The sequence below is a fragment of the Rivularia sp. UHCC 0363 genome (genome assembly GCF_034931125.1).
Taxonomy (GTDB): domain Bacteria; phylum Cyanobacteriota; class Cyanobacteriia; order Cyanobacteriales; family Nostocaceae; genus Rivularia.
This window is the reverse complement of sequence record NZ_JAYGHM010000009.1, coordinates 53721-136631: the sequence shown is the minus strand read 5'-3', so window position 1 is coordinate 136631 and position 82911 is coordinate 53721. Positions and strand designations below refer to the sequence as shown.

General features: G+C 37.5%; 75 protein-coding genes and 3 pseudogenes. 33 read left to right on the top strand and 45 right to left on the bottom strand.

From position 1 onward, the window contains the following. Positions 1-80: 80 nt before the first annotated feature. Entirely contained in the window at positions 81-1121 is a 1041-nt protein-coding gene (locus VB797_RS07845; RefSeq protein WP_323237114.1) for a DUF1611 domain-containing protein, read from the bottom strand. Then, positions 1078-2157, bottom strand: a complete 1080-nt coding sequence (locus tag VB797_RS07840) for a dipeptide epimerase (protein WP_323237113.1) — start codon at positions 2155-2157, stop codon at positions 1078-1080. The genes VB797_RS07845 and VB797_RS07840 overlap by 44 nt, the downstream gene beginning before the upstream one ends. Positions 2158-2388: 231 nt before the next feature. Between VB797_RS07840 and VB797_RS07835 the strand changes: the two genes are divergently transcribed. Further along, positions 2389-2937 (top strand): NUDIX hydrolase, encoded by a 549-nt coding sequence (locus tag VB797_RS07835; protein WP_323237112.1) that lies wholly within the window; start codon positions 2389-2391, stop codon positions 2935-2937. A 30-nt stretch (positions 2938-2967) separates the two neighbouring features. Here VB797_RS07835 and VB797_RS07830 read toward each other — a convergent pair whose 3' ends face one another. The 4 genes and pseudogenes from VB797_RS07830 to VB797_RS07815 form a co-directional block, all read right to left on the bottom strand. Next, positions 2968-3594 carry a hypothetical protein gene (locus VB797_RS07830; protein ID WP_323237111.1) on the bottom strand — a complete coding sequence of 209 codons (627 nt, stop codon included), beginning with the start codon at positions 3592-3594 and terminating at the stop codon, positions 2968-2970. Positions 3595-3883: 289 nt separating this feature from the next. Next, a complete protein-coding gene (locus VB797_RS07825) occupies positions 3884-4171 on the bottom strand; it encodes a DUF5615 family PIN-like protein (RefSeq protein ID WP_323237110.1) in 288 nt (95 codons plus the stop codon). Continuing rightward, positions 4161-4481 (bottom strand): DUF433 domain-containing protein, encoded by a 321-nt coding sequence (locus tag VB797_RS07820; RefSeq protein WP_323237109.1) that lies wholly within the window; start codon positions 4479-4481, stop codon positions 4161-4163. Before VB797_RS07820 ends, VB797_RS07825 begins: the two co-directional genes overlap by 11 nt. Before the next feature lie 183 nt (positions 4482-4664). Beyond that, positions 4665-5121: pseudogene (locus VB797_RS07815) on the bottom strand (nucleoside hydrolase); the annotation flags it as partial. A 140-nt stretch (positions 5122-5261) separates the two neighbouring features. Here VB797_RS07815 and hpxZ point away from each other — a divergent pair. After that, positions 5262-5660 (top strand): oxalurate catabolism protein HpxZ, encoded by a 399-nt coding sequence (gene hpxZ / locus VB797_RS07810; protein WP_323237108.1) that lies wholly within the window; start codon positions 5262-5264, stop codon positions 5658-5660. Between the two features lie 334 nt (positions 5661-5994). Here the strand turns inward: hpxZ and VB797_RS07805 are convergent, their stop codons facing one another. The 3 genes from VB797_RS07805 to rbsK all read right to left on the bottom strand — a co-directional run bounded on the left by VB797_RS07805 (position 5995) and on the right by rbsK (position 9172). After that, positions 5995-6582, bottom strand: a complete 588-nt coding sequence (locus VB797_RS07805) for a hypothetical protein (protein ID WP_323237107.1) — start codon at positions 6580-6582, stop codon at positions 5995-5997. Between the two features lie 217 nt (positions 6583-6799). Beyond that, on the bottom strand, positions 6800-8068 hold the full coding sequence (gene codA / locus VB797_RS07800) for a cytosine deaminase (RefSeq protein ID WP_323237106.1): 1269 nt from the start codon (positions 8066-8068) through the stop codon (positions 6800-6802). Between the two features lie 183 nt (positions 8069-8251). Further along, positions 8252-9172, bottom strand: a complete 921-nt coding sequence (gene rbsK, locus VB797_RS07795) for a ribokinase (protein ID WP_323237104.1) — start codon at positions 9170-9172, stop codon at positions 8252-8254. 399 nt (positions 9173-9571) lie between these two features. Here rbsK and VB797_RS07790 point away from each other — a divergent pair, with 399 nt between their 5' ends. Beyond that, on the top strand, positions 9572-10552 hold the full coding sequence (locus tag VB797_RS07790) for a DUF6263 family protein (RefSeq protein ID WP_323237102.1): 981 nt from the start codon (positions 9572-9574) through the stop codon (positions 10550-10552). Positions 10553-10625: 73 nt separating this feature from the next. On the opposite strand, the gene VB797_RS07785 is transcribed toward VB797_RS07790, so the two are convergent. Then, positions 10626-11702 (bottom strand): alpha/beta hydrolase family protein, encoded by a 1077-nt coding sequence (locus tag VB797_RS07785; RefSeq protein ID WP_323237100.1) that lies wholly within the window; start codon positions 11700-11702, stop codon positions 10626-10628. 539 nt (positions 11703-12241) lie between these two features. Between VB797_RS07785 and VB797_RS07780 the strand changes: the two genes are divergently transcribed. Further along, positions 12242-13420, top strand: coding sequence for a patatin-like phospholipase family protein (locus tag VB797_RS07780; RefSeq protein WP_323237099.1), 1179 nt, complete (start codon positions 12242-12244; stop codon positions 13418-13420). Positions 13421-13737: 317 nt separating this feature from the next. Here the strand turns inward: VB797_RS07780 and VB797_RS07775 are convergent, their stop codons facing one another. The 6 genes from VB797_RS07775 to folB form a co-directional block, all read right to left on the bottom strand. Beyond that, positions 13738-14811 (bottom strand): ABC transporter ATP-binding protein, encoded by a 1074-nt coding sequence (locus VB797_RS07775; RefSeq protein WP_323237098.1) that lies wholly within the window; start codon positions 14809-14811, stop codon positions 13738-13740. Positions 14812-14814: 3 nt separating this feature from the next. Beyond that, positions 14815-15651 carry a carbohydrate ABC transporter permease gene (locus VB797_RS07770; RefSeq protein WP_323237097.1) on the bottom strand — a complete coding sequence of 279 codons (837 nt, stop codon included), beginning with the start codon at positions 15649-15651 and terminating at the stop codon, positions 14815-14817. A 131-nt stretch (positions 15652-15782) separates the two neighbouring features. Beyond that, positions 15783-16676 carry a carbohydrate ABC transporter permease gene (locus tag VB797_RS07765; protein WP_416350848.1) on the bottom strand — a complete coding sequence of 298 codons (894 nt, stop codon included), beginning with the start codon at positions 16674-16676 and terminating at the stop codon, positions 15783-15785. Between the two features lie 107 nt (positions 16677-16783). Further along, the gene (locus tag VB797_RS07760; protein WP_323237096.1) at positions 16784-18094 is read right to left on the bottom strand and encodes an ABC transporter substrate-binding protein; all 1311 of its coding nucleotides are present in this window, start codon (positions 18092-18094) and stop codon (positions 16784-16786) included. Positions 18095-18539: 445 nt separating this feature from the next. Then, positions 18540-19787 carry a diguanylate cyclase domain-containing protein gene (locus VB797_RS07755; protein WP_323237095.1) on the bottom strand — a complete coding sequence of 416 codons (1248 nt, stop codon included), beginning with the start codon at positions 19785-19787 and terminating at the stop codon, positions 18540-18542. Between the two features lie 892 nt (positions 19788-20679). After that, a complete protein-coding gene (folB, locus tag VB797_RS07750; protein WP_323237094.1) occupies positions 20680-21039 on the bottom strand; it encodes a dihydroneopterin aldolase in 360 nt (119 codons plus the stop codon). A gap of 181 nt (positions 21040-21220) precedes the next feature. On the opposite strand from folB, the gene menD reads away from it, so the two are divergent. Both menD and VB797_RS07740 read left to right on the top strand, forming a co-directional pair. Then, entirely contained in the window at positions 21221-22957 is a 1737-nt protein-coding gene (gene menD / locus VB797_RS07745) for a 2-succinyl-5-enolpyruvyl-6-hydroxy-3-cyclohexene-1-carboxylic-acid synthase (protein WP_323237093.1), read from the top strand. A gap of 290 nt (positions 22958-23247) precedes the next feature. Then, the gene (locus VB797_RS07740) at positions 23248-23709 is read left to right on the top strand and encodes an SET domain-containing protein-lysine N-methyltransferase (protein ID WP_323237092.1); all 462 of its coding nucleotides are present in this window, start codon (positions 23248-23250) and stop codon (positions 23707-23709) included. A 314-nt stretch (positions 23710-24023) separates the two neighbouring features. Here the strand turns inward: VB797_RS07740 and VB797_RS07735 are convergent, their stop codons facing one another. Beyond that, positions 24024-24698, bottom strand: coding sequence for a Uma2 family endonuclease (locus tag VB797_RS07735; protein ID WP_323237091.1), 675 nt, complete (start codon positions 24696-24698; stop codon positions 24024-24026). Between the two features lie 80 nt (positions 24699-24778). Next, on the bottom strand, positions 24779-28234 hold the full coding sequence (locus VB797_RS07730; RefSeq protein ID WP_323237090.1) for an SMEK domain-containing protein: 3456 nt from the start codon (positions 28232-28234) through the stop codon (positions 24779-24781). A 248-nt stretch (positions 28235-28482) separates the two neighbouring features. On the opposite strand from VB797_RS07730, the gene menB reads away from it, so the two are divergent. Continuing rightward, entirely contained in the window at positions 28483-29316 is an 834-nt protein-coding gene (menB, locus tag VB797_RS07725) for a 1,4-dihydroxy-2-naphthoyl-CoA synthase (protein ID WP_323237089.1), read from the top strand. 345 nt (positions 29317-29661) lie between these two features. Here the strand turns inward: menB and VB797_RS07720 are convergent, their stop codons facing one another. Together VB797_RS07720 and VB797_RS07715 are read right to left on the bottom strand one after the other, a co-directional pair. Continuing rightward, the gene (locus tag VB797_RS07720; protein WP_323237088.1) at positions 29662-29949 is read right to left on the bottom strand and encodes a hypothetical protein; all 288 of its coding nucleotides are present in this window, start codon (positions 29947-29949) and stop codon (positions 29662-29664) included. A 536-nt stretch (positions 29950-30485) separates the two neighbouring features. Then, entirely contained in the window at positions 30486-31031 is a 546-nt protein-coding gene (locus VB797_RS07715) for a DUF721 domain-containing protein (protein WP_323237087.1), read from the bottom strand. Positions 31032-31170: 139 nt separating this feature from the next. Between VB797_RS07715 and VB797_RS07710 the strand changes: the two genes are divergently transcribed. The 7 genes from VB797_RS07710 to VB797_RS07680 all read left to right on the top strand — a co-directional run bounded on the left by VB797_RS07710 (position 31171) and on the right by VB797_RS07680 (position 38059). After that, positions 31171-32487 carry a hypothetical protein gene (locus VB797_RS07710; RefSeq protein WP_323237086.1) on the top strand — a complete coding sequence of 439 codons (1317 nt, stop codon included), beginning with the start codon at positions 31171-31173 and terminating at the stop codon, positions 32485-32487. A gap of 171 nt (positions 32488-32658) precedes the next feature. Then, positions 32659-33345 (top strand): PspA/IM30 family protein, encoded by a 687-nt coding sequence (locus tag VB797_RS07705; protein WP_323237085.1) that lies wholly within the window; start codon positions 32659-32661, stop codon positions 33343-33345. A 167-nt stretch (positions 33346-33512) separates the two neighbouring features. Continuing rightward, positions 33513-34295: a PspA/IM30 family protein gene (locus tag VB797_RS07700; RefSeq protein ID WP_323237084.1), complete on the top strand. Its 783-nt coding sequence runs from the start codon at positions 33513-33515 to the stop codon at positions 34293-34295. A 255-nt stretch (positions 34296-34550) separates the two neighbouring features. Then, on the top strand, positions 34551-34883 hold the full coding sequence (locus tag VB797_RS07695; protein ID WP_323237083.1) for a thioredoxin family protein: 333 nt from the start codon (positions 34551-34553) through the stop codon (positions 34881-34883). 106 nt (positions 34884-34989) lie between these two features. Then, positions 34990-36192 carry an LL-diaminopimelate aminotransferase gene (locus tag VB797_RS07690; protein ID WP_323237082.1) on the top strand — a complete coding sequence of 401 codons (1203 nt, stop codon included), beginning with the start codon at positions 34990-34992 and terminating at the stop codon, positions 36190-36192. A 231-nt stretch (positions 36193-36423) separates the two neighbouring features. Further along, complete coding sequence (locus VB797_RS07685) at positions 36424-36960, top strand: hypothetical protein (RefSeq protein ID WP_323237081.1); 537 nt, start codon at positions 36424-36426, stop codon at positions 36958-36960. 679 nt (positions 36961-37639) lie between these two features. Beyond that, positions 37640-38059, top strand: a complete 420-nt coding sequence (locus VB797_RS07680) for a response regulator (protein WP_323237080.1) — start codon at positions 37640-37642, stop codon at positions 38057-38059. A gap of 3 nt (positions 38060-38062) precedes the next feature. Here the strand turns inward: VB797_RS07680 and VB797_RS07675 are convergent, their stop codons facing one another. Next, the gene (locus tag VB797_RS07675) at positions 38063-38242 is read right to left on the bottom strand and encodes a hypothetical protein (protein WP_323237079.1); all 180 of its coding nucleotides are present in this window, start codon (positions 38240-38242) and stop codon (positions 38063-38065) included. 482 nt (positions 38243-38724) lie between these two features. Here VB797_RS07675 and uvrC point away from each other — a divergent pair, with 482 nt between their 5' ends. The 5 genes from uvrC to VB797_RS07650 all read left to right on the top strand — a co-directional run bounded on the left by uvrC (position 38725) and on the right by VB797_RS07650 (position 47325). Next, positions 38725-40629, top strand: coding sequence for an excinuclease ABC subunit UvrC (gene uvrC, locus VB797_RS07670; protein WP_323237078.1), 1905 nt, complete (start codon positions 38725-38727; stop codon positions 40627-40629). A gap of 930 nt (positions 40630-41559) precedes the next feature. After that, the gene (locus tag VB797_RS07665) at positions 41560-43113 is read left to right on the top strand and encodes an NAD(P)H-quinone oxidoreductase subunit N (protein ID WP_323237077.1); all 1554 of its coding nucleotides are present in this window, start codon (positions 41560-41562) and stop codon (positions 43111-43113) included. 962 nt (positions 43114-44075) lie between these two features. Beyond that, the gene (locus tag VB797_RS07660) at positions 44076-44789 is read left to right on the top strand and encodes a hypothetical protein (protein WP_323237076.1); all 714 of its coding nucleotides are present in this window, start codon (positions 44076-44078) and stop codon (positions 44787-44789) included. A gap of 112 nt (positions 44790-44901) precedes the next feature. After that, the gene (locus tag VB797_RS07655; protein WP_323237075.1) at positions 44902-46482 is read left to right on the top strand and encodes an NAD(P)-binding domain-containing protein; all 1581 of its coding nucleotides are present in this window, start codon (positions 44902-44904) and stop codon (positions 46480-46482) included. 108 nt (positions 46483-46590) lie between these two features. Beyond that, positions 46591-47325: a class I SAM-dependent methyltransferase gene (locus tag VB797_RS07650; protein ID WP_323237074.1), complete on the top strand. Its 735-nt coding sequence runs from the start codon at positions 46591-46593 to the stop codon at positions 47323-47325. Positions 47326-47384: 59 nt separating this feature from the next. Here the strand turns inward: VB797_RS07650 and VB797_RS07645 are convergent, their stop codons facing one another. Next, positions 47385-53048, bottom strand: a complete 5664-nt coding sequence (locus tag VB797_RS07645) for a protein kinase domain-containing protein (RefSeq protein ID WP_323237073.1) — start codon at positions 53046-53048, stop codon at positions 47385-47387. Between the two features lie 295 nt (positions 53049-53343). Further along, the gene (locus VB797_RS07640) at positions 53344-53934 is read right to left on the bottom strand and encodes a response regulator (protein WP_323237072.1); all 591 of its coding nucleotides are present in this window, start codon (positions 53932-53934) and stop codon (positions 53344-53346) included. Positions 53935-54452: 518 nt separating this feature from the next. Here VB797_RS07640 and lipA point away from each other — a divergent pair. Beyond that, positions 54453-55325 (top strand): lipoyl synthase, encoded by an 873-nt coding sequence (gene lipA, locus VB797_RS07635; protein WP_323237071.1) that lies wholly within the window; start codon positions 54453-54455, stop codon positions 55323-55325. A 149-nt stretch (positions 55326-55474) separates the two neighbouring features. After that, positions 55475-55609 (top strand): photosystem I protein PsaX, encoded by a 135-nt coding sequence (locus VB797_RS07630; protein ID WP_323237070.1) that lies wholly within the window; start codon positions 55475-55477, stop codon positions 55607-55609. Positions 55610-56010: 401 nt separating this feature from the next. On the opposite strand, the gene VB797_RS07625 is transcribed toward VB797_RS07630, so the two are convergent. The 3 genes from VB797_RS07625 to VB797_RS07615 form a co-directional block, all read right to left on the bottom strand. Next, the gene (locus VB797_RS07625) at positions 56011-56517 is read right to left on the bottom strand and encodes a sterol desaturase family protein (RefSeq protein WP_323237069.1); all 507 of its coding nucleotides are present in this window, start codon (positions 56515-56517) and stop codon (positions 56011-56013) included. Between the two features lie 150 nt (positions 56518-56667). Further along, positions 56668-57639 carry an NAD-dependent epimerase/dehydratase family protein gene (locus tag VB797_RS07620; protein ID WP_323237068.1) on the bottom strand — a complete coding sequence of 324 codons (972 nt, stop codon included), beginning with the start codon at positions 57637-57639 and terminating at the stop codon, positions 56668-56670. After that, complete coding sequence (locus tag VB797_RS07615) at positions 57636-58778, bottom strand: hypothetical protein (protein WP_323237067.1); 1143 nt, start codon at positions 58776-58778, stop codon at positions 57636-57638. Before VB797_RS07615 ends, VB797_RS07620 begins: the two co-directional genes overlap by 4 nt. Before the next feature lie 271 nt (positions 58779-59049). Here VB797_RS07615 and VB797_RS07610 point away from each other — a divergent pair, with 271 nt between their 5' ends. The 3 genes from VB797_RS07610 (at position 59050) to VB797_RS07600 (ending at position 62890) form a co-directional block, all read left to right on the top strand. Further along, the gene (locus VB797_RS07610; protein WP_323237066.1) at positions 59050-60375 is read left to right on the top strand and encodes an S-layer homology domain-containing protein; all 1326 of its coding nucleotides are present in this window, start codon (positions 59050-59052) and stop codon (positions 60373-60375) included. Between the two features lie 344 nt (positions 60376-60719). Then, positions 60720-61889, top strand: a complete 1170-nt coding sequence (locus tag VB797_RS07605; RefSeq protein ID WP_323237065.1) for a CapA family protein — start codon at positions 60720-60722, stop codon at positions 61887-61889. Between the two features lie 332 nt (positions 61890-62221). Beyond that, entirely contained in the window at positions 62222-62890 is a 669-nt protein-coding gene (locus tag VB797_RS07600; protein ID WP_323237064.1) for a serine/threonine protein kinase, read from the top strand. A gap of 72 nt (positions 62891-62962) precedes the next feature. On the opposite strand, the gene VB797_RS07595 is transcribed toward VB797_RS07600, so the two are convergent. Then, positions 62963-64027, bottom strand: coding sequence for a serine hydrolase (locus VB797_RS07595; RefSeq protein ID WP_323237063.1), 1065 nt, complete (start codon positions 64025-64027; stop codon positions 62963-62965). Between the two features lie 475 nt (positions 64028-64502). Here VB797_RS07595 and VB797_RS07590 point away from each other — a divergent pair, with 475 nt between their 5' ends. The 3 genes and pseudogenes from VB797_RS07590 to VB797_RS07580 all read left to right on the top strand — a co-directional run bounded on the left by VB797_RS07590 (position 64503) and on the right by VB797_RS07580 (position 68136). Further along, the gene (locus tag VB797_RS07590; RefSeq protein ID WP_323237062.1) at positions 64503-65522 is read left to right on the top strand and encodes a hypothetical protein; all 1020 of its coding nucleotides are present in this window, start codon (positions 64503-64505) and stop codon (positions 65520-65522) included. 51 nt (positions 65523-65573) lie between these two features. Continuing rightward, on the top strand, positions 65574-67532 hold the full coding sequence (locus VB797_RS07585) for a hypothetical protein (protein WP_323237061.1): 1959 nt from the start codon (positions 65574-65576) through the stop codon (positions 67530-67532). A 37-nt stretch (positions 67533-67569) separates the two neighbouring features. Beyond that, positions 67570-68136: pseudogene (locus VB797_RS07580) on the top strand (Uma2 family endonuclease). Positions 68137-68435: 299 nt separating this feature from the next. On the opposite strand, the gene msrB reads toward VB797_RS07580, so the two are convergent. The 7 genes from msrB to VB797_RS07545 form a co-directional block, all read right to left on the bottom strand. Then, the gene (gene msrB / locus VB797_RS07575) at positions 68436-68852 is read right to left on the bottom strand and encodes a peptide-methionine (R)-S-oxide reductase MsrB (protein ID WP_323237060.1); all 417 of its coding nucleotides are present in this window, start codon (positions 68850-68852) and stop codon (positions 68436-68438) included. Between the two features lie 198 nt (positions 68853-69050). Further along, positions 69051-69335, bottom strand: a complete 285-nt coding sequence (gene gatC, locus VB797_RS07570; protein WP_323237059.1) for an Asp-tRNA(Asn)/Glu-tRNA(Gln) amidotransferase subunit GatC — start codon at positions 69333-69335, stop codon at positions 69051-69053. Between the two features lie 154 nt (positions 69336-69489). Next, positions 69490-70011, bottom strand: coding sequence for a photosystem I assembly protein Ycf3 (locus tag VB797_RS07565; RefSeq protein WP_323237058.1), 522 nt, complete (start codon positions 70009-70011; stop codon positions 69490-69492). A 101-nt stretch (positions 70012-70112) separates the two neighbouring features. Continuing rightward, entirely contained in the window at positions 70113-70790 is a 678-nt protein-coding gene (locus tag VB797_RS07560) for an SOS response-associated peptidase (protein WP_323237057.1), read from the bottom strand. An 18-nt stretch (positions 70791-70808) separates the two neighbouring features. Then, positions 70809-71672, bottom strand: coding sequence for an SMP-30/gluconolactonase/LRE family protein (locus tag VB797_RS07555; protein ID WP_323237056.1), 864 nt, complete (start codon positions 71670-71672; stop codon positions 70809-70811). A gap of 61 nt (positions 71673-71733) precedes the next feature. Then, a complete protein-coding gene (locus VB797_RS07550; protein ID WP_323237055.1) occupies positions 71734-71859 on the bottom strand; it encodes a hypothetical protein in 126 nt (41 codons plus the stop codon). 24 nt (positions 71860-71883) lie between these two features. Then, positions 71884-72348, bottom strand: a complete 465-nt coding sequence (locus tag VB797_RS07545; protein WP_323237054.1) for a nuclear transport factor 2 family protein — start codon at positions 72346-72348, stop codon at positions 71884-71886. A gap of 106 nt (positions 72349-72454) precedes the next feature. Between VB797_RS07545 and VB797_RS07540 the strand changes: the two genes are divergently transcribed. After that, positions 72455-72667, top strand: a complete 213-nt coding sequence (locus tag VB797_RS07540) for a hypothetical protein (RefSeq protein ID WP_323237053.1) — start codon at positions 72455-72457, stop codon at positions 72665-72667. Continuing rightward, positions 72648-72929: a type II toxin-antitoxin system RelE/ParE family toxin gene (locus tag VB797_RS07535; protein ID WP_323237052.1), complete on the top strand. Its 282-nt coding sequence runs from the start codon at positions 72648-72650 to the stop codon at positions 72927-72929. The genes VB797_RS07540 and VB797_RS07535 overlap by 20 nt, the downstream gene beginning before the upstream one ends. Before the next feature lie 68 nt (positions 72930-72997). On the opposite strand, the gene VB797_RS07530 is transcribed toward VB797_RS07535, so the two are convergent. Together VB797_RS07530 and VB797_RS07525 are read right to left on the bottom strand one after the other, a co-directional pair. Further along, complete coding sequence (locus VB797_RS07530) at positions 72998-73375, bottom strand: nuclear transport factor 2 family protein (protein ID WP_323237051.1); 378 nt, start codon at positions 73373-73375, stop codon at positions 72998-73000. Between the two features lie 23 nt (positions 73376-73398). Next, entirely contained in the window at positions 73399-74304 is a 906-nt protein-coding gene (locus VB797_RS07525; RefSeq protein ID WP_323237050.1) for an NAD-dependent epimerase/dehydratase family protein, read from the bottom strand. Positions 74305-74609: 305 nt separating this feature from the next. On the opposite strand from VB797_RS07525, the gene VB797_RS07520 reads away from it, so the two are divergent. Next, a complete protein-coding gene (locus VB797_RS07520) occupies positions 74610-75188 on the top strand; it encodes a GNAT family N-acetyltransferase (RefSeq protein WP_323237049.1) in 579 nt (192 codons plus the stop codon). An 18-nt stretch (positions 75189-75206) separates the two neighbouring features. Then, entirely contained in the window at positions 75207-75488 is a 282-nt protein-coding gene (locus tag VB797_RS07515; protein WP_323237048.1) for a hypothetical protein, read from the top strand. Between the two features lie 89 nt (positions 75489-75577). Here VB797_RS07515 and VB797_RS07510 read toward each other — a convergent pair whose 3' ends face one another. From VB797_RS07510 to VB797_RS07470, 9 genes and pseudogenes are all read right to left on the bottom strand, one after another. Next, a complete protein-coding gene (locus VB797_RS07510) occupies positions 75578-75862 on the bottom strand; it encodes an AraC family transcriptional regulator (RefSeq protein WP_323237124.1) in 285 nt (94 codons plus the stop codon). A gap of 68 nt (positions 75863-75930) precedes the next feature. Further along, positions 75931-76476, bottom strand: coding sequence for a hypothetical protein (locus tag VB797_RS07505; protein ID WP_323237047.1), 546 nt, complete (start codon positions 76474-76476; stop codon positions 75931-75933). A gap of 36 nt (positions 76477-76512) precedes the next feature. After that, positions 76513-77103 carry a cupin domain-containing protein gene (locus VB797_RS07500; protein ID WP_323237046.1) on the bottom strand — a complete coding sequence of 197 codons (591 nt, stop codon included), beginning with the start codon at positions 77101-77103 and terminating at the stop codon, positions 76513-76515. A gap of 69 nt (positions 77104-77172) precedes the next feature. Continuing rightward, a pseudogene (locus VB797_RS07495) lies at positions 77173-78039 on the bottom strand (SDR family oxidoreductase). A 43-nt stretch (positions 78040-78082) separates the two neighbouring features. Beyond that, positions 78083-78712, bottom strand: a complete 630-nt coding sequence (locus VB797_RS07490) for an NADPH-dependent F420 reductase (protein ID WP_323237045.1) — start codon at positions 78710-78712, stop codon at positions 78083-78085. 48 nt (positions 78713-78760) lie between these two features. After that, complete coding sequence (locus VB797_RS07485; RefSeq protein ID WP_323237044.1) at positions 78761-79408, bottom strand: cysteine hydrolase; 648 nt, start codon at positions 79406-79408, stop codon at positions 78761-78763. A 39-nt stretch (positions 79409-79447) separates the two neighbouring features. Beyond that, positions 79448-80215, bottom strand: coding sequence for a glucose 1-dehydrogenase (locus VB797_RS07480; protein ID WP_323237043.1), 768 nt, complete (start codon positions 80213-80215; stop codon positions 79448-79450). A 174-nt stretch (positions 80216-80389) separates the two neighbouring features. Continuing rightward, entirely contained in the window at positions 80390-81049 is a 660-nt protein-coding gene (locus VB797_RS07475) for an SDR family oxidoreductase (RefSeq protein ID WP_323237042.1), read from the bottom strand. A gap of 14 nt (positions 81050-81063) precedes the next feature. Further along, complete coding sequence (locus tag VB797_RS07470) at positions 81064-81693, bottom strand: antibiotic biosynthesis monooxygenase (protein WP_323237041.1); 630 nt, start codon at positions 81691-81693, stop codon at positions 81064-81066. Between the two features lie 246 nt (positions 81694-81939). Between VB797_RS07470 and VB797_RS07465 the strand changes: the two genes are divergently transcribed. Beyond that, the gene (locus VB797_RS07465) at positions 81940-82260 is read left to right on the top strand and encodes a threonine dehydratase (protein ID WP_323237040.1); all 321 of its coding nucleotides are present in this window, start codon (positions 81940-81942) and stop codon (positions 82258-82260) included. Positions 82261-82340: 80 nt separating this feature from the next. After that, positions 82341-82911, top strand: a 571-nt coding sequence (locus VB797_RS07460; protein ID WP_323237039.1) for a hypothetical protein, incomplete at its 3' end; no start/stop codon positions are given.

Here is an 82911-nt window from a genome sequence, read left to right as displayed (position 1 = left end):
GGGAGTTGGGAGTTAAGAATTTAACTATATTACCTTTGACCTTTGACCTTTAACCTTTAACCTGTTCCCATGTCCAATGCTTAATTTCTCATCACCGCATCTAATAATTTGTCCCCACCAAACCGAATTACGTCGGTACAGGGTAATCCGGTTTCTGTTTCGACTTGCGCGATCGCACTTTTTGCAGTAGCTTCATCAAAGTTATTGGTATTCAGGGAAATACCAACTACGGGTACTGCGGCAAAAGCTCCCGCACCGCTGGCAACGATTTCGTATAATTTAACTACTTCAGCTAAGGGGGGAATTCTCACTCCTTCTATGACCTCATTCTGTCCAAGACGATGGACTAAAATCATCTGAGTCGGTTGGGAACCGCGTATTAAAGGCAATGTGGCTGTAGAATTAGGATGCAGTAAGGAACCTTGTCCTTCAACGTGTAAAATATCGTAGTTTTTGCCGTAACGCATCACCACTTGCTCCACTGCACCCGCAGCAAAATCTACACGTACCGCATCCAAAGGTACACCATCACCTTCCAACATTAAACCCGTTTGTCCGGTAGCGAGGAACTTGGTACGCATACCCCGTAACCGCGACGAACGATGTAATTCTAAACTTGTAGACATTTTTCCAACGGCCATATCGGTTCCGACTGTCAATACTCGTCTACAGGGAAGGTTTCTTGCCGCAAGAGTACAAACACTGATGTTAGATGGCTCTTTGCGAACATCCCAAATTGATTGTCCGGGTTTGAGTAAAGTCCTTAATTCCGGACTGGTAGCTAAAGGAGTATGCAAACCGTTGACAATTGACATTCCCCCTACTAATGCATCTTTAATTTCACGCCAATAATCGTCTGGTAAACTACCACCTTTGGGAGCAATACCGATTACCAAGACCTGCGGCTGAAACTGAAGCGAGTCTTTAACGGAGGCAACAATCGGTACGTCACGTTTGATCCCTGTTAACTCAGGTATTGACTGTCCGGGACAATCACGATCGATCGCGACAACAATCGGCGCATCGCTGTAGCGTAGTAAAGATAACCCTGTTTTTCCATGAGTTCCGCGAATTCCCTCATGTATTAGAACGGCAATTTTCTGATCGAGCGGCAGACGCACTTAGTTGTACTCCCAATCCTGGTAAGTTATTTGGTAAAATTTTACCCTCTTCAATCAATGCACCCGTAAAAGGGTCATCAATTAAATTCAGGTGACTATCCAAGTCTAAATAATCGGCTAATGGAGCAAGCTGTGCAAGGGCAGTATTTGCGATCGCGCTATCGGAATAACAGCCGAACATTACCTGTAGATTGCAGGCTCTAGCTGTATGTATCATCCGCATTGCTTCGGTTAAACCCCCGGATTTCATCAACTTGATATTAACACCATCAGCGCATTCAATTAAATAAGGAATATCGATACTAGTAAAGCAGCTTTCATCAACAAAAATGGGCAAAGGAGACGACTTTTTTAATTTCACCAAAGTTTGTTCTTGTCCCCGTGGTAAAGGCTGTTCTACATACTTTACACCCATATCGGCAAGTATAAAACACATATTGCGGGCATCCTCCAAGCTCCAACCGCCATTTGCATCTACATATAAATCGGGTGTTGGTGCTTCCTCCCGTACAGCGGACAGCATTTTGCGATCGGCATCAATACCATCGGGGTTGCCTAATTTAACTTTGAGCATTTTGACATCCATAAATTGCAGCCAATCTTTGACCCTAGCTTTAGCACCTGCGGGTGAATTAATGCCGATAGTCACAGAAACCGGCGCGATCGCACTTGGATCGAGTCCCCACATTTGCCACAGGGGAAGCCCCGCACGTTTCCCCATCCAGTCATGCAGAGCGGTGTCCAGAGCCGCCTTGGCAGCAGAAGGAATCTGTGCTTTATTTAACATGAGTTCAATCTGCTGACGTTGCGACGGATGCAGAGCTTGTAAATTGGGGGCAATTTGCAATATAGATTGATAAATAATATCGGTAGATTGCGGATAGTTACCGACGTTAAAAGGTGATGCTTCTCCCCAACCTTCGATATCATCTTCGGATATTTTTACCCAGACGTTGGTTGTTTTTGCTGTAGTACCGCGACTAATTGTTAAAGGGAAGCGTTTGTTTACAGTAAATGTTTCTATATGGATTTGCATAATTGGGAATTGGGAATTGCGGATTGAGCATGGGACATGGAGAATTGGATAAAATACCTAATTCCCATAGTTTATGATGAATGCAGTTTGGATAATAAATAATATTTTTAAACGCAAAGGTACGCGGAGGTTTAGCGCAAAGTTTCGCAGAGGAAAAGATATTGTGCTGGTGTTTATTTTTGATTATGTTTGTCAAACAATTAGTTGTTCGATTATACCTTTAACTTGTAAATGACTAACTTAAATAAATGGAAGATTTTACAATCGCAAATGGCGTTAAACCATCCTTGGTGTAAAGTCAGGCAAGATGAAATAGAGTTACCTAACGGACAGGTAGTTGATGATTACTTTGTTTATCTGAAACCGGATGTCGCGATAATTTTACCAATTACTAGCGATAGAGAAGTTGTTTTTGTCAAGCAATATAGACACGCAATCGGCGATTTTTTTATTGAACTTCCCGCAGGTGGTTTTAACCCGGAAATAGAAAGCGGTGAAGTTGCAGCAGTAAGGGAGCTTGAAGAAGAAACTGGTTATATTGCATCACAAATAAAGAAGATAGCAACGCTCTACGATAAACCAAGTAAAGATACAAATCAATTACATTTATATCTAGCTGAAAATGTAGTTAAAACGGGAAGAATCAAGTTAGATATTACAGAAGAGATCGAAGTTATATTGATTCCTATTGATGCGATTTTGGATAAAATAATTAAAGGTGAAATTTCTGTTGCTGGAACTGTTGCGGCTTTGTTTTTGGGTTTGAATTTGGTTAAATAGGGAATATGAGTTAGGAGTTAGGAGTTTTATTTAATTTCCCTTGATTGGTGTAATTAGAATACCGATTAACACCCGTAATAAAGATTCTAATTCCTCTGGAACCCGATACAGTTTGATATCTTGCACTACTTTCTTTTCTTGTCGATAGAACATTCCAAATCGCCAATCTTCCCCAGTGGTAACAGCACCATATAATATTGTAACTGGAGAATCGATCCATTGGTCTAAAGCAATTAACTCTAGAGCTAATTGGGTAAATTCTCTACTTAAATCTGATTTTGCTTCTATTACTATTAAAGCATTAGGTGAAGCAATAAAATAATCGAAGCTACCTTTCAAAAAGTTATTAATATTAACTGGATACTCAATATTTAATTCAGATTTGGTTTCAGCACAAATTTCTAAAAGCGTAGGTGCAATCAATACTTCCCGACGTGCTGCTTCGCTAGTTGGGTTAACGTAATTGAGATTGCGGGGTAAATAACGGCTTAAAAAATCAATATAGTCAAGTTTTCCTTGATACTCAGGTAATTTTAATTGAGAATGTACATAAGTACATCCTAATTCCAATAAAATATCTGCTGGTGCATAAGGTAACTCGAAATACTGACTAAATGTATAAGTAGGTGGGCGGGGAAATTTACAACTATATAACAAAATGTAAATAATCCGAAACCCTTGCGATTGCTTCGTCGTGCCTCCTTCCCTAAGAGGGAACACTTTGTGAATCTGCGCTTACGCACACGCAATGACAAAGTATAGTTATGTTTATCTGCACCAACCTACTTAGCTTAGCTCTGGCTGTAGGATGCGTCGACGACTCATGAATTATACATAATGAAGGATGACAAAAATAAGAGCGTTGATTTTTGAAGATTTTTTATTTGCTTTTAATTTTTCATACAAACTCAATTTTGTTTTTCATTTCTTCAGAATCAAGCACTTCTCAAATCAAGAGGAGATAGCTAATAATTTCACCAATTGAACGTTGATTTTGATGACAGTAGACAATTCCGGCATGAGGAATTCCCTTACTATGTAACTTAATAAAATCATCGTCATGAGTTACAATTACTCTATTTTCGGTTAAAGCAAAATTTAACTGTGCTTGATCTGGGGCAGACATTAATCCCTTTTCTAATGTAGTAGTAACCTCGATTCCACGGCGACGCAAGCCTTCGGCAACTGCATTACTTACACTTTCATCAATATGAAAGCGAATTTTAACTTTCATTTGTAGCGTTTAATTTTGCTTGTAAAACAGAGGAAGTTTGCGATTTCACTTCACGAACATAAGCTTCTTCTTCTTCAATATGCTGTCTGATTTCATCTAAATTATCGTGATAATATGCAAGCGCCGCATAAACATCTGATAATGTAATGTTTGGATAATGATAAATAATTTCATCAGGAGACATTCTCTTGCGATCGTGACAAATTACAATATCTTGCACCCGAATTCTATGACCTGCTATACGAGGTTTTCCACCACATACGTCTGGTGTTATTTCAATATGCTCGGTAATTAGAGGCGTTTTAACCATAGTAGTATTTCAAAAACTTGTAAATTGAAATCTTCTTTGACATTCCATTTATTATACATAAATAGGAGATAGATAGGGAGCGAGACGCTCTCACTACTTATGAGAGCCAAACTATTAATTTAGTTGTATAACTCTTTGACAATCCAAAATCCCAAATCCAAAATTATATAATTCCTAACTTATCTACCTCTTCCACTGTTGCAAAATATAGTGATAAAAAGCTTCTTTATCTACTGTATCCATTACAGAAACTTTTCGTCCTGCCGATACAATTTTTGTTGAACCTTGACTTTTACCATTAGTAATAACTTCTGTTTCTATTTCTTTGATTTGAAAAAATTCTGGACGTGCTAAATAAGCTGTTGCTAATACATCCCAAAAATAATAATCTTGGGGAATTACTAAGGCATAACATTCTTCTGCTAAATCGGATATGGGATAGTTTCTTTGTTTACCCATTTTTTGGAAAATTTCTGATATCACAGGGACGTTATTAGTAATATCCATCCAAAGGACACATAATTATTTCAATTTGAGTATCCCACGCTCGCGCTACCGAAATTGGGTCTCAATAAGCGTTCCATTCTGCGGAACCATCTTGTCCAGGTTCCCAGTTTTTCTCGACGTTTCCCGGTACCGATCCATTAATACGAGTCGGTTAGACATTTAGATCCGCTAACCCCCGATACATTGGGGGCTATGTATAAGTTAAGTCTTTGAGGATGTTTTGAGTTGTATCATATTTAGAGTAAATTTGAACTATAAATTATTAAGAAAAATATGAATAATGTAATTAATGAACCAGCTTTAGTTGCTGAGTTAACGGAATTATATATGAAGTATGAAACCGCTTTATGTAGTAATGATACTGCGGTGTTGGATAATTTTTTCTGGGATTCAGCAGATGTTGTGCGGTTTGGATTAAATGAAAATCTGTATGGTGCGGAAGATATTCGGGCTTTTCGCAATTCTCGTCCAGCTTTTAAATTAGAACGGGAAATACTTAATCTGAAAGTGGTTACTTTTGGTGAAGATAGTGCAGCAGTCACCCTTGAATTTCGCCGATTAATAAATAATGTAGAACGTCGAGGTAGACAAAGCCAAATGTGGTATCGTTTTCCACAAGGTTGGAAAGTTGTTTCTGCTCATGTTTCTTTTTTAAAAGAAAGTAGGGAGTAAGTGGGTCAAATTAAATATAAAACCTCATCCTTAGTCCGGCTTCCTTCTCCTTAATAAGGTGAGGTCTTATCTTATATTTAATTACGTCTATCTACTTAGGTTGTGTTGCTCTAATTAATTAATATCGATTTCTTGTTACCTTTTTCAAATTGCAAGTCGTGTCTAACTCAACCTATTAACTAATCCTTAGTTCCTATTAGGAATGGCCGCAACTGGCATATTTTGGTCGTAGGGTGCTGTGACACTTCGCTTGATTTCTAACGCAATAATAAGGTTTATGTGTCACGCACCGTTCCCTCAGTCTTGTGACAATTGCGTAAGTCCTGCCTATAAATTATTGTTCAGTGGGATTGTACGGCACAGAAGAGTGGTGCAAATCGATAAGTAACTTTCCATCCATGTTTTTGCGATAACCAAAAGTATATTCTACTTTCGTTTCTTTGCCAGTTTTCGCATCGGTGAAATAGTAGTTTCCCATAGTTACGGCATCAGTACAATCAAGGCTGATTCCTGCATTTTCAAATCTGACTTTACTCCAAGGTTGAAGGGCAAATCCTTTATCTTCGGAAACAACACCTTTGACAAAGTAAGATATGGCATCTTTTTCTGTTAAACGAAACTGTCCTTCTGAAGCTTTTGTCGGTTTAAATAAAACCTTGCCTTCATCATAACCGTATAGTTGATCAACAGTATCTGCTGCTAAAGCTTTATAGTCCTCTCCATTTTTGTATGCTTTGCCAATAGCAACGATCGCATTAGCCCACGTTTCTTGAGCATTGGTAACATCTTTTTGGGTAATACAGTTATTTGCAGCCTTTAAATCGATGTTATTAGCTGGAGGTGTGTTCTCAAGGCAGGATGCAGCTAAGATACTTCCTGGAATCAATACTAAGACTAATACTACCAATTTTGATAATTTCATTTTCTTTTTCTATTTATATTTTGAGAAAAAGCGGGTTAAAGTCGTTCAAACATTACGAAATTACCAAGTTTAAAAATTTAAAGTAGTATTCATTATTTCATTAAAATAATGCCAATTGCGCTGCAAAAATCTATATAAACCATAGATGAAAGTAAATGTTACAACGTAATATCTCTATATTTTCTAAACTTTTAGATTTTTATGACGTGCAAAATTATTAAATACAATTCCCAGTTGATGAAAAACTGGTCGTTGCTGGTATTGTAGAAGCGACAATTTTTCCTTGGGATACAACGTAGCGGGGTTGATTACGAATACGAATAGCGTCGTAAGCATCGCGTTCATTTAACACAATTAAAGATGCAGGTTTACCGATCGCAATACCGTATTTATCTTCTATATGTAATGTTTTAGCTGCATTTTGCGTCACCATTTGATAACAAGCGTTAACTTCTTCACGTCCGGTCATATGACAAATATGTACTCCCATATGAGCCACATCTAACATACTTCCGGTACCCAAACTATACCAGGGGTCTTGGACGCAATCGTGACCGAAACTGACGTTTAAACCATGTTGCCATAGTTCTTTAACGCGGGTAACTCCTCGGCGTTTCGGGTAAGAATCAGCACGTCCTTGTAAGGTAATATTAATCAAAGGATTGGCAATAAAATTAATTTGAGCGCGTTGCAGAAAACCCATTAGTTTATAGGCATAAGCATTATTATAAGAACCAAAAGCCGTGGTATGACTGGCTGTAACTCGATTACCAATCTGTGTATGAATAGCCTCAGCAGCAACAACTTCTAAAAACCGCGATTGTTCATCATCTATTTCGTCACAATGAATATCAATTAAACGATTATATTTTGCGGCTAATTCAAATACTCGCTTTACCGATCGCACTCCATCTTCTCGTGTCAATTCATAATGGGGAATCCCTCCCACCGCATCCGCACCCATTTCTAAAGCTTTTTCCAGCAAAATCTCGTTTTGTGAGTCCGAGTAAATCCCATCCTGGGGAAATGCAACTACCTGCACCGTCATCCAGTGTTTCACTTCATCCCGCAATTCTAATAAAGCCTGTAGCGCAATTAACTGCGGTTCGCTCACATCTGCGTGGGTTCTGACAAATAATATACCTTGAGCCGCTTGTTGCTTCAACATTGTCAAAGCGCGATTTTTTACATCTTCGAGGGAAATTTCACGTTTGCGATCGCCCCAAATTTTAATTCCTTCAAATAGCGTACCACTCTCATTCCAACGGGGTTGTCCTGCGGTTAACACCGAATCTAAATGAATGTGCGATTCAACAAACGGGGGTGAAACTAATTTTTCGTTTAAATCGAGTTCTTGATCGGCAGATTCTTTTAAATCGGCAGAAATAGCAGTAATTAAACCATCTTTAAAGCCAATATCTACAGATTCGCTTTCCGTATCAAATGTAATTAATCTTCCCCGACGTAGAACTAAATCGTAAGTCATTTAATTTTGGATTTTAGATTTTAGATTTTAGATTTTAACAACAGATTCTTGTTCCCAGGCTCTGCCTGGGAATACATTTCAAGAGGCTCTGCCTCTTAATATACTTGAGGCAGAGCCTCATTTACAGGGGTTCCCAGCCAGAGGCTAGGAACCAGTTAATTCTAAACTCCTCACTCCTAACTCCTAACTTTCTCCCACTCTCTCTTGCAAGAATTTATCAAAGGTATCCCGATCCGGTAACGAAGGTTGCGCTCCAGATTTAGTTGCTGCTAAAGCACCCGCAGCTGCACCCCAGGTTACAGCTTGACGCAAGGAAAGTCCCTCGGTAAGGGCTGCTGCTAAACCGCCGTTGAAAGCGTCTCCTGCGGCTGTGGTATCAACGGTTTTTACTGAAAATGCCGGTGTAAAAAAGCTTTCTGTGGGGGTTGCACAATAAACGCCTTTTGCGCCGAGTTTAACGATCGCGCATTTCACCCCTTTGTGTAATAAAACTTCGGCTGCTTTCTTGGCGGAATCTTCGCTATTTACTGCAAATCCTACTAGTTGCGCTGCTTCTACTTCATTGGGTGTCAGAATATCTACTAATGGATAAAGTTCTTCTGGTAATGCTTGTGCTGGTGCGGGGTCGAGAATTACTTTTACTCCGGCTTTTTGTGCTGCTAAAGCTGCTGCAACTACCGCAGGAATGGGAATTTCTAATTGTAATAAAAGTGCTTGTTTTCTCGGTAATAACTGCGACAGCCTTTCGACATCTTCTTGACCGACGCGCCCATTTGCGCCGGGGATGACAACAATTTGGTTTTCCCCCGCATCATCTACAGTAATAATTGCCACACCGGAACTGACTGTCTCATCAAGAAATACGTTATTTTTGACACCAGCGGTTTGCAAGTAGTCGATAAGTTCCTTCCTAAAGTGGGTCCCAACACGCCCGACAATTTCCGTAGAAATGCCTAATTTGGTCAGTGCAACGGCTTGATTAGCACCTTTACCACCGGGTGCTTGAAAAAAATCGTGTCCTAATAATGTTTCACCTGCGATCGGTAAACGATGTGCTGTTGCGACCAAATCTATATTGATGCTACCGAAGACGATAATACTCATAGGGATTTTGGATTTTAGATTTTAGATTTTAGATTAAAATTAAAATTTGAAAAACTCAGTATACCGCTAAATGCTTTTTTCTGTTCCCTAAGATAAGTGGATTATTCGGCTTCCCTCTCCTTACCAAGGATTGAGGGTGAGGTTTTATCTTATATCTAATTATGTTTACCTATTTATTTCCTGTTCCCTTAACTTACGAATAGTTATAGGAATTAAACCGGATTCCTATAATTGGGAACTTTTAAATACTGCTTATTGTCAATTAAACGAGATTTAGCTGCTGGGATTTTTTCGGTTTATCAATCTCATTTTTATGATTATTTTGCCGTAAATCAAGCTAAAATTGTTAATTCTGATCTGTATACTTAATATTTTGAGTTGTCACTATCTATTATGCTCATGAAAAGATTATTTTTAGCTAGTTCAATTTTCCTTGTAGTTTCAGGATGGGGATTGGAGCAAATAAATAGTGTAAATGCTCAAACGTCTTCTATAGTTATTTCAACCCAAAAGCAAGCTACTAAACCCACTACTAACAAACTACCTCAATTAAAAGTTATTAGTACGGGAACTGGTAACAAAGAAAAATTACGCTTTACATCAAAAGTTGGTGCCAAACAAACAGTAAATGTGACCTTAAACAAAGAAACTTTAATGTCCATCGGTGAACATAATATGCCTAGGGCAAAGTTACCAGCTTATATTGTTAGGTTAGATTCAACAGTTACTAAAGTAGAACCAAGTGGAGATATTCACTATGATATTGCTTATAGTGATGTCAAAATTCAAGGTGATGCTCAAACCCGTCCGGAATTAATTGAAGTTATTAGTAAGCAGATAGAACAGTTGGAAAACTTTAAAGGTTCTGTGGTAATTGATAATCAAGGAATAGCTAAAAGCGTTAAGTACGCAATTCCACAAAAAGTAGATGTAAACATGAAGTTTCTTGTCGAACAATTATCTAATTCGTTACAACAATTATCTTCACCAGTCCCAGAAGCTGCTGTAGGAATCGGTGCTAAATGGCAAGTTAATTCTGAAACAGATATTAACGGCATTAGTCTCAAACAAACTACTACTTATGAGTTGGTCAATCTCAAGGGTAATGTTGCTACTTTGAATGTTAATTTACAGCAGCAAGAAAAATCAATTCAAGAAATTGACTATCCTGGATTGCCTTTAGACGGTATTTTAACTCTACAATCATTTAAAGGTAATGCAAAAGGAAAAGCGACGATACAGCTTGATAAAGTTATGCCGGTAAGTTCTCAACTTTCCTTACTTGCTGACAGTCAATATATTGGTAAAAACGTCAATACTTTGCAAGAAACTCCCCTGATATCTAAGTTAATCATGGATATGAATGTTCAGGGTCAATAAATTATTGTAAAAACGAATCAATAATGTAGAGACGTAGCAATGCTACGTCTTCTTTAATTTTTTTTGCTAAATTTTAGATCAATTTATCGTGATTTTTCATTTCATATTTTTTATTGCTTTTCTTCCATACAACAAACCCAATCCCAAACACTGCTAAACCCCATATAGAAGATGCTTCGGGAACTGATTTTACTTGGCTGGTAACTGTTACATTTTTATCTAGCGCATCACCAGTAAAATATACATAATTAAAAGCTTCTTTATCATCAAGTACGCTAGCGCGTAAAAATAATCCGCTCCAACGCGCAACTGTTTCTACAGCCACATCTTGAGCGATAGTCGGAACATTAGGATCTGGAAATGGACCGTCGGGGTTATTAGTATTAGTAATACCGTAGTGATTTGCACCAGAAATGCTAATTAAAGCTTTGGGTGGATTTTGAATATTATCGTAGGTTCTTTCGGCTCGGAAAGGAAGTGCTATACCTTCACGGGTTCCTTGTAATAGTGCGGTAGGAATTCCAGAATTATTGATGGGGATAAATTCGTCTGTGGCTTGATTGCGGAGGTTTGCACCAAAAAAGATTCCTGCAACTAATTCGTCTGGTTGCTCAAAGGAACCTTCACATATAAGTGGGATACAAGTGTTCGCAATTGCAGATAGTCCAACAGCACCCCCGAAGGAATGACCTAACAATGCTAATTTATCTGTATTAACAATACCTTTTACAGGTGAATTCTGATTGGAATTTTCCGTTTTTATCTGCGCTAAAACATCATTTATTTGAGAAGTTTCAGCAAAAAGTCCAGTTCCACCAATTTGTGGAATTGCTCGCTCTCTATTAGGTACTACTACTACAAAACCATAACGAGCCACAATACTGGCATATTCTGAATAACTTGATTTATCTACATTGGCACCTTGCAATAACAAAGCAATGGGAAAGGAATAGTCACCAGTGTTTAAATCTCTTGGTTTGGGAAAATAAATATCAGCTAAGTCATTATTTCCAGAGATAGTTATGCTGTACCTTCCAACATCTTGATAAATAGGTGCAGGATTGAAGTTTGCAGCTTTAGCTGTTTGTAGCGTACCTGAAAAAATCAATGCTGCACTCGCAGATGCTATTGATAACGTAAGCTTAGTCACTACAAATTAGTCCTTCTGTAAGTATTTATATCGGGCATTATAGCCGATCGCGCTCCATTAATCTTTGAGTCTATGTAAGTCTTTTTTATGCAAATTAGTTGTAAAATTTATTTTCTAAATAGTTTTATGTAGTCTTTAACTGTTTTATTTAAGTTTATAATACCGGATAAAAAAAATCTAATTTCATTAGTTAAAATTAAATTATTTTTATCTAATTATTTAAAACTTATATATCACTTAAAAATCTCTTTTTAATGAGAAAAACTCTTAATTATTAAATGTTTTTATTTAGTTTAGATACCTGTAATACAAATTCATAAAAATTAAACATTTTATATTTAATCAAAGTAAATTATCAAATTATCGCTCAAAAAATTTATAAAATAAAACCGTGACTCAATATTTACTATTATTCCTGACACATTTTGTATATTCTATAATTGCAATAAATGGCAATATTGTTAATAATATCTGATAGCAAATGTCTATATATCAGTTGATTGATAAATCATAATCATCATACAGGGAGCATTTTTATTGTGCCTTTTCGGATATTAAGTCTAGATGGTGGAGGAATTCGGGGAATCGTTGCGGCTAAAATGCTCGCGAAAATTGAAAAACAAATCGATCAACCGTTAAATAAGTACTTTGACTTAATTGTTGGAACTTCCACAGGCTCTATTTTAGCAGCCGCGATCGCAACGGGACGCAGCAGTGAAGAAATTGTCGATTTTTTCCAAAATAAAAGCTCAGTTATTTTTCCTTATCAAAGTCTTTTTTCTTTACAGCGAATTCCTTTATTATTCAGGTACGGTATACCCGCTCCTAAGTATTCCGATCAAGGTTTAACTAAAGTTTTACAAGGTGTTTTCGGAGAAACAAGATTATTCGATCTTGGTAGTTCACCAAGGTTATTAATCGTATCTTATGACACTATTGAACGCAATCCAATTATTTTTAAAAGTTGGAGACCAGATAAAGCTTATGGAAACGTTCCTTTGTGGGAAGTATGTGTTGCTTCCGCATCCGCTCCTACATATTTCCCAGCACATAAATTAGAGAAAAGAGTCAACGGAAATGTTAAAGATGCAAGTATAAATACGATTATATTAAGTGAGAATGAATCGACAGTTGATGATGTATATCTAAATGCCGAAATTAGAATTACTGATGGTAAAGGTAGCGGACAAACTCGGATTATTAAAAATTATATTGGTTCTGTTAGAAAAGCTACAGTAAATCCTGCTTGGGATCGAATTCCCGATAAAACATCTGCTTATTCAATCAAAACTATCTACTCGGCAATTGATGGTGGAGTAGCAGCAAATAACCCTTCTAGTTGTGGTATTGCAGAAGCATTACGCTTTGGTTTTTCCAGTGAAGAAATCGCAGTACTTTCCATCGGAACTGGAGATAGAACCCGAATCATTCCTTTTGAAAAAGCACAAAGTTGGGGTTTAATCCAATGGGCCCAACCAATTGTTGGTGTATTATTTGATGCTTCATCCGATATTTACGAATACATCAGCAAGCACATAGTTCACGAGCGGCTTTTACGTTTGCAATTCAATCTTGATAAGTCTTTAACAGGTAAACGTTTAAGCGATGATTTAGATGACGCTAGCGAAGAAAATATTAGTAATTTACTGGAAGCAGCAGACGCTTATATGAATTTACCAGAAGTTAAAGCTGGAGTGGAAAGGTTTTTACGATTTTAGATTTTGACAACGGATGATTTTATTTTGGATTTGTCCTGCAGATACGCTACACGAATGGATTAAAAGAGTTAGGATTTAAAGAATTTTGGATTGTAAAATAGGGATTAGAAAAATTTCTAAAAGTTATATGATTACAATCATTTTTGAGTTTATAATCGCTTTTAATTCATATATGTAGTGCGAGCATCTTGCTCGCTCGATTCTAGCGAGCAAGATGCTCGCACTACTAATTGTCTGTTTACTATTTAAAATCACTATAATTTTTCAAATATTATTTAATTAATTAATCATATTCTAAGAGTGAAATTGATAATTGTTCACTGTAAAGTATCTCCCGATTCAACATCAAACCAGTGGATATTCTGTGAAGGTAGAGCCAGAGTAATTTCTTCGTCATGCCAATTTTGGTCGGGAGGTAGTAAAGCGCGGATAACTGGCGATTCTGTCTGAGAACTGGGTATACGCACGCTGACTAATTTGTACATCCCTAAATTCTCGACTAAATATACTCTTCCTTTGACGATTTGCGTATCTTCTGGTAATGCGACACGAACGTGTTCCGGACGAATACCTAGAACAATTTGCGGTGTTAAGGTGGGAAGCTGCGGTAAGGTTACGGAAAAATTACCGAGTATGGCATTATTTCCTTGACAAGGTAGGGTAAGTAAATTCATCTGGGGACTACCTACAAAACCAGCCACAAATAAATTAGCGGGACGATTGTAAATGTCTGCGGGTGCTGCAAGTTGCTGGATGTAGCCGTTATTTAGAACTGCGACTTGAGAAGAAAGTGTCATCGCTTCGGTTTGGTCGTGGGTAACATAAACTACCGGCGCTTTTTGGGCTGCAAATATCTGCTTGATATCGGCTCGAACTCTTTCGCGTAACAATGCATCAAGATTACTTAAAGGCTCGTCTAATAAATAGGCTTGGGCTTTACGTACCAAAGCTCTACCTACAGCAACCCGCTGTCTTTGTCCTCCAGAAAGCTGTCCGGGTTTACGTTGAAACAACTCTTCTAAACCCAAAAGTCCCGCAACTTCTGCAACTCGTGTTTGAATTTCCGCACGGGGTACTTTTTTCAACTTTAATCCCGAAGCGAGGTTTTCCTGTACCGTCATATGGGGGTATAGCGCATAGCTTTGGAATACCATAGCCATATTGCGATCGCCAGCACGTTTGTAGGTAATATCCTCAGTTCCCAAGAATACTTTTCCTCTCGTCACCTCTTCCAAACCTGCAATCATTCGTAAAGTTGTAGACTTACCACAGCCGCTAGGACCGAGTAAGGTAAGAAATTCGCTATCCTCCACAGATAAACTAATGTCCTTAACCGGAACAACTTTGGGAGAAAAGGTTTTATTTAAGTTTCTTAGTTCAAGTTTAGCCATCTTTTATCCTTTAACCGCTCCTGCGGTAAGTCCTTGGACAATTTTGCGTTGGAAAAACAATACTAGTAAAACTAAAGGTAGCGTTCCTAAAACTGTAGCCGCAGCAATCGGTCCGTAGGGAATCTCGAAAGTTGATGCACCGCTTAATTGGGCTGCTGCAACGGGAATTGTTTTCATATCTTCACGGGTAATAAATGTTAAGGCGAAGATAAATTCATTCCAAGCAAAAATAAAGGTAAGAATTCCCGTTGTAACTAAAGCGGGGAGAGTCATCGGTAAAATAATCTGAGTTAACATTTGCCAAGTATTATAACCGTCAACTCTAGCAGAATCTTCTAAATCTTTAGGCAATTGCTCAAAAAAGCTGCGTAAAACTAAAATAGTCAGTGGTAGATTTATTGCGGTATAAGGAATTATCAAAGCTAGATAATTATTACCTAAATGCAGCATTTGCACAATTTCTAGCAATCCTAAAAACAGCAATATTCCAGGGAATAAAGTAACAATCAAAATACTTCCAAGAATAATATTTTGACCCTTGGGACGTAAACGCGCTAAAGCATAAGCAGCAGGCGCACCTATACCCAAAGAAAAAGCTGTAGAAAGAATTGAAACAAAAGCACTGTTTAATATATAACGCCAAAATGGGCGACGAGTAAATAATTCAGTGTAATGACTCAAAGTAATCCGAGTCGGAAAATAAATTGTAGGTAGTTTGGAAATATCTTCGTTAACTTTAAATGAGGTCAGCAACTGCCATAAAGCCGGTGCCAAACTGAATAAAACTACAAAAATTATTGCCATCCATAATAATATTGTTTTTAAAAGATTTTTTTTCATATCAATATTTTAAGGTCAAAGGTTAAAGGTCAAAGGTCAAAGGTTAGGATTACCCTAGCAAGCAAGATACTCGTACTAACTCCTAACTCATAACTCCTAACTCATAACTCCTAACTCCTAACTCCTAACTTCTAAGTAGTACTCGTGCGGGCTAAACGAAGCAATAAACTTGCAATCACCACTGCGAAAACTAATAACATAAAAGTTACTACAACCAGTGCGGCACCGTAACCAAAATCTAAATAGCGCATGATGGTAGAGTAAATATAAAGCGATACAACTTCCGTCGCACCTCCGGGACCACCACCCGTCATTACTGCAATTAAATCGAAGATTCCGAATGCTTGGGCAAACCGAAATAATACGGCTATCAAGATTTGAGGTATCAAAAGTGGCAAGGTTATTTGCCGGAAACTTTGCCAAGGTGTTGCTCCATCAATGGAATGTGCTTCATATAGATCGGCGGATATTGACTGCAAACCAGCTAATAGCAAGATACTGATAAAAGGCGTAGTTTTCCACACATCAGCCGTAATAACTGCGACCATTGCTAAAGTTGGTTCTCCCAACCAGTTAATTCCAGCTTGAATTAAACCTAATCGCTGCAAAATATCGTTTGCTACCCCGTATTGGTCGTTAAAAATCCAAGCCCAAGCTAAACCGATTAAAGCAGTAGGTAAAGCCCAAGGTAATATTGCTGTAGTCCGTACCACACCACGTCCAAAGAACTGTTGATTTAAAACTAAAGCTACGATCAATCCAAACAGCAATTCCAATATTACCGAAGCGCTAGTAAATATAGTTGTGACTAAAAAACTTTGCCAAAAACGACCATCTCCCACCATTCTTCCGTAATTATCAAAACCCGAAAAAACAGGCTGTAATTGCGTTCCCAAATTTTCCGTAAATAAACTTAACCAAAAAGCACGAGCGATCGGATAGCCAAAAACCAATAACAGCAATAGCATCGCTGGTATTAATAAAATCCACGCCGTTTTTTGTTCTCTACTCCGAATAGTTTCCATACTTAGCAGTTAACAGTGAACAGTTATAAATTGGTAATTGGTAATAGGTAATAGGTAATTGGTAATAGCGAGTAGAAATTACTTAATCTCCCCATCCCCCCATCCCCCTATCTCCCTAACAATTGACGAGTTTCAGAGGCTGCATTTTTCATTGCGGCTTCGGGGGTCATTCTCGAAGTTAATGCAGCAGAAAGATAGCGTTGTAAAATATCGGATGTTTGGGCATATTGAGCAATGGGGGGACGCAATACGGCTTGATCTACAACTTTTAATAACTGGGGATAATGGGGATATTTAGCCACAATTTGCGGGTCGAGAAATAATGAACGACGACTGGGTACGAAACCAGCTTCTAAGACAAATTTTCGCTGTGCTTCTTCTGATGTAAAATACTGAATTGCTTTCCAAGCTGCTTCGGGATGTTTGCTAGATTGAGATATTCCTAAAGCCCAACCTCCTAAACAAGCACCGCTACTACCATTTTTGGTATGCACCATCGGTTTGATTGCAATTTTACCGTTAATAACGGAAGATTCTGTATTTGCTAAAGGCCAAACATAAGGCCAATTTCTTAAGAAAACTGAATTTCCATTTTGAAAAATCCTTCTAGTTTCTTCTTCTTGATATGTAGTTACTCCAGGAGGAGAAATTTTGGTTGGTTGAATAGTAGTTTTCAAAAATTCTATTGCTGCTACTGTTTCTGGTTTATCTAAACCTACTTCTAAAGTTTCAGGATTTACCCAATAACCTCCGAAACCTTCGAGAATTTCGACAAACATTGCTGCTAAACCTTCGTATTGCTTACCTTGCCAAACATAACCCCAATCAACCTTACCTTTCTGTTGTAAAGATTGGGATATTTTGACTAAATCTTCAAAGCTTTCTGGAGGATTAAATCCTGCTTCTTTGAGTAAATCTTTCCGGTAATAAAGCATTCCCACATCACTCCGCATGGGAATAGCATATAGTTTATCTTTGTAACGTCGCCCTTCTACATCTTTTGGCGAAAATGCTGCTAATTCTTCTTTAGTAATTTTATCTGTCAAATCCAACAGCCAACCAGCAGCAGCAAATTTTGGTGTCCAAATGACATCCATATTAATTAAGTCATAGGGAGAATCACCCAAAATAAAGGCAGAAGTATATAAATCTTCTAGCAAATTTGTAGCATTAGGACCTTCAACAATATTAATCCGAATACCGGGGTTTTTCGCTTCAAAATCCTTGATTATTCCCTGTTTCCAAGGTTCAGCATCGGGGGCTGTCATCAGCAAGTTTAACGTTACCGGCTGCTGCGTTTGGGCTGGCTTTGTTGAAAAAAACACCATACCAAATACAACAGCAAGAAATATTGCGATCGCTCTAAATTTGAGTTTCTGCAATATTTTTTTGAGTTTTATCACTTGTAATTTCAACATTAATTATTGGTCAAACAACAGTACGATAGACACCACATTTCGTCTTATCAATAATTTTTGTGATGCCTACACGGCTTAGCTTAATATTTATTTGTATTTCTTAAGTTATTTAAACTTTATCGGTAATTTTGAGTATGGACATTATAACTCTTTTAAGTAAAACGGCTAGAGCGCGATCGCAAACAGCATTGTTAAATTCGATATCATCTATATATTAAGTGGGTGCATCCAATTTCTATTTATGCACTGTGGTTAATTTTTTTGACGATTGGTTTGGTTACGGCTGTTTTCTGATTAAGTGCGATCGCGAAAAAATTTATTAAAAATTATTCTAAAAACAAAAGGTTAAAAGTATCTTCACCTTTAACCTTCGACCTTTAACCTTTGACCTCTAACCTTTAACCTTTAACCTTCGACCTTTAACCTTTAACCTTTAACCTGATGACTACTCCCTCTCAAACAGCACATACTGAGCTTTTCCGCGCTCTTTCGCTTGGTACATTGCACTGTCTGCTTCATCTAATAAATTTGCTGGTTCTTCATGGCTAATGCTACTTAAAGCAATGCCAATACTAGCCGTAATTAATATTTTACGCTCGTTAATATCAAATGGCGTTTCTAGATTTTCTTGAATACGTAGGGCAACGTTAGTAGCATCCTTTACATCCTTGATATCCTCTAAAAGAATAGCAAATTCATCACCCCCAAATCTAGCTACAGTATCACCACCTCGCAGGCTAGACTTCACTAGTTGACTTATATCTACCAATAATTTATCACCCATCCCATGCCCAAATTTATCGTTAATTCCCTTGAAGCCATCCAAATCTAGGAATAAAACGCTAAATCGATAATTTTTTCTTCGTTTACTATGTTCAAAAGCCTGTGTAAGTCTGTCTCTAAACAATACTCGATTTGGTAATCCCGTAATCGAATCATAAAAAGCATTCTGTATCAGTTCCGCTTCTGTCTTTTTTCGTTGACTAATATCCTGAAATACCAATACCGCACCCAATATTTTTCCATCTTCATCGCGCATTGGTGCTACGTTATCTCCAATTGATGTTTCACTTCCGTCTTTTGCAATTAGTTTACAATTCTCCGGTAGACTCAAAACCTCACCCGTTTCGATGACTCGTGCGGCTAAATTATCAATTTCTTCTTCTGTCTCTGCATCTTTTAGCTGGAAAACTTCTAATAAGTTTTTACCAATCGCTTCTTTTCTTTGCCATCCAGTTAATGCTTCTGCAACCGGATTAATAATTTCAATACAAGAATTGATATCCGTGACAATTACTCCACAACCCATACTGTTAATTATTACACTTAACTGCTGCTTTTCTTGTCGCAATCCTTTGCATATTTGCTGTTTGTAAATAGCCATTTCGATAGCCATGTGTAAGTCTCTTTTAATAAATAGTTTGAATAGGTAAGCAAACGGCTTGTCAGTTGTTTTTAGGCTTTCATAAATATCTGTCAAATAGAATACCGAATCTGCATAATAATTTTGAATAATATTTGCTATTCGCTCACTATATGCTTTTACTATCAAGCAAATATCAATCAGTAATAAGCTTGAAAAACTTTTTACAACCCTTAATATCACCTCTTCAATTGAACTAACGATTCCTAGAACGGCATACCACAAATCAAAGTAAACTCTTTCTAATATGAAAAGTCTGATTTTCTTCATTCTCGTCAACTAGGACTTCTGAGATGTTCATATTATCGCTTCACCTAACAATTTTATATTTAGTTGCAATGTTTCGTATAAACCCGATTCAAATGCCAATAGCTCTATAATAATGAATACCGCAACTTACACTGTTCCTGCCTTACAATTTTGTCCATCAAAATTATGCTCAGCCCGTTACTGCCGTTATCATTATGTTTTACATCTATTTGATTGTTTTACAGGTTTAATATTGAGTCATTATAGCGAAATATTAATTTAATCGGAAACACTTAGTATAAAAATTATCTCTAAATAGCTAGTATTGTTTTTATTGAAAATGCTAATAATTAAGATTATTACTTAAAAAAAGCAAAATGTATTATTAATGAGATGGTCATCCATAATTACGAACCAATCCTAGATTAAAAACGTCTAATATCTGGTTTTTTTCATATCGCTAACCGTAAAAGATGGTTTGTGACTTAATCATCTGTAAAATAATCACACTTCCTACTGATATCAAGCACGCCAGCATCATACATTCGAGTTACAATAGGTAATATAAAGTGATACTTATTATCAAGAAATAAGAATTGCATATTGGTCTTGGATAAACATGACAATACCCCAAACTACCAAAAGCAAGAACCTGTTTAAATAAATTTTTCCCCTTGTATTTTGACAAATCAAGTCCATAGGAATATTCAAACTATAAATATAAATAGTTTTAAATATTGTTAACTTCCAACAGAGGGAATTTTCTTTCTTTTTTAAGAATAGGCAATGTTAGCCCCATTTGGAAATACGCTATTAGGCATATATTGAAGAATATCTAATTTAACCGTAAACTTTTGTGTTTAATTATACTTAGGAAGCGAAAAGCAAGTATATCGATAATTAGTCTACGTACCTATTTACTTCTAATTAATTCAATGGTAATCTTGCCACCAAAATCTGGAATTGGTGCAGCAGGTTTACTTAAACTTACTTGGACTTGCTTGACTAAATCGTCACAATGCAAAATAGAATCAGCAACAGCACTAGCAAGACGTTCAACTAAAGCAAACTTCGACGTTTTAACCAAATCTTGCACCAAACTAATAACGCTGCGGTAATCGATAGTATCTTCAATCGCATCACTTTGAGCAGATAGACTTAAATCCAACCACAGCTTCACATCCACCTCAAACCATTGTCCTAAGACTTGTTCTTCCGGTAGATAGCCAGTGTAACCGTAAGCGCGAATTCCCGTTAAGTAGATGCAGTCCATAATTGAGTTAGGAGTTATGAGTTAGAAGTTAGGAGTTATGAGTTAGGAGTTAGGAGTTATGAGTTAGGAGTTATGAGTTATGAGTTAGGAGTTATGAGTTATGAGTTATGAGTTAGGAGTCTAAAATTATTTGACCTTTAACCTTTGACCTTTGACCTTTAACCTTTAATCTTACTTTCTCATGCCGATTGGATTTAGAAATATTAACGAACTTTGGGCTTCTATATTTACCGAAACGCTTCAACGACTGGGTTTAAATTGTGCGGTGATTTGTCCGGGTTCTCGTTCGACTCCTCTTACAGTTGCTTTTGCTCAATCGAACGCTATAGAAGTGATTCCGATTCTCGATGAACGTTCTGCTGCTTTCTTTGCTTTGGGTAGAGCCAAAGTTACTGGATTACCTGTTGCTGTAGTTTGCACTTCTGGAACCGCAGGAGCAAATTTTTATTCCGCAGTTGTGGAAGCTAATCTTAGTCGCGTACCTTTATTGCTGTTAACTGCTGATAGACCGCAGGAATTGCGTAATTGTCATTCTGGACAAACCATAGACCAATTGAGACTATTTGGCAGTTATCCTAACTGGCAAACGGAATTAGCTATACCGAGAGCAACGATGGAAATGTTAGCTTATTTACGCCAAACGACGATATACGCATTTGAACAAACACTTTATCCAGTTTCTGGAGCAGTACATTTAAATATACCGTTTCGTGACCCTCTTCCACCAATTAGAAATGATTCCGATGTAAATTTAGGATTTTTAGAATCATTAAAATCAAGCTTTAACTCAGAAGAATTTTTTGCAGCAGTTGCGGATAAGTATCAACGAACGATTAATCATTCCCAAATACCTATTCCCCAAAAATGGTTAGAAACGAAAAGAGGAATTATCATTGCTGGAGTTGCTCAGCCACAACGATCGCAAAAATATTGTACTGCGATCGCGCAACTTGCCCAAAAGTTAAGATTTCCAGTTTTAGCGGAGGGACTATCACCAGTTAGAAATTATGCTTCACTCAACAAGAACATTATTTCTACCTACGATTCAATTTTGAGAAATTCACATCTAGCAACGCAGTTAATTCCAGAAGTAGTAATTCAAATCGGCGAAATGCCTACTAGCAAAGTATTACGTAAATGGTTGATCGAGAATAATTCTTTACGCTGGATAATTGAACCCTCGAATCAAAATATTGATGCTTTGCACGGAAGGGTAGTTCATTTACGAGTGAATGTTGAGGAGATGAGATGGGGGGATGGGGAGATAGGGAGATGGGGAGATACTTATCTCGATTTATGGCTAAGTGCGGAAACCCAGGTAAGAGAAAAAATGGATCAAACTTTGGCGGAAAAGACAGATTTATTTGAAGGTAAAGCTGCTTGGTTGCTTTCTCAAGTTTTACCACCGCAAACGCCTTTATTTATCGCCAATAGTATGGCGGTGCGGGATGTAGAATTTTTCTGGAAACCGAATAATTTAAGGATTCAACCATTTTTTAATCGGGGTGCAAACGGTATTGATGGAACCTTATCAACAGCTTTAGGTATAGCCCATCGTCAACAAAGCAGCGTCATATTAACGGGTGACTTAGCGTTACTGCACGATACCAACGGCTTTTTAATTAGAAACAAGTTTATCGGACATTTAACAATAGTATTAATTAATAATAACGGCGGCGGAATCTTTGAAATGCTGCCCATCTCGGACTTTGAACCGCCTTTTGAAGAGTTATTTGCAACCCCACAAAATATAGATTTTGCTCAACTTTGTCAAACTTACGGTGTGAAACACGAATTAATTACTTCTTGGAAAGAGTTGCATACTAAATTGAATCCATTACCAAATAAAGGAATTCGGGTTTTAGAAATACGCACCAATCGTAAAGAGTCAGCAAAATGGCGAAAAGAGAATTTGTAGGGTGTATTACGGCTAAAATCCTTTGAAATGGAGGTTATAAGATTGATAATGCCGTAACGCACCATTTTGATTTAATTGCTTTTTGAAAAATAGTTAATGAAAAAGTGCTAAAGCTCAACTACCAACCAATAAAATTTTCAGGGGAAGATAGCAAATTAAGTTGTAATACAAATAACCAAGAATTAACAACTAATAATGAACTTTGCCATCAATAGTCTTAATATAGCCTTGTGACGGTCTAATTAGATATTAATAAAAACTCAATCCTTAAAAAAGTAAGGTAGAACAAAATGAAAGATGGTTTTGAATTAAGATATGTCGATGGGAAAGGAGAAGGAATGTTTGCCACCCAAGCATTTAAGCCTGGTCAGACAGTAATGGTTGGAAGAATTGAAAAGAACTTGGATGAAAATAATTCTCACGCTTCACAAATAGCCCAAAATAAATTTGTTCTTCATGCTGGGTTTATATCCAAAGTGAACCACTCTTGCGATCCTAATTGTGGCATCAGAGTCAATCAAACAGGCGCTCATGATTTTGTTGCAATGAAAAACATCGGTGTGGGAGAAGAATTCAGTTTTGATTATGCGATGAGAAATTATTCTGTTAATTATTTTCCACCCTTGTGTATGTGTGGCACGAAAAAGTGTCGGGGAAGAATTACTGGTTGGAAAGATTTACCAGAGAGTAGGAGGAAAGATTACGAGGGCTTTGTCGCTCCTTACCTTCTTGAGCTTGAAGTGAAGAGCTAATCAAATTTCGTTAATAGCAAAGTGACCTTGTAATACCAATTCTGTATGAGGCTGCGCTAAATCACCCTCACTCTGGAAGAGTGGGGCTACTCCAACAAAGCCCACCTGCGTGGGCTGAATTAAGCGCAACTTTATAAAGAAATGGTATAAGTAGCTAAACGGTAAAAATCAAAATTTTAGGACTGACTTCTGTTGTAACCTAAAAAATTTATGGAAGCTTGTAGGGTGCGTTAGGCATTAAAATTCGTCGAGATGGAGGTTATAAGATTGATAATGCCGTAACGCACCATCTTTATTTAATTGATTTTTTAATTCTACGAACCAATAAAATTTTGATGTTCTACCGTACTTAATCCCTGCTGCAACACTTCCAAAACTTGAGCTAAATTACCTGACAACAAAGCCGATTTATCCAACCACAACCCTGGAAAAACTTGAGAATGAATTACGCCCTCAGCATCACCTTCTAATTGAATATATTCTCCCTCTTCAAGCTTAAACCAATCAAAAGCATTGTCGTATACTCGCCATACTAAATATTCTTGTACCTGATTGCGTCGGTAAACTTTGAGTTTTTCATGTAAATCGTAAGAAGCGGTACTAGCAGCAATTTCTACAATTAATTCTGGCGCACCTTCAACATAATCATCTTTACTAATACGCGACTGCCCACTATTTTCAATTCTTAACAAAGCATCTGGTTGGGGTTCATTGTCAGCATCAAGACGTACTGTAGAATTATCTGCGAATCCAACACCTGATGTTGCAGCCGTGTAAACTCCTAACCAAGTCATAATCAAAGCATGGGGTTCTCCATGACTTTTAATTCTCAGGGGGGATGCCAAGTAAACAACTCCTTCAATTAATTCAGCTTTTTTTAAATTAGGCATAGCATCATAACGATGCTCAAATTCAACACGGGTAAGCTTATCACCGCTTTCAAGAGGAGGAATAGTTAAAGGTGGTTTGGTAGTAGTTTTGGGTATCATGATTTTCTCCAGCTATATGAGAATTTTAGCAACTAGGCAGTTCTACAAAAACAGTGTTTTTTGAGGTATCAAATATGACTTTACTCAAATTTTCTCAAACATAATCGTAGGAAATGTAAACGTCCCGATGCTTCCCCTACAGCTAATGTTTGTCCATCTGGCGCGATCGCGCAACATCTGATTTCACTTTCTCCTGTAAAAGTGGCAATATCCTTTCCAAGCGAAGCATCCCACACTTTAATCTTTTCGTCACCTGAAGATAAAATTTGAAGATTATTATCAGAAGTGGTGGCAAGAATAAAAGGTAAAGTGCTACGAATACTGTGAAAAGTTTCTTCAATATCGCCAAATTTAAGTTTAATAATCTTTTGATTTTGTTTATCTCCAAAAGTAAATGCTAAATTTACATTTCCAGTTAAGGTTTTTTCATTTTCCCAAGTTTCGACTTTCCAGAATTTAAGAGTTCCATCTTTTGAAGCAGACCTTACCTGTTTCCCATCAGGTGTAAAATAAATTACTTCTACGGAATCACTATGAGGTGTTTTTGAGTTTTCAGTATCAAAGAATTTATGTTGTACGCACCTTTCTAGATTCCAAATTTTGATAGTATAATCATTTGAAAGTAAATTATAAATAGTACTTCCTGAAGCAGAAATTATCTTTGTTCCGTCAGAAGTAACTGCGACTGCAAGAACAGAACCAGTGTGAGCATTAATAGTGGCTTCATTCTCCCAAGTTCCCACCTTCCAAATTTTGAGAGTTTTATCTTCTGAAACAGAAATTATTCGTTCACCATCAGAAGTCACAGATATGGCACGTACTGAATTACTGTGACCTTTGAAGCTATATTCTTTCTCCCTAGTTTTGAGATTCCAAATAGTAAATGTTCCATCCTGTGATCCAAAAATTACTAATTCTTTATTAGGAATAGCTGTAGTAGACCACACCATATCACTCTCACCGAGACTAAATTCCTCTTTTCCAGTTTCCAAGTTCCAAACTCTGGGAGTGTCATTATATGAACCAGAAATTACTAGATTTTTATTGTCGGTATTAATTATTGCGAGTGCTTGTACTGAAGCTTTATGACCAATAAATTTATGAAGCACTTCTCCATTTTTTAAATTCCAAACTTTAAGAGAACAGTCAGAGGAAGCAGATATAATTTTTGAACCATCAGGAGTTAGTACAACTGCGTTAATAGAACCATGATGACCAGTAAGTGTGCGTATTAAATCTCCTGTATTTAAGTCCCATATCTTAATAGATTTATCATGGGAACCAGAAAATATGTATAAACCATCATGGCTAGTTATAACCGTATTCACTGAGTCATTATGAGCAGTGATAGTGCGTATTAAATTTCCCGATTTCAAATTCCAAATTTTGACAGCACCATCCTGCGAACCAGAAATCAGCTTCTGTCCATCAGAGGTAACAGCAACAGACCACACAGAACTACTATGACCACTTAAAGTACGTATTGAAGGTTCGCTAGGAGAAATTAAACTAGCTGTCAAAGGACGCAACCAAGCAATTTTAGTTTGCAATATTTGTTCTAGTAATACTTGAACTTCGGGCATATTAAAGTTCAGCAACCGCCCTAATAATTGTGTTGCGAGTTGCTTTGTATCTTTAATTGAAACATGGGCAGATAGCCGTAATGCTCCTTGAATCAATTGAAGCGTTTTTATAGTTTGTTTTTTCTCGTCTGAGAAGTTTGATAATTCCCCAGTTTCAATCAAAACATAATCTTTAATCAATGCCTCTACGCCTATTTCAATATGATTAACTTTCGCTTCTATAAATTCAAAATTATGCAGCAACCCATACAAATTATCCCACTGCTCCCCATCTCGTAAGTGTTCTGGATAATGTCTCAAAGCATAACAACTTTGGTGTTTCTGCCATTGACTACAGAAATCAATTAACTTTTGCAAAGGCTCCTCAGCATCGTCACCCAATTCTTTAGCAAACATAGTTCCCAGTAGAGGATGAGCAAAAGCGTAGTCTTTACCCCCGCTAATCTTCATCCAGCGCGTCACTTGCCAACATTGATGTAATTGGCGTAATTGGCGATCGCGCATTTGGGTAATAACTTTAATATCATCTTTTTCAAGCACACCTTTTGCTACCGCCAGCAATGCAAAAAACTGCCATCTTTCATCTGGTAATTCAAGTTCATCTAAACGCTTAAGTTGCTGCTTTACATACTTCTCAAAGCCTTGGGGCGTTTCTGCCAAGACAGAATGCACATCCTGCTGTTGCTTTGCAGCATGATTCAATTCATCAGTTAAGTAACTTAGGTAAAGCGGAAAGCCCTGAGTCATTTCATCAAGTTGATCCACAAAATTAGTATCATCCGCAAATAATGCCAACTCACCTTCACCTGTTCTTTTCAACCAGTCAGTAAGTGCAAATTTAGGTAAGCGCTTAAGGTGTAACTTTTGCGATTGTTCTATCCAATTTTCTAAATATTTTGGTTCTTCTGCTTCTGAAGCTCTCGCTGAAGCGATAACAAACACATTATCGGGTAGAGGAGTAGGAAAAGGTAATGAAAAAGGAATTTCAACTTCGTTTAATTCACCTAAAGCATCTACAACAATAATTAAGAGCTTATCTTCCCTTGCACCGCGTTCTCTTAATATGTTGTATATTGCTGCTCTCAACTCATCTAGTTCGTTGGGCTGTGGTTCGTTGTAAAGTTCGTAATAAATATGTAGTTGTCTTAGTAAATTTTTATAAGCGCTTTTAGCAGAGCGAGTTTTTTCCTCACGTTCAGAGAAGAAATGGTAAGCAATAAAACAGTTATTGTTCTGTCGTGATTGTAACCAATTAGCCAAGAGTGCTGTCTTCCCAAAACCAGCCTCAGCCGTTACGAGCATTGCACCACTTGAATTTTCGTACAAAAAATTGTCTAATTCTTGAGTTTCTTTAGAACGCCCTACAAATAACTGCGTGTATTCATTAATAATTTGTTCAACCTTATCAATTACTTCCCACTCAGGCTGTCTTCTTATTTCACCAAAATTTGCTTCTAAAATCTTTTCTACTTCACGTGCTTGCTCGATTTCAAATCCACTGACTTTTTCAAGAATATTTCGAGAATCCCAAATATCTTTTTTCGTATCAAACTTAAATTTACCTTGAATTATTTTATTAATTTCTTTATCGGAATAAGTTTTTTGCTTTTCTGTCAAAATATAAATAATCAGCCTGTCATACTTCTCGTATAACTTGTATTCAATAAACTTTTTCAATGTTTCTTGAACTTTTTTAATAATCGGCGTAGATGTAATTTGAAAAGCAACTCTGGCTGTTTCGTCTCCTAAATCAATACTGGGAAAATTACTACCTTCACTAAAGTTTAAATTTTTAAGATTTTTATAGCCGTAAATCTGAGCAAACAGAGGTATGACGACATTTTCAGATACCTTATTAATATCTGTTTGCTGCATAGCTGTAGCAGCCTTAATCTCAGTCACAAAAAGTGACATCAAATATCTTATTCTCTGTAGAGTTTTTTCAAGATTCATGCTTTACTGCAACTGAAGCTCTCGTTAAATCTAATCGTAACGTAGATGTAAGTGCTAATTATACAAGAAGATACTCAAAGCACTTAGAAGAAACTTTTGAAAAGTTCTATTAAATGCTTAAACAAAATAACCATTTTTGCATCGCAGCAATGAAAAAATTAGTCTTAAGTCCCCACACTACGATAAAATTCTCAAGCTAGGGTCAATGAATTACCCGTTACCAATTACCCATTAGCTATTAGCAGAGAATGCAAATCAACTGGCAAACCGCCAAAACCTACGAAGATATTTTTTACGATAAAGCCGATGGCATTGCGAAAATAACCATCAACCGTCCCCACAAACGCAATGCTTTCCGTCCTAAAACTGTTTTTGAACTTTATCAAGCCTTCTGCGATGCCCGCGAAGATTCTAGTATTGGCGTAGTTTTATTTACTGGTGCTGGTCCCCATACTGATGGAAAATATGCGTTCTGTTCGGGTGGCGACCAGAGCGTGCGCGGAAAAGCTGGCTATATCGATGATGATGGTACTCCCCGTTTAAATGTATTAGATTTACAGCGCTTGATTCGTTCGATGCCCAAAGTTGTAATTGCCTTAGTTGCAGGTTATGCGATCGGTGGCGGACACGTTTTACATTTAATTTGTGACTTGACAATTGCTGCCGACAATGCTGTGTTTGGACAAACTGGACCAAAAGTTGGTAGTTTTGACGGTGGATTTGGTGCAAGTTATTTAGCACGCATCGTCGGACAAAAAAAAGCTCGCGAAATCTGGTTTTTGTGTCGTCAATACAGCGCTCAACAAGCCTTAGAAATGGGGTTAGTAAATACGGTTGTACCTATAGAACAATTAGAAGCTGAAGGTATTGAATGGGCCCAAGAAATATTAGAAAAAAGCCCGATCGCAATTCGTTGTTTAAAAGCTGCTTTCAATGCTGACTGTGACGGACAAGCTGGTTTACAAGAACTTGCCGGAAATGCCACATTGCTTTACTACATGACAGAAGAAGGAGCAGAAGGGAAACAGGCATTTTTAGAAAAGCGCAAGCCAGATTTCCGTCAATATCCTTGGCTACCTTAGAGGATTTTGGATACTTCGGCAAGCTCAGCACAAGTTTTGGATTACCCTGCGGGAAGACGCTTCCGCGTCAATGGATTTTGGATTTCAACAACGGATACGTTGGTTTGGGATTTGGGATTTGGGATTTAGAGGATGCTGGGATGGGCTAATTTCCATATTCCCTACTCCCTACTCCCTACTTCCTACTCCCTAAAAAACTGCACCTCGATCAAGAAAGTGCAGTTCTTTTAAGGTGCAAGAGCGATTGAAACACTCACAATGCAAATTTTAAAATAAATTTTATTAGATTTGAAGTTTACTTGATTTAGAACGGTTATATTTTCTCTACATTGAAAACGTTAAAAGTTAGCTTAATAAAGCTTCTACCTTTACTGGAGTAGATATCCGTTCAACACGATCTACCTTCACTGCGAAGTTGTCAGAATTGGCTAATACAGGAGTAGCATATGGCAAACTCAAAGCATCTTCTAGGCTTTCCCATGAGGGAGCAAAGGGAGAGACCGCTAAAGAACAAGCTTTCCAACTGCCACGTACTGGCGCTCCTAGTTTCTGACAAACTCCTCCACGCCGACCTTCTGGTGAGAAGTGACGACAATTTCTGCAAGCTGAAGTGAAGTTTTGAATGCTTTTCATTTTTAATGCCGCCAGATGGCTAATTTACATCTTCTATTGTGCTTCTAGACATAAATACTGACTAATCCACCAACCCATTATAGTGTCTAGCTTTTCACGATCCCAACCCAAAAGATAACTTTATAATCTCTTTATGTTTGTGTGATATTTTTAAATTTTTATGTAACGAAAAAGAAACAAGTTATTGAAATCTATCCTAATTTTTATGCTTAAACCAATTAGGGATCGCGATTAATCGGCTTGTTTTAGATATAGGAGCATAGATACACTCAGCTTTAAGGAATACTTCTCTAGATTCATTAATTGATTATTTTTTGATAATTATCAATGGAAAATCATCAATAAACAATGAACAATTCTCAATACCCAATGCCCAATGCCCAATGCCCCATTTACCATGCTTAATTTAAACAGGACTTACGCGATTGTCACAAGACTCAGATGGTGCGTGACACTAAAACCTGATTATTGCGTTAAAAATCAATCAAAGTGTCACAGCACCCTACAAAAAAAATATGCCTTTTTGCTAAGTCCTATTAAAAAGACCTAGCAGCACAAATAGAACAAACTCCCCAACGTTCTAATTCTCCTCCTGGAGTAGGAGATTCGCAGTTAGGACAAAGAGGTAAAGATTGCGATCGCCTTTTTATGGTTTGAGACCAATCAGCGAAAGCAGTATGAGGATTTTTTGGCAAGGAGTGAATATTCTGGTTTCGGTCAACGATGTTCCCCAGGTAGCTGGGATGCTCGGCAGACGAAATATTTTGTTGCCGTAACGGTTTTTTTTTGGTACGCTGCCAACGAGCGGTAGAAAAGCGTATATCTACTAAAGGGGTTGGTAATATTTGATTTAACTTTTTTAGCAACTTTTGTCGTTCAAAGGTCAAGTTTTGCGCCCAAGCAGCGCCTGATGTTGCTACCCATAGAACTTCCCGTTCAATTGATATGGGCTGTGTATGAGTGGCAATGACTTTTCCCACAACTTCTTCCCAACAATCGAGCAAGCGTTGTAAGGGCTGTTGCTGGTATAAAGTTTCAATTTGCAATTGTTCTAAAATCTTGGGAATTGATTCAAAGGACATCTTGAATAAAGGTGAATCAAGGAATTACACCTTGGTAAAATCATATATCCATGATAATTTTCGCTAGGATTAGCACAAGGGTATCTATTTTTTACGGTAGATAATCTTGGCAGGCAGTCGGCACGGAGGCACGCGGGCAATGAGTGAAAACCCACTATCTTATTCTGGTAGTCAAACATCAAAACCATCTAACCTAAAACCCGTAATCAGCGCGGCTTTAGCAAGTTTAGAAGTCCAGCTTGATGAAGAATTGGCGCGGTATCGTCGAACGCGAATTTCACATAGAACGCCAATTCAAAAAGATTTTGGTAGCTTGATTGCTGCTAAACCGCAAGTTCAAAATACTATAAGTTTGGCAAATACTCAATTACAGCAGAATTTAACGGGTGAACAAGCTGCGGCTTATATAAGACAACAGCAAGCTTCCCCAAGTAACTCCCAAAGCAAAACCAAAACCCCTCCTCCTCCTCCCTTACCTGACTTTCCAGGAGTGGCTGCCGAAAAGGAGACGAGTGTCCATCATCAGCAGATTTCTTCTTCTGGTGAGGAGCATACAATACCATTTCCTGAAGCGACGACGAAGGTTCAAAGTCAAGCGACCCCGCCGTTAAATCAAAGCAGCATTGTTAAAGCGAACATTAATCATCAAAATACGCAAAACGAAAATTTAAACGAAGATTTATCACCACCCAACAATGTAACCACAAAGCAGCCAGATGACTATTTAGAATCATCTGAAGCTTTATTACGAAGCTTAGCGGAAGAACAACCCCAACCTAAACAGAAAGCTCGTCATGACAGTCTGCTGTCACCTTTGAGTATTGGCTCAATGCTGTTGCTTTTAGTCTCAAGTATTACTTTTGGCTATATAATATTTAACTTTGATAATTTTCCTTCTCTAAGCATCGGAAGCTTATTTAAGCGCAATCCCGAAATTCAGACTAGTAAAAATACTGAAAATGTTAGTAGCGTACAGCCAGATGAAACGCAATTAACGCCGATAACCAAAAATCCTAATTTGGCAAACGATGCACTCCCAGACATAAATAGTATTGATGATGTCGCCGGAGCAACACCCATAGCTAAACCGACCCCAGTAGCAACACCTCTTCAGGTAACAAGTCCAGCCCCAGCAGCACCTGCAACTACAGTCGGAGTGGCACCAACAATTGCACCAAGTACTGCAAGCACACCCGTCCCTGAACCTGAAGCAACGCCAACACCCCAAAACCTTGATGAAATAAAACCATCGAATGGTGCATTTTATAATGTCATCGTAGATAATACAGGTGACACTTTGGCCAAGGTTAAAAAAGTAATTCCAGATGCATATGTGTCTCCAGAAGGCAAATATGTTTATTTGGGTGCCTTTAAATCCAAAGAGAGATTAAAAAAACATTTAGAACTTCTCAAAGAAAATGGAATTACGGCGAGGGTAGAAGAACCTAGACAGTGAGCAGTGAACAGTGAGCAGTGAATCGGGACTAAAACAAAAATATGGGAAATAGATAATCGGTTGGGGCTTTTAAACTGTATGTCTTTCCTTTTATTCTAATGTTTAGCTGATAACTGATAGCTGATAACTGCTCACTGAGAACTGATAACTGAAAAAATGGAGATTTAACTTATGGGGCTGATTGAGCGTATCGGGCGCTTATTTCGTTCAAATGTGAATAGTTGGACGGCTGCACGGGAAGATCCAGAGAAAATTTTGGAACAAACCGTTTATGAGATGCAGGAAAATTTGGTGCAGATGCGACAAGGAGTAGCGCAGGCGATCGCCACTCAAAAACGCACCGAACGACAAGCGGCTCAGGTTCAATCTACAGCAGAGGAATGGTATCGTCGCGCTCAAATGGCTTTGCAGCAGGGTAATGAGGTTTTAGCGCGAGAAGCCCTTACCAAACGCAAAGCTTACCAAGAAACTGCAACAGGTTTTACCGAACAAATTGGGCAACAAAAAACTTTAGTAGCTAAACTTAAAAAAGATATGCAGTCTTTAGAGTTAAAAATCTCTGAGGCTAAAACCAAAAAAGATATGTATATTGCTCGCGTTCGTTCTGCTGAAGCTTCTTTGCGACTTCAAGAAATGCTTGGTGATGTTGGTAATACCAGTTCGCTTAAAGCGTTTGAAAAGATGGAAGACAAACTTTTAGAACTCGAAGCCAAACAAGACGCGATCGCCATATCTGGTACAGATGAATTAGAAGATAAATTTGTTAGCTTGGCAGACAGTGATGATGTAGATGCCGAACTTTCGGCAATGAAAGCACAACTACCAAGTAGTAAGCCAGAACAACAACCTCCCCAGTAGTTACATGAAATTTTATTACAAAGCCTGTAACATTTATTTTGAAAATTGAGGCTTACAACAGGGACTATTAGAGAAGAGTAAGATTACATTTGAAATAGGTAACTATATAAGTAGTAAAAAACCTAACTTTTTATTGCTAGAGCGTAAATCTCAAGAGGAAAAAAATTATGGGATTGTTTGACCGCGTAAAACGAGTAGTCAGTGCTAACCTCAACGACTTAGTGAGCAAAGCCGAAGACCCGGAAAAAATACTCGACCAAGCCATCATCGAGATGCAAGAAGACCTGGTGCGCTTGCGTCAAGGGGTGGCTCAAGCGATCGCTGCTCAAAAACGGACTGAGAAGCAGTACAACGACGCTAACAATGAACTTAACAAGTGGCAGCGTAATGCGATGCTAGCGTTGCAAAAAGGCGACGAAAACCTAGCTCGTCAAGCCTTGGAGCGCAAGAAATCTTTTACTGATACTGGAAATAGTCTTAAAACAAGTTTAGACCAGCAAACCGCTCAAGTTGATACTCTCAAGCGCAGCTTAATGCAGCTGGAGAGCAAAATTTCTGAAGCGAAAACCAAGAAAGATATGCTCAAAGCGCGAGTCAGAGCAGCCAAAGCGCAAGAGCAACTCGAAGGAATGGTCAACGGGATGAATACCAGCGGTGCAACGGCTGCATTCGAGCGCATGGAAGAAAAAGTTTTGATGCAAGAAGCACGCGCTCAATCAGCAGCAGAAATAACTGGAGCCGACTTAGAAAGTCAATTTGCACAGTTAGAAGCAGGTAGCGGTGTCGATGATGAATTAGCTGCTTTAAAAGCGCAAATGAGTCTACCTGGAAGCGGAACAGCAAGCCAACCCCAACTACCAGAACAAACTGACACTAAGCAAAACCAGAATAAAAGCGAACCAGTAGATGCGGAATTAGATTCATTACGCAAAGAATTAGACCAGATGTAATTGTTTATACTTTTCGCTAATTATTTAAAATTGTCCCACAGCCGTATTGGTTGTGGGATTTTTGCAATTAATTGCGAGTTGGTAATTGCGAATTGCGAATTGCGAATTGGTAATTGGATTTCTCCCCATCTCCCAATCTCCCCATCTCTCCGTCCCCTTGTCCCTCCTCTTCCCACAGTCAGTAGTTACAGAAGGGCATATTGGGATACATTTGATTTATGCGATCTTCAAAGATGCTATTAAATGGAGACCAAAATGAGCGCAGGTGTAATCAATATTAATGATGCAGATTTTGATCAAGAAGTACTGCAAGCCGAGCAACCAGTATTAGTTTACTTTTGGGCTTCTTGGTGCGGTCCTTGTCAGCTAATGTCCCCAGCGGTTAGTGCTGCTGCTGCAAAATATAGCGACAAGCTCAAGGTTGTCAAAATGGAAGTTGACCCTAATCCACTTTCAGTTAAGCAATATCAGGTGGAAGGTGTACCTGCTTTGCGACTCATTCAAGGAGATAAAATATTAGCCTCTAGCGAGGGGGTTGTTAATAAAGAAAAATTGATGAGCTTATTAGATAACCATTTAAGTAGCTAATGGATAGTTGTTATAAGTTAGTAGATAGTGGTTGGTGAATGATAATTTAGAAGATCAACAAGCGAAAAACTAGCAACTAATAACTAACAAACAGCTAAGATTAAAAATGCAATTTGCGAAGCGTTTAGAACCACTGCAATCCAATGTTTTTGCAGATATGGATGTAGCCAAGGCTAAAGCTTTGGCTAATGGTCGTCAGTTAATTGACTTGTCTTTAGGGTCTTCCGATTTACCAGCATCGAGTCATGTCATCGAAGCGATCGCCAAGTCTTTGGATGACAAAAGCACTCACGGTTACTTGTTGTTTCATGGAACCCAAGGGTTTAGGAGAGCAGCCGCAGAGTGGTATGAGCAGCGATTTGAAATTTCGGTAGACCCTGAAACTGAAGTGCTACCCCTAATTGGTTCTCAAGAAGGGACAGCACATTTACCTTTAGCTGTTTTAAATCCTGGGGATTTTGCTTTATTACTTGACCCAGGCTATCCTTCCCACGCTGGGGGAGTTTACTTAGCCTCTGGTCAAATTTATGCTATGCCTTTAAGGGAAGAAAACAATTTTTTGCCTGTATTTGAGGAAATTCCTGCACCAGTATTAGCGCAGTCGCGGATGATGGTATTAAGTTATCCTCACAATCCTACTGCTGCTACTGCACCGCTATCTTTTTTTGAACAAGCTGTATCTTTTTGTCAGCAGCACGATATTGTTCTGGTTCATGATTTCCCCTATGTAGATTTAGTTTTTACACGAGAAGCACAAGCAAGCACTAATCTCAAGTCAGTTGTTCCTTCAATTTTGCAGGCTGACTTAGAAAAAAGCGTATCAATTGAGTTTTTTACTTTGTCTAAGTCCTATAACATGGGCGGTTTTCGCATCGGTTTTGCCATTGGGAACCGCCATTTGATTGGGGCTTTACGTCGGGTGAAAGCAGTAGTTGACTTTAATCAGTACCGGGGAATTTTAAATGGTGCGATCGCCGCTTTAAATGGCCCGCAATCAGGAGTTCAATCGGCTGTAGATAGTTTCCGAAAACGCCGCGATGTTTTTGTTGACGGTCTGCACCGCATCGGATGGCAGGTACCTGTGCCAAAAGCAACAATGTATGTTTGGGCAAAGTTACCAGAACCTTGGAATAAAGATTCTATACAGTTTTGCCGTTCTTTAGTTGAAAATACGGGCGTTGCAGCTTCCCCTGGAGCCGGTTTTGGTAAGTCTGGGGAAGGTTATGTGCGCTTTGCGTTGGTGCATGAAACACCTGTATTAGAGACCGCTGTGGATCGGATATCCCAATTCTTGCAGTCGGTTTATTAAATCTTTATTTAAGATTGAGACAAAATTAATTAACTTGTATCGGCAATTACAGTAGTACCGCGTTAAACTGAGCGTGGTATTACTCGGAACTGTGCATCATTTATTTGAATATTTTGAGGTAATATACTTATTTTTATCGGATTAAATATCCTTCAAAAGTAATGTAATTGCTCTCAAGATTAAGGGGGTATCAATTACTTGTTTTTTAGTTTTTAAGGAACGATTGTATCCATGACAACAACTATAAAAAAAGTTCGTAATTACGCATTACTTGGTACGATAATTAGCGTCAGCGCTACAGCCCCAGCACAAGCAAGTTCACTTGAAAAAGATTTAATAAGAACTCTATATAACCAAGCGTTAGCAGATAGTAAAGATACTTTCTCTCAGATACAGGTGGAGAACAATCTGGAAAATTGTATATCTTCTCCCGAATTAGATTTATGCAATCAATTTAAAAGCGATGATCGTAAAAATACCTTAAATAATCTATTGTTTCAAAAAGCCCAAAACAGCATAAAATTAATTCATGCTGCTGAAAGTGTGAAAGTGAAAACTCCGGCAAACGGAATTAAGCACATAATATATCAAACTGAATTTACTCCATCGGAGAACGAACAGCAATCAAATTTAAATCCTTATACTACTGTTTGGCAATCTGGTATTTCTCAAAGAAAGAAAGTCCCCGAACCTTCTGCAATGTTGGGATTGATCGCATTCTGTGTATTTGCTGCAAAGCACCGCTCGGCAAAAAACAGCTATAAATAATAAGTAGCGTATTTTCGACTTTATTACTCGAATTATGATTAACAATTTGACTAACTTTTAATCATAATTCATACTCCTGTTATCTGCTCAAGACATTAATTAAGTATTGACTATAAAGTTTTGATCGCAATTTTATATTTCTAAAGCTATGTACCAATTTTGATTTACTAGTCTATTTCAGTAAAGCAAAGGTAAGCTTTGATACAGGTTTTCGCAAATACTATCAATTAAATTTGTAACTATCTAAAAATGCTTAAATATTGTTAACTAAACCGTAATAGGGAATAGGGAAGAGTAATAAAAAGCAATATCTATCAGTAATATCGAGTTAAAAATCCAATTGCCTTTATATGGTAAGCATGGAAAGCTTTTGGTCACATATTTAGCATACTGTGTACTGAAGAACCATGTTAACTCACGTATTCTTAAAAAAATATTAATTAATATCATAAAAATTTCGCTTAAAGTTAAAGATTAGTTTAACTTTGTCTTAAGTTTGTGTTTTAAGCTATTATGGATAAGTATAAATGATAATGAGGCTAAAGAAAGCTGATAGATAATTCTTGACTAATTCAATTTTTCATGAGTCTATATCTTTATTTTTAAAAAGTCCGATTAGAAATGATATATTTTATTCTTTTACGAATCATTGACTTGTAACCTAAGTTCATAGGTGAAAATGGCAGTGCAGCTAATCAGAGTAGAGCAGCAATTAAAGTTACATCCAATAAAAAGAGTTTTGTTAGTTGAAGATAATGATGCTAATCGGATGTTACTGAGGGATTGTTTAAATTTTTGTGGATACGAAGTTAAAAGCTTAACTAATGGCTCAAATTTTTTCTCTACAGTAGATACTTTTCAACCGGATTTGATTTTATTAGATTTGAAATTGCCAGATATTGACGGTTACTTGCTGCTAGAAAAAATGCAGCAAACACAAGCTGCTAAAATTCCTGTAATTGTAGTTTCAGGTTTAGCTTTTAAATCGGATTATAAACGAGCGATAGATTTAGGTGTTCGTCACTATTTTGTTAAACCTGTAATTCTCACCGAACTTACCCAAGCTATTAAAAAAGAATTATTCTGTCATCAAACATAATCCTTATTCAGACTTTTGATTAATTAGATATTCTTCTACACTTTGGCTCAAATTTTGTACAGACGAACCAATTATAGAAATTTTACGTTGAGCTTGTGCTAAAAGTAAAATGGCAGATTGGAGTTCATTGAGTGTTTCATTCATAGCTTCACGATACTGAGATTCAAAGTCTTGCGAATTCATGTCTTTCTCCTAAAATATTTCTTTGAACGAATTGTAACTAACACGCAAACAAGCCCAAGCAATCTCAAACTATACATGAGTTGGTCGTAAATGCGTAAGCTCTATTTATACCAATGATAATCATTGAGCAAAGTCAATAAATCCGTTAATTTCCTTAATATTGAGGGATTTTGATCAGATCGGGAATTTTGCTTATCTAACTTGAGCGAGTATAACGAATTGATTACGATCGCTCGCTCGAATATTGAGATTTGACGAAGAGAAGGGGTAAGTTGAGCTATTTTGACTAAAAATAAAATCTACTAAAATCTACATCTCCTACTTAATCGTAAGTTTAAAAGAATCTCATCCGGTACTTAAAGACTTTATAGTTAATTGAGAAGAAATCGAACAACAAGAAAAAACCAAATCCGCGTCAAACGACCAGCGATTTTATCTAAAATAGTAGAGAGTCGGTTAGTAAAATTTTATTTGCTTGATTTGTGACAAAATCTACTCAAATACCGCTGCTTAAGAATCCAGAACTTCTGGAAAATCGTTTGAAGGAGATTCCCCCAGAACCGGGGGTTTATTTGATGCGGGATGGAACCGACCGGATCGTATATATCGGGAAATCGCTAAAATTGCGATCGCGAGTTCGTTCTTATTTCCGGGAGTCGCAAAAACTAAGCGATCGCATTGCGATGATGGTGAGATTGGTGACGGATATTGAGTTTATTGTCACCGATACTGAAACAGAAGCGTTAGCCTTAGAAGCAAACTTGATTAAGCAGCATCAGCCATATTTCAACGTGCTGCTCAAGGATGATAAAAAGTATCCCTACGTTTGTATCACTTGGTCTGAGGAATATCCACGGATTTTTATTACTCGTAAACGCAGACTCGGTAAGGAAAAGGATAAGTATTACGGTCCTTATACCGATTCTCGCTTGTTGCGGGGAATATTGCATTTGTGTAAACGAATATTTCCTTTACGACAGCGACCGCAACCGCTATTTAAGGACAGACCTTGTTTAAATTACGATTTGGGAAGGTGTCCTGGTGTCTGTCAACAATTGGTTACACCTGTTGAATATAGCAAAATCGTCCAAAAAGTAGCGATGGTTTTTCAAGGTCGGACTTCTGAATTAATTGATACTCTTACCCAACAGATGCATCAAGCGTCTGAAGATTTAAACTTTGAAACAGCGGCGCGGATGCGCGACCAAATCGCCGGGTTGAAGTCCTTGAATGCCGATCAAAAAGTATCCTTACCAGATGATACTGTTTCTCGCGATGCCATAGCTTTAGCCGCAGACGAAAAACACGCTTGTATTCAATTATTTCAGATTCGCGCCGGACAATTAGTCGGAAGATTAGCATTTATCGCTGACGCACAAGCAGAAGCTGGAGCTATTTTACAGCGAGTATTAGAAGAACACTATCAAACTGCCGACTCAGTAGAAATACCAACAGAAATTATAGTCCAGCACGATTTACCCGATGCGGAAATTTTGGCGGAAGTGTTGACGCAGCGTAAAGGGAAAAAGGTATCTATAATAACTCCCCAGCGTCAAATTAAGGCAGAACTAATTGAAATGGTAGAGCGAAACGCCAACTATGAATTGCAAAGAGTGCAAAAACTAGGCGATCGCGATCGAGCAGCGCTGCAAGATTTAGCAGCCATCATCGATTTACCGGATTTACCACACCGCATCGAAGGTTACGATATTTCTCATATTCAAGGTTCCAATGCGGTAGCTTCCCAGGTAGTATTTATCGATGGTTTACCAGCAAAACAGCACTATCGCCGTTATAAAATTAGAAATCCCGACATTACAATCGGTCATTCTGATGACTTTGCTTCCTTGGCTGAAGTTATCGGACGACGCTTTCGTAAATACATCGAAGACCCAAAATTGCAGCGAGTCGGTAATCCAGATTTTCCCGATTTAGTCATGATAGACGGTGGAAAAGGACAACTATCTGCCGTCGTAGCAGTTTTACAAGAAATGAACTTATTAGAAGACCTGCGAGTTGTCAGTCTTGCGAAACGACGAGAAGAAATATTCCTACCCGGAGAATCCATACCTTTAGAAACAGAAGCCGAACAGCCCGGAGTCCAGTTACTGCGACGTTTACGCGACGAAGCACACCGTTTTGCCGTCAGCTTCCACCGTCAACAGCGAACTGCAAAACTACGGCGATCGCGCTTAGATGAAATTCCCGGTTTGGGACACAATCGGCAACAGCAGCTACTAGCTCATTTTCGTTCCATCGATTACATCCGCTTAGCAACACCCGCTCAAATCGCGGAAGTTTCCGGAATTGGGCCACGTTTAGCACAAGAAATTTACGATTATTTTCACCCTAATAGTGAAATGCATTCTAATACTTCACCAATTTGACATATTTGATGGGTGAGTGCAGGCAGGGGGAGAAGAGAATTTTAATAGTTCTGATGCGTTTTTATCCCAGTCCGTCCGGGAATGCAATTCCCGGACTAATAGCATAAGTCCTCTTCAGAGGACTAAAATTTTACCCTTCATAACTAATGCAATAGACCACTACTACTCCGCCACATTAATTTTGAGGGGTAAGAAATTCGTAGTGGGAGCATCTTGCTCCCTGATGGTAACGAGCGAGCTAAAAGCAACCAGCGAGCGGGACGCTTGCGCTTCGCGCACACTTCGTGAACGCACTACCATAACTTCTCAAAACTTATGTGGTCGGGTACTACTACTCCGCCACATTAATTTTGAGGGGTAAGAAATTCGTAGTGGGAGCGTCTTGGTCGCTCGTTACAATTAGCTAGCGAGCTAAAAGCAACCAGCGAGCGGGACGCTTGCGCTTCGCGCACACTTCGTGAACGCACTACCATAACTCCTCATAACTTATGTGGTCGGGTACTACTACTCCGCCACATTAATTTTGATGGATAAAATTTTCGTAGTGGGAGCGTCTTGGTCGCTCGTTACAATTAGCTAGCGAGTAAAAGCAACCAGCGAGCGGGACGCTCGCACTACCATGACCCCTCATAACTAATGTGGTGGAGTACTACTTAATTTTGACGGTTTGTATTTCAGTCCTATTTATAGGACTTTCGCTATTAGACGGGGTTTTCAACCACCGACGGGTTGTGATGAAAACCAGTCAGATTTAATGCAATAGACCACTAGTACTTCCCAATTAGCTCAAAGTAGTACTAAAGTTTCACTATAGTTAATTAAATAAAAAATTTCCCTCGATCGCTATAGGTAAGTGATGAATATTTGGGAAAAAACAATAGAATTAACAGAGTTAGTCTTCCCGTCTAATAGTCGAAACCTATATATCTCATGGATTTTGTTAATCTCGCATCCCAGTTAAATGCTGGAACGATAGCACCGGAGGGGATTGTAATCGTCACCTTCTTAGGGGTTTTGATAGTAGATTTGATTTTGGGACGTTCTTCCGCGCGCTGGATTGGATATCTAGCGGTAGCAGGTTTACTTGCTTCAGTGGTGGCTTTGTATTTTCAATGGGACAATACTAATCCCATCTCATTCCTTGGTGCCTTTAACGGCGATGACCTTAGTATTGTATTTCGCGGTATTATTGCTCTGTCTGCCGTCGTTACTATTTTGATGTCAATTCGCTACGTCGAACAAAGTGGTACGGCATTAGCAGAGTTTATCGCTATTTTGCTTACAGCTACTTTGGGAGCGATGTTTCTATCAGGAGCTAACGAGTTGGTGATGATTTTCATCTCCTTGGAAACCCTGAGTATCTCCTCATATTTATTGACAGGTTATACTAAGCGCGACCCACGCTCTAATGAAGCATCACTAAAATATTTATTGATTGGTGCTTCGAGTACGGCTGTATTTTTGTATGGTGTTTCTTTACTATACGGTTTATCCGGGGGACAAACTGAGCTAAGTGCGATCGCCAATGGTATTGCAGCGGCAAACCTGGGTCAGTCCTTGGGTATAGTAATTGCCTTAGTATTTGTAATTGCTGGTATCGGCTTTAAAATTTCTGCGGCTCCTTTTCACCAGTGGACACCGGATGTATATGAAGGCGCACCGACTCCGGTTATTGCTTTTTTATCTGTAGGTTCCAAAGCTGCGGGTTTTGCTTTAGCTATCCGCTTGTTAACAACAGTTTTCCCCCTCGTCGCTGATGAGTGGAGATTTGTGTTTACTGCTTTAGCGGTATTGAGCCTGATATTGGGTAATGTGGTCGCTCTTGCTCAAACCAGCATGAAGCGGATGCTAGCTTATTCATCGATTGCTCAAGCTGGCTTTGTGATGATTGGCTTGATTGCCGGTACAGAAGCAGGATACTCCAGCATGATATTTTACTTGCTAGTTTACCTGTTTATGAACCTCTGTGGTTTTAGCTGCGTGATTTTGTTCTCCCTGCGGACCGGAACCGATCAAATTACCGAGTACTCCGGTTTATATCAGAAAGACCCGCTGTTGACTTTAGGATTAAGTCTTTCTTTGCTTTCCTTGGGGGGTATTCCTCCTTTGGCTGGGTTCTTTGGTAAAATTTACTTGTTCTGGGCTGGTTGGCAAGCAGGACTTTATGGATTAGTTTTGCTGGGGTTAGTTACCAGTGTGGTTTCTATCTACTATTACATTCGCGTCGTCAAGATGATGGTAGTAAAAGAACCTCAAGAAATGTCCGATGCAGTCAAGAATTATCCCCCAATCAATTGGCATTTACCTGGGTTAAGACCTTTGCAAATCGGTTTGATAGCAACTTTAATTGCCACTTCCATAGCTGGAATTTTATCAAATCCTTTGTTTACCTTGGCGAATAATTCTGTAGCTAACACTCCTATGTTGCAGCGATCGATGCAAGAAAACGCTCAAGTCAGTGTAGTTCCAAGTCAGCAACCTTAATCGGTATTTACGAGAAGGAGTTTGAAAATGATTTTTCGTAAATGATGGCTGAGTGTGGCGATCGGATTTATTTCTCGTTCATATTAAATGGCTGTTCCACTCGCGGACAGCCTTTTTTTTTGCCGTGAGTTGAATAATAGATTAAGCATATCAATTTTATTTTATATGAATCTTAACTCACTGAAATCGGATTTCTGCCAACAGTATTCGTAAACATTTTTACATATCATAATCCGTCAATAATAATGCATCTATTAAAAGATATATATCAATCAAAATATTTTCTATCTCAAGGCTGATATTATATTTTGGTAAAAATGTCATCCATCAACTGGGCTATTATTAACAGCATATTATTAGCTTAATAACTTGACGTAAAAAAATGATACACAAATATTTAAGGTGTTATTTTAGCTTGATTTCATAAGCATTAAAGATGTTTGACAGCCTTTTAAGCCTTTAAAATTAGAATTCAAGCAAAACTTCAGTTAAAAAATAAGTCATGTTTTGTTGACTTAACAGTAATAATATTTAGTGTGTATGTAGTAAATAGTCTGAATTGTTTTTACTGTAATTAGCTATTCTTATTGATTAATTTATACAAGTAACTTTTATGGATTAGGTAAGTTAACGATTTTATAGTATTTTGCAAAATCTTTTGATTCTCTAGTTAGTAGCAAAGCATACAGTATTAGGTGTAAATCTAGTTAGATAATTTACTAATTAGTAAGTGTAATTTATTGATTAAAAATTAATTAATACTTTGTAAACTTGAAAATTAAATGTGACTGATAATTAAATATATTTACGGTTTTGAATACCCAGAAAATATTTAAAGATACTTAAGAAGGTTAATTTACTAAGAGCTAATCCAACAGTAAAACAGTAGTTAAAACTGTAAAACGTTGCTGCGTTGTTTTAGTTTTTGGTAATTAAATAGTTCAAATTAAGGAGTATTAGAAATGAAAGAAATTCTTGCACATATTGAGATGAAGAAGCAGGAGTTTGCGAAGTTGCCATTATTTGAGTATATGCGAGATACAAGTATAGATCCTCGGCAACGTTTGGCTTGGACACCTTGTGCAGCTCCTTTTGCAATGGGATTTGCAGAATTGAATAAAAATGTATTTCGAGATAATAAAACGAACGATCCAGTACAGAAAATTATAAATCAGCATACTCGTGAAGATGACCATCATTGGTTATGGTTCTTAGAAGATATTAAGAAATTAGAAATGAATAGATCTTTAGAGTTTAACGATGCTTTAAGATTCTTATGGAGTGAAGAAACAAGAATTCCACGTTGGGTTATATATGAACTTTACAGATATACTTTTGAAGCTTCTACTATCCAAAAGCTAGTAGTGATTGAAGTTATAGAAGCAACAGGTCATGTTTTAAGTTCAATAGCAGTATCAGTAAGTCAAGAATTAAAAAAAACAAACAACAAAAATCTATTATATTTTGGAGACGTTCACTTATCTGTAGAAAATGGTCACGTTATCGGTTTATCCGAGATAAATCAATTTATGGAAGAAATTGAATTTACACAAGAAAATATCAACTACTATTTGGGATTAGCAGAAAATATATTTGATCTGTTTACTGAATTAACTAATTCACTTCTTTTATATGCACAAACACATAAAATAGATAAATTTGCTAAATCTGCTTAGAAAGTTTTAGTAGGGTCACTAAAATGTTCTTAATACGGTGTTGTGAGATTAAGTACAAAGTTCTCTTTGGCTTGCTGGTTAGGTGTAATCAAAAAATTAGGAAACAAAATTCATGAAAGTAATTGCTGAATTAGAATACTTAATTATTGGTGCAGGACCGGCTGGATTACAGCTTGGTTATTATCTGGGAAAAGCTAATCGCAATTATCTTATTCTTGAAGCTGGTAGTCAAGCAGGAAATTATTTCAACAAATTTCCCAGACATAAGAAATTAATTTCAATTAACAAAGTGTATACGGGGTATGAAGACTCTGAAATAAACCTTCGTTGGGATTGGAATTCTCTATTAAGTGATAGTGAAGAAATGCTGTTTAAGAATTACAGCAGAGATTATTTTCCGCATACCGATGATTTGATTAGATATCTAAATGACTTTGCTAGTCACTTTAACCTCAATATTAAATATAATTGCCAAGTTGTTAAAGTCGCCAAAAATGATAAATTTATGGTGATAGACAGTAACGGTAATGTTTATCTAGCTAATAGTTTAATTATAGCTACTGGTTCTAGTAAACCATATGTTCCAGACATTCCTGGAATAGAGTTAGCTGAAAACTATACAGATGTATCTGTCAATCCAGAAGACTTTGCCAATCAACGGGTATTAATTATTGGTAAAGGAAACTCAGGTTTTGAAACTGCCGATAATTTAGTTGCAACAGCTTCACTTATCCATATAGCTAGTCCTACCCCAGTGACAATGGCATGGAAGACTAAATATGTTGGACATTTACGAGCGGTTAATAATAATTTTCTTGATACTTATCAACTGAAATCACAGAATGTAATTATAAATGCAAATGTAGAAAGAATTAAGTCAATTGATGGTAAATATATTGTAAATTTTTCCTACAGATATGCAAATGAAGAGGTAGAAGATTTAGTTTATGACCGTGTAATCGTATGTACTGGATTCCGCTTTGATGATTCTATTTTTGACGAATCATGTAAACCTAATTTGGTTATTAATGACCGCTTCCCTCAGCAAACGAGTGAATGGGAATCAGCCAATATCAAAGACTTATATTTTGTTGGAATATTGACTCATATGCGGGATTATAAGAAAAAACAGTCTGGGTTTATTCATGGATTCCGTTACAATATTCGAGCGCTGCATCATATATTAGAACGTAAATACCATAATCAACAATTGCCCTGCCAAATCATTGACTTGATCCCTGAAAAATTAGTTCAGACTATTATTCAAAGAGTAAATCAAAGCTCAGCTTTATGGCAGCAAACAGGCTATTTATGCGACCTTATTGTGATTTCTCAAAATGATAAAAAGGCACAATATTACAAAGATATCCCTACTGACTATGTACATAACAGTGATTTAGGTCTACAAGAAAATTATTATACTATAACGTTAGAATTTGGACTTGATGTCATATTTGCCAGTCCAGATCCATTTGCTGTTGAGCGGATTCACAAAGATGATGTAGAAAGAGCCAGTTTAAGTCCTAATTTACATCCCATAATTCGTTGTTTCCGTAGTAACAAATTGGTAGCAGAACATCATGTTATTGAAGATATAAACAGTGAATGGTTAGAAGATGTACATACTAAACCATTGCTAAAATTCTTGTCCCATCAGCTATCAGCGCAAACTATTCGATTGCAAGTAGCATAATAAAGTACTAAAGGAAATTAGAAGTTAGTTTACAAGAGCTTTGGAGAATAATTTTTCTCTTAGTTAAATATCTAGTTCAACTATCCATCTTTGAGGTCTAATTAAGTCATGGACAAAGTAATTTTGGAAGAGAAGTTAAACATAGATACTTCTTCTGCTTGGGAATCCTATTGGAATAGAACTTCTGAGTTATCTAATCCTATTTTTTGGGATTGCAAACCTGAATTAGCAGCAGATCGGGATTTACCTCGTTTCAAAAATAAGATGGATTCTCAATTCCCTTTAATTGACTTTGCTTGTGGAAACGGTACGCAAACTCGTTTTCTTGCAAATTATTTTACAAAAGTAATTGGAATCGATGTTTCTGAAAGTGCTGTGAAAATGGCTAAAGCAAAGCATAATGCCCCAAATATAGAATACCGCGTACTCGATGCTTTGAAACCCGAACAAGCAGAAGCACTTCATTCTGAAATTGGTGATGTCAATATTTATATGAGAACAGGTTTTCATCATATCCCGGTAGATAAGCGTTCTGAATTTGCTAAATCTCTGCAAATACTATTAGGCAATAAGGGTATTATTTATCTCATCGAGTTGGGTGCGAATGCAATAAATTACTGGAATTCTGTAAGAGAAAAGTATGGAAAGCTCCCTGAAGAAATGAACATTGTACTTGAACATGGGATAAGACCCGGAACTGTTGCACTAGAAGACATAGTAAATTTATTTCGCGACTTTGAAGTATTAGAATCTGGAGAAGATTATCTTCATATTGCTTTTCCACTTCCAGATGGAAATTATCCCAAGGTTCCAACATTTTACGCTGCGATGAAACATAAATAAATTTGTTGTTGAATCAATTTATCAATATAAAGACGCAGTATTCCTGCGTCTTTTTTATCTTATTTCATCGGTATATCAATCAAAAATTCAGTTCCCTCTCCCACTGTAGAATTACAAATCAATTGACCCTTGTGTTTATCTACAATAATTTGATAGCTAATTGATAAACCTAATCCGGTACCACTTCCTACAGGCTTAGTAGTAAAAAACGGGTCAAATATTTTCTGCTGAACTTTTTGTTCAATTCCAGAACCGTTATCTGAAATTTTAATTCTTGCCGTATTTGAGTTTACTATTTCTGTAACAATACGAATTGCCAAATTTTCATTTGTTTTACGCTTTGTTTGTGAATCTTCCAGTGCATCGATTGCATTACTGAGGATATTCATAAACACCTGATTGAGTTGACTTGCATAACAATTAATTTGAGGTAGTTGTCCATATTCTTTAATGACTTGAATTTCAGGACGATTATCTTTTGCTTTAAATCGGTGTTGTAAAATCATTAAAGTGTTTTCTATTCCTTCATGAATATCTACACATTTCATTTCTGCTTCATCTAAGCGAGAGAAGTTACGTAAGCCTAAAATAATTTGACGAATACGTGAAGTTCCTATTTCTACTGATTTTAGGAGTTTGGGTAAGTCTTCGAGGATAAAATCCAAATCAATTTCTGAAGCTTTTTTGGCAACAATAGAGTCAGAACTAGTATTTTCTTGCTGATAAATAGTAATCAAATCCAGCAAGTCTTGAACGTACTGACTAGCATGATTAATATTGCCATGAATAAAATTCACTGGATTATTAATTTCATGGGCAATTCCTGCTACCATTTGTCCTAAACTAGACATTTTCTCAGTTTGAATTAATTGAGATTGCGTACTTTGTAAGTCTTGTAAAGCTTTTTTTAACCTTTGACTTTTATCATCAATTTCTTGAATTCTCTCGGCAACTTTTTCTTCTAAGGTTTGATTGTAATTCTCTAATTCTTCTTTAGCTTCAGTCAAGTTATTGTAAAGAATCGCATTTTTAAGTGAAATTGCAGCTTGATTCGCAATTAAATTTAGAAGCTTGATGCGATTTTTAGTAAAGACTCCTGCCGTTAACTTATTTTCAAGGTAAAGAATTCCGAACAATTTGGATTGATTAATAATCGGAATACACAATATACTTTTAGGTTTTTCACGAATAATATAGCTGTCAGTAAGTAAAAAGTTTTGAGTATTAGCATCATCTACTAATATGCTTTCCTTAGTACGTTTGATGTAATTTATTAAACGTACTGGAACATTGTTACTGGATTCTAAGGGTATAGATGGTAATTCCGTGGAAATAGAAGAGGTGTTAGAATTGCAGCTAATTGCAGTTAGTTCTAAATTTGTGTTTTTACTTAAAATCAAGGCACATTTAGAAGCTCCTGCATTCTCCATGATTACTTCCATTAATGTAGAAAGTAACTCATCTAGTTTTATTTGTTCGGAAAGTGCTTGAGAAGCTTTAATCACTGATTCAAAATCTAAATATGCTGAAATAGTCGTATTAGAGCAAGAGATGCTTTTGTTATGACTAATTTCAGGTAGAGGTGCAGCTTCGCTGAGGGGATTGTGCTTCTCGGAACGAGAATCGGTTTTGTCGTTTAAAGGAATATGAGTAAGTAATTGAGGATAGCGTTGTTGTAAATCCTTTACTTTAGCTTTTGCACCCCAGCGAATGTAACCATAGTAAGCGTCATCAAGATAAGCTTTGGCTATTTTTTGCTTACCCCATTTTAGATAGAATTTAGCAGCAAGTTCGTTAGCTAATGCTTCTTCATGGATATATTCGTTTTCTTTAGCTCCAGAAATAGCTAAATCAAATAATTCCATTGCTTCTATTTTTTTATCTAAAACACTATTTTTTTCTGCTTCTACTAAATGAAATTTATGTAGAAAATTCATGGGAGCATGATTTGCCCAGTGTTGCATTTTTTCTTGGTTAGCTGTTACTTGTTTCAGAAATTCTTGTTGTTCTGATTCGGTAATTTCAGGGTATAATGCTAGGCGCGTCAAGGAATCGTATAAGTAGAATTGAGGAGTTACTTGCATTCCTACTCCTGCATATAAATATTTTTTTGCTTCAGCAGAATTTTCTAGTGCTTTCGTATAAGCACCCGTCAAATAGCACAAATGAAATTTACATAAATACAGGTGTATAAGTGCTATTCCATCATTTGCTTTAAGATGTATTGGCAGCATTTCTTTTTCATTATATGCTTCGCCAACTAAATCGCATATGTTATTAGTATAACCCTGTAGATTTAAAATATTTTGTCTGTAAATTTCATTCCAGTTGAAGATTCTATTTTGTTTTATTTTATAGATAGCATTACTAAAATCATTTGTTTTTTCCGTAAGAGAGTTTAATTCTGTCCCCGTAAAATATGCATGGTAGCAATAAGCATTCAAAGCATAAGCCGCGAATTCTAAAGCTCCTACCTCTATTCCATTAAAGTAAATTTCTTGCAGAGGTTGAAATGTATTTCTAATATGGAACTTCCAAGGTTTTATATGTTGAGATAATGTTCCCAAAACCTTAACAGATACTTCTTTTCCCTGAAACTTATTTACTAAGCTTTCAGCTAGATTCCCAAATTTATAGCCAGCTTCAATATCTCCTACTATTCCACATAAAATTAATCCGTAGATAATGTATGCTAAAGCTGAAAGGGGAGCATTTCCATACTTAAGCGATAAGTTTATTTGTTTAATACAAAATAATGGCATAAGTTTAGGAGCAACCTGATAAGCAAGCGTAATCGCACTCGAAAGAATACGCATCGCTGCTAGCGGTTCGGCTTCTGTCATTTCTGGTAAATCGGCTAATTCTTCTATCTCCCTTCCTGCAAAATTTGATGCCATTTGTCCCATAGTTTGCTCAACATCAGATTGATTGGGATTTTCGGGAAATTCGATTCCTAACTGTTTAAGTACTTTTAACGCTGTATTAACTGCTTCTATTGCTTTACCTTGCGCTCCATAAGCTTGAATTCTAATTTCATAAACTTTGACTTTTTCTAATAGTGTTTTAGCTTGTGTCAGCACTACTTCTACAAACTCTTCCGAAGCCTGAAAATCACCCGTTAGATATGTAATTTCTGCTAATGCTTCATGTAAACCCAAACTTAACTCGTATTCTGTCTCCCAACAGTCTGAAATTAGTAGTTCTCTTCCAGTAGTTAAATACTTTAATGCTTGTTGATAAGCTGTTGCTGATATAGCACTTCGTCCAGCTATCAAGTTCATTTTTGCTAACTCGTTGCGCTCTTGCTGAGCGTCGATTAATTCCAATGCTTTATTGAACTGATTGACAATTCCAAAAATATCTTTTTCCCATAATTCAGCAGAAGTTTTATCTAACAGCAGTTTTCCTAGATCCAAATGAATTTGTTGTTTTTCTGATTCGGGAATCAAAGAATAAGCGGCTTGCTGAACCCGGTCATGGATAAATTTGAAGTGACTTGCTTGACAATGACCTAACGATATTTGGTTATCGCGATCGCTATCTATAATCAATGCTGTTGTTGCGTCATCTTGATTTGATAAATCAATTTCATCAATCGGTAAAACTAATCCTTCTAGTACAGAATCCCACAACTCTGTTATCGTATCGTTAGGATGGGTTTCATTCATTGTAGAAAGAGTTTTTAGGTCAAATTTATTGCCAATGCAGGCAGCAAATTTCAATAATTTCTGATTGTATGTTGGTAGTCTTTTGATCTGAAGTGCTAGAAATTCAACAACATCATCTGTAAGAGCTAATTTTCTGACATCGGCAACATCACATTCCCAAACACCAATTTTATGGTTGAATTTAATTGCTCGATTTTTATATAAGGTCTTGAGGAATTGGTGAATAAAAAACGGATTTCCTTTGGTTTTAGCAAATACTGCTTGAGTTAATGAAATAACACTATCTATTTCACATTTAAGAGTTTCTGCAAGTAAAATACCCAACTCGTTTTGATTTAATGGTTCTAGATTTATAGAACTAACTCTTACTTTATTTTTCTTTATTTCTCCGATTGTAAAATAAAGTGGATGCGTCATCGAAACTTCGTTGTCTCTATAAGACCCAATCAATAGCAGAGCATCATCATTTTCATTTATATTAGCGGGTTTAAAATTAGGTATTTGAATACCCAATTTATTCTGCTTAATTGGTAAATTTTTGATCGTACTGTTACCGCTCATTAATAGCTGGATCAAACTTAAAGAAGCCGCATCAGCCCATTGCAAATCATCTAAAAATATCACTAAAGGATGTTTTCTAATTGCAAAAATATTTATGAATTTCTGAAATAAGAAATTTAACCTATTTTGAGCCGCAACTCCAGATAATTCTGCTGGTTTTGGCTGCTGTCCAATTATCACTTCTAATGCGGGAATTAAATTAACTATTACTTGGGCTTGGTCGCCTAAATTAGAGATAATATTAGTTTTCCATTGTTCAATTTGAGTATCATTTTCACTGAGTAAATGCTGAATTAAACTACTTAAAGCTTCTACCCATCCTGAAAAGGGAATATCTCGCTGTAATTGGTTAAATTTTCCTTGAATAAAGTAACCTTTTTCTCTAAGAACAGGTATGTAGATTTCATTTACCACAGCGGTTTTACCCATTCCGGAATAACCTTTAACCAAAAATAACTCTACACCTTTAGTTACTTCTGATTTTTCCAGATGATGTTGGGGAGGATTGATGACTCTATCGAATGCAGCAAGCAATTCTTTAACTTCTGTTTCTCTACCGTAAAGTTTTTCAGGTATGATAAAATGGTCGGAAATATCTTTTGTTGCTAACTCAAATTCTATTTTCTTATTGTTTTGTAAATCTTTCAGGCATAATTCTAAATCGTGTTTTAATCCAAAGGCGCTTTGATAACGTTCTTCGGCATTTTTTGCCATCAATTTACAAATAATATTAGATATGATCTCAGGATTATAGTTAATAATTTTGTCAACTGGTGGCTGTTTAGAAATATGGGAGTAAATCAACTCTAACGGATTGTCATTACTAAAAGGTAACTCTCCGGTTAGTAATTCAAAGTAAGTCACACCCAAAGAATAATAATCGCTACGATAGTCAATACCCCGGTTCATTCTTCCGGTTTGTTCGGGAGAGATATAGGCTAGCGTTCCTTCTAAAACATCAGGATTGGTAATAAATTGAACTTCTCTAGGTAAAATGGAAGCGATACTAAAATCAGTGATTTTTACTTCTTTGGTAATCGGATTAATGAGAATATTATCTGGTTTAATATCTTTGTGAATTATCTGGTAGTGATGTAATTGATCGAGAGCCGACGCTATTTTAATGGCAATATCGAGAAAGTAATTCAGGAAGTCAGGTTTTTTACGTATTTTCTCAGAATCCCAACTAGCCATTTCATCCCTAAGCGAAATTCCCCCAAATTCCATTATCAAAGCATAGCTTTTCCCATAGTTTTCTAAACTGTAAGATTTGATAATACCGGGTACATCTAAATTTTGAGTAATAAAATACTGATGCCGAAACTTGATGATTTCCTGGGAAGTTGGATATTCGATTCGCATCAGTTTAATGACGACGGGTTTTTGATCTTTTACTCTAACTCCTCTGTAAACAATAGTTTGGCTGCTTGAATAAATTTGCTCTGTGATGCTGTAACCAGAAATAGTGGGAAGTTTTTGTGATGATAAAAGCATTGTTTTGCCGTTTTTAATCTATTCGCGCTTCTTTTTTATATTGTTCCCATCAAGTTAGTTGAAGTATCATCCTTAATATTAAAAGACATAGAAATGTGCTATTTAGATTAAAATCTTAATAAATAAAAATCTAAAGAGATTATATGTTCGTTACCGTTCACATAAATGCAGCTAATTTATGTTTGTGTAGGTTTGATTAGATTTAAATCGAAATTGGAATTTAAATTTTAGCCAAATAAAAAAGCCCGTCTAAACAGGCTAATAATTGAACATAAATTTTACGTTTAAGTTTTTGTTATTTCATCTTTTGTTTGATATACGCAACTACTTGAGTTAGCTGTTTTTTCAAGCCGTCAATTTCTGCCTGCATTTTTGCCATTTGTTCGTTAAGTGTATGTATTTCTGTCTCGGAGTTAGGGTATTCAGCAGATGCGGTTCCGTTAGTTCCGTTACCATTAGTTCCATTACTTCCGTTAGCAACAGCAGCCGCAACGGGTTGCATTCGCGGTTGTTTCGCTTTAGCCATTGCTGCTTTAATTGAGCTAATTAGCTGCTTTTGGTCAAAGGGTTTGTTGAGAAATTCAAAATGCTCGAAAGGTTCGGAAATTTTTTCGGTAACTTCTTCTTTACGTCCTGACATTACAACCAAAGGGGTTTTTCTTAAATCTGGCTGAGCCTGGATTTCTTGGTAAACCTCCCAGCCACTCATTTTCGGCAAGAGGAAATCCAGCATAATCAAACTAAATTTTTCTTTGCGGATTAAGTTAAGTCCCTCTAAGCCGTCCTTGGCTTCTAGCACCTGAAAGTTGCCTGGAGGTAACATTTCTCGTACTTTCACCCTGACGACTGTAGTATCATCAATAACTAAAATTTTATTATTTGCCACAATGTTTCGCTCTAAAAGATAATTTAGGTTTAAAATGGCGTTTTCGCCGGGAACGCATACTAGAGTTATCCCACTATATCCAAAATGTATATTAATTGGGGGAGAGTATTTTCCGCGAAAATAGCAATTAGCAGTGTGGTATATAAAACATATTATTCTGAGTATTACTGATTCATTTCATAGCTTGTTCTAAAGTCTGTTTTCCTTTGTCCGTAAGGTTTTAGTAATCGATAAAGGAAATTAATCAACCAGCAAATGGTAAGGTTTTATCGGTAATTTAATTAATTGTTGCGTGTATAAATGACGATTCAACTATAAATAAATTATAAATATGAGTATTAAGACCTACGCACGCAATTAGATAAGACATGATGATTTCAAATCTCTTTATCTAAGAAATCCAGCAGCAATAATGAATTTTGAAGTTGTTTCTAGTTTGAATTACGGTAAGAATAGGAGTTTGATATAAGTTCATCTCGAATTACCTGGATTATTTCAAATCAATACCGCATATTGCTATGACTTCCTCAAAAGCTTCTATTAGATCGGATATGGGAATACCATCGTGGTTGCGTCGTCCTATTGGTAAAGCCAGCGAAATCTCGACGGTTCAGCAGATTATTAAACAGCGGCAAATTCACACAATTTGTGAAGAAGGACGTTGCCCAAATCGGGGAGAATGCTACTCACAAAAAACTGCCAGCTTCCTATTAATGGGACCGACTTGTACTAGGTCATGTGCTTTTTGTCAAGTAGATAAAGGTCATGCACCAATGGCTTTAGACCCGGAAGAACCATTAAAAGTCGCACAAGCGGTACAGCTTTTAGGATTGCGCTATGTGGTGTTAACTTCTGTAGCTCGTGATGATTTAGCTGATGGAGGTGCGAGTTGGTTTGTCAAAACTATGGAGAGTATTCGTCAACTCAATGCTTCTACTCAAATTGAGGTACTGACTCCCGATTTTTACGGAGAAGTGCAGCCAATAGAAATAATTACTTTAGCAAAGCCAGCTTGTTACAACCATAATATCGAGACAGTGCGACGTTTGCAAGGTCCCGTGCGTCGGGGAGCAAAATACGATCGCTCTTTACGAGTTCTGCAAATAGTTAAGCAAATCGACCCGAATATTCCTACAAAATCCGGCTTGATGTTGGGACATGGTGAAACCGTCGAAGAAGTTATCGAGACGATGCAAGATTTGCGTAATGTAGAGTGCGATCGCCTAACAATCGGTCAATATATGCGACCATCGTTAGAACATTTACCCGTGCAAAAATATTGGACTCCAGAAGAGTTTGAGGAATTGGGTACGATAGCACGTCAGATGGGATTTTCTCACGTCCGATCCGGGCCTTTAGTTCGTAGCTCTTACCATGCCGCTGTGGAATAGTCAACTATCTACAGAAGTCATGTTGAGTAGAAAACAGAGCGTTTAGGACTTTTGAGCAATTAATGAAAATCTTTCTAACGAATTTCACGAAAAACGACATCTTTTTGGTATTTGTGTAAGAAGCCCTTAGATTTAGGAGAAAAACGATTATGGCTAAAGTTGGTGCAGATGTTGCTCAATCGGGTGCTAAAGCCCCTTTCCCTTACCGCACATTAATCAGCGCTATTTTATTGGCTGGTAATTTCTTGGTAGCGGCAATTTACTTTCACGTTCTTAATCCTTAATTCAGGAAAGCTGGGACAATTGCTTCACATTTATGCTCAATTTGGGGTGAAATGGAAGTAATTGTTTGTAGTAAGGACTTTAGTCCTTAAATCAGGGGCTAGGGTCACTTACTACAAATTTTGATTGTTTTGTGTAATGAATGTGATGGGTTTACGCACAGGTAACATAATTACAGTTCTAATTCGGCGGTTGAAACCGCTGCTACACAAGCAAAACCCGCCTGCGCGGGTTAAGAGTAAATCAGTGCGTTTTAATCCCTAATAGGGATTAGTTTGAATTTAAACTGGGTAAGGTGCGCCGATCTGCTTTGGAATCTTTTCGCCTCAATTGCTTATCAGTCATGGGATTCAGCGGTTTTTTTCAAAGCCGTTTTTCAACACCCTGCGATCGGCGCAATTCTCTACCACCACTTCAACTGTAAATAACCACGTTCGGATAGTGCTATTTCTTTTTCGCTCAGCCATTCTACGGCTTTGTAAGTCCCAAAAACATGATCCCACCAATCTACTGCTAAACCAAAGTTGTGTTCCCACATCCCATATTTGTGATGTACGTAATGTACTGGCATTTTCATCCAGAAACATTTAGTGGGATTTTCATGCTGCAATTGATGAGCATATGCGGAAAAGGCTGCGTAGACTAAACTACCTAATAACCAACCCAATCCAGCATCCCAAGAATAGAGAAACATTAACAGCATGGCTATTGAACCACCAACTGTGTAATCGCGAAATTCCCAGACTACTCCTTGGGCTTCGTTACGACGATGATGGTCGCGGTGACGTTCACCAATTTTACGGTTGACGTGCATCAGCCGATGCAGCCAATATTCGACTAAACTTGATAGTACGAAGGCGATAATAAAACAAATTATTGCTCTTGAAGCAGTTAATAAACCAGGATTCATATAAAATTTTGCAGGAATATTTCTCTCGTAATTTATCGTAACAATTTCTCAGCGCGATCGCGGAGTAGAGCATTACTTTATTGAGACTTTAGGCATTACTCTTGTTCCCAGTCAGAGCCTTGGGAATACATTGCATTGCAAATTGCTTGGTCAAATTTCGGCTTTCAATTGCGTGGTAATTTCTTGTAATATTTGCGCCACCGACCGGGGTTGCCAACCTAGTTTTTCGCGGGCTTTTGTGGCATCAACTCGCACGCAGCGGTCGTATAGGTAGTGTACGCGCTCTCTCCCTATAGGTGGATTCCAGGAGAATATTTTCCCTATGAAGTCAAGAATATTACCAATTACTCTAACTAATGGTTGGGGAACTTCCACGGGTGTGGCAATACCTGTTTGTTCGCTGATGATTTCAAACATTTCGCGGGAAGGAATTTCACCTGCGGAAATGATAAAGTGTTCTCCTCGTTCCCCTTTTTCGGCTGCTAATATCATCGCACTGACTAAATCATCAACATGAACTACCCCAGTCATGCGATCGCCACCGACCCAAAATTTTAGTTTACCTTGCAAAAATAGTTTAAATACGGGCCCGAAATGGGGGTCATCTGCACCAAAGATACCGGATGGCATGACGCTAACTACGGGGAAACCAATTACAGCATAGTTATCTACTAGCTGCTGTGCTTCATATTTGGTGCTGTCATAGGCTGAGGAAAAGTTTTCTTGGGTTCTTTCAAAGGTTTCATTGACTACTTGACCCTTTGTATCGCCATAAATACCTATAGTGCTGCAATATACCATTTTTGATATTTGCATTTCCTTGGCAACTTCTAAAACGGCTTGGGTTCCTTCGACGTTTACCCGTTCCATTTTTGCCGCATTGACTAAACCTAGTTCGACGAAAGCCGCTGTATGAAACACTGTATCAACGTCTTGCATGGCTTGACGTAGAGCATGGCGATCGCTAATATCTCCCGTAACTAACTGTATTCCTGTATCTTTTAATCGAGATAAATTGCTAGATTTTCGCACGAAACCAACAACCGTATCACCGCGCTGCTGTAGCGCTTTTACTAAGTGCGAACCCGTAAAACCATTGGCACCTGTAACTAGAGCTTTCATAATGCTTTTTCGTAAATTCGGTAAGTCTTGTAAATCTTGCCACCTGCGGCTTCAACTAATTTTCGCGAGGGTGAGTTATCTTCCCATACAAAGGAAAGTTCGGCTCTTTTATAAGGTTTACCTTTTTTAATTCCCCCCTGCATTCCCAAATAAATTAAGCCTAAAGGAACCATTTTACGACGATATTCTGGCAAGCTACAAATCACAATTACTCTTCCTTGGTCAATTTGACGACGATACCAAAGAAATTTGAAAATTCCTAACCAATTTAGTTTACCGTCAACGTGTTTCAAAGCAATATTATAGTCGGGTAAACCCATCCAAAAACCGACCATTTTACCGTTATCTTCAGCAACGGGAAATACATCTGGGTCTACTAATGACTGTAATTCTTTTGCCTCGTCCATAAATTCTTCTTCGGTACGAGTAGTTGAACTATAGTTATTCACAAAGGTTTCAGAAAATAATTCGTACAAACTGCGACAATCTTGCTCAAAACCTTCACCTTTGGTACGGAGAGGACGGAAGTTAATTCCAGATTTACAAGCAATTCGATAACCTTTTTCAAATTTGGGATCTAAAATCAAATCCAAAGGAAAATCATAAGCATAAGCATCATTACCTTTGTAATAACCCGCTTTTTCCATAAAATCTGGATAATAAGGCGGATTATAAGGTGTCATCATCATGGGTGGAACATCAAAACTATCTACCAAAAACAAACAGCTATTATGGGTAGATAAATTAATCGGACCTCTGACAACAGTCATATTGCGATCGCGCAACCATTGACTAGCAGTTTCTAATAAACTATTCGCAACCTCAAAGTCTTCAATACATTCAAAATAACCAAAAATCCCGACATTTTTGCTTTCACTGCTAATTAATCGCTGATTTACAACTGCAACAATTCGTCCTAAAGGTTCGCCGTTTTTCTGCGAAACAGCGATAAACTGCTGAAATTCTCCGTATTCTAGAAAAGGATTATTTTGTGATGCTAATTGCTTAGCTACACTGCTGCGGATCGGTGGAACCCAATGAGGATAGTCTTTGTATACCTTAAAAGGCACATCCAGAAACATTTCCCGCTGTGCGTCCGTAATTACAGCCGATACCTGAAAATTTTGGGTTTGAACCATATTCGGTAGTAAACCTCTACATTTAATTTCAAAAGTTACAGTCTAATTGTCAATTATGCGATTTTTATAGGGTTATTTTAATTATTTGTTTGTAAACGCGAAACCCATGTAGAGACGTAGCACTGCTACGTCTCCAGCAATGTGAAATCATCACGATCCATCATCAAGGATTTGCTACGCTACAACTTGCGCTCTTAGCATCCAACAAAAATTTCAATCTTACCTATATTCTGCGCTAGGTTAATAGTTGAAGTCTTATTAATAATTTCCCGTGCTGCACTGCAAATACCCAGGTGTACTTTTAATTGCTCTCTTATTTTCAACTTTAACAGGCTGTGCAAATACTCCCTTTGCCAAAAATATCGAGCAATCCTTGCAAGCTGATTCTAGATTGAAAGAGAACCCAGCTATTTTTGGTGCTAAACAGGTAAATAATAATGATACTCAACAGCAACCTGCAAAAACCTTACCAGCAGATTTCCCCTCAGATGTTCCTATATATCCGAACGCTGAATTACAGTCAGTTACCCCAAGTAGCGATAATACAGGAAAATTTTCGGCTAGCTGGCTGAGTTCCGACCCCAGTAATTTTATAGTTGATTTTTATAATAAAGAGTTTAGGTCAAATAAGTGGGAAGTTATCAAACAACCCGAAGATGGACAACCGGGGGAATTTATCGCACAGCGAAATAATTCAGAAGTGAAGGTTGACGTTGAACCGAAAACCGTTGCAAATACACAACCGAATCAACCGCAAAAAATTACTGAGTTGGTAATTGAATACTCACCTAGCACCACTTCCCAAACTACCTCAACAACTGCTACAACAAATAATCCTGATTTCATTGGTCCAGTACAACCCGAAGAGACAGCAAAATCACAACCTGCTCAAACCCAAACCACGATTGAGTCGCAATTTGATGATATAAACAAAGCACCCCAAGAATTACAGCCATATATCCAAGATTTAGCCAAATTGGGTGTGTTATCGGTTCCAGCTAATGCTGCTAAAACTGACAGCGCTTCAAACCAGTTTCAACCCAACACCAATATTACCCGTCGGCAATACGCAAGCTGGGTGGTTGCTGCGAATAATGCGATGTACACGAACTCGCCTTCTAAGCAAATTCGCTTACCTGCGGCGGGTGCAAAAAGTATTTTTAGCGACGTTTCCAACACAGACCCAGACTTTGCTGCAATTCAAGGATTAGCCGAAGCTGGATTGATTCCTAGTGCTTTATCTGGGGATTCTACACAAGTTTTATTTCGTCCTGATGCACCGTTAACCAGAGAACAAATGCTGTTGTGGAAAGTTCCTCTGGATAGTCGTCAAGGTTTATCTAACGCTTCCTTAGATGCAGTTAAACAAACTTGGGGTTTCCAAGATGCAGCAAAAATTGACCCCAAAGCCCTACGAGCAGTGTTAGCAGATTATCAAAACGGCGAACAATCAAATATTCGTCGGGTATTTGGTTATACAACCTTGTTTCAACCGAAGAAAGCTGTAACTCGTGCCGAAGCGGCTGCTGGTTTGTGGTATTTCGGTACGGAGAACGAAGGTGTATCCGTAAAAGACGCTTTGAAGTTGAAGCAATAGATACTGGTGCAAAATTCTAGTTTTCTAGTTCCCAGGCTCAGCCTGGGAACTGGTATTTAGAGGCTCTGCCTCGGGTTATGATGAAAGGCAGAGCCTCACACAATATTTTACTAGCCGAATGGAAACAAATAAAAATAAATTTAGAGTAACAAAAGATACTCTTAATCTTTTTTATAAATTCCTATATAATTACGATGTATCTACTTCAAAAATTAACACAGCGGTTATAGCGAAACTAGAATAAATACATAGATTTAGAATTTAAAAGTATAAAATAGTTGTTTACACTGAACCTGTTCGCTAAGCACTTAGTTAGATTAAAACCATAGTGTGAGGAGTAAAAAATGTTAAATCAAAGGCTGAAGGTATCGCTTTCGGCAAGCTTTATTGGTTGTTGTTTTATTATAGGTATCGGTATAGGTTTACTCACTCGTCTTCAAGTAAAAGTACCAACATATAATGCAATTTTAGGAAAAACAACAACAACACCATCAGTATCAAATTCTGTAGAAATCTCAATTGCTAATCAACAAAATCGTGCCAAGTCAATTATTATTCAAGCAGTTGGTGATGTTATACCTGGTACGAATTATCCTAACCAAAGACTTCCAGCGGATTCCAATCAATTAATTCCAAAATCGGTAAGAGCTTATTTGAGCAGAGCAGATTTACTATTTGGTAACTTTGAAACGAGTTTAACTAATTATCCTTATTCAGCCAAAGATATTAGTCGAGGACAGGTTTTTGCTTTTCGTTCTCCACCACAATATGCCAAACTATTTGCTGATGTGGGATTCGATGTATTTAACGTAGCAAATAATCATGCAAATGACTTTGGTGCTGTCGGTTTTAAGGATACTACGAAGAATTTAAAAAACGCTGGGATTGAAACAGTAGGTCATAAAAACAAAATTCTCTTTTTAAACAAGAATAATAATAAAATAGCGATGATTGGATTTGCACCCTATGATTTTTTTAATTCTATTCACGATTTAAAAACAGCCGCTTCACTTGTCAGAAAAGCCAGAGAGCAAGCAGATATAGTAATTATATCGATGCACGCAGGTGCTGAAGGAACGAGCGCTTTACATACTAAGAATAAAACAGAATATTTCTATGGAGAAAATCGCGGAAATTCGATTAAATTTGCTCGAAAAATGATTGATGAAGGAGCAGATTTAGTATTAGGACATGGACCCCATGTACCCAGAGCGATGGAAATGTATAAAGGAAAACTGATTGCTTATTCTTTAGGAAATTTTTTAGGATATCGAACTTTAGCAACTGCTGCACAAACGGGTTACTCGATGATATTAGAAGTCGAAATGAGTCCTCAAGGAAGTTTAGAGAAAGCGAAAATTATTCCAGTACGAATGAATAAACAAGGAATTCCTTATATTGACCAGAATTTTAATACGGTGCGGTTAGTACGCTATTTAAATAAGCATGATTTTCCGGATTCGAGCGTAGAGATTAATCAAAATGGAGAATTGCTCGTAGCGAATCGGAATTAAAGCTGATTTGATCTTCTGGAGGTAGAAGATATATCGTTGTAAGGGAGTAGGGAGTAGGGAATAGGGAGTAGGGAATAGGGGAAGAGCCTTTATATTCTGTTATATAGTTTGATTTATTTCTACGAACCTATTTAGTTTTAGTTGGATGCAATATAAATCCTGACCTCACCCCCTTCCCCTCTCCTTGCTAAGGAGAGGGGTGTCTGTTATCCGGGGGACATAGGACGGGGTGAGGTTGAGACGGTATTTGATCGTAGTTGTGTGGTAACTTTATGGTAATTTTTGTTTGAGAGAATTTCTCGTAAATCTTGATATCAGGGTGTTTATTAAGAATGAACTTGCAAATAAACCGCTTGACCGAGAATATTCATGTTGAATTGCTTCCTAAACTGCAAATAGAAAGCGTCAATCCCCACGACCCGATAAAAGTTTGTCATATACCCTACCCGTGGATGCTTGTTGGTACGGGAAATTATGCAGCGGTAGTTCATCATCCCGATTTTCCAGATTTAGTTGTTAAGATTTACGCACCGGGAAGACCTGGTTTTGAGGAAGAAGTAGAAGTTTACAAGCGTTTGGGTAAACATCCTGCTTTTTCTGAATTATTTTACGCTGAAGATGGCTTTTTAGTTTTGAAACGGCTGTATGGGGTTACGATATGGGACTGTATTCAACTTGGTATTCGGGTTCCGAAGCGAGTTATCCAAGATATTGATCGCGCTTTAGATTACGCTCGCAATTGCGGACTTTTTCCCCACGATGTCCATGCACGTAATGTAATGATGTATGAAGGTAGAGGATTAGTTGTAGATATCTCAGATTTTTTACAACAAGAATATTGCTCTAAGTGGGATAGTTTGAAGAAAGCATATTATTGGATATATCTGCCTTTGATTTATCCTTTAAAATTACGAGTACCGCTTTCTTTGTTGAATTTTGTTCGTAAAGGTTATCGGTTTATTTCTTCTTCGATTAACAGGTTGATGGGGAATTATAAATAAATGTTTTTAGTTATATTTCAAGTTATGGAGACGTAGCAGTGCTACGTCTCTACATTAGTGGTTGTAAAATTTTTAAGGTAATGTTGTTATTTGTGGATGATCGAAATGACTATACATAATTTGGGAAACTTGACGAATAAAGTCTGTAGCTCTAGAATCATGATTCGGTCGCTTGACCATGATTCCTGCTAGATAACGTTTACCGCTGGGAGTCTGGATAATTCCAGCATCTGCAAGTACAAATCTCAAGGTTCCGGTTTTGTGAGCAATTACTGCACCTTTACCTAAGCCAGCAGGTAACATACTATCGTTGTGACAGTGGCGCATTATTTCAAACACTTGGGAATGACTGCGATCGCTAATTAGTTTATTATTGGCTATCAAGGCTGCAAGCTGGACTAAATCTTTTGCACTAGTTGTATTTGTTCCGTTCCCATCAACTAATAAGTTACGAATTACAGTATTTTTTAATCCCCAAGTCTGAAAAGATTGATTTAATTTTGCTTTTCCACCCAAGCGATCGATAATCATATTTGTAGCGGTATTATCGCTAATCGTCATCATTTTTGTTGCTGTTTCTAAAACGGAAAATTTACTTCCTACAGGTTTATCCTGCATCTCTCCAGAACCATCAGTAACCAAATCACGACGCATCACGAGGGTTTCTTGTAAATCAATTCTACCTGCATCTACTTCTTGAAATAACGCAACTAAAATCGGAAATTTAATGGTACTAGCTGCCGAAAATGCTTTACCTCCATTAATATCGAGATAATCACCTGTTTCTAAATCCAGAAAAAACATTCCTGGTTCCAGATAACTATAGCGATTCATTAAATTTTGAATTCTCGTATGAAGCGGTGATATTTCTCTCCCCAAATGAAGCACTCCCGCAAACGAAGAACCATCACTGGGATTTGAAAAGATAGTTTCAGGTTGAGAGGGAGTAAATTTGATTCCAGGTAACGATAAATCCGAACTATTTTCAGCAATTAACTTTTTATAATTATTGTATTTAATGTCACTAACGGCTGCTTTAGATGAGTCAATCGGTTGCTGAGGTAATTTTGCTGCTTTAGCCGGAGCCGATAGCATTACAATACTGGCAAGGCTAAATAAAAACCAGTTCAATTTCATGCGTGTGTGTTGGAGGATATAATTGGATTTACTCACAAAGCTTATCCAGATATTCGCGGTCTTATCCGGATAATCAAGACATCATAGTTTCGATTTGATCGCAACGTCAAGTGATATAAATTACCTTATACAGTCAACTGTTACGCACTACACAAAATTATTTACAAAAAGAATAATATTAATGTGATTTCTTTGTCTACTCCTTACTCCCTTAGCTTCTATAATTTTCTGTTAGGAGAGAAGTAAGTGTATTCGATAAACTTTACTTGTACTGATATCGTAGGTAAAAGTAAGTAGGCTAGGTCTAAATTATTAAAGTTAAGAATTCAGGATAAGTATGAAACAATATGTCTTTAAGGGTAGTAATAGCTAGGACTAAACATACTATAGGATGATGCCAAAATGCTTAATCAAAGAATAAATTATCATAAGTGACTAAATTCTATAATTTAATATTAATCGTGTATGTTTAATTATGAAAAATCTTGTATCGGAATATCAGAATCTCAAGGAAAAACTTAAGTCTTCTCTCGGAACTGCAAATACAATCGAGGAAATAGTTAAAATAGTCCAAGATGAATTAAATCAACTTACGGATCTCAATGGGGAATATATCAAAGAATTGACCCCACCACAAGCACGACTTGCGAGGAATATGTTAGAGGGGATGAAAGCAAATTTGAGAATATTGACTTCGGTTGAATTACAAGACTTAAGTATAAATGTCCCAGAAAAATCTTTTGATATTTCCGAAGTTCAAGCCGAATTCAGTAAAAATATTTTATCTCCTCTCACGACAGCTATTCAAACTCAAAGAAATATTCAAAATTGGACTTCACCTAGTTATTATAAACAGATTTTTTTACAGCCACTACAAAAAAGCCGTGTAGTCGTTAGTAGCTTGTTAGCAGCAGGTTTAGCGGGAACTTTGGAAGGAGGAATTAGCTGGGGTTTGGTGGGAGCAATAATAGGTTTAGTCACGGGAGGTGTGTATAGTAAAGTTGTTAAAAAGCAGTTACCCGATACAGATAATTATCAAAATCAAACTATTCAAAATCAAATTATTCAAAATCAACCAAAAATAACTATAGACATTGATAAATTACTTGCTTATTTATATCAGAACTTTCAATACATAGACCAAACAATTTCCGGTTACGGTTCAAAAACAGAAAAAAACCCAACTGTGGGTTTAGAAAATAATTTAGACTTATTAGAGTATCTTCAAGAATTAATGGCAGATGCGCTAGATGAAGAAACTAAATTACCAATTACAGTCCGCAGACGCATCGAACAAGCAATCACAATATTAAGAAGTTATGGAATTGAAGCCCGGATTTATCAGCCAGATATAGAAGTAGAAAAAGCTTGGAATATGTTCTATTTTGAACCAAGTATCGACCCAGAAGTTACCGATTATGTAACGCTAAAACACGCTTTTGTTAAAGATGAACGAGTTTTATTACCCGGAAGTGTTATCGAACCCGCACCATAGTTTTAGCATCAAAGAAGATTAGAAAGATAGCTATTGAGATAGGATAAATAAATGCAAGATTACCACAATACAAGAATTATTGGATTTGATTTAGGACATGGAGAAACCGCATTAACTTGGGTACGTGCGGATAATCAGGAAACTAACCCGCAAAGTCTATTAATTAATAACAGAAAAAGTCAAATAACTGCGATCGCGCATCATCCACAGCGGGGAATTATCATCGGGGAAATGGCTTGTCAGCTATCTGATGCAACTGTTTTAGAAATTGCTTTTAAATCTAGAAAATTTGATGATTTCTCTTATCAAAGAACCATTAAAGAATTTGTTAACGCGATCTATCAACATTTAGTTGAGACAAATCAAATTCAAAGTACGGACACAAACTACTTTTTTGTTGGTTGTCCTTCTGGATGGTGGATAGAAGAAATTCAAACTTATCAACAACTTATTTCCGAAACTGTACCTAATTCAACCGTTGTAAAAGAGTCTCGCGGTGCTTTAATGCATGCTAAAGAAAGCGGTATTTTTACAATTCAAGAGTTAGAAAAATCGGTATTAGTAATTGATATTGGTTCTTCCACTACAGATTTTACTTTAGTTAAAGGGATGTCCGATACTCCGATAGATTTCGGATACGATTTAGGTGCATCTTTAATTGAGAAAGAAATCCTCAAGAAAACGCTGGAATTACATCGACAATATCGCAAACAAAGCGAAGATATTTTAAAATTGGGAAAACATCTCGACGATGCAGAAATTTGGCAACTAGCAGAAATAGAAAAACTAGAGCAAATTTTTAAACAAACTCCTGTATATAAAAATCGTTGCGAACTTCGCTGTCGTAAAGCCAAAGAAGAATACTTTAACTATCAAGATAATTATAAAGATGATTTAGTTAACGTTGGTAGCGAAGATATTCAAAGAAAGTTTAAATTTTCACCTTTAGTAAATGGTAAAATTATTGATGCTATCCTAAATCAACCTTTACCTGAATTAGATAATAAAAGTTGGCGCAGTGCATTCGCAAGTCAGTTACAAATCGCAAAACAAAAATTAGACAAACAGGCTATTGTACCTAGCGCAATTTTACTTACAGGTAGCGCTTCCAAAATGGGTTTTGTGTTTGATATTTGTCAAGAAATATTTCCGAATCTACCTTGTAAACGCGACGGTGAACCCGAATTATGTATTGCTAGAGGTTTAGCACGTTGGGGAAGAGTGTATATTCGTACATCCGGTTTTATGGATGAAATTAGCAAATTTTTGGATAATGAATTAACGAGTATTGTCGGTAATCATGTACCAGCATTTCTGAATAAATTAGCAGCAGAATTAGCTAACGGTTTGGTAGAAGAAGTAGTCAAACCGAGCGTTAAATCTTGGCGAGATCGAGAGATTGTTACCCTGAAAGCTTTAGAATTAGAAATTGAAAAACGAGCTAAAACATGGCTAACGGGAAGCGATGGTAATAGTAAAGTCACTAAATGCTTATTAGCTTGGTTAGCAAACGTGCAAGATGAAGTCAGAGAAGAAACCGATACTATATGCAGTAAATATGGTTTACCTTTAGGTACATTTGGTAGTAAAACTATTGACTTAGGAGACCATACTGGGAAAGTTCCGACATCCATTTCATTTGACGATTTAAGCGGACTTTCGGTATTTGTCGGACATCTGGTTGCGCTTATTGTCGGTGTCGTTCTCGCTGGTTTATTTCACGTCATAATTTTCGCTGGAATCATCGCTCCAATTATCGGAATTGTTGCTTACTTTGCTGGTGAATCATTAGTTAAAGAAACAGATATTCCCGCTTGGATACGTAAATTTGTTTCCGATAGTAGAATCAACGATTTAGCGCTTAAAAAGAAGCCAGAATTGCAGCAGAAAATCTATGAAACTTTGACAAAAGACCCGACAATTGCGATTAAATTAGGTAAATCGATTAGCGAGTGGTTGAAAGAAACTGTACAGGAACAAGCCGATCGCGCAAGGTTATTGATTGCATAAAGTTATACCCTTGTGGTGCTACGAAATCATATTTCCCATGTTCAAACCTACCGTTAACATTCCCGAAGCCTTTAAAGTAACTCGCGAACAATTCAAAGAATTAGCGATCGCAAACCATGATATAAGATTAGAACGAACCGCGACAGGAGAGTTAATCATAATGCCTCCAACGGGAAGTGAAACAGGAAACCGCAACCTGGGTATTGAAGCACAACTATGGCTGTGGAATCGTCAAACTAAGCTGGGAATAGCTTTTAATTCATCTACTGGGTTTAGTTTACCTAATGATGCAAACCGTTCTCCAGATGCATCTTGGGTAAAATTAGAACGTTGGGAAGCACTGAGTACAGAAGAAAAACAAGGTTTTGCTCCTATATGTCCCGACTTTGTTGTGGAATTGCGATCGGCTTCCGACAATATGAAATCGTTACGAGAAAAGATGCAAGAATATATCGGAAATGGAGCAAAATTGGGATGGTTAATTGACCGTAAAAACCGCAAAGTATAAGTATAGAAAGGGTCTAATGTCGAAATATTAGATAATCCCGCTTCTTTATCGGTAGGACTTACGCAACTGGCATATTTTACTCGTAGGGTGCTGTGACACTTTGCTTGATTTTAACGAAATAATAAGGATTTCGTGTCACGCACCAACCAGGATCTTGTGACAATTGCGGCCATTCCTGATCGGGTGAAAAATATTGCCGGGATTTATCTTAGATATGGCTGAAGTTTGGTAGTATTTATTAAGTATTTAAAGTTAAATTTTATTCACAACTAAACAGGCAAAACCCGCCTGCGCGGGTTATAAATATTTTATATTTTCTGGTTCCCAGGCTCAGCCTGGGAACTAAGGTTTAGAGGCTCTGCCTCCAATGATTACAACTGATGAATTCCGGCGAATTAAGCCTCTTTTTCCGGCTCAAATTCCAGCGATACACCATTCATACAATAACGTTGACCAGTAGGTTTGGGGCCATCACCAAATACATGACCCAAATGTCCACCACAGTTACTACAATGAACCTCGGTTCTAGACATAAACAATTTTCTATCTTCCGATGTCTCAATTGCACCCTCTATAGGTGCGTAAAAACTAGGCCAACCCGTACCGCTATTGAACTTAGTTTCTGAAGTAAACAGAGGCTGACCGCAACCAGCACATACGTAAGTCCCTTCGTCATAATTTTTATCTAACGAACTTGTACCAGCACGTTCTGTACCGTGTTTCCGCAAAACTTGATACTGCTCAGGTGTCAAATTTTGCTTCCATTCATCTTCAGATTTACTAACCTTAAATTGATTATTTGAAGTTGTCATAACTGCGAAAATTCCGAAAAAATAAGCTAATAATTATATTTAACCGCAATATTTCGTTACATAACACTATCTTAGGAAAGGGAGATGGGGAGATGGGGAGATGGGGGGACAAGGGGATAAAGAGAAGTAAAAATTATTAATTCCTAATTCCTCACTCCTAACTCCTAATTCCTAACTCCTCCCTATCCTAAATTATTCTTAATTCAAAATTTTCGGAACTTTGAAATATTCACCTTCTTGTTCTGGTGCGCTTTGAAGGATGGCTTCTCGATCTGGGTAGGGCTGTAATTTGTCTTCACGGGTGACGTTGCTGACATCGATCGCTCTGGTTGTGGGTAATACGTCGGTCACGTCTAGTTCGCTTAATTGCTCGAAGTAGTCGAGAATATCACCTAACTGAGTGGTGAATTTTTCTTCTTCTGCTGCTGTTAATTCTAAACGGGCAAGTTGTGCTACTTTACGTACTTGTTCGCGGTCAATCATTTTTTTTTAGTGATAATTTAACAATTAAAGATTAAGTGGTTAGTCATAAATATAGCGCTTTAAGAAACCTCACCCCGCCGTATTGCTCCCCTCTCCTTACTAAGGAGAGGGGAAGGGGTGAGGTTAATACGGTATTTTATCTAACTACTAACAACTAAAAATATACGTCAAGTTGCGATCGCCCTGTGGTTTTGAGCCAGTTTTGCGCTTCGATGTAGTTGTTGGGAGCCATGCGAATTGCTCGAACCCAGTAGTCTGCGGCTTGATCGAACAGCGCTTCTCCAGCATCTCTATCCCCTCCTTCTTTGGCTTTTTCACCTTTGAAGTGGTATATAACGGCGATGTTGTTTAAGGCTTGAGGTAAACGTGGATTCAATTCTATTGCTTCATGATATAGCTCTAATGCTTTGTCATGGTCGCCGTTACTGGCGTAAATTAACCCCATGTTATAGAGGATATAGCTCTTGTCGAAAAGGTTTTCTTCGAGTGTCAAAGCTTCTTCGTAGTTGTCTAAAGCTTCGGCATATTCACCGTCTGCTTGGGCTGACATCCCATCTCGATAGTAAACAAATGCTTCTTTAGCTTTCTGATTGGTTGGCAGAAGTTTCAATATCAGGTCTGCCATTACTGTAAAAGATTTGTCGATAAAATTATCGTTTTTCTGAGTTCTTGGCATATCTAATAATTATGATGATTTACTATCAAAAAACTGATAACGGTTAACTGTTAGAATTTCGCTTAATAGCTAATTTAACCGATCCACAGAGCAATTAACTGTTAATTTTCTTCTCTTTCTGGAGCAATGCAGTCTGGACTGCTGTGAAGCGGATTATTAACTTTTGTGCTGACTGCATAAGCACTCATCTCCTCGGCTGGGTAAGGTTGCAATAGTTGCTGTAATATTTCGGTTTCCTGTAGCGGGTCTAACCACCTTTCGTAATCTTGCTGTTGGAGCATCACCGGCATTCGATGATGAATTGGCTGCAATACTTTGTTGGCATCTGTGGTAATTATTGTACAGGAAGTTATGTTTTCATCGTCGGGATGCCATTGTTCCCACAAACCCGCAAAAGCAAAAGGCTGTTTATTTTGCAACTGAAAGTAGTATGGCTGTTTTTTCTTTTCTATACGTTTCCATTCATAAAAGCCGTCTGCAAGCACCAAACAGCGTTTGCGTTTAAAAGCCGAACGGAAAGAAGGTTTTTCTGCTAATGTTTCCGCTCTAGCATTAATCAATTTTGCTGCAATTTTGGTATCTTTTGCCCAGCTAGGAATTAATCCCCAATATAGCGATCGCAATTCACGTTGTTTATCGGAGTTATATAAAACAGCCGCTACCGTTTGCGTTGGTGCTATGTTATATCGAGCTTCCCACTCGTAATTACTAGTATCGGAGATCTCAAAAACTTCTCTTATTTCGTCTGCTTCTGCGGTCAAAGTAAATCTTCCACACATAACTTTTTTGTTTTATTACTAATAATTAAAAATCCGCGATGTATATTCTGGCACTCCCTTAACGTCAATCTGAAGATGAAAAATTGCTCCGGCACCAGTACCTTCTCTAGAACGGTCGTTACCTCCGGCAGTACTAACATAGAGTTCGTTGTAGTCAGAGCCTCCGAAAGCCATGCAGGTAACTTTCAAAGCTGGAAAAGGAATGCGTAAAACTTCGCTACCGTTAGGAGTATAACGATACAGGTGTCCTCCATCCCAACGAGCCGACCAAATGTAGCCTTCAGCATCAACAGTCATTCCGTCGGGAACTCCTTCACCCGGAAGAGTAATAATATGATGTTCTCCATTGGTAATATTGCCGGTTTCTTTGTCGTAATTGAAACGGTAAATAGTACGAGCATCCGAATCGGTAAAATAAAAGTATTTTAAATCTGGAGAAAAACCCATACCGTTGGGAACTAAAAGTCCTTCTAACATTACATGAATCGAACCATCGGTATCTATGCGGTAGAGTCTGCCTTGATCATCTGGTGTTGCCATTGTACCCGAAAAAACTCGTCCCATCGGGTCTGCGATCGCGTCGTTAAAACGGGTGTGTGTTTCTGCGGGAATTTCGTCAACTATGGTCGTAATTTTACCTTCTTCCCAACGTTCAATAGTTCCTTTGGTTTTAAATAATAGTAAAGAACCATCAACTTGGAGAGTTAAACCACCAACGGGTTCACCATAATAAATTTCTGAAAAAACATCTGTCTTTGGATAGTAGCGAAAAAGTTTTCCTTCAGGGATATCCGTCCAGTAGAGACACTGCTGCTGGGGATGCCATAAAGGACATTCAGCATTGTGGTGTTGGGAATCTACGATAATTTTGGGTTCTATCATGAGATGGGAGAAGGGTTTTTTAGAATTATCCCTTTTATTGAAACGCAAAGGTACGCAAAGGTTAACGCAAAGGTACGCAAAGGAAAAGAATATTTATATTAAGTTTTTTGTAAGCTGCTTGCCAAGCTTTAACATGAATTGTGGCAATATCTTTGACATCTTCAAGGGTCGCGGTTCTGATGGTCATACCATCTCATCTCATATTTACAAACTACAGCTTGGCTTGAGCAAGTTTAAACAAATCCTCATTTCCATAAGACCACAAAACTCTAAATTTCCAATGTTGAATTTTCCATTCAGATTCACTACTCATCAGTTGAACTGTATAGTAACCGCCCATTTCAAATATAGAATCGCCTTCGTCGTTTGGTAAAAAATGCATGGCTCGCACATGGGCTTGACAAGTTGCGCGATCGCCTTCTACTTTTACTTGATGATTGGTAATCTGGTGTTGAGTCGCTTGAAATCCCGATAAATCGTGACGAGCAGTATTCGCGATTTCTTCAGGTGACAATTGTCCGGATTCGACTCCGATTGAAGAGTAATCGAACTCAGTGGGATTCATAAACAAGCTTTGCAATTTTTCCCAATCTCGTAAATCAATCGCTAATCCAAATCGATTTACTAATTCAATAACACTCAAATGGTCTGTTAATAATTGTAATTGCTCGTTCATCAAGATTCCCCAACTAATGGGATGCTGCTCAAAACTAACTTAACCAGCAAAAGCAAAGGTTAGCTAAAATCAATATATAATTTAATTAAAATTAATAAGTACAAGTGTGGAAATCCAACAGTTAAAAGCATTGATTAAAGAGACTATGCGTGAAGTTTTAGAAGAAGAAAGACTTCGCCTTTGCCAAATTTTAATTCCTTACATAAGTGATGAAGAACAGTCCGAAATTGAAGCCGAATTTGGTGTACCTTCAAAATATGCTGATGATGAAGTTGTTGATATGACCGATTGGCTTAAAAATGACCATAAAATTTCGTAAACAAGCGATTAAATTCTTAGAAAAAGCAAATCCTGACGATGTTGAAAATATACGAGAGCAATTGAATCAAATTGTTATTGCTGTCGAAGAACTGGGAATTATTCCATTTACAGAACTAGATATCAAAAAGATGAAAGGTGATTGGGAAGGGTTCTACAGATTACGTATAGGCAAAAACAGAATTATTTTTACACTCGATCTTGAATCCAGAGACATCGAAATTTATGTAATTGGTTCGAGAGGGGATATATATAAAAAATAATTGATTGCTTAATGAACTTGTTCCGGTTGTATCAATATTTTGGGGTTCGGCAAACTTAATCTCGCTTTCTAACTAAGAATTGGGGTTGTTTGTCCCATAATCATTTGCCAGCCTCCATCGCGCTTCAAATATACATGGGAATCGCGCACTTGCTTGATATCCTGATTATTCATCTTTAGCGAAAGACGAAAATTTATAATCGCTACATTATTTGCGTACCAATGGACTTGAACCTCATCGGTAGAATAGGACTCAAGTTCGACAGTTCTAACATTGTCAAGTTCTGCTGCTTTATCTGCTAAACGACCATTTGGAAACACAGATAAAAAGTCCGAAGGTAAGATACGTTCAACTAATGCAACATCATGGTTTAGAATCGCATCCAAAAATGTTTTGTCTAGTTCTAGTAACTCTTGTTCTATTGCCTGTTGTTCGCTTAAACTCATTTTTTTTCTACTAAATACTAAAATTATTGAGATGCTTTCCAAGCGCTATAATAGGTTTCAATTTCATCAATAACCCCAATATGTTGCGGAACCCATCCCAGCAAGCGACGTGCTTTTTGTGAAGTAATAAACTCATTCTGGTCAAACCACACGCTAGTTACATCATCCTCTTGAGGTTCGCCAAATTCAATTTCGCCGTTGTAATCTGCTGCTTTGAGACAAGCTCGCATAATTTCAATACATTTAGGACGCTGTTCCTCAGCAATACAAAACACTTCACCATCGATCGCCTTACTACTTTCAACTACCCGCACATAGGCTTCTGCTAAATCTCGAACGTGTACCCAACTCCATCCTTTATCTTTATCACCACGGTAAATAGCTTTCCCCTGCTCCCCCATTTGAAACCACATCCCGGTTATGCTGGACTTCCCATCTAATCCGTACATAAAACCGGGACGCAATACAACTTTTTGACAGTTAGGAATCGGCATTGCAAACAGCTTTTGCTCTAATTCCATGCGAAAGGCTAATTTGTGGTTGGGATTAGGAGGTGTGGTTTCATCCATAACGCGCTCCGGACGTTTGCCGTAAATTGAGCAGCCTGTAGTGTAGACGAAGCAGCGATTTCTGTTTGAACTTTCTGCAACTGACTGTAACGTATCGAACAGCGTTAAATCGGTATTTTGGGGATTTTCAAAATCCATCATGGCATGAACGATCGCATCGCTATCTTCGATAAACTGACGATAACTATCAGGTTTGCTGACATCACTGATCGCTAACTCTACTTCATGTTTTTGCAATTCTTGAGCGCGGGGTTTACTGTCATCCCGTGTTAATCCATATACATGATGTCCCGACATGCGTAGTGCGATCGCAGCATAAAATCCGGCATATCCGGTTGCACCTGTTACAAGTACTTTCATTAATTTTTTCTAGAGCAGTAAAACTAAATTGATGATATTTACCTTAACGGTGTTGCTCTAAGCTCTCAATAACAAATCTTGCTAATTGTTTTCAAATCTTGCGGTTAACGTGCAATCTCTAATTTTAGATAGACGAAAGTAGCGATTGGTGCAAGTTGTTAGTTAAAACTCTCAAAGAACATAGGGAGTAGTAAAAAAAGATGCATTGCAAAGTTTCGCGAAAAATATAAAAAGAAGTGAGGGGAGGTTTTACCATTCAATGCACTGGCAGGATGAAATAAATTTATTACTTGAAAAAAAATTGAATGAACGAGTTCAGATATATTGTTGGGGCAACAAGGGAAGTACGACAGGGCTTGGTTCTTTGGGCTAGAAAAGCTAGGGAATACGTTAATACTTATTATGAAGGAAGAGAAGAAAACGCTAGAGGAACTGATTTCTATAGAGGTATCTTAAAAACCAGACAGATTGTAGATAGTTTACTAAATAAAGAAGATAGTTTTAGGGGTGTAATTGACGACCAAGGTTTATTAGCTTCTGTTTGTATAATTCAAGAAACATCTATTTTATTTGAAGACACTTATACAGATTGTTTGGAGATAGAAAGCCTTACCAATAGTCCTTGGAATACCATAGAATATCAACAATTACAAAGAAGAAAAGGTGCAGCTACATCACTAGTGGAAGGTATAATTAAAGAAAGCCAGGAAAGCGAATTGAGTAACATATTTAAGTTAATGACAATCCCAGGTGCGAAGAGATTTTACCAAAAAATTGGATTTGAGGAAACAAATGGTTCTGGGAAGATGATACTTAATCCGAATAGCGCATCAATGTTACTCCTTGACCTTGACCAAAAAAGAAATTCCGCAGCTTTTGATTGATTAAATAAGGTTTGAATTATGTCAGAACAATCATCGCAGATAGGAAGACCAAAGACTTATCAGCCAACACCTGAGCAACTGGCAAGGTGGAAAGAAATCGATGAACTTGAATCAGGAGCTATCGCAGGGCTACTCCCACCCGAAGAGGAGCAGGCAAGAATTGTTAAGGAATTTCTAGAAACTGATTTTGTGGCAGACCAGCTTGAAAAGGTTCGCGCTCACAAAGAAAAGCTTTTGCAAAAGCTGAAATCGGCTGAGGAATACGAGCATTTGCTACTTGAAGAACGACAGAAGCAATGATAAGTTTTTATACGCGATCCAGAAGATAATTTAGTTCAATTTATCCAAAAAATAAATGGCTAGCTAAGCTACTCCCGAACGAACTATTACTAAAGTTTTTTCTTATATACCGATGGAGTAATACCCGTGTGCTTGCGAAAAAAGTTGGTAAACTGTGCCGGGGTTGAGTATCCTAGTTGATAACTAATTTCTACGATTGATAGCTGCGGTATCTTTAGCAATCTTTTCGCTAATTCAATGCGTTTTTTGATTACATATTGCCAAGGAGTTAACCCCGTAGTCTGCTTGAATGCGCGGCAAAAATAATACTGGCTCATATAAATTGTTGCTGCGATCGCTTCTAAAGATAATTTTTCGTTTAAATGAGCGTGAATGTAATCTTTTGCTTGTTTTATTTTCGCGTCTTCGGGTAGTATATCCTTATTTGAAAGCGGGTTTTTTTTTAACTCGTGTAAAACTGCATCAAATGGGCAATCAAAGCAACACCTAATGATTCTGCATAAAAACGATTACCTGCTGAATTAGTTTGTAAAGCAGTTTTAAGCGACAATCCGATTTGGTGAATGAGTGGATCGGGTTGAGCAAAATGTGGCAACAGTTCAATATTATCGGAATCAAAATCGGGAATAGTTTGTGATAAAAACGATGGCTCAAGGCTGACAAGAATCAAACCTTGCTCTCCTTTAGAGTCAATCCAATGACGAGTATAAGCAGGTACAACACAAACATCCCCGACATGAATCTGTTCTTGTGAGAAGCGATCGCCCAATTTGCGCTGTGCTTCGACAATTCCTTTAGTTTGAATTGCGATAACGTGCTGCGTGGGATAATGCTCTGGAGTTTCATGCGATGGAGAATCATGATATTCCAGGTACATTCCATCCCAACCAGCTTGATGAGAAGAAAGTAGATTTGGATGGGAAAGTACTTGTGATGTTGCTTTTTCCTGACTGAAGTTGACTGCAATTATTTTGTCTGATGCCACCATTGTCTGCTATCAATATTTTATGAGTATTCGGCTTCGTTAATTCAAAAACTCAATCCCATTTTTTTTAGCAGCCGAGACAATTTTATTAATGTCCAATTCACTAGTCTTAGAAGTAATCTTTGATTCGTCTTTTAAGAGAGTACCTACTTCCGATAACATCTTGGGTAAAGCATCACTTCGACTTACTACTAAAACTTTTCCTTCTCCCGTGCCAATATGTTTAAAGCCAAAAGGAACACCCGAAGGAATGGAAACAATCTCACCTTGGGTTACTTTGGTATTTTGCTCTGGCTCGGAGAAAGCAAACTCAAAGTCTCCTTTAATAATGTATATTTCTTCTGGAGCCTGAAGAACGTGTTTTCTTAACAGCAACCCTTCATATTTAGATGGCTGAGTTATTTCAGTTTTAGAGATAACTTGAGAAGTATTGCTATTAAAAGGTTTATAGGTATTAAAAGTTTTATAGGTAAATATTTCTCTTCCTATTGCTACAGTTTTACTATAGTTGGGATGAAAAACTGATATATTTTGAGAGGTTAAGGCAGCGGCAAAATCTGAAGTCGGATATATTGTGGCTGTTAAAGACACAAATAAAACGAAGAAAAGAGAAATTATTGTTTTCATCATAATTTTTGGTTGTTAAATTAGTTAATACAGTGCGAGTCTTTTTTAATATTCTGATAAACGAACGATCGCTTATGCCAAACCACCATTAGCGCGAATATTTTGCCCTGTAATCCACCGAGAATCATCGCTAGCTAAAAAAGCAACTACATCGGCAATATCTTCTACTTCTCCAATTCTTCCTAAAGCTGCCATATCGCCAAATTTCTTGATTTGTGCTTCGGTTTTACCTTCACGAAATAAAGCAGTATCTGTAGGTCCCGGAGAGACAGCGTTAACTGTAATAAGCTGCTACGCATTTAATTTGTATAGTACTAGCGAGCAAGATGCATGTCCTTACGGACACGCTGCGCTACCGCACTACAACCTTTTCAAATTTTCGCATTATCTAATTTAGCTGCACATCAGCTTACCACGGCTTCCCACTTCTTTCGCCAACACTCGCGTAACTTGTTCTACCGCTCCCTTGGTGGCAACATATGCGCTGTAATTCGGCAGCATCATAGCCGTAGTGGTACTGGAAATATTAATTATTCGTCCCCCTTCATTCATCCGTTTAACCGCTTGCTGGCAGGCGAAATAAGTACCTTTGATGTTGACAGCAACAATTTTGTCAAAGTCTGCTTCTGTTATTTCTACTAAAGGTTTGTAGATGACAATTCCAGCACAGTTAACTAAAATATCGACTTGTCCCAACTTATCAACAGTTTGCTCAAATAAACTTTCGATTTCAGCAACTTTACCGACATCAGCTTGTAAAGAAATTGCCTTTCCTCCCTGCTGTTTGATTTCTTCTACTGTTTCGTTGGCTTTGTCTACACTGTGGGAATAATTGATGACTACTGCTGCACCATCTGAAGCGAGTTTAGTGGCGATCGCCTTTCCGATTCCTTTCGATGAACCCGTGATAATTGCGACTTTTCCGTTTAATTTTGTCATTTTTATGTTTCAAATAATTAAATCAATTTGTCTTTAACACGGCTTATTTAATCTCGCTCAATAATTTCTCAGCTTCACCTATTTTGAGGTTTTTATTATAAAGTGGAGCATCGGGTTCAAAAATACTGCTTTCGCTTAGATCCCCTATGTCTTGAGCAGCAAATCCAATTTCTTCAATTAGTTTTGTTACTGTTTGTTTTGCTTGAGCATCATCTCCAGCAATTTGAACGGCTATACGGTTTTCTCCCGATTGAAATGCTTTTTCTTCTAGCACCTTAAAATAAATAGAATTGAAAGCTTTAACGGTTTTCGCTCGTGGAAATAAACTAGCGACATAACCTGTTGCGGTTTGTGATTCGTCATCGATAACTTTTTGAGCTATATCTCCATCTCTTTGGGGATAGGGATTACCTGCATCGATAAGAATTTTGTTATCCAAACTGCCTATTTGTTGCGCTACATCAGGCACTTTTCCATAAGGAATTGCCAGTAAAATTACCTCACCAAAAGCAGCAGTTTCTTCTGCTGTACCAACTTTTGCTTGTACTTCTTGTGCCATGTCTTGCAATTCTTCGGGATGTCTGGAACTAAACATGACTTCATGTCCCACCTTTGCCCAATGTTTCCCCAAAGTTCCGCCAATATTACCCGAACCAATAATACCAATTTTCATGATTTTTCTCGTTGTTGTAAGTTTTGTAACAGTAACTTTTCCTAACAGTTATGACCGATTCAAAAGACTGCAAATCGTATCAACATCAGTCATCACAGCATCAGCAGTAAATTTAATACTCTCCAAAGAACGCTTTCCGGCTTCATCATTTCCGGCTCCACAAGCATCCGTAACGATAACCGGAATGTAACCTCGATCGGCTCCATGACGAACCGTTGGCTCGATGCCAATTTCCGTAGCTATACCGACAATCGCAAAGGAATTAATCCCGCAATCTCTTAAAGCGATATCTAAAAAAGTCCCCTCAAAAGCAGACATAGTAATTTTGTCGAAGACTACCTCTGAAGCAAGAGGAGATAGTTCGGGAATCAGTTGAAAACCGTCGGAATCTCGCAAAAACCAAGGATTGACTTCATCAACTTTATCAGTTCCCTGCCAAGTCATTGCCTGACGCAGTTGAAAAACTCCCGCAGCTTCTTTTGGTAACGATAAATGACGGCAGAAAAATACTCTAAATCCTCCTTTGCGAGCCGCTTCGAGGACTTTTACAATGTTATTTGTAATTCTTTGAGTTTTTTCTTTTGGTAATTGGCTCATAATGCCAACTTGCATATCGTAAACCAAAAGAGCCATACGTTCTGGATGACAGATTTCTTCTAAATTTTGAGGTATTTCTAAACCAAAAGCACGTTCCATTTTATTACCGCGATTATTATTAGGACAAAACTCGCAATGCTACTGTTCGCTGTAATTCCACAACAATCCACCATCAACATAAAAAGTTGAGCCAGTAATGTATTTAGCTTCATCGGAAGCGAGAAATGCAACTATTCCTGAAACATCTTCGGGTTCTCCCAAACGTCCCAAGGGAATATTTTGAGTAACTTTTTTTAACTGTTCGGGATTGTTGAGTAAATTTGTGTTGATCGGAGTGTTAATAGTTCCAGGTGCAACGTTATTAATTGTAATTCCTAAGGGTCCCAACTCTACTGCTAAATTCCGCATAATCATTTTTACACCGCCTTTACTCGCGCAATAGGAAGTAAAGTGAGGAAAAGGCAGTTCTTCGTGAACGGAACTAATATTAATAATTATGCCTTTGTTATTAGTTTGGCGAAAATGTTTGACTACTGCTTGAGTTGCAAAAAATACGGCTTTGAGGTTGATATTTAACACTAGATCGTAATCATCTTCAGTGACATCCCAAAAATCAGCACGTTTTTCTAAACCTGCATTGTTAACTAAAAGATCGACCTTACCAAAATGATTAATACTTTCTTGAACTAAGTTATTAATCTCGTCAACTTTACTTAAATCGGCTTTGACAATGTGACCTTCACCACCAGCTTTTTCGACTTTTTCTTTAGATTCCTTGGCTTCGTCGGGATGGGAACGGTAGTTAACAACAACTTTCGCACCTTCTCGCGCCAAACGTTCGCAAATCGCTTCTCCGATACCGCCGCTACCACCTGTAACTATTGCAACTTTTCCTTCTAATTTCATGGTCTTAATGTTGTTTATTTCACTGATTTTGGTTGGTTCATAGTAAGGACTTAAGTCCTTAATATAAGAGTTAAAACTCTTACTACAAACTTTTTAACTTTGTAAAAAGAGTAATCCAAAATCTAAAATCTATTGACGCGGAAGCGTCTTCCCGTAGGGTAATCCAAAATCGCATCACCAAGGCAATACTTCGCCGTTGGAATGCCAGAATGTTCCGGTATTTTCCATATTTAATTGATCAATCCGAGCTAATAATCCTTTAACTGATTCTTCTGTGGTAATTCCTGAAAAGCCAGTCATGCGGGTTTTAACTAATCCTGGATGCAGAATCGCGATCGCAATACCTTTTGATTTCAAGTCTTCTGATAACGATTTACCCGCCATTGATAAAGCAACTTTCGACATCCGATAACCGTAGGAACCACCACTCGTATTGTCATCAATCGAACCCATACGGCTAGTCATCATAATAACTTTGGAACCCGATTTTAAGTTATTTAATAAAGCCTGAGTTAACCTCAAAGGACCAACTGCATTAACTTCAAATTGCCTGCGAATGCTCTCAAAATCTAAGTTATCGAGACTGACTCGCTCTATAATTCCGGCATTATTAATTAAAACATCGAGGGTTTTACCGTTAAGTCGTTTAACTAATTTAGCAACCGAAGATTCAGAAGTAATATCAATGTCTGTTTCTATTTGTACATCTAAAGCTTTTAACTCATCTGATAGCGATCGACATACAGCAATAACGTTATCACCACGCTCTTTGAGTTGACGGCAATATTCTAAGCCGATACCTCGATTTGCACCCGTTACTAGATAAGTTGACATTTCTAAGTCCTTTTCTAATCGTTATTTACAGATAAAATAAGTTCGTAAAGATGATGTTCGTTTTCAGCAATTCCTTCCCAATAAGGATCGCTACCAAATCCAGGCTGCTTTTTTAAATTTTCAATGGCTTCTTGATTGCTCCACTGTCCGTAATTAATTACGCGAGTTCCGTCGAGACTGCGATGAAAGTTAGCCGAAACTAATCCCGGTAATTTCATTGCTTTTACTACGTTTTCTTGCGCTAATTCAATCATCCGGGGTTGATTTTCTGGCTGCATTTTGAATTCAGCAAAATGGTAAATATATTTTTTATCTATTTTTGGTATTCCTTCTTTATATTCAGAAATAACTACTTCATAAACATGGATATCTGGATTAAATTCTATGATTTTTGCTGCTTTTTTCTTGACTTCGGGATTGTTAATAAAGTTTTCAAAGTCTTCCTTCGTTTTCCACTGAGCGTAATTAGCAACTTTTACACCGTCTAAACTTTTGTGTATATTAGCAGAAACGAAACCAGGTTGTTGTTTTCCTTTATCGTAAAATTCTGCAATAGTATCTATTAATTCTTGTTGTCGCTCTACTTCAACGTTAAAAATCACGATCGCGGTGGCAACTTCATTATTGGTCGCAATGGTAGGCATTTATATCTCCTTTCCTTTATTTACTATGAGTTTATAAGTAAAGGCGTTTTTGGTATTAGAATTACCCCAACTGAGATTAAAAGTTTTGCGGAAAAAAGTAAATCTTACTTTAGAAATATTTTTTTTAATCAAAAGACTGAATTATTTTTAAAGCTCATATCAACAAGTTAATTTTTTAGTTTATTCATTATTTGTTACAATGAAAGACAGTTAATATTTAATCTATTTCGTAAGGGAGGAGATGTCATGCAACGTCTCATACAGGTTTTTCAAAACAGTTTTATCCGCGTTATTGCTCTATTTTCTGTTTTATTTCGTTCAATCTTTGGTTTTCTAGGAAATATCTTTGGTATTTTTGGTAAGACATTCGGAATTTCTAATTCAGATTCAGGGTATTACGTTGATTCCGACACTAAAAAAGCCATAGAAGAATCTACAACTAAAGCCAAAATACCCGTCGCAACGGTGAAAACTCCCGAACCTGCTACTGGTAATAGCCGTCGTCGTCCGAAGAAATCTGATATGGACAATTTCATGAGAATGGCAAAAGAAATCAAAAAAGGTTAATTCAGATAAATATTAATGTAGAGACGTTGCAATGCAACGTCTTTCTTAATTATGAAACAAACAGATATTTTATTGGTAAAATGCAAAACGCGATCGCACAAGCTGCGGAATTTTTACAAACCAAAAGCACAAAACCTCCCGCATCGGCAGATGTTGTAGCAGCGTTAATTGAAGCCGAAAAAACGGCTAAACAAACCAAAATTAATTATAGCTATTCGCAGTTATTAGGTAATTGGAGATTGGGATTTATTACCGGAACTAAAAAGACTCGCAAACGTGCGGGAGTTGTTTTAGGTGCAGGTAAATTTTTAACAAAACTGGTGAAAATTCAACTTGCTTACAGTCAATCAGAATCGCAAAAAAAAGCAGTTGAAAATTCTGTAGAATTCGGTTTATTAAAAATAGTTTTAACAGGTCCCGTACAGTTTTATTCTAAAAAAAACATCCTTGCATTTGACTTTACGAGAATGCAGCTATCTTTATCAGGATTAAAGCTATATCAAGGTTATATTCGCGGTGGGAAAGACCGAGAAACAGCTTTTGATAAACAAAGTTTAAAACAGCAAGCATTTTTTACCTACTTCTTAATAGAAGATAGCTACATTGCTGCAAGAGGGAAAGGTGGAGGTTTGGCTTTATGGACAAAGGAAA

Coding starts and splice junctions, on each gene's coding strand:
- VB797_RS07840 (WP_323237113.1), bottom strand. CDS start 2,157: ATGCAAATCCATATAGAAACATTTACTGTAAACAAACGCTTCCCTTTA.
- VB797_RS07835 (WP_323237112.1), top strand. CDS start 2,389: ATGACTAACTTAAATAAATGGAAGATTTTACAATCGCAAATGGCGTTA.
- VB797_RS07825 (WP_323237110.1), bottom strand. CDS start 4,171: ATGAAAGTTAAAATTCGCTTTCATATTGATGAAAGTGTAAGTAATGCA.
- VB797_RS07820 (WP_323237109.1), bottom strand. CDS start 4,481: ATGGTTAAAACGCCTCTAATTACCGAGCATATTGAAATAACACCAGAC.
- hpxZ (WP_323237108.1), top strand. CDS start 5,262: ATGAATAATGTAATTAATGAACCAGCTTTAGTTGCTGAGTTAACGGAA.
- VB797_RS07805 (WP_323237107.1), bottom strand. CDS start 6,582: ATGAAATTATCAAAATTGGTAGTATTAGTCTTAGTATTGATTCCAGGA.
- codA (WP_323237106.1), bottom strand. CDS start 8,068: ATGACTTACGATTTAGTTCTACGTCGGGGAAGATTAATTACATTTGAT.
- rbsK (WP_323237104.1), bottom strand. CDS start 9,172: ATGAGTATTATCGTCTTCGGTAGCATCAATATAGATTTGGTCGCAACA.
- VB797_RS07790 (WP_323237102.1), top strand. CDS start 9,572: ATGAAAAGATTATTTTTAGCTAGTTCAATTTTCCTTGTAGTTTCAGGA.
- VB797_RS07775 (WP_323237098.1), bottom strand. CDS start 14,811: ATGGCTAAACTTGAACTAAGAAACTTAAATAAAACCTTTTCTCCCAAA.
- VB797_RS07770 (WP_323237097.1), bottom strand. CDS start 15,651: ATGAAAAAAAATCTTTTAAAAACAATATTATTATGGATGGCAATAATT.
- VB797_RS07765 (WP_416350848.1), bottom strand. CDS start 16,676: ATGGAAACTATTCGGAGTAGAGAACAAAAAACGGCGTGGATTTTATTA.
- VB797_RS07760 (WP_323237096.1), bottom strand. CDS start 18,094: ATGTTGAAATTACAAGTGATAAAACTCAAAAAAATATTGCAGAAACTC.
- VB797_RS07755 (WP_323237095.1), bottom strand. CDS start 19,787: ATGAAGAAAATCAGACTTTTCATATTAGAAAGAGTTTACTTTGATTTG.
- folB (WP_323237094.1), bottom strand. CDS start 21,039: ATGGACTGCATCTACTTAACGGGAATTCGCGCTTACGGTTACACTGGC.
- menD (WP_323237093.1), top strand. CDS start 21,221: ATGCCGATTGGATTTAGAAATATTAACGAACTTTGGGCTTCTATATTT.
- VB797_RS07740 (WP_323237092.1), top strand. CDS start 23,248: ATGAAAGATGGTTTTGAATTAAGATATGTCGATGGGAAAGGAGAAGGA.
- VB797_RS07735 (WP_323237091.1), bottom strand. CDS start 24,698: ATGATACCCAAAACTACTACCAAACCACCTTTAACTATTCCTCCTCTT.
- VB797_RS07730 (WP_323237090.1), bottom strand. CDS start 28,234: ATGAATCTTGAAAAAACTCTACAGAGAATAAGATATTTGATGTCACTT.
- menB (WP_323237089.1), top strand. CDS start 28,483: ATGCAAATCAACTGGCAAACCGCCAAAACCTACGAAGATATTTTTTAC.
- VB797_RS07720 (WP_323237088.1), bottom strand. CDS start 29,949: ATGAAAAGCATTCAAAACTTCACTTCAGCTTGCAGAAATTGTCGTCAC.
- VB797_RS07715 (WP_323237087.1), bottom strand. CDS start 31,031: ATGTCCTTTGAATCAATTCCCAAGATTTTAGAACAATTGCAAATTGAA.
- VB797_RS07710 (WP_323237086.1), top strand. CDS start 31,171: ATGAGTGAAAACCCACTATCTTATTCTGGTAGTCAAACATCAAAACCA.
- VB797_RS07705 (WP_323237085.1), top strand. CDS start 32,659: ATGGGGCTGATTGAGCGTATCGGGCGCTTATTTCGTTCAAATGTGAAT.
- VB797_RS07700 (WP_323237084.1), top strand. CDS start 33,513: ATGGGATTGTTTGACCGCGTAAAACGAGTAGTCAGTGCTAACCTCAAC.
- VB797_RS07695 (WP_323237083.1), top strand. CDS start 34,551: ATGAGCGCAGGTGTAATCAATATTAATGATGCAGATTTTGATCAAGAA.
- VB797_RS07690 (WP_323237082.1), top strand. CDS start 34,990: ATGCAATTTGCGAAGCGTTTAGAACCACTGCAATCCAATGTTTTTGCA.
- VB797_RS07685 (WP_323237081.1), top strand. CDS start 36,424: ATGACAACAACTATAAAAAAAGTTCGTAATTACGCATTACTTGGTACG.
- VB797_RS07680 (WP_323237080.1), top strand. CDS start 37,640: ATGGCAGTGCAGCTAATCAGAGTAGAGCAGCAATTAAAGTTACATCCA.
- VB797_RS07675 (WP_323237079.1), bottom strand. CDS start 38,242: ATGAATTCGCAAGACTTTGAATCTCAGTATCGTGAAGCTATGAATGAA.
- VB797_RS07665 (WP_323237077.1), top strand. CDS start 41,560: ATGGATTTTGTTAATCTCGCATCCCAGTTAAATGCTGGAACGATAGCA.
- VB797_RS07660 (WP_323237076.1), top strand. CDS start 44,076: ATGAAAGAAATTCTTGCACATATTGAGATGAAGAAGCAGGAGTTTGCG.
- VB797_RS07655 (WP_323237075.1), top strand. CDS start 44,902: ATGAAAGTAATTGCTGAATTAGAATACTTAATTATTGGTGCAGGACCG.
- VB797_RS07650 (WP_323237074.1), top strand. CDS start 46,591: ATGGACAAAGTAATTTTGGAAGAGAAGTTAAACATAGATACTTCTTCT.
- VB797_RS07645 (WP_323237073.1), bottom strand. CDS start 53,048: ATGCTTTTATCATCACAAAAACTTCCCACTATTTCTGGTTACAGCATC.
- lipA (WP_323237071.1), top strand. CDS start 54,453: ATGACTTCCTCAAAAGCTTCTATTAGATCGGATATGGGAATACCATCG.
- VB797_RS07630 (WP_323237070.1), top strand. CDS start 55,475: ATGGCTAAAGTTGGTGCAGATGTTGCTCAATCGGGTGCTAAAGCCCCT.
- VB797_RS07625 (WP_323237069.1), bottom strand. CDS start 56,517: ATGAATCCTGGTTTATTAACTGCTTCAAGAGCAATAATTTGTTTTATT.
- VB797_RS07620 (WP_323237068.1), bottom strand. CDS start 57,639: ATGAAAGCTCTAGTTACAGGTGCCAATGGTTTTACGGGTTCGCACTTA.
- VB797_RS07615 (WP_323237067.1), bottom strand. CDS start 58,778: ATGGTTCAAACCCAAAATTTTCAGGTATCGGCTGTAATTACGGACGCA.
- VB797_RS07605 (WP_323237065.1), top strand. CDS start 60,720: ATGTTAAATCAAAGGCTGAAGGTATCGCTTTCGGCAAGCTTTATTGGT.
- VB797_RS07600 (WP_323237064.1), top strand. CDS start 62,222: ATGAACTTGCAAATAAACCGCTTGACCGAGAATATTCATGTTGAATTG.
- VB797_RS07595 (WP_323237063.1), bottom strand. CDS start 64,027: ATGAAATTGAACTGGTTTTTATTTAGCCTTGCCAGTATTGTAATGCTA.
- VB797_RS07590 (WP_323237062.1), top strand. CDS start 64,503: ATGAAAAATCTTGTATCGGAATATCAGAATCTCAAGGAAAAACTTAAG.
- VB797_RS07585 (WP_323237061.1), top strand. CDS start 65,574: ATGCAAGATTACCACAATACAAGAATTATTGGATTTGATTTAGGACAT.
- msrB (WP_323237060.1), bottom strand. CDS start 68,852: ATGACAACTTCAAATAATCAATTTAAGGTTAGTAAATCTGAAGATGAA.
- gatC (WP_323237059.1), bottom strand. CDS start 69,335: ATGATTGACCGCGAACAAGTACGTAAAGTAGCACAACTTGCCCGTTTA.
- VB797_RS07565 (WP_323237058.1), bottom strand. CDS start 70,011: ATGCCAAGAACTCAGAAAAACGATAATTTTATCGACAAATCTTTTACA.
- VB797_RS07560 (WP_323237057.1), bottom strand. CDS start 70,790: ATGTGTGGAAGATTTACTTTGACCGCAGAAGCAGACGAAATAAGAGAA.
- VB797_RS07555 (WP_323237056.1), bottom strand. CDS start 71,672: ATGATAGAACCCAAAATTATCGTAGATTCCCAACACCACAATGCTGAA.
- VB797_RS07550 (WP_323237055.1), bottom strand. CDS start 71,859: ATGACCATCAGAACCGCGACCCTTGAAGATGTCAAAGATATTGCCACA.
- VB797_RS07545 (WP_323237054.1), bottom strand. CDS start 72,348: ATGAACGAGCAATTACAATTATTAACAGACCATTTGAGTGTTATTGAA.
- VB797_RS07535 (WP_323237052.1), top strand. CDS start 72,648: ATGACCATAAAATTTCGTAAACAAGCGATTAAATTCTTAGAAAAAGCA.
- VB797_RS07530 (WP_323237051.1), bottom strand. CDS start 73,375: ATGAGTTTAAGCGAACAACAGGCAATAGAACAAGAGTTACTAGAACTA.
- VB797_RS07525 (WP_323237050.1), bottom strand. CDS start 74,304: ATGAAAGTACTTGTAACAGGTGCAACCGGATATGCCGGATTTTATGCT.
- VB797_RS07520 (WP_323237049.1), top strand. CDS start 74,610: ATGAACGAGTTCAGATATATTGTTGGGGCAACAAGGGAAGTACGACAG.
- VB797_RS07515 (WP_323237048.1), top strand. CDS start 75,207: ATGTCAGAACAATCATCGCAGATAGGAAGACCAAAGACTTATCAGCCA.
- VB797_RS07505 (WP_323237047.1), bottom strand. CDS start 76,476: ATGGTGGCATCAGACAAAATAATTGCAGTCAACTTCAGTCAGGAAAAA.
- VB797_RS07500 (WP_323237046.1), bottom strand. CDS start 77,103: ATGATGAAAACAATAATTTCTCTTTTCTTCGTTTTATTTGTGTCTTTA.
- VB797_RS07490 (WP_323237045.1), bottom strand. CDS start 78,712: ATGAAAATTGGTATTATTGGTTCGGGTAATATTGGCGGAACTTTGGGG.
- VB797_RS07485 (WP_323237044.1), bottom strand. CDS start 79,408: ATGGAACGTGCTTTTGGTTTAGAAATACCTCAAAATTTAGAAGAAATC.
- VB797_RS07480 (WP_323237043.1), bottom strand. CDS start 80,215: ATGAAATTAGAAGGAAAAGTTGCAATAGTTACAGGTGGTAGCGGCGGT.
- VB797_RS07475 (WP_323237042.1), bottom strand. CDS start 81,049: ATGTCAACTTATCTAGTAACGGGTGCAAATCGAGGTATCGGCTTAGAA.
- VB797_RS07470 (WP_323237041.1), bottom strand. CDS start 81,693: ATGCCTACCATTGCGACCAATAATGAAGTTGCCACCGCGATCGTGATT.
- VB797_RS07465 (WP_323237040.1), top strand. CDS start 81,940: ATGCAACGTCTCATACAGGTTTTTCAAAACAGTTTTATCCGCGTTATT.